Origin of the sequence: Citrobacter sp. CK180, assembly GCF_030333655.1 — a bacterium.
GTDB classification, from domain to species: Bacteria; Pseudomonadota; Gammaproteobacteria; order Enterobacterales; family Enterobacteriaceae; genus Citrobacter_B; species Citrobacter_B koseri.
On sequence record NZ_JAOWFM010000048.1, the window covers coordinates 115,344 to 229,513 of the forward strand.

115 protein-coding genes and 1 tRNA gene (2 of these 116 cut by a window edge) are annotated in these 114,170 nt (G+C 53.8%); 71 read left to right on the forward strand and 45 right to left on the reverse strand.

The window, feature by feature from the left end:
• From OGV50_RS11570 to agp, 7 genes are all read left to right on the forward strand, one after another.
• On the forward strand, positions 1-301 hold the final stretch of the coding sequence (locus OGV50_RS11570; protein WP_000119836.1) for a Fe-S-containing protein. The gene continues 1,079 nt to the left of window position 1, outside the view; the window shows 301 of its 1,380 coding nt (coding positions 1,080-1,380); its start codon lies off the left edge, out of view; the stop codon is at positions 299-301.
• Between the two features lie 2 nt (positions 302-303).
• Complete coding sequence (locus tag OGV50_RS11575) at positions 304-1,587, forward strand: ABC transporter permease (protein ID WP_286488550.1); 1,284 nt, start codon at positions 304-306, stop codon at positions 1,585-1,587.
• Positions 1,577-2,707, forward strand: coding sequence for an ABC transporter permease (locus OGV50_RS11580; RefSeq protein ID WP_000729219.1), 1,131 nt, complete (start codon positions 1,577-1,579; stop codon positions 2,705-2,707). The genes OGV50_RS11575 and OGV50_RS11580 overlap by 11 nt, the downstream gene beginning before the upstream one ends.
• 4 nt (positions 2,708-2,711) lie before the next feature.
• Positions 2,712-3,407 carry an ABC transporter ATP-binding protein gene (locus tag OGV50_RS11585; RefSeq protein ID WP_286488551.1) on the forward strand — a complete coding sequence of 232 codons (696 nt, stop codon included), beginning with the start codon at positions 2,712-2,714 and terminating at the stop codon, positions 3,405-3,407.
• Positions 3,394-3,879, forward strand: a complete 486-nt coding sequence (locus OGV50_RS11590; protein WP_012132911.1) for a TlpA family protein disulfide reductase — start codon at positions 3,394-3,396, stop codon at positions 3,877-3,879. Before OGV50_RS11585 ends, OGV50_RS11590 begins: the two co-directional genes overlap by 14 nt.
• 24 nt (positions 3,880-3,903) lie before the next feature.
• A complete protein-coding gene (locus tag OGV50_RS11595) occupies positions 3,904-4,389 on the forward strand; it encodes a hypothetical protein (protein WP_000874189.1) in 486 nt (161 codons plus the stop codon).
• Between the two features lie 121 nt (positions 4,390-4,510).
• A complete protein-coding gene (gene agp / locus OGV50_RS11600; RefSeq protein WP_286488552.1) occupies positions 4,511-5,752 on the forward strand; it encodes a bifunctional glucose-1-phosphatase/inositol phosphatase in 1,242 nt (413 codons plus the stop codon).
• A 36-nt stretch (positions 5,753-5,788) separates the two neighbouring features.
• Here agp and OGV50_RS11605 read toward each other — a convergent pair whose 3' ends face one another.
• Both OGV50_RS11605 and wrbA read right to left on the reverse strand, forming a co-directional pair.
• Positions 5,789-6,016 carry a YccJ family protein gene (locus OGV50_RS11605; RefSeq protein ID WP_047457633.1) on the reverse strand — a complete coding sequence of 76 codons (228 nt, stop codon included), beginning with the start codon at positions 6,014-6,016 and terminating at the stop codon, positions 5,789-5,791.
• Positions 6,017-6,036: 20 nt separating this feature from the next.
• Positions 6,037-6,633, reverse strand: a complete 597-nt coding sequence (gene wrbA / locus OGV50_RS11610; RefSeq protein WP_047457630.1) for an NAD(P)H:quinone oxidoreductase — start codon at positions 6,631-6,633, stop codon at positions 6,037-6,039.
• A gap of 385 nt (positions 6,634-7,018) precedes the next feature.
• On the opposite strand from wrbA, the gene OGV50_RS11615 reads away from it, so the two are divergent.
• Positions 7,019-7,192: a con-10 family general stress protein gene (locus OGV50_RS11615; protein ID WP_012132907.1), complete on the forward strand. Its 174-nt coding sequence runs from the start codon at positions 7,019-7,021 to the stop codon at positions 7,190-7,192.
• A 201-nt stretch (positions 7,193-7,393) separates the two neighbouring features.
• Positions 7,394-8,032: an HTH-type transcriptional regulator RutR gene (gene rutR, locus OGV50_RS11620; RefSeq protein ID WP_012132906.1), complete on the forward strand. Its 639-nt coding sequence runs from the start codon at positions 7,394-7,396 to the stop codon at positions 8,030-8,032.
• Here rutR and OGV50_RS11625 read toward each other — a convergent pair.
• Positions 8,029-8,424, reverse strand: coding sequence for a lysozyme inhibitor LprI family protein (locus OGV50_RS11625; RefSeq protein WP_071258246.1), 396 nt, complete (start codon positions 8,422-8,424; stop codon positions 8,029-8,031). The genes rutR and OGV50_RS11625 overlap by 4 nt on opposite strands.
• Before the next feature lie 127 nt (positions 8,425-8,551).
• Complete coding sequence (putA, locus tag OGV50_RS11630; protein ID WP_214143907.1) at positions 8,552-12,514, reverse strand: trifunctional transcriptional regulator/proline dehydrogenase/L-glutamate gamma-semialdehyde dehydrogenase; 3,963 nt, start codon at positions 12,512-12,514, stop codon at positions 8,552-8,554.
• A 422-nt stretch (positions 12,515-12,936) separates the two neighbouring features.
• Between putA and putP the strand changes: the two genes are divergently transcribed.
• Together putP and phoH are read left to right on the forward strand one after the other, a co-directional pair.
• Positions 12,937-14,445, forward strand: coding sequence for a sodium/proline symporter PutP (gene putP, locus OGV50_RS11635; RefSeq protein WP_024130454.1), 1,509 nt, complete (start codon positions 12,937-12,939; stop codon positions 14,443-14,445).
• 562 nt (positions 14,446-15,007) lie between these two features.
• The gene (gene phoH / locus OGV50_RS11640) at positions 15,008-15,796 is read left to right on the forward strand and encodes a phosphate starvation-inducible protein PhoH (RefSeq protein ID WP_047457616.1); all 789 of its coding nucleotides are present in this window, start codon (positions 15,008-15,010) and stop codon (positions 15,794-15,796) included.
• Between the two features lie 556 nt (positions 15,797-16,352).
• On the opposite strand, the gene OGV50_RS11645 is transcribed toward phoH, so the two are convergent.
• Positions 16,353-16,440: transfer RNA gene (locus tag OGV50_RS11645), tRNA-Ser, on the reverse strand.
• A 235-nt stretch (positions 16,441-16,675) separates the two neighbouring features.
• Here OGV50_RS11645 and ghrA point away from each other — a divergent pair.
• The 4 genes from ghrA (at position 16,676) to OGV50_RS11665 (ending at position 19,600) form a co-directional block, all read left to right on the forward strand.
• On the forward strand, positions 16,676-17,614 hold the full coding sequence (gene ghrA / locus OGV50_RS11650; RefSeq protein WP_047457613.1) for a glyoxylate/hydroxypyruvate reductase GhrA: 939 nt from the start codon (positions 16,676-16,678) through the stop codon (positions 17,612-17,614).
• An 86-nt stretch (positions 17,615-17,700) separates the two neighbouring features.
• Positions 17,701-18,438, forward strand: coding sequence for a phosphatase (locus tag OGV50_RS11655; RefSeq protein WP_012132897.1), 738 nt, complete (start codon positions 17,701-17,703; stop codon positions 18,436-18,438).
• Positions 18,439-18,461: 23 nt separating this feature from the next.
• Positions 18,462-19,016: a TorD/DmsD family molecular chaperone gene (locus OGV50_RS11660; protein WP_200029263.1), complete on the forward strand. Its 555-nt coding sequence runs from the start codon at positions 18,462-18,464 to the stop codon at positions 19,014-19,016.
• A gap of 101 nt (positions 19,017-19,117) precedes the next feature.
• Positions 19,118-19,600 carry a DUF1097 domain-containing protein gene (locus OGV50_RS11665; protein ID WP_286488553.1) on the forward strand — a complete coding sequence of 161 codons (483 nt, stop codon included), beginning with the start codon at positions 19,118-19,120 and terminating at the stop codon, positions 19,598-19,600.
• Between the two features lie 117 nt (positions 19,601-19,717).
• Here OGV50_RS11665 and csgG read toward each other — a convergent pair whose 3' ends face one another.
• Genes csgG through csgD form a run of 4 tightly spaced genes read right to left on the reverse strand, consistent with a single transcriptional unit; the run spans position 19,718 to position 22,070 of the window.
• Positions 19,718-20,551 carry a curli production assembly/transport protein CsgG gene (gene csgG, locus OGV50_RS11670; protein ID WP_024130452.1) on the reverse strand — a complete coding sequence of 278 codons (834 nt, stop codon included), beginning with the start codon at positions 20,549-20,551 and terminating at the stop codon, positions 19,718-19,720.
• Positions 20,552-20,577: 26 nt separating this feature from the next.
• Complete coding sequence (gene csgF / locus OGV50_RS11675) at positions 20,578-20,994, reverse strand: curli production assembly/transport protein CsgF (RefSeq protein WP_012132893.1); 417 nt, start codon at positions 20,992-20,994, stop codon at positions 20,578-20,580.
• 25 nt (positions 20,995-21,019) lie between these two features.
• Positions 21,020-21,415 carry a curli production assembly/transport protein CsgE gene (gene csgE, locus OGV50_RS11680; protein WP_200092476.1) on the reverse strand — a complete coding sequence of 132 codons (396 nt, stop codon included), beginning with the start codon at positions 21,413-21,415 and terminating at the stop codon, positions 21,020-21,022.
• Positions 21,416-21,419: 4 nt separating this feature from the next.
• The gene (gene csgD / locus OGV50_RS11685; protein ID WP_012132891.1) at positions 21,420-22,070 is read right to left on the reverse strand and encodes a biofilm master transcriptional regulator CsgD; all 651 of its coding nucleotides are present in this window, start codon (positions 22,068-22,070) and stop codon (positions 21,420-21,422) included.
• Positions 22,071-22,839: 769 nt separating this feature from the next.
• Here csgD and csgB point away from each other — a divergent pair.
• The 6 genes from csgB to OGV50_RS11715 all read left to right on the forward strand — a co-directional run bounded on the left by csgB (position 22,840) and on the right by OGV50_RS11715 (position 26,718).
• Positions 22,840-23,295, forward strand: coding sequence for a curli minor subunit CsgB (csgB, locus tag OGV50_RS11690; RefSeq protein ID WP_024130451.1), 456 nt, complete (start codon positions 22,840-22,842; stop codon positions 23,293-23,295).
• A gap of 40 nt (positions 23,296-23,335) precedes the next feature.
• Positions 23,336-23,791, forward strand: coding sequence for a curli major subunit CsgA (gene csgA, locus OGV50_RS11695; RefSeq protein ID WP_024130450.1), 456 nt, complete (start codon positions 23,336-23,338; stop codon positions 23,789-23,791).
• A 60-nt stretch (positions 23,792-23,851) separates the two neighbouring features.
• Positions 23,852-24,184, forward strand: a complete 333-nt coding sequence (gene csgC / locus OGV50_RS11700) for a curli assembly chaperone CsgC (protein ID WP_115181732.1) — start codon at positions 23,852-23,854, stop codon at positions 24,182-24,184.
• A gap of 156 nt (positions 24,185-24,340) precedes the next feature.
• Positions 24,341-24,664, forward strand: a complete 324-nt coding sequence (locus OGV50_RS11705) for a YmdA family protein (RefSeq protein ID WP_047457582.1) — start codon at positions 24,341-24,343, stop codon at positions 24,662-24,664.
• Positions 24,665-24,761: 97 nt separating this feature from the next.
• Positions 24,762-25,295, forward strand: a complete 534-nt coding sequence (gene ymdB, locus OGV50_RS11710) for an O-acetyl-ADP-ribose deacetylase (RefSeq protein WP_130028452.1) — start codon at positions 24,762-24,764, stop codon at positions 25,293-25,295.
• Positions 25,288-26,718 carry a phospholipase D family protein gene (locus tag OGV50_RS11715; RefSeq protein ID WP_080975442.1) on the forward strand — a complete coding sequence of 477 codons (1,431 nt, stop codon included), beginning with the start codon at positions 25,288-25,290 and terminating at the stop codon, positions 26,716-26,718. Before ymdB ends, OGV50_RS11715 begins: the two co-directional genes overlap by 8 nt.
• Positions 26,719-26,736: 18 nt before the next feature.
• Here the strand turns inward: OGV50_RS11715 and mdoC are convergent, their stop codons facing one another.
• On the reverse strand, positions 26,737-27,897 hold the full coding sequence (mdoC, locus tag OGV50_RS11720; protein ID WP_012132882.1) for a glucans biosynthesis protein MdoC: 1,161 nt from the start codon (positions 27,895-27,897) through the stop codon (positions 26,737-26,739).
• A 271-nt stretch (positions 27,898-28,168) separates the two neighbouring features.
• On the opposite strand from mdoC, the gene mdoG reads away from it, so the two are divergent.
• From mdoG to OGV50_RS11735, 3 genes are all read left to right on the forward strand, one after another.
• Positions 28,169-29,704, forward strand: coding sequence for a glucans biosynthesis protein MdoG (mdoG, locus tag OGV50_RS11725; protein WP_077956924.1), 1,536 nt, complete (start codon positions 28,169-28,171; stop codon positions 29,702-29,704).
• Positions 29,697-32,225, forward strand: coding sequence for a glucans biosynthesis glucosyltransferase MdoH (gene mdoH, locus OGV50_RS11730; RefSeq protein ID WP_047457577.1), 2,529 nt, complete (start codon positions 29,697-29,699; stop codon positions 32,223-32,225). Before mdoG ends, mdoH begins: the two co-directional genes overlap by 8 nt.
• Before the next feature lie 124 nt (positions 32,226-32,349).
• Positions 32,350-32,577 (forward strand): YceK/YidQ family lipoprotein, encoded by a 228-nt coding sequence (locus OGV50_RS11735; protein ID WP_024130446.1) that lies wholly within the window; start codon positions 32,350-32,352, stop codon positions 32,575-32,577.
• Here the strand turns inward: OGV50_RS11735 and OGV50_RS11740 are convergent, their stop codons facing one another.
• From OGV50_RS11740 to OGV50_RS11750, 3 genes are all read right to left on the reverse strand, one after another.
• Positions 32,578-32,952 carry a MysB family protein gene (locus OGV50_RS11740; protein ID WP_012132878.1) on the reverse strand — a complete coding sequence of 125 codons (375 nt, stop codon included), beginning with the start codon at positions 32,950-32,952 and terminating at the stop codon, positions 32,578-32,580.
• An 81-nt stretch (positions 32,953-33,033) separates the two neighbouring features.
• Positions 33,034-34,254, reverse strand: a complete 1,221-nt coding sequence (gene mdtG / locus OGV50_RS11745; RefSeq protein WP_071258243.1) for a multidrug efflux MFS transporter MdtG — start codon at positions 34,252-34,254, stop codon at positions 33,034-33,036.
• Between the two features lie 162 nt (positions 34,255-34,416).
• Positions 34,417-35,337 carry a Kdo(2)-lipid IV(A) acyltransferase gene (locus tag OGV50_RS11750; protein ID WP_047457570.1) on the reverse strand — a complete coding sequence of 307 codons (921 nt, stop codon included), beginning with the start codon at positions 35,335-35,337 and terminating at the stop codon, positions 34,417-34,419.
• Positions 35,338-35,555: 218 nt separating this feature from the next.
• Here OGV50_RS11750 and trhO point away from each other — a divergent pair, with 218 nt between their 5' ends.
• Positions 35,556-36,608: an oxygen-dependent tRNA uridine(34) hydroxylase TrhO gene (gene trhO, locus OGV50_RS11755; protein WP_047457567.1), complete on the forward strand. Its 1,053-nt coding sequence runs from the start codon at positions 35,556-35,558 to the stop codon at positions 36,606-36,608.
• A gap of 235 nt (positions 36,609-36,843) precedes the next feature.
• Here the strand turns inward: trhO and OGV50_RS11760 are convergent, their stop codons facing one another.
• The 10 genes from OGV50_RS11760 to mdtH form a co-directional block, all read right to left on the reverse strand.
• On the reverse strand, positions 36,844-37,419 hold the full coding sequence (locus tag OGV50_RS11760) for a YceI family protein (RefSeq protein WP_012132872.1): 576 nt from the start codon (positions 37,417-37,419) through the stop codon (positions 36,844-36,846).
• Positions 37,416-37,988, reverse strand: a complete 573-nt coding sequence (locus OGV50_RS11765; protein WP_012132871.1) for a cytochrome b — start codon at positions 37,986-37,988, stop codon at positions 37,416-37,418. The genes OGV50_RS11760 and OGV50_RS11765 overlap by 4 nt, the downstream gene beginning before the upstream one ends.
• Positions 37,989-38,250: 262 nt before the next feature.
• The gene (locus OGV50_RS11770) at positions 38,251-38,364 is read right to left on the reverse strand and encodes a YceO family protein (protein WP_047457560.1); all 114 of its coding nucleotides are present in this window, start codon (positions 38,362-38,364) and stop codon (positions 38,251-38,253) included.
• A 50-nt stretch (positions 38,365-38,414) separates the two neighbouring features.
• Positions 38,415-39,533 carry an N-methyl-L-tryptophan oxidase gene (gene solA, locus OGV50_RS11775; RefSeq protein ID WP_047457557.1) on the reverse strand — a complete coding sequence of 373 codons (1,119 nt, stop codon included), beginning with the start codon at positions 39,531-39,533 and terminating at the stop codon, positions 38,415-38,417.
• Between the two features lie 194 nt (positions 39,534-39,727).
• Positions 39,728-39,982 carry a biofilm formation regulator BssS gene (gene bssS / locus OGV50_RS11780; RefSeq protein ID WP_012132867.1) on the reverse strand — a complete coding sequence of 85 codons (255 nt, stop codon included), beginning with the start codon at positions 39,980-39,982 and terminating at the stop codon, positions 39,728-39,730.
• 289 nt (positions 39,983-40,271) lie between these two features.
• Positions 40,272-40,517, reverse strand: coding sequence for a DNA damage-inducible protein I (gene dinI / locus OGV50_RS11785; protein ID WP_012132864.1), 246 nt, complete (start codon positions 40,515-40,517; stop codon positions 40,272-40,274).
• 78 nt (positions 40,518-40,595) lie between these two features.
• A complete protein-coding gene (pyrC, locus tag OGV50_RS11790; protein ID WP_047457554.1) occupies positions 40,596-41,639 on the reverse strand; it encodes a dihydroorotase in 1,044 nt (347 codons plus the stop codon).
• Between the two features lie 105 nt (positions 41,640-41,744).
• Positions 41,745-42,305, reverse strand: a complete 561-nt coding sequence (locus tag OGV50_RS11795) for a lipoprotein (RefSeq protein ID WP_024130445.1) — start codon at positions 42,303-42,305, stop codon at positions 41,745-41,747.
• Positions 42,306-42,427: 122 nt separating this feature from the next.
• Entirely contained in the window at positions 42,428-43,075 is a 648-nt protein-coding gene (gene grxB, locus OGV50_RS11800; protein WP_024130444.1) for a glutaredoxin 2, read from the reverse strand.
• 63 nt (positions 43,076-43,138) lie between these two features.
• Complete coding sequence (gene mdtH, locus OGV50_RS11805) at positions 43,139-44,347, reverse strand: multidrug efflux MFS transporter MdtH (RefSeq protein WP_012132860.1); 1,209 nt, start codon at positions 44,345-44,347, stop codon at positions 43,139-43,141.
• Between the two features lie 360 nt (positions 44,348-44,707).
• On the opposite strand from mdtH, the gene rimJ reads away from it, so the two are divergent.
• The 4 genes from rimJ (at position 44,708) to murJ (ending at position 48,651) form a co-directional block, all read left to right on the forward strand.
• Entirely contained in the window at positions 44,708-45,292 is a 585-nt protein-coding gene (gene rimJ, locus OGV50_RS11810) for a ribosomal protein S5-alanine N-acetyltransferase (RefSeq protein WP_024130443.1), read from the forward strand.
• 10 nt (positions 45,293-45,302) lie between these two features.
• On the forward strand, positions 45,303-45,950 hold the full coding sequence (locus tag OGV50_RS11815; RefSeq protein ID WP_071258235.1) for a YceH family protein: 648 nt from the start codon (positions 45,303-45,305) through the stop codon (positions 45,948-45,950).
• Between the two features lies 1 nt (position 45,951).
• Positions 45,952-46,875 carry a Gfo/Idh/MocA family protein gene (locus OGV50_RS11820; protein WP_286488554.1) on the forward strand — a complete coding sequence of 308 codons (924 nt, stop codon included), beginning with the start codon at positions 45,952-45,954 and terminating at the stop codon, positions 46,873-46,875.
• A 240-nt stretch (positions 46,876-47,115) separates the two neighbouring features.
• The gene (murJ, locus tag OGV50_RS11825) at positions 47,116-48,651 is read left to right on the forward strand and encodes a murein biosynthesis integral membrane protein MurJ (protein WP_200092478.1); all 1,536 of its coding nucleotides are present in this window, start codon (positions 47,116-47,118) and stop codon (positions 48,649-48,651) included.
• A 316-nt stretch (positions 48,652-48,967) separates the two neighbouring features.
• On the opposite strand, the gene flgN is transcribed toward murJ, so the two are convergent.
• From flgN to flgA, 3 genes are all read right to left on the reverse strand, one after another.
• Positions 48,968-49,390 (reverse strand): flagella biosynthesis chaperone FlgN, encoded by a 423-nt coding sequence (flgN, locus tag OGV50_RS11830; RefSeq protein WP_012132851.1) that lies wholly within the window; start codon positions 49,388-49,390, stop codon positions 48,968-48,970.
• A 4-nt stretch (positions 49,391-49,394) separates the two neighbouring features.
• A complete protein-coding gene (gene flgM, locus OGV50_RS11835; protein ID WP_049010762.1) occupies positions 49,395-49,688 on the reverse strand; it encodes a flagellar biosynthesis anti-sigma factor FlgM in 294 nt (97 codons plus the stop codon).
• 92 nt (positions 49,689-49,780) lie between these two features.
• Positions 49,781-50,440, reverse strand: a complete 660-nt coding sequence (flgA, locus tag OGV50_RS11840) for a flagellar basal body P-ring formation chaperone FlgA (RefSeq protein WP_049010759.1) — start codon at positions 50,438-50,440, stop codon at positions 49,781-49,783.
• A gap of 157 nt (positions 50,441-50,597) precedes the next feature.
• Here flgA and flgB point away from each other — a divergent pair, with 157 nt between their 5' ends.
• The 11 genes from flgB (at position 50,598) to flgL (ending at position 60,417) form a co-directional block, all read left to right on the forward strand.
• Positions 50,598-51,014, forward strand: a complete 417-nt coding sequence (gene flgB, locus OGV50_RS11845) for a flagellar basal body rod protein FlgB (protein ID WP_012132848.1) — start codon at positions 50,598-50,600, stop codon at positions 51,012-51,014.
• Positions 51,015-51,017: 3 nt separating this feature from the next.
• The gene (gene flgC, locus OGV50_RS11850; RefSeq protein WP_012132847.1) at positions 51,018-51,422 is read left to right on the forward strand and encodes a flagellar basal body rod protein FlgC; all 405 of its coding nucleotides are present in this window, start codon (positions 51,018-51,020) and stop codon (positions 51,420-51,422) included.
• Between the two features lie 11 nt (positions 51,423-51,433).
• On the forward strand, positions 51,434-52,132 hold the full coding sequence (gene flgD / locus OGV50_RS11855) for a flagellar hook assembly protein FlgD (protein ID WP_012132846.1): 699 nt from the start codon (positions 51,434-51,436) through the stop codon (positions 52,130-52,132).
• Positions 52,133-52,158: 26 nt separating this feature from the next.
• Positions 52,159-53,364, forward strand: a complete 1,206-nt coding sequence (flgE, locus tag OGV50_RS11860; protein WP_012132845.1) for a flagellar hook protein FlgE — start codon at positions 52,159-52,161, stop codon at positions 53,362-53,364.
• Positions 53,365-53,384: 20 nt separating this feature from the next.
• Entirely contained in the window at positions 53,385-54,140 is a 756-nt protein-coding gene (flgF, locus tag OGV50_RS11865) for a flagellar basal-body rod protein FlgF (RefSeq protein WP_012132844.1), read from the forward strand.
• A 13-nt stretch (positions 54,141-54,153) separates the two neighbouring features.
• Positions 54,154-54,936 carry a flagellar basal-body rod protein FlgG gene (gene flgG, locus OGV50_RS11870; RefSeq protein WP_012132843.1) on the forward strand — a complete coding sequence of 261 codons (783 nt, stop codon included), beginning with the start codon at positions 54,154-54,156 and terminating at the stop codon, positions 54,934-54,936.
• A 54-nt stretch (positions 54,937-54,990) separates the two neighbouring features.
• The gene (gene flgH, locus OGV50_RS11875; RefSeq protein WP_024130441.1) at positions 54,991-55,689 is read left to right on the forward strand and encodes a flagellar basal body L-ring protein FlgH; all 699 of its coding nucleotides are present in this window, start codon (positions 54,991-54,993) and stop codon (positions 55,687-55,689) included.
• Positions 55,690-55,701: 12 nt separating this feature from the next.
• Complete coding sequence (locus OGV50_RS11880; protein ID WP_012132841.1) at positions 55,702-56,799, forward strand: flagellar basal body P-ring protein FlgI; 1,098 nt, start codon at positions 55,702-55,704, stop codon at positions 56,797-56,799.
• Positions 56,799-57,749, forward strand: a complete 951-nt coding sequence (gene flgJ, locus OGV50_RS11885) for a flagellar assembly peptidoglycan hydrolase FlgJ (protein WP_047457531.1) — start codon at positions 56,799-56,801, stop codon at positions 57,747-57,749. The genes OGV50_RS11880 and flgJ overlap by 1 nt, the downstream gene beginning before the upstream one ends.
• A 64-nt stretch (positions 57,750-57,813) precedes the next feature.
• On the forward strand, positions 57,814-59,448 hold the full coding sequence (gene flgK, locus OGV50_RS11890; RefSeq protein ID WP_047457529.1) for a flagellar hook-associated protein FlgK: 1,635 nt from the start codon (positions 57,814-57,816) through the stop codon (positions 59,446-59,448).
• Between the two features lie 15 nt (positions 59,449-59,463).
• Positions 59,464-60,417, forward strand: coding sequence for a flagellar hook-associated protein FlgL (gene flgL, locus OGV50_RS11895; RefSeq protein ID WP_047457528.1), 954 nt, complete (start codon positions 59,464-59,466; stop codon positions 60,415-60,417).
• 162 nt (positions 60,418-60,579) lie between these two features.
• Here flgL and rne read toward each other — a convergent pair whose 3' ends face one another.
• A complete protein-coding gene (rne, locus tag OGV50_RS11900) occupies positions 60,580-63,777 on the reverse strand; it encodes a ribonuclease E (protein WP_286488555.1) in 3,198 nt (1,065 codons plus the stop codon).
• A 687-nt stretch (positions 63,778-64,464) separates the two neighbouring features.
• Between rne and rluC the strand changes: the two genes are divergently transcribed.
• A complete protein-coding gene (rluC, locus tag OGV50_RS11905) occupies positions 64,465-65,418 on the forward strand; it encodes a 23S rRNA pseudouridine(955/2504/2580) synthase RluC (RefSeq protein ID WP_012132836.1) in 954 nt (317 codons plus the stop codon).
• Positions 65,419-65,575: 157 nt separating this feature from the next.
• Here rluC and OGV50_RS11910 read toward each other — a convergent pair whose 3' ends face one another.
• A complete protein-coding gene (locus OGV50_RS11910) occupies positions 65,576-66,160 on the reverse strand; it encodes a Maf family protein (protein ID WP_012132833.1) in 585 nt (194 codons plus the stop codon).
• A 198-nt stretch (positions 66,161-66,358) separates the two neighbouring features.
• On the opposite strand from OGV50_RS11910, the gene yceD reads away from it, so the two are divergent.
• The 14 genes from yceD (at position 66,359) to ptsG (ending at position 78,907) form a co-directional block, all read left to right on the forward strand.
• Complete coding sequence (gene yceD, locus OGV50_RS11915) at positions 66,359-66,880, forward strand: 23S rRNA accumulation protein YceD (RefSeq protein ID WP_012132832.1); 522 nt, start codon at positions 66,359-66,361, stop codon at positions 66,878-66,880.
• Positions 66,881-66,896: 16 nt separating this feature from the next.
• Positions 66,897-67,070: a 50S ribosomal protein L32 gene (rpmF, locus tag OGV50_RS11920; RefSeq protein ID WP_000290727.1), complete on the forward strand. Its 174-nt coding sequence runs from the start codon at positions 66,897-66,899 to the stop codon at positions 67,068-67,070.
• Between the two features lie 79 nt (positions 67,071-67,149).
• Complete coding sequence (plsX, locus tag OGV50_RS11925; protein ID WP_071818860.1) at positions 67,150-68,229, forward strand: phosphate acyltransferase PlsX; 1,080 nt, start codon at positions 67,150-67,152, stop codon at positions 68,227-68,229.
• Between the two features lie 76 nt (positions 68,230-68,305).
• Entirely contained in the window at positions 68,306-69,259 is a 954-nt protein-coding gene (gene fabH / locus OGV50_RS11930) for a beta-ketoacyl-ACP synthase III (protein WP_012132830.1), read from the forward strand.
• 15 nt (positions 69,260-69,274) lie between these two features.
• The gene (fabD, locus tag OGV50_RS11935; protein WP_058669003.1) at positions 69,275-70,204 is read left to right on the forward strand and encodes an ACP S-malonyltransferase; all 930 of its coding nucleotides are present in this window, start codon (positions 69,275-69,277) and stop codon (positions 70,202-70,204) included.
• A 12-nt stretch (positions 70,205-70,216) separates the two neighbouring features.
• Positions 70,217-70,951 carry a 3-oxoacyl-ACP reductase FabG gene (fabG, locus tag OGV50_RS11940; RefSeq protein WP_012132828.1) on the forward strand — a complete coding sequence of 245 codons (735 nt, stop codon included), beginning with the start codon at positions 70,217-70,219 and terminating at the stop codon, positions 70,949-70,951.
• A 151-nt stretch (positions 70,952-71,102) separates the two neighbouring features.
• Entirely contained in the window at positions 71,103-71,339 is a 237-nt protein-coding gene (gene acpP / locus OGV50_RS11945) for an acyl carrier protein (RefSeq protein ID WP_000103754.1), read from the forward strand.
• Positions 71,340-71,424: 85 nt separating this feature from the next.
• Positions 71,425-72,666 (forward strand): beta-ketoacyl-ACP synthase II, encoded by a 1,242-nt coding sequence (fabF, locus tag OGV50_RS11950; RefSeq protein ID WP_058669004.1) that lies wholly within the window; start codon positions 71,425-71,427, stop codon positions 72,664-72,666.
• Between the two features lie 116 nt (positions 72,667-72,782).
• Positions 72,783-73,592, forward strand: a complete 810-nt coding sequence (pabC, locus tag OGV50_RS11955; protein WP_012132826.1) for an aminodeoxychorismate lyase — start codon at positions 72,783-72,785, stop codon at positions 73,590-73,592.
• A gap of 2 nt (positions 73,593-73,594) precedes the next feature.
• Entirely contained in the window at positions 73,595-74,617 is a 1,023-nt protein-coding gene (gene yceG, locus OGV50_RS11960) for a cell division protein YceG (protein WP_134769477.1), read from the forward strand.
• The gene (gene tmk / locus OGV50_RS11965; RefSeq protein WP_200092484.1) at positions 74,607-75,248 is read left to right on the forward strand and encodes a dTMP kinase; all 642 of its coding nucleotides are present in this window, start codon (positions 74,607-74,609) and stop codon (positions 75,246-75,248) included. Before yceG ends, tmk begins: the two co-directional genes overlap by 11 nt.
• Complete coding sequence (gene holB, locus OGV50_RS11970; protein ID WP_114848569.1) at positions 75,245-76,249, forward strand: DNA polymerase III subunit delta'; 1,005 nt, start codon at positions 75,245-75,247, stop codon at positions 76,247-76,249. Before tmk ends, holB begins: the two co-directional genes overlap by 4 nt.
• 10 nt (positions 76,250-76,259) lie before the next feature.
• Positions 76,260-77,057 carry a metal-dependent hydrolase gene (locus tag OGV50_RS11975; RefSeq protein ID WP_012132822.1) on the forward strand — a complete coding sequence of 266 codons (798 nt, stop codon included), beginning with the start codon at positions 76,260-76,262 and terminating at the stop codon, positions 77,055-77,057.
• A 416-nt stretch (positions 77,058-77,473) separates the two neighbouring features.
• Positions 77,474-78,907 (forward strand): PTS glucose transporter subunit IIBC, encoded by a 1,434-nt coding sequence (gene ptsG / locus OGV50_RS11980; RefSeq protein WP_024130440.1) that lies wholly within the window; start codon positions 77,474-77,476, stop codon positions 78,905-78,907.
• A 192-nt stretch (positions 78,908-79,099) separates the two neighbouring features.
• Here the strand turns inward: ptsG and fhuE are convergent, their stop codons facing one another.
• Positions 79,100-81,298 carry a ferric-rhodotorulic acid/ferric-coprogen receptor FhuE gene (gene fhuE, locus OGV50_RS11985; RefSeq protein ID WP_286488556.1) on the reverse strand — a complete coding sequence of 733 codons (2,199 nt, stop codon included), beginning with the start codon at positions 81,296-81,298 and terminating at the stop codon, positions 79,100-79,102.
• Positions 81,299-81,652: 354 nt separating this feature from the next.
• On the opposite strand from fhuE, the gene hinT reads away from it, so the two are divergent.
• From hinT to OGV50_RS12025, 8 genes are all read left to right on the forward strand, one after another.
• Entirely contained in the window at positions 81,653-82,012 is a 360-nt protein-coding gene (hinT, locus tag OGV50_RS11990; protein ID WP_047463701.1) for a purine nucleoside phosphoramidase, read from the forward strand.
• 2 nt (positions 82,013-82,014) lie between these two features.
• On the forward strand, positions 82,015-82,389 hold the full coding sequence (locus tag OGV50_RS11995) for a YcfL family putative periplasmic lipoprotein (protein WP_047457506.1): 375 nt from the start codon (positions 82,015-82,017) through the stop codon (positions 82,387-82,389).
• 13 nt (positions 82,390-82,402) lie between these two features.
• Positions 82,403-83,044: a penicillin-binding protein activator LpoB gene (gene lpoB / locus OGV50_RS12000; RefSeq protein ID WP_012132815.1), complete on the forward strand. Its 642-nt coding sequence runs from the start codon at positions 82,403-82,405 to the stop codon at positions 83,042-83,044.
• The gene (thiK, locus tag OGV50_RS12005; RefSeq protein ID WP_200092491.1) at positions 83,025-83,849 is read left to right on the forward strand and encodes a thiamine kinase; all 825 of its coding nucleotides are present in this window, start codon (positions 83,025-83,027) and stop codon (positions 83,847-83,849) included. The genes lpoB and thiK overlap by 20 nt, the downstream gene beginning before the upstream one ends.
• Before the next feature lie 10 nt (positions 83,850-83,859).
• Positions 83,860-84,885, forward strand: a complete 1,026-nt coding sequence (gene nagZ / locus OGV50_RS12010; protein ID WP_024130435.1) for a beta-N-acetylhexosaminidase — start codon at positions 83,860-83,862, stop codon at positions 84,883-84,885.
• A gap of 23 nt (positions 84,886-84,908) precedes the next feature.
• Complete coding sequence (ycfP, locus tag OGV50_RS12015; RefSeq protein ID WP_012132812.1) at positions 84,909-85,451, forward strand: alpha/beta hydrolase YcfP; 543 nt, start codon at positions 84,909-84,911, stop codon at positions 85,449-85,451.
• Positions 85,452-85,699: 248 nt separating this feature from the next.
• Positions 85,700-87,004, forward strand: a complete 1,305-nt coding sequence (gene ndh / locus OGV50_RS12020) for an NADH-quinone dehydrogenase (RefSeq protein WP_024130434.1) — start codon at positions 85,700-85,702, stop codon at positions 87,002-87,004.
• Positions 87,005-87,290: 286 nt separating this feature from the next.
• Positions 87,291-87,830: a glycine zipper 2TM domain-containing protein gene (locus OGV50_RS12025; protein WP_286488557.1), complete on the forward strand. Its 540-nt coding sequence runs from the start codon at positions 87,291-87,293 to the stop codon at positions 87,828-87,830.
• 73 nt (positions 87,831-87,903) lie between these two features.
• Here the strand turns inward: OGV50_RS12025 and comR are convergent, their stop codons facing one another.
• On the reverse strand, positions 87,904-88,539 hold the full coding sequence (gene comR, locus OGV50_RS12030) for a TetR family copper-responsive transcriptional repressor ComR (RefSeq protein WP_024130432.1): 636 nt from the start codon (positions 88,537-88,539) through the stop codon (positions 87,904-87,906).
• Positions 88,540-88,779: 240 nt separating this feature from the next.
• Between comR and bhsA the strand changes: the two genes are divergently transcribed.
• On the forward strand, positions 88,780-89,037 hold the full coding sequence (gene bhsA, locus OGV50_RS12035; RefSeq protein ID WP_047457498.1) for a multiple stress resistance protein BhsA: 258 nt from the start codon (positions 88,780-88,782) through the stop codon (positions 89,035-89,037).
• A 79-nt stretch (positions 89,038-89,116) separates the two neighbouring features.
• On the opposite strand, the gene ldtC is transcribed toward bhsA, so the two are convergent.
• The 3 genes from ldtC to OGV50_RS12050 form a co-directional block, all read right to left on the reverse strand.
• Entirely contained in the window at positions 89,117-90,082 is a 966-nt protein-coding gene (ldtC, locus tag OGV50_RS12040) for a L,D-transpeptidase LdtC (RefSeq protein ID WP_200092666.1), read from the reverse strand.
• A 225-nt stretch (positions 90,083-90,307) separates the two neighbouring features.
• Complete coding sequence (gene mfd / locus OGV50_RS12045; RefSeq protein ID WP_012132801.1) at positions 90,308-93,754, reverse strand: transcription-repair coupling factor; 3,447 nt, start codon at positions 93,752-93,754, stop codon at positions 90,308-90,310.
• Between the two features lie 129 nt (positions 93,755-93,883).
• Positions 93,884-94,957, reverse strand: coding sequence for an acyltransferase family protein (locus OGV50_RS12050; RefSeq protein WP_200092496.1), 1,074 nt, complete (start codon positions 94,955-94,957; stop codon positions 93,884-93,886).
• A 261-nt stretch (positions 94,958-95,218) separates the two neighbouring features.
• On the opposite strand from OGV50_RS12050, the gene lolC reads away from it, so the two are divergent.
• The 5 genes from lolC to cobB are packed head-to-tail and all read left to right on the forward strand — an operon-like array spanning position 95,219 to position 100,137.
• Entirely contained in the window at positions 95,219-96,418 is a 1,200-nt protein-coding gene (gene lolC, locus OGV50_RS12055; protein ID WP_024130430.1) for a lipoprotein-releasing ABC transporter permease subunit LolC, read from the forward strand.
• Positions 96,411-97,112 (forward strand): lipoprotein-releasing ABC transporter ATP-binding protein LolD, encoded by a 702-nt coding sequence (gene lolD / locus OGV50_RS12060; protein ID WP_012132798.1) that lies wholly within the window; start codon positions 96,411-96,413, stop codon positions 97,110-97,112. Before lolC ends, lolD begins: the two co-directional genes overlap by 8 nt.
• Positions 97,112-98,356, forward strand: a complete 1,245-nt coding sequence (lolE, locus tag OGV50_RS12065) for a lipoprotein-releasing ABC transporter permease subunit LolE (RefSeq protein WP_024130429.1) — start codon at positions 97,112-97,114, stop codon at positions 98,354-98,356. Before lolD ends, lolE begins: the two co-directional genes overlap by 1 nt.
• 32 nt (positions 98,357-98,388) lie before the next feature.
• Positions 98,389-99,300, forward strand: a complete 912-nt coding sequence (gene nagK, locus OGV50_RS12070) for an N-acetylglucosamine kinase (RefSeq protein ID WP_286488559.1) — start codon at positions 98,389-98,391, stop codon at positions 99,298-99,300.
• 15 nt (positions 99,301-99,315) lie between these two features.
• Positions 99,316-100,137, forward strand: a complete 822-nt coding sequence (gene cobB / locus OGV50_RS12075; protein WP_047457485.1) for a Sir2 family NAD+-dependent deacetylase — start codon at positions 99,316-99,318, stop codon at positions 100,135-100,137.
• A gap of 101 nt (positions 100,138-100,238) precedes the next feature.
• Here the strand turns inward: cobB and potD are convergent, their stop codons facing one another.
• From potD to potA, 4 genes are read right to left on the reverse strand one after another with little or no spacing between them, the layout of a single operon-like run.
• Positions 100,239-101,285, reverse strand: coding sequence for a spermidine/putrescine ABC transporter substrate-binding protein PotD (gene potD, locus OGV50_RS12080; RefSeq protein ID WP_071258216.1), 1,047 nt, complete (start codon positions 101,283-101,285; stop codon positions 100,239-100,241).
• A gap of 24 nt (positions 101,286-101,309) precedes the next feature.
• The gene (gene potC, locus OGV50_RS12085; protein ID WP_012132793.1) at positions 101,310-102,089 is read right to left on the reverse strand and encodes a spermidine/putrescine ABC transporter permease PotC; all 780 of its coding nucleotides are present in this window, start codon (positions 102,087-102,089) and stop codon (positions 101,310-101,312) included.
• The gene (gene potB / locus OGV50_RS12090; protein WP_049011765.1) at positions 102,086-102,943 is read right to left on the reverse strand and encodes a spermidine/putrescine ABC transporter permease PotB; all 858 of its coding nucleotides are present in this window, start codon (positions 102,941-102,943) and stop codon (positions 102,086-102,088) included. Before potB ends, potC begins: the two co-directional genes overlap by 4 nt.
• Positions 102,927-104,063 (reverse strand): spermidine/putrescine ABC transporter ATP-binding protein PotA, encoded by a 1,137-nt coding sequence (gene potA, locus OGV50_RS12095; RefSeq protein WP_012132791.1) that lies wholly within the window; start codon positions 104,061-104,063, stop codon positions 102,927-102,929. Before potA ends, potB begins: the two co-directional genes overlap by 17 nt.
• A 250-nt stretch (positions 104,064-104,313) precedes the next feature.
• On the opposite strand from potA, the gene pepT reads away from it, so the two are divergent.
• Positions 104,314-105,540 carry a peptidase T gene (pepT, locus tag OGV50_RS12100; RefSeq protein ID WP_047457474.1) on the forward strand — a complete coding sequence of 409 codons (1,227 nt, stop codon included), beginning with the start codon at positions 104,314-104,316 and terminating at the stop codon, positions 105,538-105,540.
• A gap of 99 nt (positions 105,541-105,639) precedes the next feature.
• On the opposite strand, the gene roxA is transcribed toward pepT, so the two are convergent.
• The 8 genes from roxA to rluE all read right to left on the reverse strand — a co-directional run bounded on the left by roxA (position 105,640) and on the right by rluE (position 113,498).
• Entirely contained in the window at positions 105,640-106,761 is a 1,122-nt protein-coding gene (gene roxA / locus OGV50_RS12105) for a [50S ribosomal protein L16]-arginine 3-hydroxylase (RefSeq protein ID WP_024130427.1), read from the reverse strand.
• Positions 106,762-106,853: 92 nt separating this feature from the next.
• Entirely contained in the window at positions 106,854-108,317 is a 1,464-nt protein-coding gene (phoQ, locus tag OGV50_RS12110; protein ID WP_200031017.1) for a two-component system sensor histidine kinase PhoQ, read from the reverse strand.
• Positions 108,317-108,988 (reverse strand): two-component system response regulator PhoP, encoded by a 672-nt coding sequence (gene phoP / locus OGV50_RS12115; protein WP_024130426.1) that lies wholly within the window; start codon positions 108,986-108,988, stop codon positions 108,317-108,319. The genes phoQ and phoP overlap by 1 nt, the downstream gene beginning before the upstream one ends.
• Before the next feature lie 173 nt (positions 108,989-109,161).
• Positions 109,162-110,532, reverse strand: coding sequence for an adenylosuccinate lyase (gene purB, locus OGV50_RS12120; RefSeq protein ID WP_012132704.1), 1,371 nt, complete (start codon positions 110,530-110,532; stop codon positions 109,162-109,164).
• 3 nt (positions 110,533-110,535) lie between these two features.
• Positions 110,536-111,177, reverse strand: a complete 642-nt coding sequence (hflD, locus tag OGV50_RS12125) for a high frequency lysogenization protein HflD (protein ID WP_024130407.1) — start codon at positions 111,175-111,177, stop codon at positions 110,536-110,538.
• A 35-nt stretch (positions 111,178-111,212) separates the two neighbouring features.
• Complete coding sequence (gene mnmA / locus OGV50_RS12130) at positions 111,213-112,319, reverse strand: tRNA 2-thiouridine(34) synthase MnmA (RefSeq protein WP_024130406.1); 1,107 nt, start codon at positions 112,317-112,319, stop codon at positions 111,213-111,215.
• A gap of 54 nt (positions 112,320-112,373) precedes the next feature.
• Positions 112,374-112,835 (reverse strand): NUDIX hydrolase, encoded by a 462-nt coding sequence (locus tag OGV50_RS12135; protein ID WP_047457463.1) that lies wholly within the window; start codon positions 112,833-112,835, stop codon positions 112,374-112,376.
• A 9-nt stretch (positions 112,836-112,844) separates the two neighbouring features.
• Entirely contained in the window at positions 112,845-113,498 is a 654-nt protein-coding gene (gene rluE, locus OGV50_RS12140; RefSeq protein WP_286488560.1) for a 23S rRNA pseudouridine(2457) synthase RluE, read from the reverse strand.
• Between the two features lie 172 nt (positions 113,499-113,670).
• Between rluE and icd the strand changes: the two genes are divergently transcribed.
• Positions 113,671-114,170, forward strand: the 5' portion of a protein-coding gene (gene icd, locus OGV50_RS12145; RefSeq protein ID WP_047457457.1) for an NADP-dependent isocitrate dehydrogenase. It continues 751 nt past the right edge of the window; only the first 500 of its 1,251 coding nucleotides appear in the window; its start codon is at positions 113,671-113,673; its stop codon lies off the right edge, out of view.

Sequence of the window (114,170 nt, forward strand, 5' to 3'; positions counted from 1 at the left end):
TTTTATTCCGTCTATCGGCAAGGCCGGTGGCTGTAACCCGGTGCCGATTGAAAACTGGCACAATGATGAAAAAGAGCTGGTGATCCCCGGTAAAGAACTGGCGACAGGGGTGAACTACTTCTCGACGGTCATGACCATTAAAGTGACCGATCCGGTCGATGGTTCAACGTTGACCAATACCTCAGCCGATTACAAATACAGCTATGGCGGCAAGACCTGGTTCTTCTCGTCAGAGGCTAACTATGAACGCTTCCGTGAAACGCCGGAGCAGTTTGTTCCTGCCGACATGAGGGAGGAATAATCATGCTGTGGCGGATGTTACGACAATCCTGGGGGCGCAATTTACGCCGCAAAGTGCTGGCGATAATTACCGTTTTTCTGGCCTCCAGCCTGATTTCGGCGCTGCTGGCGGTGTCCATTGATATCGGCGACAAAATGTCCAGAGAGCTGAAGTCTTATGGCGCGAACATTTTGATTGAACCCGCCGGACAGGCTGCGCTGCCCGCGCTGTTTAGTGAGAGCAGTAATCCGCTTTCCGGTCAGGATTTTCTTGATGAATCCGAACTGCCGAACATCAAAGATATCTTCTGGCGAAACAACATTGTCGGGTTTGCGCCGATGCTCGGCGGCGAAGCCAGAGTGGAGGGAGAACCGGTGCGGATTCTGGGCACTTTCTTCAGTCAGCCAGTGGATATTCCTGATGAAGAAGGATATGAGACGGGGCAGAAAACGGTCAGCCCTTACTGGCAGGTGACCGGCGACTGGCCGCAGGAACCCGCAGGCGCAGAGCCGCAGACCTTAGTCGGGCACGCGCTGGCGCGGCAAATGGGCTGGAAACCCGGTGATAAGCTGACATTACGTACCGAAGGCGAAGCGGTGCAGGTCACCGTCAGCGGTATCCTCTCCAGCGGCGGCGATGAAGATAACCAACTGGTGATGCCGCTAAGTACGGTACAGCACCTGCTGGGGCTCCCCGGAAAAGTGCAGGCGATTCGCGTCTCGGCGCTGACGGTGCCGGAAAACGAACTGTCCCGCCGCGCGCGGGAAAACCTGGACGCGCTCAATGCCGAAGAGTACGACCTCTGGTATTGCACGGCCTATGTGTCGTCGATCGCGCATCAGCTGGAAGAGGCGATTTCCGGCGCGGAAGTGCGCCCGGTATGGCAGGTCGCGGCGTCCGAAGGGGTGGTGATCGATAAAATTCAGCTGCTGATGGCGGTCGTTACCGTCGCGGCGCTAGCGGCTTCCGCAATGGGGATCGCCTCGCTGATGACCAGCACCATTATGGAACGCGCCAAAGAGATCGGTTTGATGAAGGCGCTGGGTGCGCGACAGTGGCAAATTATGCTGCTGTTCTACCTGGAAGCGGCGTCCAGCGGGCTGGCTGGTGGTGCGCTGGGATGTATTGCCGGGTGGGGGCTGGCGAAAGCGATTGGCGTCATGCTCTTCGACGCGCCGCTTAATTTTGCCTGGATCGTGGTGCCGTGCGTACTGGTGATTGCGGTACTGATTGCGTTGATCGGCACCTGGTTCCCGGCCCGGCGGATCGCCCGACTGTATCCTGTGGAGGTGCTGTATGGCCGCTAAACGTACCATGCTCTGGCTGCTGGTGTGGCGGGCGCTGCGTCTGCGTTTTCAGCGGGTCAGCGTGGTGTTTGCCGCGCTGATGGTGGGGGCGACCATCGTGACGGCGCTTTCTGCCGTCTGGTTCGACATTAACACCAAAATGAGCGAAGAACTGCGCACCTTCGGCGCGAATTTTTACATCGGGCCGGGGCACGGTTCCAGTATGCCGCAGCAGGAGTTGCAGAGCATTCTCGATCAGGCGCCGCAGGGGCTGGTGCATGGCGCCAGTCCGTGGTTGTACGGCATGGCGCGTACCGAGCTGGAAAAAGTGGTGATGGTTGGCGTGTGGTTCGAGTCGCTGCAAAAACTGGTGCCGTACTGGCAGGTCACCGGTAGCTGGATTGGCGTCAGCTTTGACGACCGTAATGCAATGATCGGCGTCAAACTGGCGGAGCGCCTTAACGTGCAGCCGGGCGACAGCATCACGCTGGTGGATCACAATCAGCGTAAGAATTTGCAGATTAAAGGCATTGTGGAGTCTGGCGATGCGACGGACAACATGCTGATCGTCAGCCTCGACGTGGCGCAGGCCTGGCTGCATCAGCCGGGCAAAATCAGCCACGGCTTGCTGAGCGTCAGTAACGATGTCGGCCAGGTGGAGAACTACGCCAGCCGGTTGCAGGCGCAGTATCCTGACCTGGAGATTCGTCCGGTGCGTAAGGTCTCTGCTTCCGAAGGGCAGGTGCTGGATAAAATTAAAGGTCTGATGGGACTGGTCTCGATCGTGATTCTGGCGCTCTCTTCGCTGTGCGTGAATACCACGCTGATGGCGATTGTCGGCGAGCGGGCGCGCGAGTTTGCGCTGCAAAAAGCGCTTGGTTCCAGCAACGGCGATATTGTGCGGCAAATTCTGCTGGAAACCAGCATCATCGCGCTGGCGGCGGTGGCGTGCGGCTGGGTACTGGGATATTTGCTGGCGCAACTGTTGGGATTAACGGTGTTTAATGCCGCCATTTCGCTGCGTCTGCCGGTGTTGCCCATTACTCTGGTGTTGTCTTTACTGGTCGCCATTCTGGCGGCGATTGTTCCGGTGCGACGCGCGGTAAGCGTCGAGCCTGCTAAAGTGCTGAAAGGAGAGTAGCGCCATGTCCGTTACGCATATCCCTCAGGTGGCGATCGAAACCCGCCACTTATACAAACGGTTCGGTGACGTTACCGCCCTGGATGACATTAATCTGCGCATTGCGCAGGGTGAATTTGTCGCCATTATGGGCGCTTCTGGTTCTGGTAAAACCACGCTGATGAATATTCTGACGTGCCTTGATACGGCGACGGAAGGGCGGGTGTTTCTTGACGGCACCGATGCCGCCGCGCTGGATGAAGAGGGGCGGCGTCGCTTTCGTGCCGAGAAAATCGGCCTGGTATTTCAGCAGTTCCATCTGATCCCGTTCTTAACTGCGCTGGAAAACATCATGCTCGCCCAGCATTACCACAGCGTGGTGGATGAAGCGGCGGCGAGGAAGGTGCTGGAGCAGGTAGGGCTTGGGCATCGTGTGACGCACCTGCCGAGCCAGCTTTCCGGTGGTGAGCAGCAGCGTGTGTGTATCGCCCGGGCGCTGGTCAACGAACCGCCGGTTATTTTCGCGGATGAACCGACGGGCAACCTGGATGAAGAGAATGAGCAGCGGGTGCTGGATCTGCTCACCGACCTGCATCGTCAGGGGCGCACGATTGTGATGGTGACGCACAACCCTGCGCTTGGGCAGTTTGCCGACCGTATTCTGCGGCTGCAACACGGTAAATATCTGGGGGAGGAGGCCAATCAACATGCGCTGGCATAATGTGCTGTTACTCGCGGCGGCGATCCTGATAAGCGGGTGTAAAGAAGAAAAGCTGGCGGTCGGGGCACCGGCCCCGGCGCTGGCGGCGTTTGATCTGCAAGGCCAGGAGTCAGGCCTTGAACGCTGGCAAGGAAAGGCGGTGTACCTGAATTTTTGGTCTGCGGGATGCGGGGGGTGTCTGGCGGAAATGGACACGCTGGAAGCGCTGAGCAAAAAATGGGGCGATAAAGTGGTGGTTGTGGCGGTCAATACCGACCCTGAAACGGTCAGGATTAACGATCTGCTGGCAAAGCATCAGATAACCTATCCGGTGGTGCGCGATCAGCTCAACATTACCCAGGAACGTTATCAGGTGATCGGCACGCCGACCTCCGTACTGATTGACCCCGAAGGACGCGTTCTGGAGCTACACCAGGGTATGCGTAAGCCGCCTGAGTTAGAGGCCACGTTTGCGCGCCTGGCGGCGCGATGAACGACGCGTACGGAGAGATACCCAATGGCATTTATCTGGAACGACGAAAGCCTTGCGATTCTGCGGGAAAACGCGGGCATCCTCACGACAGAGCAGATAGCGCAACTGCTTCACACTAATATTACCGCCGTGCGGAATATGGCCTATCGGCTGAAACTGAGCCTTCGGGTGACGGCGTATAATCACCGACGCATAGCGCAGGTTCAGGCGCTTTATGCCTCTGAGACGTTGAGTCTCAAAGAGATCGCGGCGAAAACGGGGCTGACGGCCAGTACCGTGCAATATATCGTATACGTGAAATCAAAAAATAAGCCCTACGCCACCACGGAATATGTCTCTTTTGAAACGGAGAACGCCGTTCATTACCGCGTGCAAAAAGAATTTGTCGATACGGAGCGTTCCCTGCTGGACAACATCTCTGATAACACGCGATTTCGTGAACTGTATCTGACGGACGGCACTTTTTATTGCGCCCGCAATATTAAGTATGAGGTTTTTATCTCGGAATAACCGGAACATGCTGACCTGCCGGTTATCTTCTGGAATCTCCCGTTTTGCGAAACCGTTCCCGGAAAAATGTCATATTTCTGTCACACTCTATGAGGATTGATAACAACGAGAGGTTGTAGGGATGAAAAAATCGATACTCGTCGCCGCTGTGGCAGGGGCTGTTTTATTGTCGTCCGCCGCGCAAGCGCAGACAACGCCGGAAGGTTATCAACTGCAACAAGTGTTGATGATGAGCCGACACAACTTGCGCGCGCCGTTGGCCAATAATGGCAGCGTGCTGGAGCAGTCCACGCCGAATCAGTGGCCGGAGTGGGATGTGCCCGGCGGGCAGCTCACCACGAAAGGCGGTGTGCTGGAAATTTATATGGGCCACTACATGCGAGAATGGCTGGCGGAGCTGGGGATGGTCACGTCAGGCGAATGCCCGACGCCGGACACGGTATATACCTATGCCAACAGTCTGCAACGCACCGTTGCGACGGCACAATTCTTTATCACCGGCGCTTTCCCTGGGTGCGACATTCCGGTACATCATCAGGAAAAAATGGGCACGATGGACCCAACGTTTAATCCGGTGATCACCGATGACTCTGCGGCGTTTAGCCAGAAAGCGGTGCAGGCGATGGAAAAAGAGCGCAGCCAGATGCAGCTTGACGACAGCTATCAGCTGCTGGCGCAGATGACGGACTACAAAGATTCACCGTCCTGCAAAGAAAAACAGCAGTGTTCGCTGACCGAAGCCAAAGACGCCTTTAGCGCGAAGTATCAGGAGGAGCCTGGCGTTTCGGGGCCGCTGAAAGTCGGCAACTCGCTGGTGGATGCGTTTACGCTGCAATACTACGAAGGTTTCCCGATGGATCAGGTCGCCTGGGGCGAGATTAAATCCGATCAGCAGTGGAAAGTCCTGTCAAAGCTGAAGAACGGGTATCAGGACAGCCTGTTTACCTCGGGTGAAGTGGCGCGCAACGTCGCCAAACCGTTGGTCAAATATATTGATAAAGCGCTGGTGACTGACCGTAGCAGCGCGCCGAAAATTACCGTTCTGGTGGGGCATGACTCGAATATTGCTTCGCTGCTGACGGCGCTGGATTTCAAACCCTACCAGCTGCACGATCAGTACGAACGCACCCCGATTGGCGGCAAGATTGTGTTCCAGCGCTGGCATGACAGCAAAGGCAATCGCGACCTGATGAAAATCGAGTATGTGTATCAGAGCTCGCAGCAGTTGCGTAACGCGGACGTCCTGACGCTGAAATCACCGGCGCAGCGCGTCACGCTGGAACTGGCAGGATGCCCGATAGACGCAAACGGCTTCTGTCCTCTTGATAAGTTCGATAACGTGTTGAACAGCGCGGCAAAATAGCAGAGGTTCTCCCCCGCGCAGGCGGGGGAGAAAAGGTCAGACATTTTTACGTTCGATGGTTTGTTCGCCCCAAAATAGCGAATCTTTATCCGTCTTCTCAAAGGCTTTAAGCAACACTTCGTCGCTGCCTTCCTCCCAAATTTTTTCAGCCAGTTTCTCGTCATACTTCGCGACTTCAAAAATGGCTTCGGCTATTTCTGGTGATGTATTACGCAGACTTGCCCATTCGCCGACGTGATGAGCCTTCGCTTCTTGAGTTGGCATTCGAATCCTCCTGTTGAAGATTAGCCGTTGAGTTTTACTGCCAGACCTGCAACATATTCACCCTGATAGCGAGCGATAGAAAGTTCTTCCTGGCTTGGCTGGCGTGAACCATCGCCCCCGGCAATTGTGGTGGCGCCGTATGGCGTACCGCCGCGAACCTGCGAGACGTCAAACAGTTCCTGCGCGGCGTAACCGATAGGGACAATCACCATGCCGTGGTGAGCCAGCGTGGTCCAGGTTGAGGTAATGGTTTGTTCCTGACCGCCGCCGGTGCCTGTCGAGCTGAATACGCTGGCGAGTTTTCCATACAACGCGCCGGATGCCCACAAACCGCCCGTCTGGTCCAGGAAGGTGCGCATCTGGCCTGACATATTGCCAAAGCGCGTCGGCGTACCAAAAATGATGGCGTCGTAATCAGGCAGTTCCTGCGGGGTTGCGACTGGTGCGTTTTGTGTTTTACCTCCGGCCTTTGCGAAGATTTCAGGCTGCATCGTTTCCGGTACGCGTTTGATAATGACTTCTGCGCCGTCCACTTTGTTTGCCCCTTCCGCCACCGCATGCGCCATGGTTTCGATGTGTCCGTACATGGAATAATAAAGCACCAGAATTTTTGCCATTTTGCACTACTCCTCGAGTTAACCGTGTCCGTAGCGATTCGCTACCTCTATTTAAAGATATGACGTCCTGGAGAGAGTGCAAATATCACAACCATTTCTTTGATTTATAACAAGATTTATCAGCGTAGTTTTTGTTGCAAAATGATACATTTTTCGCCGTTCGGATTTCTTTAACCATAAGAGAGGCTTATTGATTTCCTGGGGGGATTATTCCTGTCCCCCTGACGAACCTGTTGCAGAATATTACGATTTACTGGTCAGCCGGGGTAACTTCGCTAAGCTTAGTTCCGCGTGGCAATAATTGTGGCGTCTGCCATATGCCGCGTGAGGAGATCTTCCTCAACACCGATGCAATATGATGTCTAATCTATGACGGAGGTCAGTAATGGCAAACCATCGGGGCGGTTCCGGTAATTTTGCGGAAGACCGCGAAAGAGCATCAGAAGCAGGTCGTAAAGGTGGCCAGCACAGCGGGGGCAACTTTAAGAATGACCCGCAGCGTGCATCAGAAGCAGGCAAAAAAGGGGGCAAAAGCAGTCACGGTAACCGTAACAGCTAGCCTGTAAGTTAACGCCATAATGTTTAGCGCATGCCGCTGGTAAACGTTATGATGCCACCGCCGCCGGTTCCTCCGGCGGTTTTTTTGTCCGTAAGATTGAAGTGTCGCCGCAGGCGACGCAAACTAAGCGTCCTGACGTTCAAAAAGAAAAAAGCGCCGTTGCCACGGTATCCTGGCGGCAATAAAACAAGGAGAGGGCGCATGGTTCAACGCGCAGAGAAAAAAACAGGTAAACGTTCACAGGCCGTCAGCGCCAAGCGCCAGGCGATTTTAACCGCTGCATTAAACACGTTTTCCCAGTACGGTATTCATGGTTCACGTCTGGAGCAGGTGGCTGAGCAGGCGGGAGTGTCCAAAACCAATTTGCTCTATTATTACCCGTCGAAAGAGGCGCTTTATGTCGCCGTACTGCGGCAAATCCTTGATATCTGGCTGGCGCCGTTAAAGGCCTTTCGTGAAGATTTCGCGCCGCTGGTGGCGATCAAAGAGTACATCCGTCTTAAACTGGAGGTCTCCCGTGATTATCCGCAGGCTTCCCGGCTTTTTTGCATGGAGATGCTGGCGGGCGCGCCGTTGCTGATGGAAGAACTGACCGGGGATTTGAAGGCGCTGATTGACGAAAAATCGGCATTGATTGCCGGATGGGTAAACAGTGGAAAACTGGCGCCCGTCGATCCGCATCACCTGATCTTTATGATTTGGGCTTCAACGCAGCATTACGCCGATTTTGCGCCTCAGGTCGAAGCGGTAACGGGCGCAACGCTGCGTGATGAAGCCTTTTTCAATCAAACGGTCGAAAGCGTACAGCGGATGATTATTGAAGGCATTCGCGTACGTTAACCGGCAGGCGGCAACGGACAGCTCAAATCGCCTTCCTCACATTGCAGCAGCGAAGCTAAAAACGCTTCGCGTTCGTCCGTTTTGTCCGTCATGCACTGGCTGGCGATCATCGGCTGTATACTGCCGCCTTCCGTGCCGGAACTGACCAGCGCGCAGTCGGCGTCCCGCAGGGCAATCCAGGCGATTTGCGCTTTTTTCAGCAAGTCACGCTGCGGCGGTTCGGCGCGTTTTAGCGCATTCTGGTACGTTTCATTGAGTTTTTTATCGGCAGTTTGAAATTGCGCGGCGGCGCAGGTGTTCATCTCCATTTGCGTGCTGGCGTTGGCGCAGTCATCGGCCAGTGCCGGAGCGCTGAGTAGCAGCGCAGCGCATGTGAATATAATTCGCTTCATACTTCCCTCTGGCTCTAAAACATTGCCGGATGGCGGCTTTGCCTGATCCGGCCTACAAATGTGTTTTGTAGGCCCGGTGAGCCGTAGCGCCACCGGGCATTTTCCAAAGCCTTAATTAACCACAGCCTTAACCAATTGTCATCAGGCTGGCGTTACCACCTGCCGCAGCGGTGTTAACGCTGAGCGAGCGCTCGATATACAGACGCTCCAGCAGGATATTGGTTTCACCACGGGCAAAGCCCTGTACCGACACGATCGCGCCGTCACGGGCGGCTACCGCCTCGCACAGCGCCCGTAGCTGATCGGAATCGCCGTGGAAGATCACCGCATCGAACGGCTGCGAAGTCAGCGTGTCCGCTTTCGCAAACTGAATACGTTCACAAACCGCAGCGGGCAGGCGCTTCGCCAGTTCGCGATGGAAGGCATCGTCCGGCCACAAAATCAGACTCCCGACCGCTGTCACGGCGGCGACCTGCACCAGAGCGTCCTGCTCGTCATCAGCCAGACACAATACGCGTTCACGCGGCAGTAACGTCCAGGTATTGCGCTCACCGGTAGGGCCAGGCAGCAAACGCTGGGTTCCGGCCTGCGCCAGCTCGCTAAACTGCTGACAGAGCGTATGCAAGGCCGGGCGATCCGTCGCCCACCCGGTCAGCGCGTCAAGCGGCTGAGTCAGCGCGGCTTTAAGCTGGGCATCTACCGGGTAGTCCGCATCCTGACGGGCAAGCGTAATGCCCAGCGCGTTTTCCGGGCGATTTGCCAACAGACGGTAGAGATAGAGCGGACCGCCCGCTTTCGGCCCGGTGCCGGACAAGCCTTCGCCGCCAAATGGCTGGACGCCCACGACCGCGCCGACCATATTACGGTTGACGTACAGGTTGCCTGCGTGCGCTGAACCGGTGACCTGCGCAATGGTCTCGTCAATTCGGGTATGTACGCCCAGCGTCAGACCGTAGCCGGAGGCGTTGATCTGCGCAATCAGTTCGGGAAGGTGGTTGCGCGTGTAACGCACCACATGCAGCACCGGCCCGAAGATCTCTTTTTGCAGCTCATCAAAACTTTCCAGTTCAATCAGCGTTGGCGGAACGAAGGTGCCGGTTTGCCATTCGCGCGCATCATCGCTGTTTTCACGTACGGCCTGGAATACCGGACGACCTTTCGTACGCATCGCCTGAATATGGCGCTCGATATTGGTTTTGGCTTCGTTATCGATAACCGGGCCAATGTCGGTGGTCAGACGGCCCGGATTGCCCATGCGGCATTCCGCCATTGCCCCGCGCAGCATTTTCAGGGTGTGGTCGGCGATATCATCCTGCAAGCACAGTATGCGCAGCGCCGAGCAGCGCTGCCCGGCGCTGTCAAACGCAGATGCCAGCACATCCACAACCACCTGTTCGGTAAGGGCGGAGGAGTCCACGATCATGGCGTTCATCCCGCCGGTTTCCGCAATCAGCGGAATCGGGCGACCCTGCGCATCCAGACGGGTGGCGATGTTACGCTGCAATAAGCTGGCGACTTCGGTCGAGCCGGTAAACATCACGCCGCGTACGCGCTCATCGGAGGTTAACTGCGCCCCAACGGTTTCCCCCTGGCCGGGCAGCAACTGCACTACGCCCGGCGGAACACCGGCTTCCAGTAAGATGGCGATGCCCTGGGCGGCAATCAGCGGCGTTTGTTCCGCCGGTTTCGCGAGGACGCTGTTGCCCGCCGCCAGCGCAGCGGCAATTTGTCCGGTGAAGATGGCCAGCGGGAAGTTCCACGGGCTGATACAGACGACCGGGCCTAAAGGACGATGCGTTTCGTTATCAAAGTCATCGCGTACCTGCCCGGCGTAGTAGTGGAGGAAATCCACCGCTTCGCGTACTTCTGCAATGGCATTACTGAAGGTTTTCCCGGCTTCACGAACCAGAATGCCAATCAGCTGTTGCATTTGGCCTTCCATTAATACCGCCGCGCGTTGCAGGATGGCGGCGCGTTCCTGCGGTGGCGTGGCAAACCAGATAGGGGCGTTGTTAACCGCGTTTTGTAGCGCTTGTTCAACGTCGGCAGCGCTGGCTTCGCGCACGTAGCCGACGATGTCTTTCGGCTCTGCCGGGTTGATCACCGGCGTCATCTCTCCGTCAGCGACCGGCTGTTCCAGCATCGGTTTGGCCTGCCATTTTTGCAGCGCATTGTTCAACAGGGCGGAGGAGAGGGAAGCCAGACGGTGTTCGTTAGCCAGATCCAACCCGCCGGAGTTTTCCCGGCCTTGTCCGTAGAGGTCGCGAGGCAGCGGGATTTTCGGATGCGGCAAGCCGGTTTGCCCTTCTTGCTGCGCCAGTTTTTCCACGGCCTCCACCGGGTCGGCGACCAGTTCATCCAGCGGCAGCGTGGCGTCGGCAATACGGTTAACGAAGGAGGTGTTGGCGCCGTTTTCCAGCAGGCGGCGCACCAGATACGCCAGCAGCGTTTCATGCGTGCCGACCGGGGCATAAATACGACACGGACGGTTGAGTTTGCCATCCGCCACTTTACCGGTGACCTGCTCGTATAGCGGTTCGCCCATGCCGTGCAGACACTGGAATTCATACTGGCCTGGATAGTAGTTCTGCCCCGCCAGTTGATAAATCGCCGCCAGAGTATGGGCGTTATGGGTCGCAAACTGCGGGTAAATCAGATTCGGTACGGCGAGCAGTTTTTTCGCGCAGGCCAGATAAGAAACGTCGGTATAGACCTTGCGGGTGTAAACCGGGTATCCCTCCAGCCCGTCCATTTGGGCGCGTTTGATTTCACTGTCCCAGTATGCGCCTTTCACCAGGCGGATCATCAGGCGACGACGGCTACGCGTGGCGAGATCGATCAGATAATCAATCACAAACGGGCAGCGTTTCTGATAAGCCTGAATTACGAAACCGATGCCGTTCCAGCCAGCCAGTTCCGGCTCAAAACAAAGTTTTTCCAGCAGGTCGAGGGAGATTTCCAGACGGTCGGCTTCTTCGGCGTCGATGTTGATGCCGATATCGTACTGACGCGCCAGCAGCGTCAGGGATTTCAGGCGCGGATACAGCTCCTCCATCACGCGGTCATACTGCGCGCGGCTGTAGCGCGGGTGCAGGGCGGAAAGCTTGATGGAGATCCCCGGTCCTTCATAAATTCCGCGTCCGTTAGACGCTTTGCCAATGGCGTGAATAGCCTGCTGATACGAAACCATATAAGCCTGCGCATCGGCGGCGGTCAGCGCCGCTTCGCCTAACATATCGTAGGAGTAGCGAAAGCCCTTGTCTTCCAGCTTACGCGCATTCGCCAGCGCTTCGGCGATGGTTTCGCCGGTGACGAACTGCTCGCCCATCAGGCGCATTGCCATGTCCACGCCTTTGCGGATCAGCGGCTCGCCGCTCTTACCGATAATCCGGTTCAGCGAGCGAGAGAGACTGGCTTCGTTGTGGGTAGAGACCAGCTTGCCGGTAAACAACAGACCCCAGGTGGCGGCATTAACAAACAGCGACGGGCTGCGGCCAATATGCGACTGCCAGTTGCCGTTGCTGATTTTGTCGCGGATGAGCGCGTCACGCGTCGCTTTATCCGGGATACGCAGCAGCGCTTCCGCAAGGCACATCAGCGCGACGCCTTCCTGCGAGGAGAGGGAGAACTCCTGCAACAGCCCCTGTACCATCCCGGCGCGGCCGCTGGCCGTTTTCTGGTTACGCAGTTTCTCCGCCAGTTGATAGGCCAGCTTGTGGGCCTGCTCAGCCACCGGCTGCGGCAGACGCGCCTGCTCCATTAACATCGGCACCGCATCGGTTTCGGCGCGACGGTAAGCTGCGGTAATCGCGGCGCGGGAGACCGACTGAGGCAGGATCTGCTCGGCAAACTCAAGGAAAGGCTGGTGGTTTTCTTCCTGCTGTGCGGTTGACTCATCGCCTTCATTGGCGGCGCCAGCCAGCAGGGCGGGCAACTCCGGTAACGCCTCGTCGCTTTCCAGTTTTTCCAGATAATTAAAGATTGCCTGTTTGATCAGCCAGTGTGGGGTGCGATCAATTCGTGTTGCTGCTGTTTTAATACGTTCGCGCGTCGCGTCGTCCAGCTTAACCCCCATCGTGGTGGTTCCCATGCCGTCTACTCCTGTTGTTCTGATATGTGCTGCTGATAGTTATCGAGAAATATCCACCATGTTGCAACTTTGTGCAACCTCGTTAAATGTGACCTGCCTTGCAAGCTTAAAAATGAATGAAATGTTAAAAGAAGAGACGCTTCTGGATGGGATAAAAACAATAACCAAATCTTTTTCTCTGCGGTAGTTAACACTTTTGAAAGGTGCAACCTTAAAAAATGTGAGAGAGTGCAACCTGGAGAAAAATAGTATCCCACCCGAATAAAATTTGATGTAAATGATGTGTTAAATCGATTGTGAATGACCACCGCTTCCGGCAGGATACGGTCGCCCTGGTAAACATAAACACCATTGCCACGTTCCGGCAGGGTATAAAACGGCAGCTCTTATTATTGCCGGCACATAAAATCTGGAGACTTTTGATGGCTATTAGCACACCGATGTTGGTGACGTTTTGTGTCTATATCTTTGGCATGATATTGATAGGGTTTATTGCATGGCGTTCGACCAAAAACTTTGATGACTATATTCTCGGCGGCCGCAGCCTTGGGCCGTTTGTGACGGCATTATCCGCTGGCGCATCTGATATGAGCGGCTGGCTGCTGATGGGTCTGCCGGGGGCGATTTTCCTGTCGGGGATTTCTGAAAGCTGGATCGCGATTGGTCTGACGTTAGGGGCATGGATTAACTGGAAACTGGTGGCTGGACGTTTACGCGTCCACACTGAATTCAATGATAACGCCCTGACTCTGCCGGATTATTTTACCGGGCGTTTTGAAGATAAAAGTCGCGTTCTGCGCATTATCTCTGCCCTGGTTATCCTGCTGTTTTTCACCATTTATTGCGCATCGGGGATTGTGGCAGGGGCGCGTCTGTTTGAAAGCACCTTTGGCATGAGCTATGAAACTGCGCTGTGGGCGGGGGCGGCAGCCACCATTATCTATACCTTTATTGGCGGCTTCCTGGCCGTGAGCTGGACCGACACCGTCCAGGCCAGCCTGATGATTTTCGCCCTGATTCTGACGCCTGTTATGGTGATCATCAGCGTCGGCGGTTTTGGTGACTCCCTGGAAGTGATCAAACAAAAGAGCATTGAGAATGTGGATATGCTCAAGGGGCTGAACTTTGTCGCCATTATCTCCCTGATGGGCTGGGGGCTGGGCTACTTTGGTCAACCGCATATTCTGGCGCGCTTTATGGCGGCGGATTCTCATCACAGCATCGTGCACGCGCGTCGCATCAGTATGAGCTGGATGATCCTGTGTCTGGCGGGGGCGGTGGCTGTCGGCTTCTTCGGCATTGCTTACTTTAACAATAACCCGGCACTGGCCGGAGCGGTGAATCAGAACTCGGAACGCGTGTTCATTGAACTGGCGCAAATCCTGTTCAATCCGTGGATTGCCGGTATTCTGCTGTCCGCTATTCTCGCGGCGGTGATGTCGACGTTAAGCTGCCAGCTGCTGGTGTGCTCCAGCGCGATTACCGAAGATTTGTATAAAGCCTTCTTGCGTAAAGGCGCGAGCCAGAAAGAGCTGGTATGGGTAGGGCGCATTATGGTGCTGGTGGTTGCGCTGGTGTCTATCGCGCTGGCTGCTAACCCTGAAAACCGCGTGCTCGGTCTGGTGAGCTATGCGTGGGCGGGCTTCGGCGCGGCGTTTGGCCCGGTCGTGCTGTTCTCGGTGATGTGGTCGCGTATGACCCGTAACGGCGCGCTGGCCGGAATGGTTATCGGGGCGCTGACGGTTATTGTCTGGAAACAGTTTGGCTGGCTGGATCTGTACGAAATCATCCCTGGCTTCATCTTCGGCAGCATCGGGATTGTGGTCTTTAGCCTGCTGGGCAAAGCGCCGTCGTCGGCTATGCAAGAACGTTTTGCGAAAGCGGATGCGTATTACCACTCCGCACCGCCGTCGCGTTTACAGGCAGAGTAATCTGACCGCTGCCCGTTTACTTTCATCGCCCGCCATGCGCGGGCTTTTTATTCAGAATTGTGGCGTGTTTCTCTGTATGTCGATGAATGAAAGTATTAATTTTTACTATGAGCGTTCAGGTGAAATAATTTTGTAATATCTCTGTAAGAGACTATTGCCAGTGCAAAGGGGAACTTTGGTTAATGCATGGTAAATATGTTGTTGCATTAATGATAAATTATGTTGTACTAATACGTAATAGCGGTAGTTCCCGGCAGTGATGACACTTTTCACTATGGAGATCGCGAATGGTAAGGTCCTGTACTGGACACGTTTTTCGCAGTAACAGCAATAACTTATGCGGATGCCTCTCCTCCGGTAGCCCTGTCGTCACCGCTAAATTCCTCTCACTTCCTCTTTTTATCCCTGTTACTGACGCCGTATTCGGTGCGCGTAGCCGTGTAGGGCGTCTTTTCAAAAAGCAAGCAATGGCTTACAAGGAAGCCAACCCTCAGATGTTTGTGCGCATAATCGTGCCGCCAACGGCGCGTGTGATGTATACCAACAACTCAAGGTGCTATCCATGGGAAGACAAAAAGCAGTGATCAAAGCTCGTCGTGAAGCAAAACGTGTGCTGAGACGGGATTCGCGTAGCCACAAACAACGTGAAGAAGAATCGGTCACCTCGCTTGTGCAGATGAGCGGCGTAGAAGCGATAGGCATGGCGCGTGATAGCCGTGACGCCACACCAATCGTAGCGCGAAATGAGGCTCAGGAGCACTACCTGAATGCTATCGAGAGTAAACAACTGATCTTCGCCACTGGCGAAGCCGGGTGTGGAAAAACCTGGATCAGTGCGGCAAAAGCAGCAGAGGCCCTGATACATAAAGATGTAGACAGGATTATTGTTACCCGTCCGGTTTTGCAGGCCGATGAAGATCTCGGCTTCTTACCAGGCGATATATCCGAGAAGTTCGCGCCTTATTTCCGGCCCGTCTATGACGTACTGGTGAAACGCCTGGGCGCGTCTTTTATGCAATACTGCCTGCGGCCTGAGATTGGTAAGGTGGAAATCGCGCCGTTCGCCTATATGCGCGGACGTACATTTGAAAATGCAGTCGTCATTCTTGACGAGGCTCAGAATGTGACTGCTGCGCAAATGAAGATGTTCTTAACGCGCCTCGGGGAGAACGTGACGGTTATCGTAAATGGCGACATTACCCAGTGCGATTTACCGACTCATGTTCAATCAGGGTTAAGTGATGCGTTAGCTCGCTTTGAAGAAGATGAGATGATAGGTATTGTCCGTTTCCATAAAGACGACTGCGTGCGTTCGGCATTGTGCCAACGAACCCTTCATGCCTATAACTGAAGCGTCGTCAGATCTCATAGCCCGGGAAACCGGGCTTTGTTTTTTGTAGGCCGGATAAGGCGCTTGCGCTGCCATCCGGCGATGTGCGGGAGCCCGGTGGCGCTAACGCTTACCGGTCCTGGGGTGTTCTTGTAGGCCGGATAAGGCGCTTGCGCTGCCATCCGGCGATGTGCGGGTGCCCGATGGTGCTAACGCGTATCGGTCTTGGGATGTTTTTGTAGGCCGGATAAGGCGCTTGCGCCGCCATCCGGCGATGTTCGAGCGCCCGGTGGCGCTAACGCTTACCGGGCCTACGGTGCCCTTGTCAGCCGGATAGCGCGTGCAATAGGCAAAAAAAAGCCCGTACTTTAGTACGAGCTCTTTTTCTGAATATGGCGGTGAGGGGGGGATTGACTCGCTTCGCTCGCCCTGCGGGCAGCCCGTTCTCTGCGTTCGCGGTCTGTCCAACTGGCTGCCGCCAGTTGTCGAACCCCGGTCGTGGGTTCTCATCCCCCCACAGCGCGTGCAACATGCAAAAAAAAAGCCCGTACTTTCGTACGAGCTCTTTTTCTGAATATGGCGGTGAGGGGGGGATTCGAACCCCCGATACGTTGCCGTATACACACTTTCCAGGCGTGCTCCTTCAGCCACTCGGACACCTCACCATATTGTCGTTCCAGTGTTGCTGGAACGGGCGCTAATTTAGGGAAATACGCCCCCGGCGTCAATCACCTTTTCTAAAAAATCGTGCAATTACACAAACTTCAATCAACATGCAGTTTAAATAAGCGGAAACTGCTTTTTTTGCCAGCATCTCTAAATTTGTTATGCTGATGATCCCTATGAAAATGATGATAATAAGTGCGAGTAAATTCCGCACAACAACACTCAGGAGTCAATATGGAGATAATGTTCTATCACCCGACCTTCGATACGGCCTGGTGGCTTAACGCTTTGGCAAAGGCGATTCCCGGCGCGAATATTCGTGAATGGAAACCCGGTGATAACGAACCTGCGGATTATGCGCTCGTGTGGCATCCGCCGGTGGAGATGCTTGAAGGACGGAAGCTAAAAGCCGTATTTGCGCTTGGCGCAGGTGTGGATTCCATTCTGAGTAAGCTCAAAGCGCACCCGGAAATGCTGGATGCCTCTATCCCGCTGTTCCGCCTGGAAGATACCGGCATGGGCCTGCAAATGCAGGAGTATGCCGTGAGCCAGGTGCTGCATTGGTTCCGCCGTTTCGATGATTATCAGGCGCTGAAAAACCAGTCAACATGGCAGCCGCTGCCGGAATATGATCGCGATGAATTCACCGTCGGTATTATGGGGGCGGGGGTGCTGGGCGCCAAAGTCGCTGAAGCGCTCCAGGCATGGGGATTCCCGCTTCGCTGCTGGAGCCGTAGCCGTAAATCCTGGCCTGGCGTAGAGAGTTTTGCGGGAGCTGAGGAGTTAGGCGCATTCCTGAATCAAACAAGGGTGCTGATCAACCTGCTGCCAAATACGGCGGAGACGGTGGGCATTATTAATTCCAGCTTGCTCAATCAGTTACGGGATGGCGCTTACCTGCTTAACCTGGCGCGTGGCGTGCATGTTAATGAGGACGATCTGCTTGCCGCGTTGAATAGCGAAAAACTCAAAGGGGCGATGCTGGATGTTTTCAGCCGCGAGCCGTTGCCAAAAGAGAGTCCGCTCTGGCAACACCCTCGCGTGGCGATGACGCCGCACATTGCCGCCGTCACCCGCCCGGCGGAAGCCGTGGACTATATTTCGCGCACCATTACGCATCTGGAACGCGGCGAATCCGTGACGGGTCAGGTCGATCGCGTTCGCGGCTACTGATGACAACCCGGTTAGCGCCGGGTTTCGACTAATAAATGGCGACGATACCTGCTATCCTTGTCGGAAAACGACTACAGGAGTGAGTTATGTATCCCGTTGACTTGCATATGCATACCGTCGCCAGCACCCACGCATACAGTACCTTGCACGATTATATTGCCGAAGCGAAACGCAAAGGTATTAAGCTCTTTGCCATTACCGATCACGGCCCGGATATGGCCGATGCCCCGCATCACTGGCACTTTATCAACATGCGTATCTGGCCGCGTCTGGTTGACGGGGTGGGCATTCTTCGCGGTATTGAAGCCAACATCAAGAATATCGATGGCGAGATTGACTGCACGGGCCCGATGCTGAACTCGCTGGATGTGATTATCGCCGGTTTCCATGAACCGGTTTTCGCGCCGCACGATAAAGAGACCAATACCCAGGCGATGATTGCCGCGATGGCCAGCGGAAATGTGCATATTATCAGCCATCCGGGCAACCCAAAGTATCCTGTCGATATCACCGCGATTGCGCAGGCGGCGGCTAAATACCAGGTGGCGCTGGAAATCAATAACTCGTCATTCCTGCATTCGCGCAAAGGCAGTGAAGATAATTGCCGCGCGGTGGCCGCGGCCGTGCGTGACGCTGGCGGATGGGTAGCGTTAGGGTCAGATTCCCATACTGCGTTTACACTCGGTGAATTTGCCGAATGCCGGAAGATCCTGGATGAAGTGGATTTCCCGGAAGAACGCGTTTTAAACGTTTCGCCAGGACGCTTACTGAGATTTCTGGAATCGCGCGGTATGGCGCCGATCCCGGAGTTTGCTGAACTTTAATTGCTGATAACTGGAATATATCAATGAATGAGTTTTCTATCCTGTGTCGTGTGCTGGGATCGCTGTATTACCGCCAACCGCAGGACCCTCTGCTGGTTCCTCTGTTTACGCTGATCCGCGAGGGTAAATTGTCGGCAAGCTGGCCGCTGGAGCAGGATGAGCTTCTGGCGCGGTTGCAAAAAAGTTGCGACATGACCCAACTGGCGGCGGACTACAATGCGCTGTTTGTCGGCGACGAGTGCGCCGTGTCGCCTTATCGCAGCGCCTGGGTGGAAGGGGCGAAGGAATCCGATGTTCGCGCGTTTCTTTCCGCTCGCGGTATGCCGTTGGCGGATACCCCTGCCGACCATATCGGTACGCTGCTGCTGGCCGCCTCCTGGCTGGAGGATCAGTCTGCTGAAGATGAGAGCGAAGCGCTGGAAACGCTGTTTATTGAATACCTGCTTCCCTGGTGCGGTACTTTCCTTGGCAAAGTGGAAGCCCATGCCGCGACGTCCTTCTGGCGTACGATGGCGCCGTTGACGCGCGATGCGATCGGCGCAATGTGGGATGAGTTACAGGAAGGCGCTGAAGAGTAAATGTGATAATGGTCACTTTGTTATGCAACGTGATTAATTGCCTTGCATAAAATGTGTGCGTGATCTCATTCGTATGCCGCTTTTCTGCTATGATGCGCGGCATGAATATACTTATCTCCATTGCAATCACAACGGGCATTCTCTCCGGTATCTGGGGATGGGTGGCCGTTTCCCTTGGCCTGCTCAGCTGGGCGGGTTTTCTGGGCTGTACGGCCTATTTCGCCTGCCCGCAGGGCGGCCTGAAAGGGTTATTGATTTCTGCATGTACGCTCCTGAGCGGCGTGGTGTGGGCGCTGGTGATTATTCACGGCAGCGCGCTGGCTCCGCATCTGGAGATCGTCAGTTACGTCATGACGGGAATCGTCGCGTTTTTGATGTGCGTTCAGGCGAAGCAGCTGTTGCTTTCTTTTGTGCCTGGCACCTTTATCGGCGCATGCGCGACGTTTGCAGGGCAGGGGGACTGGCGACTGGTTCTGTCTTCGCTGGCGCTGGGACTCGTGTTTGGCTATGCGATGAAAAATAGCGGGCTGTGGCTGGCGTCTCGTCGGGTAAGAGATTCTTCGCCGACGGCGGTCAGCAAATAAAAAAGCGTGAGGTTTCCCCCACGCTCATATGATGTCAATCCTGATGGCGCAAACTTATCCTGCCTGCTGTAGGCCCGATAAGCCTGCGCCATCGGGCATTCTACGGTTGGCGAAATATCAGGATTCCGGCGGTACGGACATGTGGCGGTATTTCACCAGAATGTCGTTCTGACGCTCCGCTTTGTTCTGCAAATCCCACAGGCCGCGATCGATCCCGTCGTTAATCAGGAAGATAACGCCCGTTTCAATCGCTGACATCAGACACAGCATCACCGGTTCATTAGAAGTGTAGCCGATTTCACCTTCCAGCAGTCGCTGGTAATCAATAAAGCGGAACACCCCGGCCTGCACTTCATAGGAAAGGATGGTCTTGCTGGTATTGACCGAAGAGAGGATCTCGCCGGTGCTGACGTTAACCACGCGCAGGTTTACCGCAATCTGGTCAAGCTGATACTGCGTATCCGCACCGATACCGAAGTACCGCGCGCCGACCCCGCCTGACTTCACGTTGCTTTCGTAACCGATAATCGACCCTTCCACCATGATATTCGCGGCGGTGAGGGACTGAAGCGGGATTCGGTTATTGATAGCTACCGTGCCGTTTTCCTGCGCTGCACGAATAATTTTGCGTTCGTTCAGCAGGTTTTGCAGTCCCTGACGCTCCAGTGGGATAAACCAGCGGGAGTCTTTCAGCGCAGTCACCAGCATCGCGGTGGCGCTCTGCGGAACGGCAGTCGAGAAGTTACTCGCCGGATAAGGTTTAAACTGGCCCGTTTCATCCTGAATATTATAAACCGAGACAAAAATCTTACCCGTTGGCATCGGCAGGTGCGTCAAATCTTTATAGCTTTGCGCACGAGGCATTAATGTCGGTTTCGCGGCTTCTTTAGGCGGGGCGGTTAAGCATCCGCTCAGTAAACATACTGCAACCAAAATAAGTAAGCGCTGCATGATTATTGTCCTTTGGTAGCTGGGGCTTAGAAATCGGTTGACTGTGTTTGCAAACCTGACACTTCAATCGTCGAGGTTTTCCCGGTTTTCCTGTCCGTGACATTAAGTCGCAGTTGCCCATCCCGGTTGGCGATATCAATGATAAAATCATTGGTCACCATTCTGCCTGGTTTGCCGGTGTTAATATTCGTCAGCAATCCGCCAAGGATTTGCGATTGAATAGCCTGCGTAAAGTTATCCAGGGCAGACGGGGTTTCAATCCCGAAGTCGTCGTAATAACTTGGGTCCTTATAAGAGTTTTGTGCCTGAGCGCTATTTAATAAAAATGCGCCGTTATTTGGGTTTCCACCAAAATTAGGATTTCGGAACTGGAATGTCATATTTCCGGCCCAACTTAATGGTGAAATAAGCATGAGCATAACTACTGCATGTTTGACACGCATGGCAGCCTCCAGACTAAATCATATTTTAGAATTCATCGCGCGCTAAATCACTCGTGCTTAATAGCGTTTGATCTATTTTCCGACGATTTAATGCTTCTTCAGTTTGCGCCAGCGCGAAGTCAACGGTTCGCTCGAAGTCTCTTTTCGTTGGGAATAAAAAAGTCTGGAATATAACGTCCTGATTTACCGTTATCGTAATCCAACTTCCCCAACGCGCACTGGGTCTTTCATTGATGGTCAAATTGCCTGTGTACTCACTTTCCCATTTGTCGCTGAAGGCGCGATAAAAATTGTGGCCGACTGATGAGACGGTATGGTCAGTTAAGAGTCCGGGAACTTCCACTTCAACTTCCGCAGCGTGAAGATTCCCTGCGGCAAGCAGTAATTCTGCTGCCACAATCCAGGTCAGATAGCGTTTCATGGCTTTATCGCCTGAGGTTATCGTTTGCCCACGAGACCGCCTGAGTACGGTTTTTAACAGCTATCTTTTTGAAAAGATTATAAAGATGTGTTTTTACCGTATTCTCGCTGATAAAAAGCGAGCGGGCGATTTCAATGTTTGAGGCGCCGATTCGCAGTTTATTGAGGATCTCTTTTTCACGATGAGTGAGAAGCGCTGATTCCGTGCTGTTGTAACGGTAGTTCCCTGAATGAGTGATCAGGTAACTGGCCAGCTTTTGCGAAAAATAGCATTCGCCTCGCAAGATCCCCTGCAAGCCGTTAACGACACGTTCTTCATCCTCCGTTGCGTAAAACACGCCATTGATATGTGGCCAGTTTTCAATATCACGGAAGGGATAGTCGTCGGGAGTATTCAACAATAACGTCTTGATATTGTTGTTTTTCCGACTCAAATTGTCTTGCCAGTAATGGATAATTTTTTTATCCGCTTCCATCATATCCAGTAAAACAATGCAGCTGGCGGATATATCATCCAGAGAACGTTGAATATTATGTAGTTTTCCGGTAACAGCCAGTGATTGCTTTAAATGCTGCAATAATGCAGTGGCCTGCAAAGATGGTTTTGTGATCAACAATAATGTATGACCATGAATACTATGGACTTCATTAAACATGATGAAACCCCACTTTTTTTAGTCGCACATCTGACAGCTGCCTCAGCTAAAATACGAGGCACCAGAAGTACTGACAGATGTTGCACTGCTGTGTGTAGAAATAAAACATCGACCCAAAAAGGGTAAAAATATTAAAACAGATGGACTACAACTGATTTCAATCTAGTCATTACAAACCTTAAAGCAAGTGTTAAACTTGTAACAAAATGTAAAATTATATATTCATATGTTAATGTGTGGATTTTTTAGAGATTAGATTTGATAGAAAAGTTGTACATGTTGCTGTTATTGCATAGATTTAAAAAATCATACAAATTATAATAACTGATTGATTTTAAATCATAATTTAAAATTATTTTTGAGTTTGTCTGACAAGTTAATTTTAAAACGTTCGACTCAGGGCCGCCTGGACATTTTTAGTGAGAAAAAAATGATGTTTGTCACGAGTTGTGACGGCGATGCAGTGTGATGCCCGGAGAAACGCATAATGATATGCAGAAAACGGTTTTTCCCTCTCACTGGCAGAAATGTTTAGCCCGCTACAGATAAGAAAATAAATTTTTCGTAAATAACAGTGGAGTCAACAGTGAATTAGCACTTTGGTGTGACGCTGAATATCAAAATACCACTCGCGGGTGAGTTATTTAAAATGTTTCCACGGACATACTCTTCATCGTAACGCGGCGTTAACAAAAAACGAATCGCGTTAACAGTCAAATTGAAATGCTTTTAAATTAACGTAATGTACGACCAGGTCCAGGGTGACAACATGAAAAACAAATTGTTATTTATGATGTTAACAATACTGGGTGCGCCTGGGATTGCAGCCGCGACAAGTTATGATCTGGCAAATGCGGAATATAATTTTGCGGTAAATGAATTAAGCAAGTCTTCATTTAATCAGGCAGCCATTATTGGTCAAAAGGGCACTCATAATAGTGCAAAAACACGCCAGGACGGCTCAAAACTTTTATCTGTTATTTCACAAGAAGGCGGAAATAACCGGGCGAAGATTGACCAGTCAGGAGCTTATAACCTTGCATATATTGATCAGGCGGGTTACGCCAATGATGCAAGTATATCGCAAGGCTCTTATGGTAATACTGCAATGATTATTCAGAAAGGTTCTGGTAATAAAGCAGATATTACGCAGTACGGTACGCAAAAAACAGCAGTTGTAGTGCAGAGACAGTCGCGCATGGCTATTCGCGTTACGCAACGTTAATACCATGACGACTTTTAAATCAATCCGATGGGGGTTTACCATGAAACTTTTAAAAGTGGCAGCATTCGCAGCAATCGTAGTTTCTGGCAGTGCTCTGGCAGGTGTTGTTCCGCAGTGGGGCGGTGGCGGCGGTCATAATAATGGCGGTAATAATTCCGGCCCTGAATCTACCCTGAGTATTTTCCAGTACGGTAGCGCAAACTCTGCTCTTGCTCTGCAAAGCGATGCTCGTAAATCAGATCTGTCCATCAAACAATATGGTCATGGTAACGGCGCAGACGTAGGCCAGGGCGCTGACAACAGCGGCATTGACCTGACCCAGAATGGGTACAGAAACAGCGCGACTATCGATCAGTGGAATGCCAAAAACTCTGATATCGTTGTGAGCCAGTTTGGTGGCCGCAACGGCGCGCTGGTTAACCAGACTGCGTCCGACTCCCAGGTATCGGTTACTCAGGTCGGCTTCGGCAACAACGCCACGGCTAACCAGTACTGATTCAGGTCGGGTACTCATAATAAACAGGGCGAAAGCCCTGTTTTTTTTCGTGAGGATATGATGAATACGCTATTACTCTTTGCCGCGCTCTCCAGCCAGATTACATTTAATACCACGCAACAAGGTGAAATTTACACCATTGTCCCCCAGGTTACGCTCAGTAAACCCTGCGTGTGCGAAGTCCAAATTTTTGCCGTTCGTGATGGGAAAGGAGGGCAAAGCCGTACACAGCAGAAAACAACCCTTTCTTTGCCCGCTAATCAACCCATTGATTTAACGAAACTCAGTTTAAATATTTCCCCGGAGGACTCGGTAAAAATTATCGTTACCGTTTCCGACGGGCAGTCGTTGCATTTGTCGCAGCAATGGCCATCTCCTGAGAAATCATCTTAATCATTTGATTTATTTGGTGATTGTTTGTGGCAGGGGATGGATTACTGTTCTATGAATTATAGAGAGGCAACAACGTCGTTTCCGTTCACCGCGAGCGTCGCAGTGGAAGGAAAACTCCGATCCTTCAAGTATGATTGATCATTGAGGAGCTATTGTATGTTTGCGTTGTGTTCGAAAAATATCCTCGGAGCAGGCCTTGGCGTCTGCATTCTCTTTTCTTCCTCTGTTACAGCTCAACAAATCACTACCGGCGGCGTTATTCATTTTCGTGGTCAGATTGTCGAACCTCCTTGTGAGGTCAGTGCCCGGCAACAAAATATTGACATGACATGCGTGAATAATGGCCAGATGAAAACTAACCGTTTTACCCTGCAACAGGTTACAACTGCCCCGCAAAGCCTTCGACAAATTGCATCCGTGAGAGTCAACTATCTCGATCCGCAACAACGTCTGGCAATTATGAGTATTGAATACCAATAAACGCATCTGTCAGAGATAAAATCGTTCGATTAAAAAACGCGATTTCATTGAAAGCCCTGCTGTACACTTAGGCTATAGGTTAAGGTAAGGGGGATCTATGAAATCGCGTATTCATGTACAACATGGCGACATAACCCAACTCACGGTAGATGTGATTGTTAATGCTGCCAACGCTTCATTACTGGGGGGCGGTGGCGTTGACGGCGCGATTCATCGTGCAGCGGGTCCGGCGCTACTGGAAGCCTGCAAAAAAGTCAGGCAGCAGCAGGGCGAGTGCCCGGCAGGACACGCAGTCATCACTCTGGCAGGCAATCTGCCGGCGAAAGCGGTGATCCATACGGTGGGGCCCGTCTGGCGTGGCGGCGATCACAACGAATCCCAGCTCCTGGAAGATGCCTATTTCAACAGTTTGCAACTGGTGCTGGCCAATGGCTACCGGTCTGTCGCGTTTCCGGCGATCAGCACCGGCGCTTACGGCTACCCACGCCCCGCCGCCGCAGAGATCGCTGTCAATACGGTTGCGGGTTTTCTTGCCCGCCACGCGCTACCTGAGCAGGTATACTTTGTCTGTTATGATGAAGAAACTGCCCGACTTTACGAGCGATTACTGACCCAACAAGGTGATGAGTGAGTTGACCCGACTTGAGCGCGCTGTTACCCCGCTGTGTGAACGTCATCCCGGCGAATGCGGCATTCTCGCCCTGGATGACAGCCTGGATGCCTTTGCCGCACGCTATCGATTAACAGAAATGGCTGAGCGCACCCTGGATGTGCAGTATTACATCTGGGAGGACGACATGTCCGGGCGTCTGCTGTTTTCGATATTATTGGCGGCGGCAAAACGCGGCGTTCATGTTCGCCTGCTGCTGGATGATAACAATACGCCGGGGCTTGATGATACGCTGCAACTGCTGGATAGCCACCCCAATATCGAAGTGCGCCTGTTTAATCCTTTCTCTTTTCGTATGCTGCGTGCGCTGGGGTATTTAACCGACTTTGCCCGGCTTAATCGGCGTATGCATAATAAAAGCTATACGGCAGATGGCGCAGTCACCATTGTCGGCGGGCGGAATATTGGCGATGCCTATTTTGGCGCAGGTGAAGAGCCGCTGTTTTCCGATCTCGACGTGATGGCGATTGGCCCTGTCGTAAAAGACGTGGCGGATGATTTTGAACGTTACTGGCACTGCAAATCGGTTTCAACGCTGCAAAAAGTGTTGTCGCTGTCTGAGCAGGAAATCACCCGACGCATTGACTTACCGGATTCCTGGTACAACGACGACATTACGCGCCGCTATTTGCATAAGCTGAAAACCAGCCACTTTATGTCCCATCTTGATCGCGGCGCTTTACCGCTGATATGGGCGAAAACCCGTTTGCTCAGCGACGATCCTTTAAAAGGCGAGGGGAAAGCGCAGCGTCATTCGCTTCTGCCGCAACGCCTGTTCGATGTGATGGGGTCGCCAACGGAACGTATCGACATTATTTCCGCCTATTTTGTTCCCACCCGGGCGGGCGTCGCGCAACTGCTGCAACTGGTGAGAAAAGGGGTCAGGATCGCGATTCTTACCAATTCACTGGCGGCGAACGATGTGGCGGTCGTCCATGCGGGCTATGCGCGGTGGCGTAAAAAACTTCTGCGCTACGGCATTGAGCTCTATGAGCTTAAACCCACTAACGGGCATGCGGCTGAACTTCACGATCGTGGTTTAACCGGTAACTCAGGCTCCAGCCTGCATGCGAAGACCTTCAGCATTGACGGGAATAAGGTTTTTATCGGTTCGCTCAATTTCGATCCCCGATCGACGTTACTCAATACCGAAATGGGGTTTGTGATTGAAAGCGAAACGCTGGCAACGCTGATTCATAACCGTTTTATGCAGAGCCAGCGTGATGACGCCTGGCAACTGCGGCTGGATCGTTGGGGAAGAATTAACTGGGTTGATCGCCACCTGCGTGACGAGGTGGTACTGAAAAAAGAACCCGCCACAGGATTCTGGAAGCGGGTTCTGGTGCGACTGGCGTCTGTCTTGCCCGTCGAATGGCTGCTTTAACGCCCTTCAGCGGGCAGCTTAACTGGCGACAGCCTTGCTGTTATCACGTTTAACCGCGGGTTTGCCCGAAAATAAAAATTTCAGTACGGGAACCCGTAAATGCAGTTCATACAGAACCAGCGCAATACCGATAACAAAGACCAGCCCGCATAAAAAGCCCAGCAGATTCGACGTAATATGCGGCGTAATATACGCGCCGAAAAACAGCGTTAGTGGATGATGCACCAGATAGATGAAAAGCGATGCATTCACAAAATAGGTGACGCGAGCGGACTGGAAATTAAGTAAACGGTGGCCCAGCGAAAAGACCACGTTAACCATCCACAATCCCATCAGCATGGTAATGACGTATTCTGTTTCATACATCCAGGCATCGCCGCTGCCATAACGCTGGTTCAGCAGGTAGGCAACGAAGGCGAGCGCCGCAGCCAGCGTGCATCCGCGTGACGGTACGGTAAACAGCGCTTTCAGCGCCGGGTTGATGAATGCCAGCGCGCCCAGGATAAAGAAAGGGAGATAAAACAGCGTTTGCATGACGACGAAATTGAACATGCCATCGCTAAGAATAGAGGGATAAATGATAAAAATGGCGCGTCTCAGCGCGGCGTAACCGACGCCAAGGATAAAGAAGATAAGCGTCAATTTGGTCATCGAAACGGCGGCGAATAACGGCTTCGTTGTGCGTTCCGCGCTTTTTTTGATTTGGCTGAATGCCCACATGCTCAGGGTTGTTAATACAACAAGCACTAATAAAAACCACAGATGAGAAATTAATTCCCAGGCCAGCGTATTGTATTTCTCATACAAAGAAAGCGTGTGCCAGTTCTCGGTTTTTCCTTTGACAAATTGCAGCATGATAAATTGCGGCAAGGTGAGTAAAGGAATGGCCGTCAGCATAGGAATACCTACGCGTTCAACACGCACTTTCCACCAGCGTTTTAATGGATAACGCAGGAATAACATGTACGAAAAATAACCGGAAATAACAAAAAAGACCTGCATGCGAAATGCGTGGACAAAATCGTTAAACAGGGTCAGCCACCATGAGGGCTCTGCGCTGTTGATATGCCAGGTATGGCTTGAATATATCAATGAGATATGAAAGGGGATCCCCAACAACATCAGCCAGGCGCGGATGGAGTCAAGAAAATATTCACGCTGTGGAGGTACTGGATTCATAGATAGATACATATTCTCAGACTTTTCGTCTTATCCCTGGGACGAATAATGTTTACATTCGGGGGCAACCCTACACGAAGTCCAACAACCTGTCTCCAGGATAAGCACGCAAAGTGAAAACAGGAGCAAAACCTGCTTAATCCATGAGCCAGCGCGCTGAACAAAGCCGGGATTCAGTTGTCGGATTGCCTGATTATCCATTAAAATGGATCGGATCGATATAAGCACACAAAGGGGGAAGTGCTTACTTATTATGAAACATAAACGACAAATGATGAAAATGCGTTGGTTGGGCGCGGCGGTAATGTTAACGCTGTACACATCGTCGAGTTGGGCGTTCACCATCGATGATGTTGCAAAACAAGCTCAATCCTTAGCCGGTAAAGGCTATGAGGCGCCGAAAAGTAACTTGCCCTCCGTTTTCCGCGACATGAAATATGCGGACTATCAGCAGATCCAGTTTAACCGTGATAAAGCGTACTGGAGCAATATCAAGACCCCATTCAAGCTCGAGTTCTACCACCAGGGTATGTACTTCGACACACCGGTCAGGATCAACGAAGTTACCGCGACGACGGTAAAAAGAATCAAATACAACCCGGACTATTTCAATTTTGGCGATGTTCAGCATGATAAAGACACCGTCAAAGACCTCGGCTTCGCCGGGTTCAAAGTGCTGTACCCGATCAACAGCAAAGACAAAAACGATGAAATCGTCAGCATGCTCGGTGCCAGCTATTTCCGCGTCATTGGCGCAGGCCAGGTCTATGGTCTTTCCGCGCGTGGTCTGGCGATTGATACCGCGCTGCCTTCCGGTGAGGAATTTCCCCGCTTTCGCGAGTTCTGGATTGAGCGTCCAAAACCGACTGACAAACGTTTGACCATCTATGCGTTGCTCGATTCCCCGCGTGCGACCGGGGCATACCGCTTCGTCATCATCCCTGGGCGTGACACCGTGGTGGACGTTCAGTCGAAAGTCTACCTGCGTGATAAAGTCGGTAAACTGGGCGTTGCGCCGTTAACCAGCATGTTCCTGTTTGGGCCGAACCAGCCGTCTCCGGCAACCAACTATCGCCCGGAATTGCACGACTCTAACGGGTTGTCTATCCATGCGGGCAACGGTGAATGGATCTGGCGCCCGCTGAATAACCCGAAACATCTTGCGGTGAGCAGCTATGCGATGGAAAACCCGCAAGGGTTCGGCTTGCTGCAACGCGGCCGCCAGTTCTCGCGCTTTGAAGATTTAGACGATCGCTATGACCTGCGCCCAAGCGCCTGGATCACGCCGAAAGGCGAGTGGGGCAAAGGGAAAATCGAACTGGTGGAAATTCCGACCAACGATGAAACTAACGATAACATCGTGGCCTACTGGACGCCGGATCAACTGCCTGAAGCAGGCAAAGAGATGAACTTCAAGTACACCATGACGTTTACCCGCGATGAAGAGAAACTTCATGCGCCGGAGAATGCCTGGGTTCAGCAGACGCGTCGCTCTACGGGCGATGTCAAACAGTCTAACCTGATTCGCCAGCCTGACGGCACCATCGCCTTCGTCGTGGATTTTGTCGGCACAGATATGAAAAAACTGCCGCAGGATACCCCTGTCACGGCGCAAACCAGTATTGGCGATAACGGTGAAATCGTTGAGAACTCAGTGCGTTATAACCCGGTGACGAAAGGCTGGCGTTTGACGCTGCGCGTAAAAGTGAAAGACGCGAAGAAAACCACTGAAATGCGTGCTGCGTTGGTGAATGCCGATCAGCCGTTGAGTGAAACCTGGAGCTACCAGTTACCTGCCAATGAATAAGACAACTGAGTATATTGACGCAATGCCGCTTTCAGACATTGAGAAAGCGGCGCTGCCGAAAACGGACATCCGCGCCGTCCATGAGGCGCTGGATGTTGAGCATCGAGCTTACTCGCGAGAAGACGATTCACCGCAGGGATCTGTTAAAGCGCGCCTTGAGCAGGCCTGGCCGGATTCGCTGGCCGAAGGGCAACTGATTAAGGATGATGAGGGACGCGATCAGTTGCAGGCAATGCCGAAAGCGACGCGTTCTTCTATGTTCCCCGATCCCTGGCGCACCAACCCGCTGGGGCGTTTCTGGGACCGCTTGCGCGGCCGGGACGTGACGCCGCGTTATCTCTCCCGCCTGACGAAAGAAGAGCAGGAGAACGAGCAAAAATGGCGTACCGTCGGGACAATCCGCCGCTACATCCTGTTGCTGCTGACGCTGGCGCAGACGGTGGTTGCAACCTGGTATATGAAGACCATTCTTCCTTACCAGGGCTGGGCGCTCATCAATCCCGCCGACATGATCGGGCAGGATCTGTGGGTCTCCTTTATGCAACTGCTGCCGTATGTGCTGCAAACCGGCATCCTGATCCTGTTCGCCGTGCTGTTCTGCTGGGTGTCTGCGGGGTTCTGGACCGCGCTTATGGGCTTCCTGCAACTGCTGATTGGCCGCGATAAATACAGTATTTCGGCGTCAACGGTGGGAAATGAGCCGCTGAATCCAGAGCACCGTACCGCGTTGATTATGCCTATCTGCAACGAGGACGTTGACCGCGTGTTCGCAGGGCTACGCGCTACGTGGGAATCGGTTAAAGCCACCGGCAACGCAGCGCATTTCGACGTCTATATCCTGAGCGATAGCTACAACCCCGATATCTGCGTGGCGGAACAAAAAGCGTGGATGGAGCTGATTGCTGAAGTGCAGGGCGAAGGACAGATTTTCTATCGCCGTCGCCGCCGTCGTGTGAAGCGCAAAAGCGGCAATATCGATGACTTCTGCCGTCGCTGGGGCAACCAGTACAGCTACATGGTGGTGCTGGACGCTGACTCGGTGATGACCGGCGAGTGTCTGAGCGGCCTGGTGCGTCTGATGGAAGCGAACCCGAATGCCGGGATCATCCAGTCGTCGCCGAAAGCGTCCGGTATGGATACGCTGTATGCACGTTGCCAGCAGTTTGCTACCCGCGTGTACGGCCCGCTGTTTACCGCCGGGCTGCACTTCTGGCAGTTAGGCGAATCGCATTACTGGGGCCACAACGCGATTATTCGCGTGAAGCCATTCATCGAACACTGTGCGCTTGCGCCGCTGCCGGGCGAAGGATCGTTCGCGGGTTCCATCCTCTCGCACGACTTCGTGGAAGCGGCGTTAATGCGTCGTGCAGGGTGGGGCGTCTGGATTGCCTACGACCTGCCGGGTTCGTATGAAGAACTGCCGCCGAACCTGCTGGATGAACTTAAGCGTGACCGCCGCTGGTGTCATGGCAACCTGATGAACTTCCGCCTGTTCCTGGTGAAAGGAATGCACCCGGTTCACCGTGCGGTGTTCCTGACGGGGGTTATGTCTTACCTGTCGGCGCCGCTGTGGTTTATGTTCCTGGCGCTTTCCACCGCTTTGCAGGTAGTTCATGCGTTGACCGAACCGCAATACTTCCTGCAACCGCGCCAGCTGTTCCCGGTCTGGCCGCAGTGGCGCCCCGAACTGGCGATTGCGCTGTTTGCATCCACGATGGTGCTGCTGTTCCTGCCGAAGCTGCTGAGTATTATGCTCATCTGGTGTAAGGGCACAAAAGAGTATGGCGGATTTGTGCGCGTAACGCTGTCGCTGCTGCTGGAAGTGCTGTTTTCTGTGCTGCTGGCGCCGGTACGCATGTTGTTCCACACGGTGTTTGTGGTGAGCGCATTCCTCGGCTGGGAAGTGGTCTGGAATTCACCGCAGCGTGACGATGACTCTACTCCGTGGGGTGAAGCCTTCATGCGTCACGGTTCCCAGCTGCTGCTCGGCCTGGTATGGGCGGTTGGCATGGCCTGGCTGGATTTACGTTTCCTGTTCTGGCTGGCGCCGATTGTCTTCTCGCTGATCCTGTCGCCGTTTGTGTCCGTGGTTTCCAGCCGTTCAACGGTAGGCTTGCGCACCAAACGCTGGAAACTGTTCCTCATCCCGGAAGAGTATTCCCCGCCGCAGGTGCTGGTGGATACTGACAAATACCTGGCGATGAACCGCAATCGCACGCTGGATGACGGCTTTATGCACGCGGTGTTTAATCCGTCGTTTAACGCGCTGGCTACGGCGATGGCTACGGCCCGTCACCGCGCCAGTAAGGTGCTGGAGATTGCGCGCGACCGCCATGTGGAGCAGGCGCTGAATGAAACGCCGGAAAAACTGAATCGCGACCGCCGTCTGGTGTTGTTGAGCGATCCGGTGACGATGGCGCGTTTACACTATCGCGTCTGGAATTCACCGGAAAGATACTCATCGTGGGTTAACTACTATCAGGGTATCAATCTGAACCCACTGGCGTTGCAGAAGAAGTAAGCCGTAGCGGCCTGATAAACGTGGCGTTTATCAGGCCGACAAATATGCGCTGACAATTATCTGAAAATACCGGCCTGCTGCCGGTATTTTTTTATACTGAACAAAACGACGAATGAGGTATCCGGTGCGAATAATCGTGGTTGGCGTAATGGCGCTACTTCTGAGTGGGTGCGGCAGCATCATTAGCAGGACGATCCCCGGACAAGGGCACGGCAATCAATACTATCCCGGCGTGCAGTGGGATGTCCGGGATTCCGCGTGGCGCTATGTCACGGTTCTCGATCTGCCGTTTTCACTGGTTTTTGATACGCTGCTGCTGCCGCTGGATATACACCACGGCCCTTATGAGTAGTTAACGCTCATCCCACTCATCCGCCGCAGTCTGGCCTTCTTCGGTATCCAGAGGCGGCTCAAGCTGAAATTCACCGTCATCCCACTCATGCAGAGTGTTCTCTTCCAGCCACTCCTGACGAATCTCTATCTCATCATAATCGCCGTCAAAGACGCTTTGCGCCGCTTCGCCACTCAGCATTGGCAGACATTCGCCTTCTTCGCCTTCATCGGCAAAAAACTCGGCTTGCCACATGATGTCGCCATCCTGTAGCACGTATTTCTGGATATTGAGTTGTTGAACATTGGCTTCATCTTGTTCGAGTTCCGGGTTGTCAGCCAGAAACTCTTCACGGGCTGCATCAATGGCTTCTTCCAGCGTGGCGTACATAGTCATCACTGTCTCCCTTTGATTTGATGAGGTATTCAGGGAAAGAATAGCTGATTCTCCGGTTTTGCAAGTATGAAAGCGCAAAAATCATTTTGCCGCGAGGGTCTCTCTGCGCCGCCGCAGGCTGTTCCACGAATAAATTGCGTTGAACAACACGACGCCTGCGGTGACGCAAAACACGGCGCGAAAACCGTAGCTGGCAGAAATAGCCGCCCCCATTAACGGGCCTGTGACGTTGCCAATATCGCGAAATGACTGGTTGTAACTGAAGATGCGCCCGGCGATCTGATTGCTGGCGTTATAGACCAGCAGAGTCTGTACGGCAGGGAGCAGGGCGCCGTCCGCCGCGCCAAGTAAAAAGCGCAGCACGCCAAGCTGCCAGGGCGTTTGTACGAATGACATCGGGATCAGCAGCAGGACAGAGATAATCAGGGCGGTAATCAGGATCTTTTCGGGGCCAATGCGATCGCCCAGTTTGCCGAGCCGGGGCGCGCTGAGCAACGCCGCCACGCCGGGCACCGAGGCGATCATTCCGCTGATAAATGCGATATTGCTGACGTTACCGGCTAACTCTCGCACATATAACGTCAGAATAGGCGCGATCGATCCGGTTGCAACCTGAATGATCAGCGTGGTGACGAACAGACTCAAAACCAGCTTTGGGTTTTTTAGTGAGCCAACGACCTCCCGGACGTGCAACATCTCCTTTTTGCTGACAGGCTGAAAACGCTCGCGAATAAAAAAGAGCGTCAGTAAGAAACAGACCAACAGCACGCTGGCGGTGATGAAAAAGACAGGGCGTAATCCGTACTGGTCGGCAAGTAATCCGCCCGCCAGAGGGCCGAGCAACGCGCCGCTGACGCCGCCAGTAGAAAGCGTTCCTAACGCCCAGCCGCTCTTATTACGCGGCACCTGAGTGGCGATAAGCGCATTTGCGTTTGGCACAAATCCGCCGAGCAGACCTAACAATGCGCGCAGGATCAGAAACTGCCAGATGTTCTGCGCCAGCCCCATCAGCAGCATAACCATCGCCATGCCGAGGGCTGAGCGCAGCAGCATGATCTTTCGCCCTTTGCGATCGGCCAGCCCGCCCCAAAAAGGCGAGGCAATAGCGGAAAACAGGAAGGTGATACTGAAAACCAGCCCCGACCACATATTCAGCGCGCTGTGGCCCGTTACGCCGAGCTGCTCAACGTAGAGGGGTAAAAATGGCATCACCAGGCTAAACGCCGCGCCGGTCAAAAAACAGCCCAGCCAGGCTACGGTGAGATTGCGTTTCCAGTTTATGGGGACATCAGAGGGTGACATAGCGATCCGCAGTGTGATGCGCTGTTTGCGCTATCATCAGAATAAAAATAAGGCAATACTCTCTTATTATGCGCCTGCCTGCTGAGGGCGGCAATGTGAGTAGCTTTTAAAGCTAAAAGAGGCGATGAAAAGGTGCAACCGTCGCCCGCTGCACCTGATAAATCAGTAACGGGAAGGCATACCTTCAGGACGCGTTTTGAAACGGCGGTGCAACCACATGTATTGCTCGGGCGCCATCATGATGCATTTCTCTACGATCGTGTTCATCCAGGCCGCGGTGGTTTCGGCGTCATCCAGCGGTGGTGAGCATTCCGGCGGCAGGAGAATCAGCTCATAGCCTTTGCCATCGGGTTTACGACGCGGAACAAACGGCACCAGACAGGCGTTGGACATCCGGGAGAGCATCCAGGTTCCTGACGTGGTGGCGGCCTGTTCCACGGCAAACAGCGGGACAAACACGCTGGCGCGCGGGCCATAGTCATGATCCGGCGCATACCAGACCACTTCACCTTTTTTTAGCGCTTTGATCATGCCTTTCAGGTCTTTGCGATCGAGCATCGACTTGTTGGAGCGCATACGTCCCCAGGTTTGTAGCCAGTCGAGCAACGGATTGTCATTCGGACGATAAACGCCAATGCCAGGCTGTTGCAAACCAAACTGGCGCGCGCCCAGCTCCAGCGTCAGAAAGTGCAGGCCAACCAGCAGAATCCCTCGCTCCCGGGCCTGAACGTCGCGGATATGCTCAACGCCGCTGACATCTGTCCAGCGTGAAATACGGCGGTCGGACCAGAACCAGGCCATGCCGGTTTCCATCACGCCCATCCCGACAGACTCGAAGTTCTTCACCACCATCTGGTGGCGTTCTTGCTCGCTCATCTGCGGAAAGCACAATTCAAGATTACGATAGGCGATGCGGGCGCGGCGCTTCATAAAACGCAACGCCAGACGTCCCATTGCACAACCCAGTTTGTAAATCACCGGGTAGGGCAATTGCACGACCAACCAAAGAGCACCAATACCCAGCCAGGTTAACCAATAACGTGGATGCAGTAGCGCAACGGAGAACTTAGGTAAATTCGTCATCTCTATCCTGTCTGTAAACGAGCAATTCCCTGTATTGTCGCATTTTTTCGTGTACAGCAAAAATTTGTGGTTGGAGAACGACGATAAAAGCGGCAATTGTTGTTAATTTCTTAGTATGAAGAATGAAATGTAGCGCAAAATGTGTGGATGTAAATTGGCGATGTTTGCTTTATGATGCCGCCCGATTTCATTTTTACTGATTGCAGGATACGTACACCATGCCAGTGTTACACAACCGCATTTCGAACGATGCGCTTAAAGCCCGGATGTTAGCTGAAACGGAGCCGCGCACGACCATCTCTTTTTATAAATATTTCACGATCGTCGATCCGCAGAGCACGCGCGACGCGTTGTACCAGATGTTTACCTCGCTGAATGTTTTTGGTCGCGTTTATCTGGCGCGTGAAGGCATTAACGCACAGATCAGCGTGCCGCAAAGTCAGGTCGCGGCGTTTCGTGAGCAGCTGTATGCGTTTGATCCCGCATTAAACGGCTTGCGTCTGAATATTGCGCTGGACGATGACGGTAAGTCCTTCTGGGTGCTGCGTATGAAAGTACGTGAGCGGATTGTGGCTGATGGTATCGACGATCCGAATTTTGATGCCAGCGACGTTGGCGAGTACCTGAAAGCGGCGGAAGTGAACGCCATGCTGGACGATCCTGATGCCGTGTTTATCGACATGCGTAACCACTACGAATATGAAGTGGGGCATTTCGAAAATGCGCTGGAAATTCCGGCTGATACGTTCCGCGAACAGTTGCCAAAAGCTGTTGAAATGATGCAGGAGCATAGAGACAAGAAAATCGTCATGTATTGTACGGGCGGTATTCGTTGTGAAAAAGCCAGCGCCTGGATGAAGCATAACGGTTTTAACAAAGTGTGGCACATTGAGGGCGGCATCATTGAGTACGCGCGTAGGGCGCGCGAGCAGGGACTGCCGGTGCGTTTCATTGGTAAGAACTTTGTGTTTGATGAGCGCATGGGAGAGCGGATCTCTGATGAGGTTATCGCGCATTGTCACCAGTGCGGCACACCGTGCGACAGCCATACCAACTGTAAAAATGATGGTTGCCATCTGCTGTTTATTCAGTGCCCGGCTTGCGCCGAGAAGTTTAAAGGCTGCTGTAGCGAGCTGTGCTGTGAAGAGAGCAGTTTGCCGGAAGAGGAACAGCGCCGTCGCCGCGCTGGCCGTGAGAATGGCAATAAAATCTTCAATAAATCGCGTGGCCGCCTGAATACCCAACTGGGCATTCCCGACCCGGCGGAATAACGTAGCGCCATCCGGCATTACGCCCGGTGGCGCTTCGCTTACCGGGCCTACAATGTGTGCTGAAGGCGACGCTGTCATCCGGCATTATGCCCGGTGGCGCTCCGCTTACCGGGCCTACAATATGTGCTGAAGGCAATGCCGTCATCCGGCATTATGCCCGGTGGCGCTTTGCTTACCGGGCCTACAATGTGCGTTGCTGTAGGCCGGATAAGGCGAAGCCGCCATCCGGCATTCGTTACTTCTGCTGTACGCCTTCCACCGAGATAATCAGATCGACTTCCTGCGATGCAGGGCCGAGGTCGGTGGTGATGTTGAAGTCTTTCAGCTTAATTTTACCTTCCGCTTCAAAGCCCGCGCGCTTCCCGCCCCACGGATCGTCACCCTGGCCGATCAGCTTCGCTTCCAGCGTGACCGGTTTGGTGACGCCATTGAGCGTCAGGTCGCCGGTGATATCCAGCTCGTCGCCATCTTTTTTCACGCTGGTCGAGGTAAACGTCGCCTGCGGGAATTTCGCCACGTTCAGGAAATCAGCGCTACGCAGGTGCTTATCACGCTCCGCATGGTTGGTATCAACGCTGTTGGTGTTAATGGTGACGTTCACTTTATCCGCTGCCGGATTTTTTTCATCGAAGGTAAATGTCCCGTCGAAATCTTTGAACGTCCCGTACAGCCAGCTGTAACCCAGGTGCTGGATACGGAAGTTAACGAAGGCGTGTTGTCCCTCTTTATCAATTTTATAGTCTGCCGCGATTGCAGAACCAGTGGTGAATAACAGGGAAGCAAAAGTCAGTCCCAGCAGGCTTTTTTTCATTTTTCAACTCCATAGTCAGGCGACGATCTCCCCAGCATACGCTTCAGGGTGTCGTCTTTATCGATGAAATGGTGCTTCAGGGCCATTAGCCCATGCAGAACAGACAAAATCACAACGCTCCAGGCCAGCCACAGGTGCAGGCTACCGGCAAGATCGGCCTGAGCGCCCGCGTCGGCCAGCGTGGCGGGCACGTCAAACCACCCAAACACGCTGATCGGTTTGCCGTCGGCGGTTGAGATCAGATAGCCGCTGATCACAATGGCGAAGAGCAGAAGATACAGCGCAAGGTGGCCCACCGCCGCACCCAGACGGGTCAGGCGTGAATAGCTTTTCAGCGCCTTTGGCGGTGGTGAGACGAAACGCCAGAAAACACGTATAACCAGCCCCATCATTAGCAGGATGCCGATACTTTTATGCAATTCCGGCGCCTGGTGATACCAGCCATCGTAATAGCTGAGCGTCACCATCCATAAACCCAGGGCAAACATGCCGTATACAACAATGGCGACCAGCCAGTGAAGCAATACAGAAATGGCGCCATAGCGCTGAGGAGTATTTTTGAATTGCATAAACACACCAATGGATATTTCAGGAGAGAATGAAAATGACCTGTTAGAGACATTAATGCAACTAATAAATAACAATCATGGCGATATTTGTTTTTATTTCAATAAAATTGATTGAATTTGTCATTCTGCGTCAGAAGATTCGAGGTGATTAGCGGTTTTATCTATATAGGGCAGGAGGGCGGGAGGTTTCTTATTGGTCAAATTATTACAATGAAAGTTAGAGTAATCTCAGGTTTTGTCAATTTTTGTCAGCTGAAATAAATTAAAAGAACATGATATAAATAATGTCCATGATGGCCAGCAGCGACCATAAAATAACGTAGAGCATAAAATGCTCACGAATATTATTGATCAGATAGTGAAAAATACGACGCACAGCCTGACTCCTCAAAAAGAAACGGCCCCGTTTGCGAGGCCATTGGGTCATTATTGCGTAAAGCGGTTCAGTTTGAATGGCGTCAGGTCAAAAGCCGGCGATTTACCCTGCGCGAAATCGGCGGCAATCTCACCCAATACCGAGGCGAACTTAAAGCCGTGGCCGCTCAGACCGGTGACGATCAGCGTATTATCATGTCCCGGTAATGTATCGATAATAAAATCTTCATCCGGGGAATTATCATAGGTACAGGCGGCGCCGTTCAGGCAGCAGCCAATGCCGGGCAGGATAGTGCGCAGGAAGGGGAACGCTTCGGAACCATCGCTGGCGACGGCGGCAAACGGCTTGCGCTCTTCCGGTGAGTGAATCAACTGACCACCGTTGTGTTTTCCTATTTTTAATGCGTCGTTTTCGGCGGGAAAACCGTAATACTGATCGCCGTTCGGGAGTTCTCCAGTGAACGCCGGGAAGTTATTTTTCATGCTGTAGCGCCCGTCAGCCTGATACCAGGCAAAAACTTTACGAACGGGTTGGATGGGGAGTTCCGGCACCAGCGCCTGTACCCATGTACCGGCACTGATCAACACTTTCTTCGCGCGGTATTCGCCGTCAGCGGTTTCAACGGTAACGCCGTCGCTATCGTGATGAAGGGCGGTGACGGGGCAGTTAAAGAGCTGCGCACAGCCAGCCTCTTCGGCAAGGCGAACCCAGGTTTTGATCGCCAGTTCACTGCGCAGAAAACCGGAGTCCGTTTCGAACAGGCCAATGTAGTTGTCAGGGACGCGAATTTCAGGCCAGCGTGCCATGATGGCGGCGGCATCCAGTTGTTCAACGTTCAACTGCCATTGCTGTGCGCTATGCGCCACGTTCGCCAGAAATGGCGAGTCCGCCGGGCCGAGGTTTATGACGCCGGAGCGGACGAAGATGGGATCTTCATTATGCGTTGAAAGCTCTTCCCATAACGTTTGCGCACGCAGCACCAGAGGAACGTATTTCTCACCCTCGCCATAAGCGTGACGGATTAACCGGGTATCGCCGTGATGGCTGCCCTGTTGATGTGGCGGCATATGGGCATCTGTCATCAGAACCTTCAGTCCGGCGCGAGTGGCATAATATCCGGCTGCGGCGCCGACGGAACCGCTGCCAATAATGATTAAGTCGTATTTCATCAGCTTCTCTCTGCTATCGCGATTATTGCAGGGTAAATAAGTGAATTGAGATATACAAGTTATACTCGTCATGCTTTCGGATTGCCGTCGCGGCGGCGCGTTTGTCGGCCGATTTTCTGTCAGTGGAATTATTAAGGGTATGAAACGATAAAGGCACCTTTTAAGGTGCCTTTGGGTGGAGGGGTCGCGTCACGTTAATGACGGCGATACTCATTTTCCTGGTAATCGCCAGATTCAATTTTGGCGATGCCTGCTTCTAATATCGAAATAAATTGTCTGGCAACATCGGTGGTTAACCAGAGCGTCTGACCAACTTCAGTCCCATCAGGGTCAGGGCGATTCGGGGTCTGGTAGTGCAAACGCAACATCAGCGCATCATAGCTGTCAACGGTGCTGATGTCCCATCCTACAAGCGGATGAGTCTGAATGACTTCATTATTCTTTTCCATTATGCCCCCTAATACGTGTTACAAGACAACGGTTTTCGAGGTTCAATGCGTGTTTTTTTCTGAAGCAACTTCAGTATATCAATAAATAAGGCTATTCACTGGAAATTTAAAGGGTGACAGAATAAATTTCTTCTTTTTAAGAATTATGTGCACAATAAAACAGCATGTTATTCATATTTTTTTGGCATGTTGTGCAGTTATTTTGAGTAATGGATTAAAAAGCGACCAGTTGCGCAAATAAAAAAGCCGGGGCGACCCGGCAAAAACGAACATTACTGCATATCATTTTTTATTCATTGACGAACCAGTCATCCGCGCTTTCCCAGGTTTCCTGTAGGATTTCGCTGATGCGTTCTTTATCCTCTTTTGTCGCGCCAATGACCGACAAATTGTTGGCTGCGGCATAACGGACGACAACATTGCCCGCGTTATCTGGAAAAGAGTGATGGATACGGCGGGAGAGTTCACCGGCCAGCGCGTCAATCGCGCCAGCAGGCAAAGGTGACGTTTTCGCTATAGTGACTTCAATACGCATAATGGCCCCCTGTTGAATATACTGTGTATTTATACAGTTAACCTTTCCGGCTTACAACAGTTGGCCACATTTTTTTTATTATTTTACTGACCAGCGTACGCGCTCGCCGCCGAGGAAGGGCACCAGTGAGTCATCGGCAAGCGTGATGCTTTCCGGGACGAGCTGCTCTTCGCGTACCAGTTCAACGTAGGTTTCATTGACCGGCAGGCCGTAGAACCGTGGCCCATTGAGTGAGCAGAACGCTTCAAAATGCGCGAGGGCGTTCATCTCTTCAAAGACCGTAGCGTAGCTGCCAAGCGCCGTCGGGGCATTAAAGCAGCCTGCGCAGCCACAGCTGGTTTCTTTCCGATGACGGGCGTGCGGCGCGGAGTCGGTACCGAGGAAGGCGCGGCTAAATCCGCTGGCGACCAGTTCACGCAAGGCCTGCTGGTGGACGTTACGTTTGAGGATCGGCAGGCAATACAGATGCGGGCGAATGCCGCCGACCAGCATATGGTTGCGATTAAACAGCAGATGCTGTGGCGTGATGGTGGCGGCTAACAGCTCGTTGCCGTCGCGAACGTACTCTGCGGCATCTTTGGTGGTAATGTGCTCAAATACAACCTTCAACGCCGTCAGACGGTGGCGCAGCGGCTCCATCACCGTTTCAATAAACCGTGCTTCGCGGTCAAAAATATCGATATCAGCATGGGTAACTTCGCCGTGTACCAGCAACGGCATGCCGAGTTTTTCCATGCGCTCCAGTACCGGCATGATCGTATCGACAGAGGTGACGCCGTGGCTGGAGTTGGTGGTCGCGTTGGCCGGATAGAGTTTTGCTGCGGTAAAGACGCCTTCGCGGAATCCGCGCTCAAGCTCATCAGGATCAAGCGTATCCGTTAAGTAGCAGGTCATCAGTGGGGTAAAGTCATGCCCGGCAGGAACGGCATCAAGAATGCGCTGGCGGTATGCGATGGCCGCATCGACCGTCGTAACAGGCGGCGCCAGGTTCGGCATCACTATCGCGCGGCCATAAATTTCACTGGTGTAAGGCACGACAGTTTTTAACATGTCGCCATCGCGAAGGTGAACGTGCCAGTCGTCTGGGCGGCGGATCTTTAAAACCTGGGATGGTGCAGTCATTAATATGCTCCGGCTGGGGGGATAGTCATTTTTGCCGGAAACCAAGGATAAGCGGAAACGTTTTCGTTTGCACGAAAAAAAAGGGCGCAAATGCGCCCTGGTGCGTTAGTCGGTGAACGGGATGATGATTTCGCCCGGTTTAACCTCTATGCCTTTGGCATATTTTTTCGCCAGCGCTTCGCCTTTGCTGCTGTCTTCACGCAAAACGTAGGCCGGTTGTTGATTAAAATAATTACGCAACGACTGATTCAGGTAAGGCATCAGCGTTTGCAGCACCGATTGCATTTTTTCCGGCGTTACGGTTGCATCCACCACTTCCATTTCTTGCAGATAAATCGCGCCTTTTTCTTTGTTAAAGACCGGTAGCGCTTTCAGCTTCAGTTTCATGGTGGCTTTCTGGCTGCCAAACAGGGAGCTCATATCCAGGTTCGCATCACCGGTTAGCGTGACTTTGTTGGGCTCTTCCCGGCCAATCTGGCTGCTGAGATTCGTCAGTACAATATGCGCATCCGCGATGCCCGGTAAGCCAATGTCTTTGGAAAAATTATTCCGTTTTTCAAGCGCCTGATTAATTTCTTGCTCGCTTACCGTGTACTGCGTGAGTTGGTTGCAGCCAACCAACAGGCCGCTAACCAACAATGCAGCGGCAAAGACAATCTTTTTCATGGGGTTCCTCAACATGATGCCCGTGTCGTAATCCTGACACAAAGCAGCATGTGGCACCAGCACGCCGCGCACCAGCAGAAAAAACTGAAAGGGTGGCGGCATGGCGCCTCCACCCACAAACATTAGAGGGCCATAGACGATAACAGGTTGATTTGCGTCTGTTTTGCCATGTTATCACGGTAATCAGCGACCCGGGTTGGCCAGTTTATGCCTGCGACCAGCGTCAGGTTACGTAATAACGGGAACAGATGAATATCGTCTTCAGACAGTTCACCGTTCACGGCATTAGGCTGCACAATCAATTTATCCAGCGCGCGCAGATCGTCGCTGATGTTTTTGATGAGCCCGCTGGAATGCGCCAGATTTTCGCCAAAGTCGCCAATCATGGCCTCTTTTTTCTCGGTGAAGTACTTCCGCGCCGATGGCGTGGAAAACTCATCAAATGCCGATTTTGCGAAACGCGGAAGGAGCAGGCGATTGGCGTAACCGTTAACTTTGCGTAGCCACTCATCAATCGCGGGGTTCTGTTTTCCGATCAGCAAGGGTTTGCCGTCAAGGTTGTCCACATAATGGACGATATCCATACTTTCGGGCAGATAACGGCTGTCGTCCTTTTGCAAAATGGGCGCCATTTTTTTGCCGATCATGCGGGTGGGCGTTGCGTCGTCGTCGTTTGCCAGGACGTTTAGCTCAACGGGAATATTTTTCAGGCCGAAAATCATGCGGGCTTTGATGCAGAAAGGGCAGTGATCGTAAATATAAAGCTTCACGTTTCTCCTCCATTTAACTGTCGGTTCTCTTTCAGTATGGAGGAGATGAAAGCAGGTATCAAATCAGGCGCCTGGCTCCAGCATGCCGCGTGGCGTCCGTTTGTGGCTGAATTGCCAACCGAGCGCAAGAAAGGTCATGATTCCGATTACCCCAAGCATCATCCAGGGCAGTTCAGGCTGTTGCAGCGCTTTCCCCATATCGAACAACCATCCTCCGCCGATATACCCTATCGCGCCGCCAATGGCTAAACCCAGTCGACTGAAGCCCATATAGCTGCCACGCGCCCGCGCATCGGCCAGCGAGGCGCTGAGCGTTTCACGCGCCGGTTCCGCAATGACCGAACCGATATAGAACGTGCAAATGAGCGTGAAGAGCTGCTGTAAATTACCGACCAGCCCGACAGGCAACATACTGAGCGACATCAGCAGCAGTCCGGCCATCAGGCGGTGCTCCAGGCGAAAACGTTTCTCGCTCCAGCGGGCGATTGGATAGAGCAGCGTCAGCGAGAGGCAGGCTTCGATCGCATACATCCACTTGACGGCGGACGGTGATCCCGCGATGTCATTGACCATGATGGGCAGCATCAGCATCACCTGTACGGCCAGCATGTAGTATCCCGCCAGGGTCAGCACGTAAGTCACGAACCGTTTGTCCGCCATGACGCGCCCCATGCCCTCGCGTACCGGGATTTTCACCGTTGACAGCTTCCACGCCGGAAGCAGCCAGGCGTTAAACGCGGCGCACAAAACGAACAGTACCGCCCCCGTCGCGCATACCAGACGAAAGTCATACTGCAACAACCAGCTACCCAATAGCGCGCCAGTCACGGCGCCCGCGCTGTCCTGCATCATCAACAGCGAAAAGAAACGACCGCGTTGTTCAGGGCGAATCAGCTTGACGACCAGCGCAGAGCGCGGCGGATCGAAAAGGGTGCCGCCAAGCCCGGAAAGAAAGCAGGAAAACCAAAGCAGCCAGGGCTCATGGGCGATCCCCATCGTCGCGAATCCGGCTGCGCGCATAAGCATCCCGGTAACAATCATTGGCTTCGCGCCAAAACGGTCGGCAATCGCGCCGCCAAAAATGCCCAGCCCTTGCTGGATGAACTGGCGCAGTCCGAGCGCAATGCCGACCATCAATGCCGCCCAGCCCATCTGGTCGACAAAGCGAATGGAGATCAGTGGAAACACCACGAAAAAGCCTAATACGACCAGCATATTATCGATGAGCAGGAAATATTTACCCAGGTTCCTGGCCTGCGAGACACGCGACATTTCCCCTCCCGGGAAAGACACTCGTCATCCTTCACGTCGCAGGCGCGTCGGCGGCGTTCGCGCTCCCCGGCCACGTATTTCTGTGCGCTTTCAGGGAGTGACTCGCTTGCCGCCGTCCTGCAACTCGAATTCTGTTGAGTTTAAAAGGTGAGCACCTTCTATTCTGCGGTGTCGGCGCGTTTTTTCCCACCTTTGCCGGGACAATATTTTTTTATCAAAAGTCCATCTTGATAGAGAGTTTTCATCAAAATGTGTGAATAAGCCAAAAAATGACGATTTGCACTTTTCACAGAGCGTACAGGCGCAGGTATAGTAACGTTATCAGGGTGTGAAGACGTTACGGGAAGGAGTAGGTATAGAATGTTTGGCTATCGCAGTAACGTGCCAAAAGTACGCTTAACAACCGACCGTCTGGTTGTGCGTTTAGTACATGAGCGTGATGCCTGGCGTCTGGCCGATTATTACGCGGAAAATCGTCATTTTTTAAAACCCTGGGAACCCGTTCGTGATGAAAGCCACTGCTATCCTTCGGGCTGGCAGGCGCGTCTGAGCATGATCGCCGAGTTTCATAAACAGGGTTCAGCGTTCTATTTCGCGCTGCTCGACCCGGAAGAGAAAGAGATCATCGGCGTGGCCAATTTTTCTAACGTAGTGCGTGGCTCATTCCACGCCTGTTATCTGGGATACTCCATCGCACAAAAGTGGCAGGGGCAGGGGCTGATGTATGAGGCCTTAACCTCGGCGATTCGCTATATGCAGCGCACGCAACATATTCACCGTATTATGGCGAACTATATGCCGCATAATAAGCGCAGCGGCGACTTGCTGGCGCGACTCGGCTTTGAAAAAGAAGGGTATGCGAAAGATTACCTGTTGATTGACGGACAGTGGCGCGATCATGTGCTGACGGCGTTGACGACGACTGAATGGACCCCCGGTCGCTAAGGAGAGGACGATGAAATACGAACTAACCGCCACTGAAGCGCGAGTGATTGGCTGCCTGCTGGAAAAACAGGTGACAACGCCGGAGCAGTACCCGCTCTCGGTTAACGGCGTGGTTACCGCCTGCAATCAAAAAACCAACCGTGAACCGGTAATGAACTTATCGGAACATGAGGTGCAGGAACAGCTTGATAATCTGGTGAAACGCCATTTTCTGCGAACGGTGAGCGGCTTCGGCAATCGCGTCACCAAATATGAACAGCGCTTCTGCAACTCCGAGTTTGGCAATCTTAAACTGAGTCCGGCGGAGGTGGCGCTGATTGCCACGCTGCTGTTGCGTGGCGCCCAGACGCCAGGTGAACTGCGCAGCCGTGCATCCCGCATGTATGAATTTAGTGATATGGCAGAAGTGGAATCGACGCTGGAACAGCTTGCCGCCCGTGACGACGGCCCTTACGTAGTGCGCCTGGCGCGCGAAGCGGGTAAGCGTGAAAGCCGGTATATGCACCTGTTTTGCGGCGAAGTCGATGAGCCGGTGAGTTCAGATGACGCGCCGCAGGCGGCGTCGGGCGATCTGCATGCGCGCGTTGAGGCGCTGGAAGGCGAAGTCGCGGAGCTGAAACAGCGCCTTGATTCGCTCCTGGCGCACCTGGGAGACTAACGTGAAAAAATTACGTATCGGTGTTGTTGGGTTAGGGGGGATCGCCCAAAAAGCCTGGTTGCCCGTACTGGGCGCATCCGGCGACTGGACGCTACAGGGGGCCTGGTCTCCTTCGCGGGATAAGGCGCTGCGCATTTGTGAAAGCTGGCGGATGCCGTACGTTGAGTCGTTGCCAGCGCTGGCGTCAACCTGCGACGCCATTTTCGTCCACTCCAGCACGGCGACGCATTATGAGGTGGTGAGCGAACTGCTCAATGCCGGGGTTCATGTCTGCGTCGATAAACCGCTGGCGGAAAACCTGCGCGATGCGGAACGGCTGGTGGCGTTGGCCGCGCGCAAAAATTTGACGCTAATGGTCGGGTTTAACCGACGCTTCGCTCCGCTCTACCGTGATCTGAAAGCGCAACTGGGCGCCGCCGCTTCTGTCCGTATGGATAAACACCGGACGGACAGCGTCGGGCCGCATGATTTGCGTTTCACGCTGCTGGATGACTACCTGCACGTTGTGGACATCGCGCTGTGGCTGACGGACGGCAAGGCGCAACTGAACGGCGGCACGTTGCAGACCAACGATCTTGGCGAGATGCTGTATGCCGAACACCATTTTTCGACGGATCAGTTGCAAATCACCACCAGTATGCACCGTCGCGCCGGGAGTCAGCGTGAATGTGTGCAGGCGGTGACGGACGGCGGCCTGTTTGATGTGACGGACATGCGCGAATGGCGCGAGGAACGCGGTCAGGGCGTGGTGCATAAACCTATTCCGGGCTGGCAGACAACCCAGGAACAACGGGGATTTGCCGGATGCGCCCGTCATTTTATTGAATGCGTGCAAAATCAGACGGTTCCTGAAACGGCGGGCGAACAGGCGATTCTGGCGCAGCGCGTCGTAGAGAAACTCTGGCGCGAGGCAATGAGCGAATAACGCCCTGTAACATCTGGCTGTAGTAATTCATCATAATCCAGGTACTATATGCCAACTCAAAATAACACCTCTTTCTGACAGAGAATGATGGCAAACCGTGGATCGTTCTGTCGGCCTGATAAGACGTTTGTACGTGGTTATCAGGCACAGAGATATTGCCGGATGGCGGCGTAAACGCCTTTATCCGGCCTGCGGTCGGCCATGCAAGGGTTTTGCTCCAGGGTCTGGAATACAACACTGATGAATTTATTAAAATCGCTGGCTGCCGTCAGCTCGATGACCATGTTTTCGCGCGTGCTTGGTTTTGCGCGTGACGCGATTGTCGCCAGAATTTTTGGCGCAGGGATGGCGACCGACGCCTTTTTCGTGGCATTCAAGTTACCGAATCTGTTGCGGCGCATTTTTGCCGAAGGGGCATTTTCCCAGGCGTTTGTGCCGATCCTTGCAGAATACAAGAGCAAGCAGGGCGAAGAGGCGACCCGGGTTTTTGTCTCCTATGTCTCCGGCCTGCTGACCCTGGCGTTAGCCGTGGTGACGGTGGCCGGTATGCTCGCCGCGCCGTGGGTGATCATGGTAACCGCGCCGGGTTTTGCTGATACCGCTGATAAATTCGCCCTGACCACCAAACTGCTGCAAATCACCTTTCCGTATATTTTGCTGATTTCGCTGGCCTCGCTGGCGGGCGCGATCCTCAACACCTGGAACCGTTTCTCGATTCCTGCGTTTGCGCCCACATTTCTGAACATCAGTATGATCGGCTTTGCGCTGTTTGCCGCGCCGTATTTTAATCCTCCCGTACTGGCGCTGGCCTGGGCGGTGACGGTGGGCGGCGTGCTGCAACTGGTTTACCAGCTTCCTCATCTGAAGAAAATTGGGATGCTGGTATTGCCGCGCATCAATTTTCGTGACGCAGGCGCGATGCGCGTTGTGAAGCAAATGGGCCCGGCGATCCTCGGCGTTTCGGTAAGCCAGATATCTCTGATCATCAACACCATTTTCGCCTCGTTTCTGGCTTCCGGTTCGGTCTCCTGGATGTATTATGCTGACCGACTGATGGAGTTCCCGTCAGGAGTTCTGGGCGTGGCGCTGGGCACCATTTTGCTGCCTTCACTGTCTAAAAGTTTTGCCAGCGGCAATCATGATGAGTATTGCCGTCTGATGGACTGGGGGCTGCGTCTGTGTTTTCTGCTGGCATTGCCGAGCGCCGTCGCGCTGGGCATTCTGGCCAAACCGCTGACGGTATCGCTGTTCCAGTACGGCAAGTTCACCGCCTTTGATGCGTCGATGACCCAGCGCGCGCTGGTGGCCTATTCCGTTGGTCTGATTGGTTTAATCGTGGTGAAAGTTTTGGCTCCGGGATTTTACTCGCGCCAGGATATCAAAACGCCGGTCAGAATCGCCATTGTGACGCTGATCATGACTCAGTTGATGAACCTGGCGTTTATCGGGCCGTTGAAGCATGCCGGTCTGTCGCTGTCTATTGGTCTGGCGGCGTGTCTGAATGCGTCGCTGCTGTACTGGCAACTGCGCAAACAGAAAATCTTTACTCCGCAGCCGGGCTGGACGTGGTTCCTGACCCGCCTGGTGATTTCCGTGCTGGTGATGTCCGCCGCGCTGGTTGGCATGTTGCATATTATGCCTGAGTGGTCAGAAGGGACAATGCTGTGGCGTCTGGCCCGACTGATGGCGGTTGTGGTTGTGGGGATTGCCGCCTATTTCGCCGCGCTGGCGGTGTTGGGCTTTAAAGTGAAGGAATTTACTCGCCGGACGGCATAGCCTCTATCCGGCAAATCGCCCGGTGGCGCTGTCGCTTACCGGGCCTACAGGGTTGTTCTGTGATTGTGTCGGCCGGATTACGGCCAATTGCCCGGTGGCGCTGTCGCTTACCGGGCCTACAGGATTATTCTGTGATTGTGTCGGCTGGATTACGGTCAATCGCCCGGTGGCGCTGTCGCTTACCGGCCTACAGGGTTGTTCTGTGATTGTGTCGGCTGGATTACGGTCAATCGCCCGGTGGCGCTGCCGCTTACCGGGCCTACAGGATTGTTCTGCGATTGTGTAGGCCGGATAAGGCGTAGCCGCCATCCGGCAATCAGATAGAGATTTTTTTCCCGCCACGGTGGGGAGAGGCGGTTTGACCGTTCGCGCCATACAGCGTCGGTTCCTGATGCGGTTTCAGCATGTCGAGCGCCTGATGATTCCGTTCAATCTGCCCTTCCAGCAGCCAACCATTATGTTGGTTGAGATCGCGTAAATGCTGCGTTTTTTCCGTAATCGCCTGCCAGCGCCTGGCGACATCATCATTAACGTTACGCTGCGCATCTTGTTCAAGACGGCGCTGCTGCTCCAGATAATCCAGCGTCGCCAGTAAAGAGCTTTTTTCTTCTGTAATACGCTGTAACTGGCTACCGTTAATGTGACCTACGGAGAGCTGCTGCTGCTCGGCATCCATCACCTTTTTCAGGTCATTGAGGACAGCCGTCATATGATCCAGAATTTCTGACAGACGAGTCATACGCTTATTTACTCTGTAAGTAGCTCTGCGCCTCGCGGATCAGCGAGTCTGCAATTTTACCGGTGTCCATCTTCAACTCACCGTTACGAATCGCCGTTTTCAGGGTTTCCACGCGCTCCATATTGATGTCGCTGGTGCCGGGTTGCATCAGTTTCGCCTGAGCATCGCTTAACTTCACACTGGTACTGGTCGTGGTTGACGCTTTTTCCTGACGCGCTTTTTGTACCGGCGCATCGCTGGTTTCGCGCGGTTGGACAGTGCTAACGGGCTTCAAAGGTGAGGTACGGTCAATGCTCATTTATTTATCCTCATCGAGGGGTTACGCTGTAGCAGCCAGCTATCATCATTGGTTGATTATTTATCGGCAGCCACTACAAAATCTTTAACTCATTATAGATTAATAAGAATATTCCCATCAGGATCGACGGTTCCACTCACGACCTGGCCTGACAACATGCGTACGCGCGCGTTTTGCGCGACGGCGGCATTGTTCAATGCCTGGCCTTCCGCATTGACGCTAAATCCGTCGCCGCTCGCCACCACCAGAACGCGCTGACCAGCTTTTATCCGCCATGCCTGGCGCAACATACTGAGCTGTATTGGCTGCCCGGGAACGAGGTCGCGCAAGCTGACGGCGTCCTGAATCTGGTTGATGTCCAGGACGGTTCGCGGGGGAAGCTGATCCAGCCGTCCGCGTTTTAGCGTGATGTTAGCCGGGCCAAGCGCACCGCCACGGGCGACGGGGGCCGCGGCAACAACGTAATTCCCCGTTGCCTGTACATTTACCTGTAGGTAGCGCTTTTCGTTCGCGCAGCGCGCCAGTACGTTCACATGCCCCCATAACTTCGCACTTCCGGTTACGCTCAGCGCGGGCTGTTCGCAATTCGGCAACAGATTGGGCGACGTGCGGATCGTGACGACGACGTCATCGCTGAACCCTGCCAGACGCTGAGAAAACCAGTCCGTTAACTGGGCATTCAGATCCTGGGCCATCGTCAGGGGGCTGAACAGCAGCGCCAGCAGCGCTATTCCACGTTTTAACGTTTGCATCGTCACTTCCCGCCAGTTTAAGCAATGACAGGATTCTACCTGCGTACCACAAGCATCAACGCAACAAATAGCGACGCATTTTGCGTTTATTCCGGCGATAACGCGCGCGTGATGGGATTTAAGCTGTCGGCTGAATTTTGTCATTTGCGGAGGAGATATGCTCGATAAGCTCGATGCCGCCTTACGTTTTCAACAGGAAGCGCTGAATCTGCGCGCTCAACGCCAGGAGGTGTTGGCCGCCAATATCGCTAACGCCGACACCCCTGGGTATCAGGCGCGTGATATGGATTTCGCCAGCGAACTCAAAAAAGTCATGGTGCGTGGCCGGGAAGAAACCGGCGGGATCGCGTTGAAGCTCACCTCTGCACAACACATTCCGGCCCAGACCGTCGCGTCTCCTTCGGTGGATCTGCTCTACCGTATTCCTGACCAGCCGTCCCTTGATGGCAATACCGTCGATATGGACCGCGAGCGTACGCAGTTTGCGGATAACAGTCTGAAATACCAGACGGGCCTCACCGTGTTGGGTGGACAAATCAAAGGCATGATGAATGTGCTACAGGGAGGAAACTAATTCGTGGCGCTGTTAAACATTTTTGATATTGCCGGGTCGGCGCTCACCGCGCAGTCCAAACGTCTTAACGTGGCGGCCAGTAACCTGGCGAACGCCGATAGCGTCACCGGGCCGGACGGTCAGCCGTATCGCGCTAAACAGGTGGTCTTTCAGGTAGACGCGGCGCCAGGGGCGGCAACCGGTGGGGTAAAAGTGGCGGACGTCATTGAAAGTCAGGCGCCGGACAAACTGGTGTATGAGCCTGGCAACCCGCTGGCGGACGCCAATGGGTACGTAAAAATGCCTAATGTGGACGTGGTTGGTGAAATGGTCAACACCATGTCAGCCTCGCGCAGCTATCAGGCAAACGTCGAAGTTCTTAATACCGTGAAAAGCATGATGCTTAAAACGCTGACATTAGGCCAGTAAAGGAGGCGCGTATGTCTATTGCCGTAAATATGAATGACTCGACCAACTCGGGAGTCGCATCCACCAGCAGTGGCAGTTCGCTGACGGGAAGCAGCGCGAGTGATTTGCAAAGCAGCTTCCTGACATTGCTGGTCGCGCAGTTGAAGAATCAGGACCCGACCAACCCACTGCAAAACAACGAGCTGACCACGCAACTGGCGCAGATCAGCACCGTTAGCGGAATTGAAAAACTGAACACCACGCTGGGCGCGATTTCCGGGCAGATTGACAACAGCCAGTCGCTACAGGCCAGCACCCTGATTGGTCATGGCGTCATGATCCCCGGCACCACCATTCTGGCTGGTACGGGCACCGAAGAGGGCGCGACCATCACCACGACGCCGTTTGGCGTGGAGTTGCAGCAGGCAGCGGATAAAGTTACCGCCACCATTACCGACAAAGACGGCAAGGTGGTGCGCACGATCAATATCGGCGAGCTGAAGGCTGGCGTTCATACCTTTACCTGGGACGGTACGTTGGAGGATGGCACAAGCGCGCCAAACGGTTCCTATAACGTCGCGATCGCCGCCAGCAACGGCAGTACGCAGCTTGTGGCGCAACCGCTTCAGTTTGCGCTGGTTCAGGGGGTTATCCGCAACAGTAGCGGTAATACCCTGGATTTAGGGACCTACGGAACCACCACACTCGACGAAGTACGGCAGATCATTTAAGCCTTTACACTTATCAGGAGTAAGTCATGGCCTTTTCTCAAGCGGTCAGCGGTCTGAACGCAGCAGCGACCAACCTCGATGTTATTGGTAATAACATCGCCAACTCCGCCACCTACGGGTTTAAATCCGGTACGGCGTCTTTTGCTGATATGTTCGCGGGCTCCAAAGTGGGCCTGGGCGTTAAAGTCGCCGGGATTACCCAGGACTTTACCGACGGCACTACCACCAACACCGGGCGTGGTCTGGATGTTGCGATTAGCCAGAACGGTTTCTTCCGTCTGGTAGACAGCAACGGCTCCGTTTTCTACAGCCGTAACGGCCAGTTCAAACTGGATGAGAACCGCAATCTGGTTAACATGCAGGGGCTGCAACTGACCGGCTATCCGGCAACCGGAACGCCGCCGACGATCCAGCAGGGTGCCAACCCAGGCCCGATCACCATCCCGAACACCCTGATGGCCGCGAAGGCGACTACCACGGCGTCTATGCAGATCAACCTTAACTCCAGCGATGAACTGCCGTCGAAAACGCCGTTTGATCCGAGCGATGCGGATTCCTATAACAAAAAGGGTACCGTTACTGTTTTTGACAGTCAGGGTAACGCCCATGATGTGAATGTGTTCTTTGTTAAGACGCAGGACAACACCTGGGAAGTTCACACCATGGACAGCAGCGATCCAACCGCGACGCCGACGTTGTCTACCACGATGGAATTCAATGAAAACGGGATGCTGGTTTCTGGCGGTTCCGCCAATATCGTCACTGGCGCAATTAATGGTGCGGACCCAGCCTCTTTCTCCCTGAGCTTCCTGAACTCCATGCAGCAGAACACTGGTGCGAACAACATCGTCGCGACCAACCAGAACGGCTATAAGCCGGGTGATCTGGTGAGCTATCAGATCAACGATGACGGCACCGTAGTGGGTAACTATTCCAACGAACAAACGCAGGTTCTGGGGCAGATCGTGCTGGCTAACTTCGCCAACAATGAAGGTCTGGCTTCTCAGGGCGATAACGTCTGGGCGGCGACGCAGGCTTCAGGCGTTGCGCTGCTTGGTACGGCGGGTACGGGTAACTTCGGTAAGTTGACCAACGGCGCGCTGGAATCCTCAAACGTGGATTTGAGTAAAGAGCTGGTGAATATGATCGTCGCGCAGCGTAACTATCAGTCAAACGCGCAGACCATCAAAACCCAGGATCAGATCCTCAACACCCTGGTTAACCTGCGCTAAGCGCCTGACGGGATGGCTTAATGGATCACGCAATATATACCGCCATGGGCGCGGCCAGTCAGACGCTTAATCAACAAGCGGTGACGGCCAGCAACCTGGCGAACGCCTCCACGCCGGGTTTTCGTGCGCAACTTAATGCGTTGCGCGCGGTGCCGGTGGAAGGTCTCTCTTTACCGACGCGTACGCTGGTGGCTGCGTCCACGCCGGGAGCCGATATGACGCCCGGGCAGATGGATTACACCTCGCGCCCGCTGGATGTGGCACTGCAACAGGATGGCTGGCTGGTTGTTCAGACCGCTGATGGTAACGAGGGATACACCCGTAACGGCAGTATTCAGGTGGACCCGACCGGGCAACTGACAATTCAGGGGCATCCGGTTATCGGTGAAGCCGGGCCGATTGCCGTTCCTGAAGGTTCAGAAATCACTATCGCGGCAGACGGGACTATCTCTGCGCTTAACCCTGGCGATCCGGCCAATACCGTCGCACCGGTAGGACGTCTGAAGCTGGTGAAAGCGCTTGGCAGCGAAGTGCAACGCGGCGATGACGGTATGTTCCGTTTAAGCGCGGCGACACAGGCTGCGCGTGGCCCGGTGTTGCAGGCTGACCCGTCCATTCGCGTGATGTCTGGCGTACTGGAGGGCAGTAACGTGAATGCGGTGTCCGCCATGAGCGATATGATCGCTAACGCCCGCCGTTTTGAAATGCAGATGAAGGTTATCAGCAGCGTGGATGACAATGCCGGGCGCGCTAACCAACTGCTGTCGATGAGTTAATACAGGACATTTTATGATCAGTTCATTATGGATCGCCAAAACCGGCCTGGACGCGCAGCAAACCAACATGGATGTGATTGCCAACAACCTGGCAAACGTCAGCACCAATGGTTTTAAGCGTCAACGCGCGGTGTTTGAAGACCTGCTGTACCAGACGATTCGTCAGCCTGGCGCGCAGTCGTCAGAACAGACGACCTTACCTTCTGGTCTGCAAATCGGTACGGGCGTTCGCCCGGTCGCCACCGAGCGTCTGCATAGTCAGGGCAACCTGTCTCAGACCAACAACAGTAAAGATGTCGCCATCAAAGGGCAGGGCTTCTTCCAGGTGATGCTGCCGGATGGCACTTCTGCTTATACCCGTGACGGTTCTTTCCAGGTGGATCAGAACGGTCAACTGGTCACGGCGGGCGGCTTCCAGGTACAGCCAGCGATCACCATTCCGGCGAACTCGCTGAGCATCACCGTGGGTCGCGATGGCGTGGTAAGCGTAACTCAGCAGGGGCAGGCCGCGCCGGTACAGGTGGGGCAGCTTAACCTGACCACGTTCATGAACGATACGGGTCTGGAAAGCATTGGTGAAAACCTGTACACCGAAACGCAATCCTCGGGTGCGCCGAATGAGAGTACGCCAGGGCTTAACGGTGCGGGTCTGCTGTATCAGGGCTATGTCGAAACCTCTAACGTAAACGTGGCGGAAGAACTGGTGAATATGATCCAGGTTCAGCGCGCTTACGAAATTAACAGCAAAGCGGTATCGACTACCGATCAGATGCTGCAAAAACTGACGCAACTCTAAGTGTCGTCCGGTGAGGGAAACCTCACCGGCACACTGATTTTGAAGATGAAGGCAATGCAAAAATACGCTGCGCACCATTACCCGATTATGGCCCTGCTGGTGGTTTCACTGACAGGATGTGCCTGGATACCTTCCACACCGCTCGTGCAGGGCGCGACCACTGCACAGCCCATACCGGGCCCGACTCCGGTGGCGAATGGTTCCATTTTTCAGTCTGCGCAGCCGATCAACTATGGCTATCAGCCGCTGTTTGAAGACCGACGTCCACGCAATATCGGCGATACGCTGACGATTGTATTGCAGGAAAACGTCAGCGCCAGTAAGAGCTCCTCCGCCAATGCCAGCCGTGACGGTAAAACCAACTTCGGCTTTGATACGGTTCCTCGTTATTTGCAGGGATTGTTCGGCAACGCGCGTGCAGATATGGAAGCCTCTGGCGGGAACTCCTTCAACGGTAAAGGCGGTGCGAACGCCAGCAATACCTTTAGCGGCACGCTGACCGTAACCGTCGATCAGGTACTGGCAAATGGCAATTTACACGTCGTGGGTGAAAAACAGATCGCCATTAATCAGGGCACTGAGTTCATCCGCTTCTCCGGGGTCGTGAACCCACGCACCATCAGCGGCAGCAACTCCGTTCCGTCAACACAGGTTGCGGATGCGCGCATTGAATATGTCGGCAACGGCTATATCAACGAGGCGCAAAATATGGGTTGGCTGCAACGTTTCTTCCTTAACTTGTCGCCGATGTAAGCGAGGTCTCCAGTGTTTAAATCTCTTGTTGGAATTGTACTGATACTGGCAACCACCCTGGCGCATGCCGATCGTATTCGGGATCTGACCAGCGTGCAGGGGGTGCGGGAAAACTCGCTGATTGGTTACGGGCTGGTGGTCGGCCTGGACGGGACGGGCGACCAGACGACCCAGACGCCCTTTACCACCCAGACGCTGAATAACATGCTGTCTCAGTTGGGGATCACCGTCCCGACGGGCACCAATATGCAGTTGAAAAACGTTGCGGCGGTAATGGTCACTGCGCAATTTCCGGCATTCGGTCGCCAGGGGCAAACGATCGACGTGGTGGTGTCCTCAATGGGGAACGCGAAAAGTCTGCGCGGCGGTACCTTGCTGATGACGCCGCTGAAAGGAGTCGATAGCCAGGTGTATGCCCTGGCGCAGGGAAATATTTTAGTCGGCGGCGCAGGGGCGTCTGCGGGCGGCAGCAGCGTGCAGGTTAACCAGCTCAATGGCGGGCGTATCACCAATGGCGCAATCATTGAACGCGAGCTGCCCAGCCAGTTTGGCGGCGGAAATACCCTCAATCTGCAACTGAACAATGAAGACTTCGCAATGGCGCAGCAGATCACTGACACCATCAACCGCGCTCGTGGCTATGGCAGTGCAACCGCGCTGGATGCGCGCACGATTCAGGTTCGCGTACCCAGCGGCAACAGCTCGCAGGTACGCTTCCTGGCGGATATCCAGAATCTGGAGGTGAACGTCACACCACAGGACGCGAAGGTGGTGATTAACTCCCGTACCGGTTCCGTGGTGATGAACCGTGAAGTGACGCTGGACAGTTGCGCCGTCGCGCAGGGCAATTTGTCCGTAACGGTGAATCGCCAGGCGAACGTCAGCCAGCCGGACACGCCGTTTGGCGGGGGGCAGACGGTCGTTACGCCACAAACGCAGATTGATTTACGTCAGAGCGGCGGTTCGCTGCAAAGCGTCCGTTCCAGCGCCAACCTGAACAATGTCGTCCGCGCGCTGAATGCGCTGGGCGCCACGCCGATGGATCTGATGTCCATCCTGCAATCCATGCAGAGCGCGGGTTGTCTGCGCGCCAAACTGGAAATTATCTGATGATTGGTGACAGCAAACTGTTGGCCAGCGCGGCCTGGGATGCGCAATCGCTCAATGAGCTGAAAGCCAAAGCGGGGCAAGATCCGGCGGCGAATATCCGCCCGGTCGCGCGTCAGGTTGAAGGGATGTTTGTGCAGATGATGCTGAAAAGCATGCGTGAAGCGCTGCCGAAAGACGGCATATTCAGCAGCGATCAAACGCGACTGTACACCAGCATGTATGACCAGCAGATTGCGCAGCAGATGACCGCCGGTAAAGGGTTGGGACTGGCGGAGATGATGGTCAGGCAGATGACCGAGGGGCAGACGCAGCCTGCGGAAGAAGCGCCGCAGGTGCCAATGAAGTTCCCTCTGGAAACGGTGACCAGCTATCAAAATCAGGCGCTGACGCAGCTGGTGCGTAAGGCGATGCCAAAAGCGCCGGAAAATAATGATGAGCCGCTGTCCGGCGACAGCAAAGACTTCCTGGCCCAGCTTTCGCTTCCGGCACGCCTGGCAAGTGAACAAAGCGGCGTGCCGCATCATCTGATTCTGGCGCAGGCGGCGCTGGAGTCGGGATGGGGTCAGCGACAGATCCGCCGTGAAAATGGTGAGCCGAGCTTTAACCTGTTTGGCATTAAGGCCTCGTCCAACTGGAAGGGGCCGGTAACAGAGATCACCACCACCGAATATGAGAACGGCGAAGCGAAGAAGGTAAAAGCGAAATTCCGCGTTTACAGCTCCTATCTGGAGGCGCTATCGGATTATGTGGGGCTGCTGACCCGTAACCCGCGCTATGCCGCGGTGACCGCCGCGTCTACCGCTGAACAGGGCGCACAGGCGTTACAAAATGCCGGTTATGCAACCGATCCTGACTATGCGCGTAAATTAACCAGCATGATTCAACAGCTGAAATCCATGAGCGACAAGGTGAGCAAAACGTACAGCGCGAATCTCGACAATCTCTTTTAAATAGCTCAAGTCCAGGAACCCGCTGCCGATAATAACCAGTATTGAAGGATTACAAGGAACCTCCATGTCCAGCTTAATTAACAACGCCATGAGCGGACTTAGCGCAGCCCAGTCTGCGTTAAATACTGCCAGTAATAACATCTCCAGCTATAACGTTGCCGGATACACCCGACAGACGACGATTATGGCGCAGGCCAACAGTACGCTGGGAGCGGGCGGTTGGGTCGGTAATGGCGTCTACGTTTCTGGCGTACAGCGTGAGTATGATTCTTTTATTACCAATCAGTTACGCGCGGCGCAGAATCAGAGCAGTGGTTTGACCGTGCGGTATGAGCAAATGTCGAAAATTGATAACCTGCTCTCCAGTACCACCAGCTCGATTTCGACCTCTCTGCAAGGTTTCTTCACCAGCCTGCAAACGCTGGTCAGCAACGCGGAAGACCCGGCGGCGCGTCAGGCGCTTATCGGTAAAGCCGACGGCCTGGTAAACCAGTTTAAAACGACCGATCAGTACCTGCGCGATCAGGATAAGCAGGTCAATATCGCCATTGGCTCCAGCGTTGAGCAGATCAACAATTACGCGAAGCAAATCGCCAGCCTGAACGATCAGATTTCCCGTCTGACCGGGGTGGGCGCGGGCGCTTCACCGAACGATCTTCTCGACCAACGCGACCAACTGGTGAGTGAGCTGAACCAGATTGTCGGTGTGGAAGTTAGCGTCCAGGACGGCGGCACCTATAACCTGACGATGGCGAATGGCTATACCCTCGTGCAGGGCAGCAGCGCCCGTCAACTGGCCGCGGTGCCGTCCAGCGCCGATCCGTCACGCACCACGGTCGCCTATGTTGATGCGACTGCCGGAAACATTGAAATCCCGGAAAAATTGCTCAATAGCGGCTCGCTTGGCGGGTTGCTGACGTTCCGCTCTCAGGATCTGGATCAGACTCGCAATACCCTCAACCAGCTGGCGCTGGCCTTTGCCGAAGCGTTTAATGCCCAGCATAAACAGGGATATGATGCCAATGGCGATCAGGGCGAGGACTTCTTTTCCATCGGTAAACCGTCCGTATTGAGTAATGCGAAAAATACGGGTAGCGGAACCTTGTCTGCGGAAGTCACCGACAGTTCCGCGGTACAGGCTACCAATTATAAGCTGGTATTTGATGGTCAGGACTGGCAGGTCACGCGCTTGTCAGACAACACCAGCTTTAAGGCGGTTGAAACCAACGGGAAACTGACGTTTGACGGGCTGGAAGTGACGGTCGGGGCAGGGGCAAATGCGAATGACAGCTTTACCCTGAAACCGGTCAGCGATGCCATTGTGAACATGAACGTGCTGGTGACCGATGAATCCAAAATTGCGATGGCTTCCGATCCCGATGCGGGTGGGAGCGATAACCGTAACGGTCAGGCGCTGCTGGATTTACAAACCCAGAAAACGGTAGGCAATAAGTCCTTTAATGATGCTTATGCGACGATGGTCAGCGATGTGGGGAACAAAACCGCCACGTTGAAAACCAGCAGCACGGCGCAGGGCAATGTTGTGACGCAGTTGTACAACCAGCAGCAATCGATTTCCGGCGTTAACCTTGATGAAGAATACGGCAACCTGCAACGCTATCAGCAGTACTACCTGGCAAACGCTCAGGTGCTGCAAACCGCGAATACGCTGTTTGATGCGCTGTTGGGCATTCGCTAAGGGAGAGGAGGATAAATGCGTATCAGTACCCAGATGATGTACCAGCAGAATATGCGTGGTATCACCAATTCCCAGGCTGAATGGATGAAGTACGGTGAGCAGATGTCCACCGGTAAGCGCGTGATTAATCCGTCTGACGATCCTATTGCCGCTTCTCAGGCTATCGTACTCGCTCAGGCCCAGGCTCAGAACAGTCAGTATGCGCTGGCACGTACCTTTGCCACTCAGAAAGTGTCGCTGGAAGAAAACGTGCTAAGTCAGGTGACAGCTGCAATTCAAACTGCGCAGGAAAAAATCGTTTACGCCGCTAACGGCACCTTAAGCGATGATGACCGCGCCTCGCTGGCGAGCGATCTACAGGGGGTTCGCGATCAGTTAATGAACCTGGCCAACAGCACCGACGGCAACGGTCGTTACATTTTCGCAGGCTATAAAACTGAAAAAGCGCCGTTTGATCAGGCAAATGGCGACTATAGCGGTGGCACTGAAAACATCACCCAGCAGGTTGATGCTTCGCGTACGATGGTGATTGGTCATACGGGCGATCAGATTTTTAATCGTATTACCAGTAATGCCGTACCGGAACCCGACAACAGCGCTTCAGAAACCAGCCTGTTTGCGATGCTGGATACGGCCATTGCAGCGCTGAAAACGCCGGTTGCTGACGATGATGTGAAGAAGGCGGAAGCTGCTGCGGCGATTGATAAAACAAACCGTGGCCTGAAAAACTCCCTTAATAACGTCCTGACCGTTCGTGCGGAACTGGGAACGCAATTGAGTGAGCTGGATTCTCTGGATTCATTGGGAAGCGAGCGCGCGCTGGGTCAGGCACAGCAGATGAGTAATCTGGTCGATGTGGACTGGAACGCGGCCATCTCGTCGTATGTAATGCAACAGGCTGCGTTACAGGCGTCCTATAAAGCATTTAGCGATATGCAAGGAATGTCTCTGTTTCAGTTGAACAAATAGCACATGTTTTGAAACATATCATGAAACTGGGTATGTTTTGTCTGCCCGCTCCCTTCACCCCGGAGCGGGCATTTTTTTGCCCGGAAAACAGATAACGGGCACCGATTGCAGGTACAAAAAAGCCGACCCGCAGGTCGGCTTATCTTTAACATCGCGTTCAGCTTATTCTACAGGCTGCGGGCGCGTGGCTGGCGCGGCGGCCTGATGCGTTGCGCTATGACCACCTGCCGCACCTTTACCTTCAAAGATGAAGGCAGGGCGCTGCCAGTCGCTGTGATGTGGCGCTTCCGGGACATATTCCGGCGCAGGCGCGCGGGTCATCGGCGCACTGGCGTGGCTGACAGGTTTCTCCCCGGTAGTTACCGCGCTTTCTGACACGGTTTCAGCAACTGCAACGGCGACTGGCGCAGCGATAATCTCTTCCGGTTCAGCGGCAACAACGACAGGTTCAACCGTTTCTTTAACGATCTCTTCCGGTTCGGCGATGACAACGTCAGCGGATTCTTCAGCCGTCGTGGTTTCCTGAACGCCAGCGACAGGTTCCGCTTGTGCAGCGACTTCCTGCGCAACAGGGACGTCAGCCTCTGCAATCACCTGAGGTTGTTCTTCAACCGGGGTGGCAATCACTTCAGGATGCGTTGTTTCCACAGTAGCGGGCTGAGGTTCAGCGACAACGGTTTCAGTTTGAACCGGTGCCTCTACAACCTGTTCGGCTGCGGCAGCGACGACCTGTGGCTCTACTGCAACCGGCTGAGCTTGTACGGTCTCTTCTTCGTGCTGTGCTTCAACCTGCGTATCCTGAGGACGGGCGACAGGGTAGCGAATCCACACTTTGCCAGACGCCATTTCCGGTGAGGCGCAAGCGACGGTTAACGGCATTGGCGATTGAAGCGGGTAACGCTCATCGCGGTAGCGACGACGACGCTGGCCGCTGACGCGCAGGTGGCGAGGAGAACGACGGGAGCGACGCGGCATTCCTGCGTTATCACGCGCTTCGCCGTTTTCTTCCTGCTCTGCTGGCGCAACGTCTGCGATCGCTGGCAGGTCAACTTTCGCCAGTTCAGTACGCTGAGCAGGCGCGCTTTGCGTAGCAGGCTGGGCGGCGACAGCGTCTTCGACGACTGGCGTTGCGACAGCTTCTGCTTCAGAGGTTGCAGAGTCTGTGTAACGAACTTTCTGGCTCAGCTGACGCTGTTTGCGGCGAGGCTGCGCCTGGCGAACGCGTTCTTCCTGTTCTGTTTCCTGAGTCGGTTGCTCATCCAGGTTCAGCGCCTTGACTTCTTGCTGTGCCTGACGTTTTTCATCGTTGCGACGACGGTTGCGTTCACGACGCGGCGTCTGCTGCTCGTCACCGGACTTCGCCTTATCGGCAACGTCGTTAGACTGCTGGCGGTTGTCACGCGCTTCTGCGTTCTGCTGCTGCGCCTGACGACGGTTACGACGGTTGTCATCACGGTTTTCACCGCCTTCAGCGCGGTTGTCGCGATTATCACGGTTGTCACGGCGATCGTTACGGTCGCGGCGATTATTCTGGCGAGACTTACGACGATCCTGCTGACGCTCCGGTTTTTCCTCTGCTTTCGGTGCAGGTTGTTCAACCGGCTTAGCGACTTCGCTGCCGCTGAACATGTTTTTCAGCGCGCCGAAGAAGCGGGTAAGCAGACCTGGTTGTGCAGGCGCAGTGGCAACGGCTTTCGGTGCTGCCGTCGCTGCTTTCACCGCAGGTTCTGCTGGCGTCGGCGCAGGCGGCACTTCCGGCATCGCGAAGGTCGCCAGTGCTGGTTGTTCAGGGCGTTTACGCTCGGCGTACTCTTCTTCAGAAGGTAACGCCATCGCTTCTTCATGCAGTTTCGGCAGCATGTAGCTCAGGGTTGGCGTTTCTTCCCCTTTACGTACGCGCAAAACGGAGTAGTGCGGCGTTTCCATCTGATCGTTTGGTACGATCACGCAGCGCACGCCATCCTGGCGAGTCTCAATAGCATTAACCGCGGTGCGCTTTTCGTTAAGCAGGTAAGAGGCGATCGGGACCGGAACAATGGCGTGAACTTCCTGGGTATTCTCTTTCAGCGCTTCTTCTTCAATCAGACGCAGAATAGACAAGGAGAGCGATTCGTTGTCGCGGACGGTGCCGGTGCCGCTACAGCGTGGGCAGACGTGATGGCTGGACTCGCCCAGAGACGGACTGAGACGCTGGCGGGACATCTCCAGCAGGCCAAAACGAGAAATATGGCTAATCTGGATACGCGCACGATCCTGACGTACCGCTTCGCGCAGACGGTTTTCCACCGCGCGCTGGTGGCGTACTGGCGTCATGTCGATGAAGTCGATAACGATCAGGCCGCCGAGGTCGCGCAAGCGCAACTGGCGAGCAATTTCATCGGCCGCTTCCAGGTTTGTGTTAAACGCGGTTTCTTCGATATCGCCGCCGCGTGTGGCTCGCGCGGAGTTAATATCAATTGCGGTTAACGCTTCGGTTGTGTCGATAACGATAGAGCCGCCGGAAGGCAGACGCACTTCACGCTGGAAGGCGGATTCAATTTGCGACTCGATCTGGTAGTGGCTGAACAGCGGAATTTCGCCGGTGTAAAGCTTAATCTTGCTGCTGAAATCCGGGCGACCCAACGCCGCGATGTGCTGGCGCGCCAGCTCAAGCACTTTCGGATTATCGATAAGAATTTCGCCGATATCCTGACGTAAGTAGTCACGGAATGCGCGGACGATAACGTTGCTTTCCTGATGGATCAGGAATGGAGCAGGGCGGCTTTCAGCGGCTTTCTGAATCGCTTCCCAGTGTTTCAGGCGGAAGCTCAGGTCCCACTGCAACGCTTCGGCGGATTTGCCGACGCCTGCGGTACGCACGATAAGCCCCATGCCGTCAGGCAGTTCGAGGCTTGCCAGCGCTTCTTTTAATTCGGTGCGATCGTCGCCTTCAATGCGACGGGAGATGCCGCCCGCGCGCGGGTTGTTCGGCATTAAAACCAGATAGCTCCCTGCCAGACTGATAAACGTCGTCAGCGCAGCGCCTTTGTTGCCGCGTTCTTCTTTATCAATCTGAACAATCACTTCCTGACCTTCGCGCAACACATCTTTAATGTTTGGACGGCCGTGGGCGTTGTAGTTGGCGGGGAAATATTCGCGGGCAATTTCTTTTAACGGGAGGAAACCGTGACGTTCAGCGCCGTAATCAACAAAAGCCGCTTCCAGACTCGGTTCGATACGGGTAATTTTGCCTTTATAGATGTTCGCTTTTTTCTGCTCGTGCCCTGGACTCTCAATGTCCAGGTCGTACAGGCGCTGCCCATCTACAAGGGCAACACGCAACTCTTCCTGCTGAGTTGCGTTGATTAACATTCTTTTCATCGTAACTTACTCATTATTCTTACATTGACGACTAAGCTGCGGGCATAGTAATGCCTTTCCGGGTGTGAACCGATGGCCTCGTGTCTATTCGCGTCGCCAACCTCACGGTTATCGTCTGCTCAAAGAGGCGCAGAGTGTCGGTTGCCTGTATTTCATACGGAAATACAGCGCAATTATCAGGGGAACAGCCTGGGAGTTACTCTCCAGAGAAGATTCCATTATGTTCATCGTCTTTCACGCCGCAGATGCGTTGGCTTTATCTGCTCACCCGGGCATAAGCTCCTGGGGATTCCCAGATTTGCCGCCTTTCTGCAACGCGTAGTACATAGAACATATACCGGTAAGGACTGCAACCCGCAGCCCGCTAACTGCCTGAAAAATCAATACGTCTTACGCCATTGCTGCGTTGATGATCTGTCTGGCAAAATGGGTCATTCCGTAAAATTTCTTGTTTTAACAAGGTTCGACACGGAAACGGTTACATTATTCCACTGCTAACCTTGTTATAGCAAGATGACTTTTACCATTTATCACCCGGTTACTCACAGTTTTTTCACTTCCTCATGGCGATTGGTTTAATAACCAGCAAATTGGTCATGTTGAACGTGAGTAACAGGATATAGAAGTAAATATAAGCATAGAAAAATGAGTGGCGCTAATCCTTATGGCTATTTAGAATCGGCCCCCATGAAAACTGAGACTCCATCCGTAAAAATAGTTGCCATTACTGCCGACGAAGCGGGGCAACGCATCGATAACTTTTTGCGCACGCAACTCAAAGGCGTACCGAAAAGCATGATTTACCGCATTTTGCGTAAAGGTGAAGTGCGGGTGAACAAAAAACGCATCAAACCGGAATATAAGCTCGAAGCCGGGGATGAAGTGCGTATTCCGCCGGTGCGCGTCGCCGAACGCGAAGAAGAGGCCGTTTCGCCGCATCTGCAAAAAGTGGCGGCGCTGGCCGATGTCATTTTGTATGAAGATGACCATATCCTGGTGCTGAACAAACCTTCCGGCACGGCGGTGCATGGCGGAAGCGGGTTGAGCTTCGGCGTTATTGAGGGGCTGCGCGCGTTGCGGCCAGAAGCGCGTTTCCTGGAACTGGTGCATCGTCTTGACCGCGATACCTCTGGCGTACTGCTGGTTGCGAAAAAACGCTCAGCGCTGCGTTCTTTGCATGAGCAACTGCGTGAGAAGGGGATGCAGAAAGATTATCTGGCGCTGGTTCGCGGCCAGTGGCAGTCGCATGTTAAATCGGTACAGGCGCCTTTATTAAAGAATATTCTGCAAAGCGGCGAACGTATTGTTCGTGTGAGTCAGGAAGGAAAACCCTCCGAAACGCGCTTTAAGGTTGAAGAGCGCTATGCGTTTGCGACGCTGGTGCGCTGTAGCCCGGTGACGGGACGTACGCATCAGATTCGTGTGCATACGCTGCATGCGGGCCATCCGATCGCGTTTGACGATCGTTACGGCGATCGCGAATTTGATAAGCAGCTTGCGGGAACGGGGCTGTCACGGCTTTTTCTGCACGCGGCAGCGCTGAAGTTTACCCATCCGGGGACTGGCGAGGTGATGCGTATCGAAGCGCCGATGGATAACCAACTCAAGCATTGCCTTCAGGTGTTACGTAACAAAGCCTGATGCGCGTTGCGATATTATCGCGCTAAACCTGTAGGCCGGATAAGACGTACGTCGCCATCCGGCATCTTTACTGATGGCGCTGTGCTTATCAGGCCTACGGGCATTGCTTCGCTGTGGGCCTGATAAGATGTTTTAGCGTCCCCATCAGACGCATCCACTATGCCATCAGCGGGTTCATCTCTTCCCGGCGCAGCATCTGGCACAGCGCAATCAGCGGTAGCCCAATAAGGGTATTGGGATCTCGCCCCTCCAGGCGCTCGAAAAGGGCAATGCCAAGACCTTCGCTTTTAAAACTTCCGGCACAATGCAATGGACGCTCTTTGCGGACATAGTCCTCTATTTCCGTTTCGCTTAAATGGCGGAAATGCACATCAAACGGTTCGACTTCCGTTTGTAAATGTCCGGTTGCAGAATTATAAAGCGCCAGTCCGGTATAAAACGTCACAATATTACCGCTGGCTTTGGTTAATTGCTGGCGCGCTTTTTCTTCGGTTAACGGTTTGCCGGTAATTTCGCCATCCAGAACGCAAATTTGATCGGAGCCAATAATCAGATGATCGGGGAAACGGTGGGCGAGCGATTGCGCTTTCGCCTGTGCGAGGCGAGAGACCAAATGGCGCGGCGCTTCGCCAGACATGGGCGTTTCGTCAACCTCGGGAGCCGCGCACTCGAAAGGGATCGCCAGTTTTTCGAGCAGCGCGCGACGCCAGGGAGAGGTAGAAGCAAGGATGAGACGGGGCATATTTTTTTCCCTCAGATATAGCGTATTAATGAGAGCCATCTTAAACTATGCTCTTCGTCCTTCAAGCATGACATACAGTCACGGTTTGAGCGAAAATAAGTCTGTAACCCGCAATGTGTGCGAATTATTGGCAAAAGGCAACCGCAGGCTGCCTTTTTCTTTGACTCTATGACGTTACAAAGTTAATATGCGCGCCCTATGCAAAAGGTAAAATTACCCCTGACTCTTGATCCGGTTCGTACGGCTCAAAAACGCCTCGATTATGAAGGTATCTATACTTCTGATCTGGTAGAGCGCGTCGCCGATTCTGTAGTCAGTGTGGACAGTGATGTGGAATGCTCCATGTCGTTCGCTATCGATAACCAACGTCTTGCCGTTATTACGGGTGATGCGAAGGTGACGGTATCGCTCGAATGCCAGCGTTGCGGGAAGCCGTTTACCCATCAGGTTCACACAACGTATTGTTTTAGTCCGGTTCGTTCTGACGAACAGGCTGAAGCACTCCCGGAAGCGTATGAACCGATTGAGGTTAACGAATTCGGTGAAATCGATCTGCTTGCAATGGTTGAAGATGAAATCATCCTCTCCTTGCCGGTAGTTCCGGTGCATGATTCTGAACACTGTGAAGTGTCCGAGGCGGACATGGTCTTTGGTGAATTGCCTGATGAAGCGCAAAAACCAAACCCATTTGCCGTATTAGCCAGCTTAAAGCGTAAGTAATTGAGGAGTAAGGTCCATGGCCGTACAACAGAATAAACCAACCCGTTCCAAACGTGGCATGCGTCGTTCTCATGACGCTCTGACCGCAGTCACCAGCCTGTCTGTAGACAAAACTTCTGGTGAAAAACACCTGCGTCACCACATCACTGCCGACGGTTACTACCGCGGCCGTAAGGTCATCGCTAAGTAATCACGCGCAAGCGTGATGAAGCTTAGTGAGGATTTCCCCGCGTAAGCGGGGAAACACCAAACCAGGCAGCGACGATACCTTGACACGTCTAACCCTGGCGTTAGATGTCATGGGGGGAGATTTTGGCCCTTCCGTGACAGTGCCTGCAGCACTGCAGGCACTGAATTCTAATTCGCAACTCACACTTCTTTTAGTCGGGGATCCCGATACCATCACGCCATTACTTGCCAAAGCTGACTTTGAACAACGTTCGCGTCTGCAGATTATCCCTGCACAGTCAGTTATTGCCAGTGATGCCCGGCCTTCGCAGGCTATCCGCGCCAGTCGCGGTAGCTCAATGCGTGTGGCCCTGGAGCTCGTGAAAGAAGGCCGAGCCGAAGCCTGTGTGAGCGCCGGTAATACGGGCGCGCTCATGGGACTTGCGAAGTTATTGCTCAAACCCCTTGAGGGCATTGAGCGTCCTGCGTTGATGACGGTTTTACCGCATCAGCAGAAAGGAAAAACGGTGGTGCTGGATTTAGGCGCCAACGTCGATTGTGACAGTACCATGTTGGTGCAGTTTGCCGTGATGGGGTCCGTGATGGCGGAAGAGGTGATTGGGATAACCAATCCCCGCGTGGCGTTGCTCAATATTGGTGAAGAAGAAACCAAAGGTCTCGACAGTATTCGTGATGCCTCTGCGTTGCTCAAAACAGTCCCTTCCATCAATTACATTGGTTATCTTGAAGCCAATGAATTATTGACGGGAAAAACTGATGTGCTGGTATGTGACGGATTTACAGGTAATGTCACATTAAAGACAATGGAAGGGGTTGTCAGGATGTTCCTTTCACTGCTGAAATCTCAGGGTGAGAGTAAAAAACGGTCGTGGTGGCTGCTGTTATTAAAACGTTGGTTACAAAAAAGCCTGACGAGGCGATTCAGTCACCTCAACCCCGACCAGTATAATGGCGCCTGTCTGTTAGGATTGCGTGGCACGGTGATTAAAAGTCATGGTGCGGCCAATCAGCGAGCATTTGCCGTCGCGATTGAACAGGCAGTGCAGGCGGTGCAGCGACAAGTTCCTCAGCGAATTGCCGCTCGCCTGGAATCTGTATACCCAGCCGGATTCGAACTGTTGGAAGGTGGCAAAAACGGACACTCACGGGTGCACAATTAACGGTGTAACCTGAGCGCAACCAACATACCAGCAGTTTGCACGCGGTGGTATATAACCGAAAAGTGACTGAGCGTACATGTATACAAAGATTATTGGTACTGGCAGCTATCTGCCTGAACAAGTGCGTACTAACGCCGATTTGGAAAAGATGGTAGAGACGTCTGACGAGTGGATTGTCACGCGTACAGGCATCCGTGAACGCCATATTGCAGCGCCAAACGAAACAGTCGCGACGATGGGCTATACAGCCGCAAACCGCGCGCTTGAAATGGCGGGCATCGATAAAGACCAGATTGGCTTGATTGTGGTTGCAACCACGTCAGCAACACATGCTTTCCCAAGCGCAGCATGCCAGATTCAGAGCATGTTGGGCATTAAAGGCTGCCCGGCGTTTGACGTTGCAGCGGCCTGCGCCGGTTTTACCTACGCGTTAAGCGTTGCCGATCAGTATGTAAAATCAGGCGCCGTTAAATATGCGCTGGTCATCGGTTCCGATGTCCTGGCGCGCACCTGCGATCCCACCGATCGCGGGACGATCATTATCTTTGGTGACGGCGCGGGCGCAGCGGTTCTGAGCGCATCCGAAGAACCAGGCATTATTTCGACGCATCTTCATGCAGACGGCAGCTACGGTGAGTTGCTGACGCTGCCAAACGCCGATCGCGTCAATCCAGAAAATCCGATTTATCTGACGATGGCGGGCAACGAGGTGTTTAAAGTGGCGGTAACTGAACTGGCACACATCGTTGACGAGACGCTGGCGGCGAATAATCTGGATCGTTCCGCTCTGGACTGGCTGGTTCCGCACCAGGCTAACCTGCGCATCATCAGCGCGACAGCGAAAAAGCTGGGTATGTCGATGGATAATGTGGTGGTTACGCTGGACAGACACGGCAACACCTCTGCGGCCTCTGTGCCGTGCGCGCTGGATGAAGCCGTGCGCGACGGGCGGATTAAAGCCGGGCAGTTGGTATTGCTTGAGGCCTTCGGGGGTGGATTCACCTGGGGCTCCGCGCTGGTTCGTTTCTAGTATAAGGATTTAAACATGACGCAATTTGCTTTTGTGTTCCCGGGGCAGGGTTCCCAGACGGTTGGGATGTTGTCTGAAATGGCAGCCAGCTACCCGATCGTAGAAGAAACCTTTGCTGAAGCTTCTGCGGCGCTGGGTTATGATCTGTGGGCGCTGACGCAGCAAGGGCCTGCGGAAGAACTGAATAAGACCTGGCAGACTCAGCCAGCATTGCTGGCCGCTTCCGTTGCGCTGTATCGCGTATGGCAGCAGCAGGGCGGTAAAGCGCCTGCGCTGATGGCAGGACACAGCCTGGGGGAATACTCCGCGCTGGTATGTGCTGGCGTCATCGATTTCGCTGACGCGGTTCGTCTGGTTGAACTGCGCGGCAAATTCATGCAGGAAGCTGTGCCGGAAGGCACCGGCGCAATGGCGGCGATCATCGGTCTGGATGATGCGTCCATCGCCAAAGCGTGTGAAGAGGCGGCTGAAGGCCAGGTGGTTTCTCCGGTGAACTTTAACTCTCCGGGCCAGGTGGTTATCGCCGGGCATAAAGATGCGGTTGAACGTGCGGGCGCAGCCTGTAAAGCCGCTGGCGCAAAACGTGCGCTGCCGCTGCCGGTAAGCGTGCCGTCACACTGTGCGCTGATGAAACCTGCGGCAGATAAGCTGGCGGTTGAATTAGCGAAAATCACCTTCAATGCCCCGACCGTACCGGTTGTGAATAACGTTGACGTGAAGTGTGAAACCGACGCTAACGCTATCCGTGATGCGCTGGTACGCCAGCTGTACAACCCGGTGCAGTGGACGAAGAGTGTAGAATTTATCGCAGCACAAGGTGTTGAACACCTTTATGAAGTGGGTCCAGGTAAAGTCCTCACTGGTCTGACTAAACGTATTGTTGACACCCTGACGGCCTCGGCGCTAAACGAACCGGCGGCACTGTCAGCGGCGCTTGAGCAATAAAAGAGGAAAACCATGAGTTTTGAAGGAAAAGTCGCGCTGGTTACCGGTGCAAGCCGTGGCATTGGCCGCGCAATTGCTGAGACGCTCGTTGCCCGTGGCGCGAAAGTCATCGGTACTGCTACCAGCGAAAATGGCGCTCAGGCCATTAGCGAATACTTAGGTGCGAACGGTAAAGGTCTGATGTTGAATGTGACCGATCCGGCATCTATTGAATCTGTTCTGGAAAATATTCGCGCAGAATTTGGTGAAGTTGATATCCTGGTCAATAATGCCGGTATCACTCGCGATAATCTGCTGATGCGAATGAAAGATGATGAGTGGAACGATATTCTCGAAACCAATCTGTCATCTGTTTTCCGTCTGTCAAAAGCGGTAATGCGCGCTATGATGAAAAAACGTCATGGACGTATTATCACTATCGGTTCTGTGGTTGGTACCATGGGAAATGCGGGTCAGGCTAACTACGCTGCGGCGAAAGCGGGTCTGATTGGCTTCAGTAAATCACTGGCGCGTGAAGTTGCGTCGCGTGGGATTACTGTCAATGTTGTGGCTCCGGGCTTTATTGAAACGGACATGACGCGTGCGCTGTCTGATGATCAGCGTGCGGGTATTCTGGCGCAGGTTCCTGCGGGTCGCCTCGGCGGCGCTCAGGAAATCGCCAGTGCGGTTGCATTTTTAGCCTCTGACGAAGCAAGTTACATCACTGGTGAGACTCTGCACGTCAACGGCGGAATGTATATGGTTTAACCACGAAAAATATTTGCGTTATTGTAGGTCTTGGCCTCAAAATAACGTAAAATCGTGGTAAGAACTGCCGGGATTTAGTTGCAAATTTTTCAACATTTTATACACTACGAAAACCATCGCGAAAGCGAGTTTTGATAGGAAATTTAAGAGTATGAGCACTATCGAAGAACGCGTTAAGAAAATTATCGGCGAGCAGCTGGGCGTTAAGCAGGAAGAAGTTACCAACAATGCTTCTTTCGTTGAAGACCTGGGCGCAGATTCTCTTGACACCGTTGAGCTGGTAATGGCTCTGGAAGAAGAGTTTGATACTGAGATTCCGGACGAAGAAGCTGAGAAAATCACCACCGTTCAGGCTGCCATTGATTATATCAACGGTCACCAGGCGTAAGTGAACATCTCCAGGCGGTCATTCGACCGCCTGAGTTTTATCTTTTTGTCCCACTAGAATCATTTTCCCTCCCTGGAGGACAAACGTGTCTAAGCGTCGTGTAGTTGTGACCGGACTGGGCATGTTGTCTCCTGTCGGCAATACCGTAGAGTCTACCTGGAAAGCTCTCCTTGCCGGTCAGAGTGGCATCAGCCTGATCGACCATTTCGATACTAGCGCCTATGCAACGAAATTTGCTGGCTTAGTAAAGGATTTTAACTGTGACGACATCATCTCGCGCAAAGAACAGCGCAAGATGGATGCCTTCATTCAATATGGAATTGTCGCTGGCGTTCAGGCCATGCAGGATTCTGGCCTTGAAGTAACGGAAGAGAACGCAGCCCGTATTGGCGCCGCTATCGGCTCTGGTATCGGCGGTCTCGGACTGATCGAAGAAAACCACAGTTCCCTGGTGAACGGTGGGCCGCGTAAGATCAGCCCGTTCTTTGTTCCGTCGACGATTGTTAACATGGTGGCAGGTCACCTGACCATCATGTACGGCCTGCGTGGGCCAAGCATCTCTATCGCTACCGCCTGCACCTCAGGCGTACATAACATCGGTCATGCCGCGCGTATCATTGCATACGGCGATGCGGACGCGATGGTAGCGGGTGGTGCGGAAAAAGCCAGTACGCCGCTGGGTGTCGGTGGCTTTGGCGCAGCGCGTGCGCTGTCTACACGTAATGATAACCCGCAAGCGGCCAGCCGCCCGTGGGATAAAGAGCGTGACGGTTTTGTTCTCGGCGATGGCGCGGGCATGGTGGTACTGGAAGAGTACGAACATGCAAAAGCGCGCGGCGCGAAAATTTATGCCGAAATCGTTGGCTTCGGGATGAGCAGCGATGCTTATCACATGACGTCACCGCCGGAAAACGGCGCGGGCGCCGCGCTGGCGATGGTCAATGCGCTGCGTGATGCGGCCATTGAGCCGGGTCAGATTGGTTACGTCAACGCCCACGGTACGTCTACGCCGGCAGGCGATAAAGCGGAAACTCAGGCGGTGAAATCTGTCTTTGGCGATGCGGCAAGCCGTGTGCTGGTCAGCTCGACGAAATCCATGACGGGTCACTTGCTGGGTGCTGCGGGCGCGGTAGAGTCCATTTTCTCTATCCTGGCGCTGCGCGACCAGGCTGTTCCGCCAACCATCAACTTGGATAACCCGGATGAAGGTTGCGACCTGGACTTTGTGCCTCACGAAGCTCGTCAGGTTAACGGAATGGAGTATACGCTGTGTAACTCCTTCGGCTTTGGCGGTACTAACGGCTCGTTGATCTTCAAAAAGGTCTAAGTCGTTCCACCAGAGAGTAAAAAGGTCCGCTTGTCGGGCCTTTTTTATTCAGCTTTCTTCCCTTGTCCTGTGTTAACCATCCTGCCACACTAATCGACCACGAATAAGGAGCCACTATGTTCTTAATTAATGGCCGTGAACAGGATTCTCTTGCCGCAAGCGATCGCGCGACGCAGTTTGGTGATGGCTGTTTCACTACTGCGCGAATCCGTGACGGTAAAATTTGCCTCCTGCCCGCACACCTTCGCCGTTTGCAGGATGCCTGCGAAAAACTGCTGCTTCCCTTCAGTCAATGGACGGAGCTGCAACACGAAATGACGGCGATGGCAGCAGGCCAGAACAGTGGCGTACTGAAAGTTATCCTGAGTCGTGGCAGCGGCGGCAGGGGCTACAGCCCGTCAAACTGCCGTGAGGCCACGCGAATTTTATCCGTTTCTCCTTATCCCACCCATTATGAACGCTGGCGTACGGAAGGTATTACGCTGGCGCTAAGCCCCGTAAGGCTGGGGCGTAACCCTATGCTTGCGGGTATAAAACACCTTAACCGGCTGGAACAGGTACTGATCCGGTCTCATCTTGAGCAGACAAACGCCGATGAAGCGCTGGTTCTTGACAGCGAGGGATGGGTTACGGAATGCTGTGCGGCTAATTTGTTCTGGCGTAAAGAGAATGTGGTGTACACGCCGCGCCTGGATCAGGCGGGGGTAAACGGCATTATGCGACAATTTTGTTTACAGTCGCTGGCACAATCGCCTTTCCAGGTTGTCGAAGTGTATGCCAGGGAGGACGCGCTTATGCAGGCCGATGAGATGGTTATCTGCAATGCGTTGATGCCCGTGATTCCCGTGCGCGCCTGTGGCGATAAACTGATGTTTGCACGTTCATTGTTCGATTTTTTAGCCCCACTTTGTGAGCACCCGAATTAGTCATGAAAAGAATGTTACGCTTTTTCCTTCTGCTGGTCGTTGTGTTGGGCATTGCCGCTGGCGCAGGAATGTGGAAAGTGCGCCAACTGGCCGACAGTCCCTTGTTAATAAAAGAAGAGACGATCTTTACCCTGAAGGCCGGAACCGGGCGTCTGGCATTAGGCGATCAACTCTACGCCGACAAGATTATCAATCGGCCGCGCGTGTTTCAGTGGTTGTTGCGCGTTGAACCTGAATTATCAAACTTTAAAGCGGGCACCTATCGTTTAACGCCTGATATGACCGTACGGGAGATGCTGAAACTGCTGGAAAGCGGTAAAGAAGCACAGTTCCCGCTACGTCTGGTCGAAGGGATGCGCCTGAGCGATTATTTGAATCAGTTGCGAAATGCGCCTTATATTCAGCATACGCTTAGCGATGACCGTTACGAAACCGTCGCGCAGGCGCTGAAGCTGGAGACCCCGGATTGGCTTGAAGGCTGGTTCTGGCCGGACACCTGGATGTATACCGCCAACACCACCGATGTCGCACTTTTGAAGCGTGCGCATCAAAAGATGGTTAAAGCGGTAGATGACGTCTGGGAAGGGCGCGCGGAAGGGCTGCCTTATAAAGATAAGAATCAACTGGTGACGATGGCGTCTATTATCGAGAAAGAGACGGCCGTCGCCAGCGAACGCGACCAGGTGGCATCGGTCTTTATTAACCGTCTGCGTATTGGTATGCGTTTGCAGACCGATCCGACCGTGATTTACGGCATGGGGGCGAGTTATAATGGTAAGCTGTCGCGCGCGGCGCTGGAAACGCCGACGGCGTATAACACCTATACCATCACCGGGTTGCCGCCAGGTCCTATCGCCATGCCTGGCGAAGCCTCTTTGAAAGCCGCCGCGCATCCGGCGAAAACGCCGTACCTCTATTTTGTGGCTGACGGAAAGGGCGGTCACACGTTTAACACCAATCTTGCCAGCCATAACCGGTCAGTGCAGGACTACCTGAAAGTGCTTAAGGAAAAAAATGGGCAGTAACTATATCGTCATCGAAGGCCTGGAAGGCGCCGGAAAAACCACCGCGCGTAACGTGGTGGTGGAGACACTTGAGCAACTGGGTATTCACGACATGATTTTTACGCGTGAGCCGGGCGGCACCCAGCTTGCAGAGAAATTAAGAAGTCTGGTGCTGGACATCAAATCGGTGGGTGATGAAACGATCACGGATAAAGCTGAAGTGCTGATGTTTTATGCCGCGCGAGTGCAACTGGTGGAAACCGTTATCAAGCCTGCGCTGGCGAAAGGAACGTGGGTCATTGGCGATCGCCATGACCTGTCCACTCAGGCCTACCAGGGTGGCGGCCGTGGGATCGATCAGACAATGCTGGCGACGCTGCGTGATGCTGTATTGGGCGACTTCCGTCCTGACCTGACCCTGTATCTGGATGTGACGCCGGAGGTTGGCTTAAAACGCGCGCGCGCGCGCGGCGAACTTGACCGCATTGAGCAGGAGTCTCTGGATTTCTTCAATCGCACGCGTGCCCGCTACCTTGAGCTGGCCGCCAGCGATGCCAGCATTCGCACCATTGATGCGACTCAGCCGCTGGAGGCTGTGATGAACGATATTCGCACAATCGTAACGGCCTGGATCAAGGAGCAGGGTGCATGAAATGGTATCCGTGGTTACGGCCAGACTTTGAAAAACTGGTAGCAAGCTATCAGGCGGGTCGGGGCCACCATGCGTTACTGATTCAGGCGTTGCCCGGAATGGGGGATGATGCGCTGATTTATGCCCTCAGTCGTTATTTGCTGTGCCAGCAACCGGAAGGGCATAAAAGCTGCGGGCGCTGTCGTGGCTGCCAGTTAATGCAGGCGGGTACGCATCCTGACTATTATTCGCTGTTGCCGGAAAAGGGAAAAAGCACCCTTGGCGTGGACGCGGTACGCGACGTGGGCGAGAAGCTGTACGAACATTCTCGACTTGGCGGCGCGAAAGTCGTGTTGATCCCGGATGCGGCCCTGCTGACTGATGCCGCGGCGAATGCCTTATTAAAGACGCTGGAAGAGCCGCCGGAGCAAACCTGGTTCTTCCTTGCCAGCCGTGAACCGGCACGCCTGCTGGCGACTTTACGCAGCCGCTGCCGTCTGCATCATCTTGCGCCGCCATCTGAACAATACGCTGTTTCATGGCTTTCTCGTGAAGTGACAATGTCACAAGAGACGTTGCTGGCGGCGCTGCGCCTGAGCGCAGGGGCTCCCGGCGCCGCTCTGGCGTTGTTGCAGGCCGACAGCTGGGCGCATCGTAACGCGCTTTGCGAAGCGCTGGCGAATACGCTGCAATCCGGCGACTGGTATATCCTTCTGTTGGTGTTGAATCACGAACAGGCCGCCGTACGTTTACACTGGCTGGCGACGCTGCTTATGGATGCCCTTAAATACCGGTATGGCGCTTCCAGCCTGACAAATCAGGATGCCGGAACGCTGGTGGCGTCGATAGCTGAACGGTTATCCGTCGCACGCATCCAGGCCATACTCAGCGATGTCTGCCATTGTCGCGAACAGCTGATTAACGTGACCGGATTAAACCGCGAACTGGTATTAACCGATCTTATTCTCCGCATAGAGCATTACCTGCAACCAGGCGCCGTGTTGCCTGTTTCCCATCTTTGAGAGAGACATTATGTTTTTAGTCGACTCACACTGCCATCTTGATGGCCTGGATTATCAATCTCTGCATAAGGACGTGGATGACGTGCTGGCAAAAGCCGCCGCGCGCGAGGTGAAGTTCTGCCTGGCGGTGGCGACAACCCTGCCCGGATACCGGAGTATGCGCGAACTGGTTGGCGAGCGGGATAACGTTGTGTTTTCCTGCGGCGTACACCCGTTAAACCAGGATGAAACATACGATGTGGAAGACCTGCGTCGCTTTGCCGCTGAAGAAGGCGTGGTGGCCATGGGGGAGACCGGGCTGGATTATTTTTATACGCCGGAAACAAAAGTTCGCCAGCAAGAATCCTTCATTAACCATATTCAGATTGGCCGTGAATTAAATAAACCCGTGATTGTGCATACCCGTGACGCACGCGCCGATACGCTGGCGATTTTGCGCGAAGAAAAAGTGACGGATTGCGGTGGCGTACTACACTGTTTTACAGAGGACAGGGAGACGGCGGGTAAATTATTGGATCTTGGGTTTTATATCTCTTTTTCCGGGATCGTGACCTTCCGCAACGCCGAGCAGTTACGTGATGCCGCCCGCTATGTTCCTCTGGATCGTCTGCTGGTTGAGACGGACTCTCCTTATCTTGCTCCGGTGCCGCATCGTGGTAAAGAGAACCAGCCTGCAATGGTTCGCGATGTCGCAGAGTATATGGCCGTATTGAAGGGTGTTGCCGTTGAAGAACTGGCGCAGGCAACCACTGAAAACTTTGCCCGCCTGTTCCACATCGACGCTTCTCGCCTGCAATCAACCCGTTAACTGAGTTTTTTTAAAGCTCGTAATTAATATTCAAAGCGAGTAAAGTTCACCGCCACAAAATGGGCGGTGAATGAGCGAATTGTAACATTCAGACACTCATTTTGTCAGAATGTGATGGTTTTATGGCTGTCAGGAGCTGAAACGTGATAGCCGTCAAACAAAACCGAGCTTATTTATTTTACTCTGTGTAATAAATAAAGGGCGCTTAGATGCCCTGTCCACGGCGAGGTTCTCCCCCCTCGCCAATGCGTGAAAACGTAGAATACACAAAATCATTCAGGCTGCATCAGGGCGGCAAGTGAGTGAATTGCAGGAGCTTACTTGAGTAAGTGACTGGGATGAACGAGCGCAGCCAACGCTGAGGCGGTCTGAAGGATGAAGTGTATAAGCACAAATACTCAGGAGCACTCCTAATTATGTTTAAGAATGCATTTGCTAACCTGCAAAAGGTCGGTAAATCGCTGATGCTACCGGTATCCGTACTGCCTATCGCAGGTATCCTGCTGGGCGTCGGTTCCGCTAACTTCAGCTGGCTGCCAGCCGTTGTGTCGCACGTTATGGCAGAAGCAGGCGGTTCTGTTTTTGCAAATATGCCGCTGATTTTCGCCATTGGTGTCGCACTGGGCTTCACCAACAACGACGGCGTTTCGGCTCTGGCCTCGGTTGTCGCTTACGGCATCATGGTCAAAACCATGGCCGTGGTTGCGCCGCTGGTTCTGCATTTACCTGCTGAAGAAATCGCAGCAAAACACCTGGCGGATACCGGTGTTCTCGGGGGGATTATCTCCGGTGCGATTGCAGCGTACATGTTCAACCGCTTCTACCGTATCAAATTGCCTGAGTATCTGGGCTTCTTTGCGGGTAAACGCTTTGTGCCGATCATTTCTGGTCTGGCTGCCATCTTCACCGGCGTGATCCTGTCCTTCATTTGGCCGCCGATCGGGACGGCTATCCAGACGTTCTCTCAGTGGGCTGCTTACCAGAACCCGGTTGTGGCGTTCGGTATCTATGGCTTCATTGAACGCTGCCTGGTGCCGTTTGGTCTGCACCATATCTGGAACGTTCCTTTCCAGATGCAGATTGGTGAATACACCAACGCAGCAGGTCAGGTGTTCCACGGTGACATTCCTCGCTACATGGCGGGCGACCCGACTGCGGGCAAACTGTCCGGCGGCTTCCTGTTCAAAATGTACGGTCTGCCTGCTGCGGCTATCGCGATCTGGCATTCTGCTAAACCGGAAAACCGCGCGAAAGTGGGCGGTATCATGATCTCCGCAGCGTTGACCTCGTTCCTGACCGGTATCACCGAGCCGATCGAGTTCTCCTTCATGTTCGTTGCGCCGATCCTGTACGTTATCCACGCGATTCTGGCAGGTCTGGCATTCCCGATCTGTATCCTGCTGGGTATGCGTGACGGTACATCGTTCTCGCACGGTCTGATCGACTTCATCGTTCTGTCTGGCAACAGCAGCAAACTGTGGCTGTTCCCGATTGTTGGTGCAGGTTATGCGATTATTTACTACACCGTCTTCCGTGTGCTGATTAAAGCGCTGGATCTGAAAACGCCGGGTCGTGAAGACGCGAGCGAAGACAGCAAAGTGGGCGCAACCAGTGAAATGGCTCCGGCCCTGATCGCCGCGTTTGGTGGTAAAGAGAACATCACTAACCTCGACGCATGTATCACCCGTCTGCGCGTTAGCGTCGCTGACGTTGCTAAAGTGGATCAGGCTGGCCTGAAGACGCTTGGCGCAGCTGGTGTCGTCGTCGCAGGTTCCGGCGTTCAGGCTATTTTCGGTACGAAATCCGATAACCTGAAAACGGAAATGGATGAATACATCCGCAATAGCTAAGCAGTAAGACGTTGGGGAGAACTAAGGCAGCCAAATGGCTGCCTTTTTTACGCTGTGTTGCCGGATGGCGCGTGGCTTATCCGGCCTACGGTTATAGCACAGTTGTAGGCCTGATAAGGCATTAGCCGCCATCAGGCTTGCGAGAACGTAAAAAAGGGAGCCGGATGGCTCCCTTCTCGTCAGTGACGTTTATCAGAACTGATAGCTTGCAGTAATGCTGACGTTACGTGGTTCGCCGTAGACAATAGAACCATCGATATTGGTGTCGTAGGTTTTGTCTAACAGGTTGTTGATGTTGCCCTGTACGGCGAAGTTTTTGGTTACCTGGTAGCGAGTGAACAGATCCACTAACGCATAGCTGCCTTGTTCCGCGCGCCATGTGCCGTATGGTGTGACCGTGTCGCTGCCGTGAACACGGTTCTGCCAGTTAACGCCACCGCCGACGGTCAACTCAGGCATGACTGGCAGACGGTAGCTGGTAAACAACTTCACGGTTGTACGTGGCAAGTTCGGATTCACCGCATTTCCCTCGTTATCTTCCGCGATAAAGCGCGTTGCCCCGAAGGTCATCTGCCAGTTGTCGGTGATAGCGCCGTTAATTTCGAACTCAACGCCTTTGCTGACAGTTCCATCTACCGCTTTATACGCTGTGTCGCCGTTACTACCTGAAATCGGTCTACCGGTCGACTGGCCGACGTTATCCTGCTCAATACGGAAGACCGACAATGTGGTGGTCAGGCGGCTGTTCATCCAGTCGGATTTCAAGCCCACTTCATAGTTGTTACCCGTAATAGGGGCGAGGTATTTACCCGAGCTATCACGATAGTTTTGTGGCTGGAAGATGGAAGTATAGCTGGCGTAGGCAGACCAGTTATCATCAATGTCATATACCAGTCCGGCATATGGCGTGGTATGGTTTTTCTCCATCCGGTAGGTCAGCGTGTCGATACTCCAGTTGGTGTAGCGAGCGCCGATGATCAGATGCAGCGGATCGGCCAGCGAAATGCGGGTCGCTGCATAGAGCGATTTCATGTGCGTGGTATCATCCTGGGCAACGGTTTGTTGACCCCAGTTTGTTTCCGGGAAGTTACCGTCGTAGTTGTAGAAATTGCCCAGTTCATCCGGGAATACGTTCGCCCAGGTATTCATATAGCGGTTATTTTGTTTGCTGTAACTTCCGCCGATCATCAGGTTATGCTGACGGCCAAACAGGTCGTAGCCCCCATCGGTGAAAAGATCGACAGCATCGACTTTACGTTTGCCGCTGTTCCAGCCCGTACCGCCAATGTAACCGTACTCTGGCCCGTAGTTGGCGTAAGGGCCAACCAGCATACCGGTGTCTTTATTGACATAGGCATCCAGGTACATCATTTTGCTGTCGAATTTGATTTCAGAATGCGTGGCGTTGAGCGTTGCCTGCCAGGTATCCGCAAAACGCTGCTTCAGCGTGACAAAGACTTTATTAAATTCTTTATCGTTGTAAGCCCAGTCTGGAGCGGTACTGCGCGAGCGGTCATATTTGTTGGTGCTGCCATCCGTATTCCAGCGAGGTAAACCGCCCCAGGTCGGGCTGTTAACGTCGATGCGTTGATATTCATACCCGGCGGAAAGGCTGGTTGTGCTCCCCAGATCGGCATCGATAATGCCGGAGAAGAATGTTTTCTCGCTGTTATAACGATCCAGCCATGAGTCATTGTTCTGATAACCCGCAACAATCCGCGCACGTACGTTACCGTCTTCTGTCAGCGGGCTTTGTAAATCGGTTACGTAACGCTGTTTGTTCCAGCTTCCATATTCCGCAGACACATTATCTTTGAATTCACGGCTGGTGGCATGTTTGCGGATCATATTGATAGACGCGGAAGGGTTGCCGGTTCCGGTCATTAATCCATTTGCGCCGCGTACGACTTCCACACGTTCAAACAGGGCCGTGTCAGAAAGGGCATCGCCAAGATTCCAGCGTGATTCAAAATAGGTGGGGATGCCATCGACCATGTAGTTGTCGATGAGGAAACCGCGTGAGTAGTAGAGGTTGCGGTCGGAGTCTGACTGGCTTCTGCTGATACCCAGCGTGCTGTCCATTACATCGCCAAGGGTTTGTAATTGCTGATCAGCCATGCGTTGCTGGCTGATGATACTGACAGACTGAGGAATATCGCGCTGCGCCATCTGCATTTTAGTGCCAGCGGTTGTCGTTTTAACGTTGTAGTCCTGTTCTTCATCGCTGGACGTGTCGGCTTGTGATGCGCTATCAACAATGATTGTTTCTTCTGTTGTGGTAGCGGCGAAGCTGGTGGAAGGCATCAATGCCATAGCGATGCAGGCTGCCAGCAGAGTGGGAACTGCGGCAGGCTGACGCTGCTCATCCTGGGTGTGTGTTGTGAAAGACATCGAAAAACCCCTAATAATGATGAACGTTAAGTTCAAACCATGAAATGGCATGGCGAACCCTTTTAATTTTCTAACTATCAAATGCGCATGAAAATGCAAATGCGAAATATACGCACTTGCATTAATGCTGTAAACAGATGTTACGGGTGAAAATGAAATCTTGTTTCAGTGCTATGAGGTGCAAAGAGAAGAGGGAAATGAGTATAAGCGCAGCAACTGACAGATTTTTTGCTTAATAAATCGTGGGTTAAAGTTGAAAGAGCGTGAGTAACTCGCTCATACTCTATACTCGCAGTGTGGCTCGGCGTAGCATGGCGCAACGTTATGGCTAATTTTGAAAAAAGGAAAAATGTCGTGGCAGAAGAAACTATATTCAGCAAAATTATCCGTCGTGAAATCCCCTCGGATATCGTTTACCAGGATGAGCTGGTTACCGCATTTCGCGATATTTCGCCGCAGGCGCCCACGCACATTCTGATCATCCCGAATACCCTGATCCCAACGGTTAATGATGTCACGGCGGAGCACGAACAGGCGCTGGGCCGTATGATCACCGTCGCGGCAAAAATTGCCGGGCAGGAAGGCATTGCCGAAGACGGCTACCGCCTGATCATGAATACTAACCGTCATGGCGGGCAGGAGGTTTATCACATTCATATGCACCTGCTGGGTGGGCGTGCGCTGGGGCCGATGCTGGCGCATAAAGGCCTCTGACAATGACCAGAGGATGCCTTGCGATATCACTGGTCTTACTGTTGCTTGCGGGTTGTCGCTCACACCCTGAAATTCCGGTCAGTGATGAACAGACTCTGGTAATGGAGTCAACGCTGCTGGCGGCCGGTATCACGGCGGAAGCGCCTGCGTTGACGACGTCCGATATTCAGCCTTCTGCATCCTCACGCCTCTATAACGAAAGGCAAGAACCCGTTACCGTGCATTATCGGTTTTACTGGTATGACGCCAGAGGGCTGGAAATGCATCCTCTGGAAGCGCCACGCAGTGTGACTATCCCGGCGCGTTCGTCGGTCACGCTGTATGGCAGCGCCAATTATCTGGGGGCGCATAAGGTTAGACTTTATCTTTATTTGTAAGGGGTGAATTTTGATGATGAAAATGAATCGCTACGCACTGGTGGCCGCGCTGGCGATATTCCTCTCCGGTTGTGTGGGGCAACGTGAACCCGCACCGGTTGATGAAGTCAAACCGGCGCCGGAACAGCCAGCCGAACCGCAGCAGCCTGTGCCGGTCGTGCCATCGGTGCCGACGATCCCGCAACAGCCGGGCCCGATTGAACACGAAGACCAGACCGCACAGCCTGCGCCGCGCGTGCGCCATTATGACTGGAACAGCGCGATGCAGCCGATGGTCGGAAAAATGCTCCAGGCTGATGGCGTAACGGCGGGTAACGTACTGCTGGTCGATAGCGTAAATAACCGCACCAACGGTTCGCTCAACGCGGGCGAGGCCACAGAGACTTTACGTAATGCGCTGGCGAATAACGGTAAATTTACGCTGGTTTCCGCGCAGCAACTGGCGATGGCGAAGCAGCAACTGGGTTTATCACCGCAGGACAGCCTCGGTACGCGCAGTAAAGCGATTGGCATCGCCCGTAACGTAGGGGCGCAATATGTGCTCTATTCCAGCGCGGCGGGTAACGTCAATGCGCCATCGCTGCAAATGCAGTTAATGCTGGTACAAACTGGCGAGATAATCTGGTCAGGTAAAGGTGCAGTCCAGCAACAATAATCTACTGACGCGCGACGACGTTTTGTCGCGCTACTTCCCGCAATATCATCCCGTCGCCGCCTGCCACAACGGATTAAGCGGCGGGAGTTGCATCATTGAACATGACGCCCGCCGTCTGGTGCTCCGTTGCCATCATGATCCCTTCGCGCCTGAATCTGATTTTTTGCGTCAGTATCACGCGTTGTCACGTTTACCGGAAACCCTTGCCCCCAGACCGCGTTTTTATATTCCCGGCTGGATGGCGGTGGACTATTTGCAGGGAGAGGTAAAATCTGGATTACCGGATACCGACGAACTGGCGGGCTTACTGTATCATCTGCACCAACAACCGCGTTTTGGCTGGCGTATTTCGCTGTTACCGCTGCTTATGCGCTACTGGCAGGGGAGCGATCCGGCACGCAGGACGCCGTACTGGCTACGGATGCTAAAACGGCTGCGAGCGGCGCGGGAACCTCGTCCGCTGCGTCTGGCGCCTTTGCATATGGATGTCCACGGCGATAACCTGGTACAGACGGCATTGGGGCTACGGTTGATTGACTGGGAATACGCCGGGGACGGCGATATCGCTCTGGAGCTGGCCGCTGTATGGGTAGAGGATGAGCGGCAACATCAACGGCTGGTGAGATCCTATGCCGCCGTTGCGCATATCTGTCCGCAAACGCTATGGCGACAGGTCAGGTTATGGCGCCCCTGGGTAATGATGCTGAAAGTCGGATGGTTTGAATACCGCTGGCAGCAAACCGGCGAACAACAATTTATCAGGCTGGCCGACGACGCCTGGCGGCAGCTGAAAAAGAAAGGATAAGGAGAGCAGTGTGGGTCCAGTAATGTTGGATGTCGAAGGGTTTGAGCTGGACGCAGAAGAGCGCGAGATTCTGGCCCATCCGCTGGTGGGGGGGCTGATCCTCTTTACGCGTAATTATCATGACCCGGAGCAACTGCGCGAGTTAGTCCGCCAGATTCGGGCGGCTTCGCGCAATCATCTGGTGGTGGCGGTTGACCAGGAAGGCGGACGCGTACAGCGTTTTCGTGAAGGTTTTACCCGCCTGCCAGCCGCACAATCTTTTGCTGCGCTGCACGGGCTGGAAGAAGGGGGCAAACTGGCGCAGGATGCCGGGTGGCTAATGGCCAGCGAGATGATCGCGATGGACATTGATATCAGTTTCGCGCCGGTGCTGGATGTCGGGCATATCAGCGCAGCAATTGGCGAGCGTTCTTACCATGCCGATCCGCTTAAAGCTCTGGCAATGGCGACGCGTTTTATCGACGGGATGCATGCTGCCGGAATGAAAACCACCGGTAAGCACTTCCCCGGACACGGGGCAGTCACTGCCGATTCGCATAAAGAAACGCCAACCGATCCGCGTCCTGAGGCGGAAATTCGCGCCAGGGATATGTCGGTGTTCCGTTCGCTAATCACCGGGAACAAACTTGATGCGATTATGCCGGCGCACGTCATATACAGCGATGTCGATCCGCGTCCGGCGAGTGGTTCACCGCACTGGCTGAAAACGGTGCTGCGTGAGGAACTTGGTTTTGATGGCGTGATTTTCTCCGATGACCTGTCGATGGAGGGGGCGGCGATTATGGGGAGCTACGCAGAGCGCGGGCAGGCGTCGCTGGATGCGGGTTGCGATATGATCCTGGTCTGTAATAATCGTAAAGGAGCGGTCAGCGTGTTAGATAATCTGTCGCCGATCAATGCAGAACGTGTTACGCGTTTGTATCATAAAGGTTCATTTTCGCGTCAGGAGTTGATGGACTCCGCACGCTGGAAAACGGTCAGCGCCCAGCTTAACCAGTTGCATGAACGCTGGCAGGAAGAAAAAGCAGGTCATTAACCCGAGTTTTGTGTGAGGATGCGATGATTATCTATTTACACGGTTTTGACTCCAACAGTCCGGGTAACCACGAGAAAGTGTTGCAGCTACAGTTTATTGATTCGGATGTCAGACTGATCAGCTATAGCACACGGCATCCCAAACATGACATGCAGCATCTGCTGAAAGAAGTAGACAAAATGTTGCAACTGAATGTGGACGATCGGCCATTAATTTGTGGCGTAGGACTGGGTGGGTATTGGGCGGAGCGGATTGGCTTCCTGTGCGACATACGCCAGGTGGTATTCAACCCTAATCTGTTCCCCTATGAGAACATGGAAGGCAAAATCGACCGCCCGGAAGAGTATGCCGATATCGCAACGAAATGCGTCACCAATTTCCGCGAAAAAAACCGCGATCGCTGCCTGGTGATCCTGTCCCGGCATGATGAAGCGCTGGACAGCCATCGTTCGGCAAAAGAGCTGCATCATTTCTATGAAATTGTCTGGGACGAAGAGCAGACCCATAAATTTAAGAATATCTCTCCTCATTTACAGCGGATAAAAGCGTTTAAAACGTTAGGTTAAGCCGTTGTAACCCGATCACCCCCCTCAGAAACCAGCCTTCGGGCTGGTTTTTTTATGAGCATTCAGGCAGGGTTGTCTATCTTTTCAGCGAGAAAACTTGATGTATATCAATTTTGGTATGACCAATGCACCGTTCGTGTTATTCTCACTAGCGAAGTCACTTTGCATTACCGTAACTTGTTGTTAATTAAAGGCTATATTTATAACTTTTACTTAACAATTGGTTAATAAATTTAAGGGGGGTCACGTTGACTACACCATTGAAAAAGATCGTGATTGTCGGCGGCGGTGCTGGCGGGCTTGAAATGGCGACTCAGTTGGGTAAAAAACTGGGTCGTAAGAAAAAGGCAAAAATCACGCTGGTGGATAGAAACCACAGCCATCTGTGGAAGCCGTTGCTGCATGAAGTGGCGACCGGTTCACTGGACGAAGGCGTGGACGCTCTGAGCTACCTGGCGCATGCGCGTAATCATGGTTTCCAGTTCCAGTTGGGTTCGGTTATGGATATCGATCGTGAAGCGAAAACGATCACCATTGCGGAACTGCGTGATGAGAAAGGGGAATTGCTGGTTCCTGAGCGTAAAATCGCGTACGACACCCTGGTGATGGCGCTGGGCAGTACCTCTAACGACTTCAACACCCCTGGCGTTAAAGAACACTGTATTTTCCTGGACAACCCGCATCAGGCGCGTCGCTTCCATCAGGAAATGCTGAACCTGTTCCTGAAATACTCTTCCAGCATGGGTGTTAGCGGTAAGGTCAACATTGCGATTGTCGGTGGCGGCGCAACGGGCGTGGAGCTTTCTGCGGAACTGCATAACGCTGTGAAACAGCTGCACAGCTACGGCTACAAAGGCCTGACTAACGAAGCGCTGAACGTGACGCTGGTTGAAGCCGGTGAGCGTATTCTGCCTGCGCTGCCGCCGCGTATTTCCGCTGCGGCGCATAGCGAACTGACCAAACTGGGCGTACGCGTACTGACTCAGACGATGGTGACCAGCGCAGACGAAGGCGGCCTGCACACGAAAGATGGCGAACACATCAAAGCTGACCTGATGGTGTGGGCGGCAGGGATTAAAGCGCCTGATTTCCTGAAAGATATTGGCGGGCTGGAAACTAACCGCATCAACCAGTTAGTGGTTGAACCGACGCTGCAAACCACCCGTGACCCGGATGTTTATGCCATCGGCGACTGTGCTTCCTGCGCACGTCCTGAAGGGGGCTTTGTGCCGCCGCGCGCTCAGGCCGCGCATCAGATGGCAAGCTGCGCACTGAATAATATTCTGGCGCAGATGAAAGGCAAACCGATGAAAGATTACGTTTATAAAGATCACGGTTCGCTGGTATCGCTCTCTAATTTCTCGACTGTCGGCAGCCTGATGGGGAACCTGATGCGCGGTTCAATGATGGTGGAAGGGCGTATTGCGCGTTTTGTTTACATTTCGCTTTACCGTATGCACCAGATTGCGCTGCACGGTTACTTTAAAACCGGGTTAATGATGTTAGTAGGCAGCATTAACCGCGTGATTCGCCCGCGTCTGAAACTGCATTAATCCTTACCGTATCGCCTGATGGCGCTTCGCTTATCAGGCCTACAGTTCGCACTGCATGTAGGCCGGATAAGGCCACCGGCCGCCATCCGGCATCAGCCCTCACCGTCTGTAGGCCGGATAAGGCCATCGGCCGCCATCCGGCAATTTAATCGCGCCATCTGCTTCAGAGTTCTCTGAATCGTGTCTGTTTGCCGCATAACCCCGCACTTTTCATCCTCTTTCTGATTTGCTTAACCCCTCTGCTGGTTGCAAAATTGTTACTAATAGCAAAAAAGGAGGAATTCCCGTGAATAAATCAATGTTGGCGGGTATAGGGATTGGCGTAGCTGCTGCGCTGGGTGTGGCGGCGGTGGCCAGTCTGAACGTTTTTGACCGTAGCCCGAAATATGCGCAAGTCGTATCAGCCACACCCATAAAAGAAACCGTCAAAACACCGCGTCAGGAATGCCGCAACGTGACGGTCACGCACCGCAAACCTGTTCAGGACGAAAATCGCATTGCCGGTTCGGTGCTTGGCGCGGTTGCTGGCGGCGTGATTGGTCATCAGTTCGGCGGTGGCCGTGGTAAAGATGTGGCGACCGTCGTCGGGGCGCTGGGCGGAGGGTACGCCGGTAACCAAATCCAGGGATCAATGCAGGAAAATGACACCTACACCTCTACGCAGCAGCGTTGTAAAACGGTGTATGACAAGTCAGAGAAAATACTGGGCTATGACGTCACTTACAAGATTGGCGATCAGCAGGGGAAAATCCGCATGGATAAAGATCCCGGAACGCAAATCCCGCTGGATAATAACGGTCAATTGATTCTGAATAACGACGCGTAAAAAAAGCTGTACTCTGCACGTTAGCCCCTCATTCGCTCAGGCTGAGGGGCTTTTTTTATCAGACGGTCAGGCGCTAAGCCTTCAGCATCTCCGGCCACAGCCGTAGGGTGGTGCGGGTTATCTGCATCAGCTTGTCAAACGTCGCGCCTTCACGCGCGCTGATCGACATTCCTTGTAAAATACAGTTCAGATATTCCGCCAGCGTTTGTGGATTGCAGTGCGCCGGAATTTCCCCGCGTTCCTGCCGCTGGCGCAAAAACTGGGTCAGCGTCTGCTCCTGCATCGCGTGGCGGGATTTCACCGTATGGGCGATTTCACGGGAGGAGGCGGCCAGTGTGGCGGACGTGTTGATCATAAAGCACCCGGCAGGGGTGTCTTTACTGGTGAAGCATGTCGCGACGGCGGTGAAATAGTCTTCCAGCGCGGACTCAACGCTTTTTTCTTCACAAAAGAGCTGGGCCTCATGCTTTGCCGCAAAGCGGCTGATATAGCGATCCAGCACTGCGCGGAACAACCCTTCCTTGTTCGTAAATTCTGCGTACAGCGTGGGCGCTTTTGCGCCGGTCGCTTCCACGAGGTCGGCGAGCGATGTTGCTTCATAGCCGTGCTGCCAGAAGAGTGTCATGGCCTTATCAAGCGCGGCTTCCCTGTCGAACACTTTTGGTCGGCCACGGCTTTTTTTTACGCAACCTGTCGAGTCAGTTGTCATGATGCCGTTGTACCTTGTTGGGTTTGTTGAACAACCATTATAAAAATAATCCCGCTCAGTCTCCAGCGCATTCAGAAGAAAAATAATTCACCTGTATTGATATGAAAAATAAGTTCTTTTTAATTTATATAATGATCGTTATAAAAAAATGTTGACGTGTGACCTGGATCACATCTATGATTTACCTATCGATCGTTAAGTAAATATTTCGACACCGTTCATCTGCTAAAGGTCACTATCATGAAAAACGTAAAAACCCTCATTGCTGCCGCTGTACTGAGTTCACTCTCTTTCGCAAGTTTCGCTGCTGTTGAAGTTCAGGCGACGCCTGTAGATCAACAGAAAGTGGGCACCATTTCCGCAACCGCCGGGACTAACCTGGGATCTCTGGAAGATCAACTGGCGCAAAAAGCGGATGAAATGGGCGCGAAATCTTTCCGCATTACTTCGGTAACCGGTCCTAACACCCTCCACGGGACTGCGGTTATCTACAAATAAGCATTAACCCTCATTAATGCCACTGCTACTGCCACAAAAAAGCCCCGCTGTCTGAGCGGGGCTTTTTTATTATCCGACGTTACATCGACTGCTGCGTTATCCCGGGATGGCGGGTGACATCGACCGGCATTCCTGAACGCACTTCCATAACATGCTCCATAACGGCGGCATCGGTCTGTGCGGCATCTTTGAAAGCCTGCATTTGACCGTTCAATACGATCGGCAATATTTGCGGATCGTCATCAATATTCTTCGATAACGGCTGGTGGACTTCTACCAGGCGCATGCCGCCAGGTTCAACGGACGCTTTGATCGGCGTATTAATAATGTTGACCTTCGTACCCGGCGTGACCTGACGGAACAGCGTCTCAATATCACCGTCACGCAGGCGAATACAGCCGGAACTGACGCGCATCCCGATACCGAAATCAGCATTCGTGCCGTGCAGCAAGTAGACGCCGCCATAAGCCGCTAAGCGGATCGCATGATGGCCCATTGGGTTATCCGGCCCGGCGGGAACCACGGCAGGGAGGTCTATTCCCTGAGCCTTGTAACGGGCGCGGATATTCGCCGTAGGCGTCCAGGTTGGGTTCGCGCGCTTATCCGAGACGGTAGTGACCATCGTTGGCGTCAACGTATCGCCACCCAGTTGACCGATACCGATTGGATACACGGTCACCGAATTTTTTCCGGGAGGATAGTAATACAGACGCAATTCGGCGAGGTTAATCACAATACCTTCGTGCGGCGCATCCGGCAGTAAGGTTTGCAGAGGGATGGTCAGAACGCTGCCCGCGCGGGGAACGTAAGGATCAACGCCCGGGTTTGCCTGTAGCAACGCTAAAAAACCGACATTGTATTTTTTAGCAATCGCCTCCAGCGAGCCGCCGTTGTTTTCGACAACGTGAAATGTATTCTCGCCCACCAGTTTGCTGCCGGGAGGAGGAAGCGGCCATGTGTTCGCCTGCGCCGGTATCGCCAGCGCTACGGACGCGGCGAGCGTAAAAAACGCCAGCCAGCGGGAAAGTCGCATGTTATTCATTATCATCACAAATCAAAAGGTTATTGTAATAAATTGAGTCAATGATCATTATGGCGGGTTGTCATGTCTTGAAGTGCAAGAGAAGTGCAAAGTGTTGTAAATGTGGGCGAAAACGCGGGGGATGGCAGAGGGCATTACGCCCGGTGGCGCTGCGCTTACCGGGCCTACAGGATATGCTTCCCGTAGGCCGGATAAGGCGCTTGCGCCGCCATCCGGCGTCGTAGAGCGTTACGCTGCCGCGTTTTCTTCCAGTTGCGCCATAAACTGGCGCACCCAGTCCATACGCGTTTTACGCTCCGCTAGATCCTGAATAAACTTCAGGCGTGTCGGGCCGTCGAGGCGGAAGTGCTGTGGTTGTTTTTGCAACAGACCAATCAGCCAGGTTGGGTTTACGTGATTTTTCTCGGCAAACTCGATCGTACCGCCTTTCTCGTTGCCTTCCAGTTTTCGAATGCCCAGCTTCTGTGCCTGTTGGCGCAGACGCGCGATATCCAGCAGATTGCGCGCCGGGTCAGGCAGCAGGCCGAAACGGTCGATCAGCTCTACCTTGAGCTCCTCCAGCTCGTTTTCGTTTTTCGCACTGGCAATGCGTTTATAGAACGACAGACGCGTATTCACATCCGGGATAAAATCATCCGGCAGCAGCGACGGCATACGCAGTTCGACTTCCGTCTGCTGGCTGGTGAGGTCTTCCAGCGACGGCTCACGTCCGGCTTTCAGCGCATCCACGGCGTTTTCCAGCAGCTCCATATACAGCGAGAAGCCGATGGTCTCCATCTGCCCGCTCTGATCTTCGCCAAGCAGCTCGCCAGCGCCGCGAATTTCGAGGTCGTGAGTCGCCAGCGCAAAACCGGCGCCCAAATCTTCCAGCGAGGCAATGGCTTCCAGACGTTTTTGCGCGTCGGTCGTCATCGCTTTTGGATGCGGCGTCAGCAGCCAGGCATACGCCTGATGGTGCGAACGTCCAACGCGACCACGTAGCTGGTGGAGCTGCGCCAGGCCGAAATGGTCGGCGCGCTCAATGATGATCGTGTTCGCGGTTGGAATATCAATACCGGTTTCGATAATGGTGGTACACACCAGAACGTTAAAGCGCTGGTGGTGGAAGTCGTTCATAACACGCTCAAGTTCGCGCTCGCGCATCTGCCCGTGACCAATCGCGATGCGGGCTTCCGGCACCAGTTCCGCCAGTCGGTCTGCGGCTTTCTGGATATTCTCCACGTCGTTATACAGATAATATACCTGGCCGCCGCGCAGAACTTCACGCAGGATAGCCTCGCGCACCACCAGGTTGTCATATTCACGGACGAAGGTTTTTACCGCCAGACGACGGGCGGGCGGTGTGGCAATGATCGACAGATCGCGCATACCGCTCATCGCCATGTTGAGCGTACGAGGGATTGGCGTTGCCGTCAGCGTCAGAATATCAACGTCGGCGCGCATAGCCTTGATGCGCTCTTTATGCCGTACGCCGAAACGGTGCTCTTCATCGACAATCAGCAAGCCCAAATCTTTTAATTTCACATCGCTTTGCAGCAGCTTATGAGTGCCGATCAGAATGTCGATTTTCCCCTCAGCGACCTGCTCAAGGATCTGCGCTTGCTCTTTGGCGCTACGGAAACGGGAGAGCATTTCGATGCGCACCGGCCAGTTGGCGAAGCGGTCGCGGAAGTTATCGAAATGCTGTTGCGCCAGCAGGGTGGTAGGCACCAGCACCGCGACCTGTTTGTGGTTTTCCACCGCCAGGAACGCGGCGCGCATCGCCACTTCGGTTTTCCCGAAGCCGACGTCGCCGCACACCAGACGATCCATTGCCAACGGTTGGCACATGTCGCTCAGGACGGCGTTAATGGCCTGCGCCTGGTCTGGCGTGGTCTCGAACGGGAAGCTGTCGCAGAACAGTTGATACTGCTCGCGATCGTGCTTAAAGGCGAAACCTTCTTTCGCCGCGCGCTGGGCGTAAATATCCAGTAGCTCTGCCGCTACGTCGCGCACTTTCTCCGCGGCTTTCTGTCGGGCGCGAGACCAGGCGTCGCCGCCCAGTTTATGCAGCGGCGCGTTCTCTTCGGCGCCTCCGGCATAGCGGCTGATGAGATGCAAAGATGACACCGGTACGTACAGTCTGGCGTCGTTGGCGTAGGTGAGCATCAGGTACTCGCCCTTGATGCCGCCGGCTTCCAGCGTCGTCATACCCGCATAACGGCCCACACCATGCTCAAGGTGTACCACCGGCTGGCCAGGATGCAGCTCCGCCAGGTTGCGGATCAGCGTGTCGGGGTTAATCGTGCGGCGTGAGTCCTGACGGCGACGCGCAACGCGTTCACCCAGCAAATCGCTCTCGCAAATAAGCGCCAGATTACGCTGCGTATCGATGAAGCCATGCTCCGCAGCGCCAATCATCAGGTAACGTCCGGCGTCGAGCGCCTCATCCAGGCGCAAAATTCGTTTGGGTGAAATTTTAATACGGGCGAGCAGTTCCCCGAGCGCTTCGCGGCGGCCTTCGCTTTCTACGGAGAAAATGACCGGCCCGTTGAAGGATTCAAGAAATCTACGCAGCGCGTCCAGAGGCGCTTTTTGCTGCGCCTGTACCGCCAGATCCGGCAGTTTCTGGAAACCCAGATTGGTATTCGCCGCCTTACCTGGAAGATGTTCGGTTTTTAACTGTATGCGGGGCCAGCGTTTGAGTTCGGAGAACAGCTCATCGACCCGCAGCCACAGGGATTCCGGCGGCAAAAGCGGGCGCATAGGATCGACGCCACGGTTTTCAAAACGCGCCAGGGTATCGGCCTGGAAGCGTTCAGCGCTGTTTTCCAGCGCGCCGGTATTCACCAGCAGCGTGTTCGCCGGGAAGTAGCTGAACAGAGGCGGCAGCGGCTCGTTGAAGAACAGCGGCTGCCAGTATTCGATCCCGGCAGGCAGCGTGCCTTTACTGACCTGCTGGTAAATATGCTCGGCGTCGCGTTTAACTTCAAATGTGTCACGCCACTGGCTGCGGAACAGCTCGATGGCCGTTTTATCGGTCGGAAATTCATGCGCGGGCAGCAAATTGATGGCGTCGACTTCTTCCAGCGTACGCTGGGTATCGGCATCAAACAGGCGCAGGCTGTCGATTTCATCATCAAAAAAATCAAGACGATAGGGCTGTTCGCTGCCCATCGGAAACAGATCCAGCAGCGCGCCGCGAGTGGCGTATTCACCGTGTTCCATGACCTGATCAACATGGCGATAGCCCGCGCTATCCAGCTGTGCGCGCAGGGCGTCGCGCGACAAACGCTGACCCTTTTTCATCACCAGGGCGTGGCCGTGCAAATAACTGTGCGGGCAAACGCGCTGCATCAGCGTATTTACCGGAACAATCAATACGCCGCGCTGCATTGACGGCAACTGGTAAAGCGTGGACAGGCGTGAAGAGATGATTTCCTGGTGTGGGGAAAAGCTGTCGTAAGGGAGCGTTTCCCAGTCCGCCAGATTCATCACCAGTTGGTCGGTGAACTGGCGAACTTCGTCATGCAGGCGCAGGGCGTTTTGCATGTCAGGTGCAATAAGCACGATTGGGCCAGCATGGCGCTCGGCAATCTCCGCCACCAGCGTGGCGCAGGCGGCGCCGGTAAGCTCACCCAACTGGCGCTGATCGCCGGGTTTGGTTGGCAGAGTATAACGTTGTTGTTCAGGCATAGTGGTTGCAGGATCTCTATTGGGTATACACCACACTATGGGGGCATATCACTGATAAGCAATGCTCTTTATTATCCGTGATCGTTTCTCTTTAGCAAATTGATTCGCCCCCGGGAGGGGGCGAAAAGATTAACGCGAATAGCTGGTAACGGCGGGGAGAGAAGGCGGAGAGAAGAAGAGATCGGCAAACAGGCGTTGCGAAATTTTTCGGACGGTAAGGCCCGTCAGCGTGCAAATCAGCAGACTGGCAAAGGGGTAAACCAACAGCAGAGCAAACTCAAGCTGCGGCGACCATGCCGCGCCGTTGATTTTCGGAATCAACGTTAAGCTGAACGCTTCGACCAGGATACGGTGGGTTGTATAGATAGCAATAGTGTTTGAGCCGATGACATTCAGCAGGCTGGAAGAACGCATGCCGAAGCGCTGCTCATACTGATAGAAAAGCTTCATGATCAGCACAATCGACACCAGTGAGAGCAGCAGGGATACATTAGCCAGCCAGGCGATGACGGCGAGCAGCGCAATGCCCGCAAACGCGATAGCATAACGACGCAGTGGGACATGCTTAATCCACTCCATCAGCGTGGCGCCAAACCAGGCGCCGAGGCTGTAGTAAGGCAGGTTGCGGATCACGCTGTTCATTCCCCACCACGGCGTCGGCACGAAGTTTATCGTCACGCTCAGCAGTACAAACAGTACGAACAGTGGTTTTGCCCATTGGCTGAAGACTTTACACAGCACAAAATAGACAACCAGCGCATACAGATACCAGAGGCTGGTGCTGGCCGTCAGCATTCCGTGAATAAACTCGCCGACGGACCCGGCATAAGCGGCGTTGGAGGCATTGTTGATGTCGCGTTCGGGCGCCAGCCAGTGGTTGAGCCAGCTAAGCGCCAGCCATTGCGCCACTCCCCAGAGCGCCAGTACCCAGACAATGCTCCAGATCCGTTTATCAATACAGGTTCCCCAGAGCACGCTGTCAATATAGCGGCGGATCAGATACCCGGAAATAAAGAAAAACACCGGCATACGAAACGGCGCCAGATAGAGGTTAAAGTAGATCCAGCATTTCGTCAGGATCTCCGATAACGGATACTGGAAAGCGGTCAGGTGGGGATAGAACGTAATCACAGAGTGATAAATGACCACCAGGCAGATGCATAACCCTTTGATTTGGTTGATCCACAATTCTTTTTGTTTCATCAGGACGGCGTACTCGTGTTATTCAACATAGCCTGTGATCCTGCGGGCGGGGATCGGTGTTGTAATGCGTAACATTCTGTATTTTATTTTTTTAAGATAAAGATCAGGGTTAAGGGCGAGTATCAAGGCAGGTATCTTCAGGAAGTTGATTTCTTGATACTTTTCAGAATTACGCTGACGAACACTTACGGTTCAGTCATTTACCCATTCCGCTTTCGCTTATATACTCGGGGCTTTGCTAACAGCAACCAGACGGATTTCATGTACCAACCTGTCGCTCTATTTATTGGCCTGCGTTATATGCGTGGGCGTGCAGCAGATCGTTTCGGTCGTTTCGTCTCCTGGCTTTCCACCATTGGCATTACTCTCGGGGTGATGGCGCTGGTCACGGTATTGTCGGTGATGAATGGTTTTGAACGTGAACTGCAAAACAACATCCTTGGCCTGATGCCGCAGGCAATTCTCTCGTCTGAGCAGGGCTCCCTTAATCCACAGCAGATACCCGAAAAAGCGGTTACGTTGAATGGCGTCAATCGTATCGCACCGCTTACCACGGGAGATGTCGTGCTGCAAAGCGCGCGTAGCGTCGCCGTGGGCGTGATGCTGGGTATCGACCCGGCGCAAAAAGATCCCTTAACGCCGTATCTGGTCAATGTGAAGCAAACCTCTCTTGAACCGGGCAAGTATAATGTCATCCTCGGCGAGCAGCTTGCCGGGCAGTTGGGCGTCAATCGCGGCGATCAAATTCGCGTGATGGTGCCTTCCGCCAGCCAGTTCACGCCAATGGGACGCCTGCCGAGCCAGCGCCTGTTTACGGTGATTGGCACCTTCGCGGCGAACAGCGAAGTGGATGGCTACCAGATGCTGACCAATATTCAGGACGCGTCGCGTCTGATGCGCTACCCGGCGGGCAATATCACCGGCTGGCGCTTGTGGCTCAATGAGCCGCTGAAGGTGGATACCCTCAGCCAGCAGACGCTGCCGGAGGGGACGAAATGGCAGGACTGGCGTGAGCGAAAAGGCGAACTGTTCCAGGCCGTGCGCATGGAAAAAAACATGATGGGTTTGCTGTTAAGCCTGATCGTCGCCGTGGCGGCGTTTAATATTATTACTTCGTTAGGTTTAATGGTGATGGAGAAGCAGGGCGAAGTGGCTATTTTACAAACCCAGGGGCTGACGCCGCGCCAGATCATGATGGTGTTTATGGTTCAGGGCGCCAGCGCCGGGATTATCGGCGCGCTGTTGGGGGCGGTGCTGGGCGCATTGCTGGCCAGCCAACTGAATAACCTGATGCCGATCATTGGCGCATTCCTGGATGGCGCTGCGCTGCCGGTGGCGATTGAACCGCTACAGGTTGTTGTTATTGCGCTGGTGGCGATGGCCATCGCGTTATTGTCCACGCTGTATCCTTCCTGGCGCGCTGCCGCCACCCAACCCGCTGAGGCTTTACGTTATGAATAAGATCCTGTTGCAATGCGACAACCTGTGCAAACGCTATCAGGAAGGCTCCGTGCAAACCGACGTGCTGCACGATGTCAGCTTCAGCATTGGCGAAGGCGAAATGATGGCGATTGTTGGCAGCTCCGGCTCCGGGAAAAGTACGCTCCTGCACCTGCTGGGCGGCCTGGATACGCCGACGTCGGGCGATGTCATTTTTAGCGGCCAGCCGATGAGCAAACTCTCGTCGGCGGCGAAAGCGGAACTGCGCAACCAGAAGCTTGGCTTTATTTATCAGTTCCATCACCTGCTGCCGGATTTCACCGCGCTGGAAAACGTCGCTATGCCGCTGCTGATCGGCAAGAAAAAACCGGCTGAAATTACCGAGCGGGCGCGTGAAATGTTGCAGGCGGTGGGGCTGGATCACCGTGCTAACCATCGTCCATCCGAACTTTCCGGCGGCGAGCGTCAGCGTGTCGCCATCGCCCGAGCGCTGGTCAACAATCCGCGCCTGGTGCTGGCGGATGAACCGACCGGCAACCTGGATGCGCGCAATGCCGACAGTATTTTCCAGCTTCTGGGTGAACTCAATCGCGCTCAGGGAACGGCGTTTCTGGTGGTGACTCACGATTTGCAGCTGGCGAAGCGAATGAGCCGTCAGCTTGAAATGCGCGATGGTCTGCTGACGGCAGAACTGAGCCTGATGGGAGCTGAGTAATGGCTTCGCCTTTATCGTTATTGATCGGCTTGCGCTTTAGTCGTGGTCGTCGACGCGGCGGTATGGTGTCGCTGATTTCCGTTATCTCGACTATCGGCATCGCGCTGGGCGTGGCGGTACTGATTGTCGGTTTAAGCGCGATGAACGGTTTCGAGCGCGAGCTGAACAACCGTATTCTGGCCGTGGTGCCGCATGGTGAAATTGAAGCGGTGAATCAGCCGTGGACTCACTGGCGCGAAGCGCTGGAAAAAGTGCAGCACGTACAGGGGATTGCAGCGGCAGCGCCCTATATCAACTTTACCGGGCTGGTGGAGAGCGGGGCGAATCTGCGCGCAATCCAGGTGAAGGGCGTGGACCCGAAACAGGAACAGCGCTTGAGCGCGCTGCCGTCGTTTGTGCAAAACCATGCCTGGGATAACTTCAGGGCGGGCGAGCAGCAGATCATCATTGGCAAGGGCGTTGCCGATGCGCTGAAAGTGAAGCAGGGCGACTGGGTGTCGATCATGATCCCCAATGCCAGCGCCGATCATAAATTGCAGCAGCCTAAGCGAGTGCGTCTGCATGTGACGGGGATTCTGCAACTGAGCGGTCAGCTCGATCACAGCTTTGCCATGATCCCTATGGAAGACGCGCAGCAGTACCTGGATATGGGGGCCAGCGTGTCCGGCATCGCGATTAAGGTCAACGATGTCTTTAACGCCAATAAATTGGTTCGGGACGCTGGCGAAGTGACCGACAGTTACGTTTACATTAAGAGCTGGATCGGTACTTACGGCTATATGTACCATGATATTCAGATGATCCGCGCCATCATGTATCTGGCGATGGTGCTGGTGATCGGCGTGGCCTGCTTCAACATCGTTTCGACGCTGGTGATGGCGGTAAAAGATAAGAGCGGCGATATCGCGGTATTAAGAACCTTAGGGGCGAAAGATGGCCTAATCCGCGCCATTTTCGTCTGGTATGGGCTGCTGGCGGGTCTGCTCGGCAGTCTGTGCGGCGTGGCGATTGGCGTGGTCGTCTCATTGCAACTGACCCCTATTATCGAAGGCATCGAAAAGCTGATAGGGCATCAGTTCCTTTCTGGAGACATCTATTTTATCGACTTCCTGCCATCCGAATTACACTGGCTGGACGTTATTTACGTACTGGTTACGGCATTGTTGCTGAGCTTGTTGGCGAGCTGGTATCCGGCGCGACGCGCCAGCAATATTGACCCCGCGAGAGTGTTAAGCGGCCAGTAGTCGCAGTACATAAGAACAAGGAGCGGTGCGTGATGTATTACGGGTTTGACATTGGCGGGACAAAAATTGCCTTAGGCGTGTTTGATAACGAGCGACGTTTGCGCTGGGAAAAACGCGTACCGACGCCACGCGAAGGCTATGAGGCTTTTTTAACGGCGGTCTGCGATCTGGTGGCGGAAGCCGACCAGCGGTTTGACGTAAAAGGCTTCGTGGGCATTGGTATTCCCGGGATGCCGGAAACGGAAGACGGAACGCTGTATGCCGCCAATGTTCCGGCCGCCAGTGGTAAACCGCTCCGCGCCGATCTCAGCGCCCGGCTGGATCGTGATGTTCGCCTGGATAACGACGCGAACTGCTTTGCACTGTCGGAAGCCTGGGATGATGAGTTCACGCAGTATCCGCTGGTCATGGGGCTTATCCTCGGGACAGGCGTAGGCGGCGGACTGGTGCTCAACGGTAAGCCGATCACCGGTCGCAGCTATATTACCGGCGAGTTTGGTCATATGCGTTTGCCTGTCGATGCGCTCACCCTGATGGGGTTCGATTTTCCTCTGCGTCGCTGCGGCTGCGGTCAACTGGGCTGCATCGAAAATTATCTTTCCGGCCGCGGGTTTGCGTGGCTGTATCAGCATTACTATCATCAACCTCTACAGGCGCCGGAGATTATTGCTTTGTGGGAGCAAGGTGATGAACGCGCGCGTGCGCATGTTGAACGTTACCTGGATTTACTGGCGGTCTGCCTGGGGAATATCCTCACGATCGTCGATCCCGATCTGGTGGTGATTGGGGGAGGATTATCAAACTTCACTGCTATAACAACGCAACTGGCAGACAGGTTGCCACGTCATCTCCTTCCTGTTGCTCGTGTACCGCGTATTGAACGGGCGCGACACGGTGATGCGGGCGGGATGCGCGGCGCTGCCTTCTTACATCTTACCGATTAATCAAAAGAGGTTGTTATGCAGTCGCGTCGGGCTCATCGATTAAGCCGTTTTCGTAAAAACAAACGCCATTTGCGTGAACGCCTGCGTCAGCGAATCTTTTTCAGAGACAGAGTGGTGCCGGAAATGATGGAAAAACCAAGAGTATTAGTTCTTACTGGAGCGGGAATCTCTGCCGAATCCGGCATTCGTACATTTCGCGCCGCTGATGGTCTCTGGGAAGAACATCGGGTTGAGGATGTGGCGACCCCGGAAGGGTTTGCCCGCGATCCAGAACTGGTTCAGTCATTTTACAACGCCCGCCGTCAGCAGTTGCAGCGGCCTGAGATTCAGCCCAACCCGGCGCATGTCGCGCTGGCAAAACTGGAAGAGGCGCTGGGCGATCGTTTCCTGCTGGTGACGCAAAATATCGATAATCTGCATGAACGCGCGGGCAACAAGAATATCATCCACATGCACGGCGAGCTGTTGAAAGTGCGCTGCTCCCAGAGCGGGCAAATTCTGGACTGGACGGGCGATGTGACTTCAGACGATAAGTGCCACTGCTGCCAGTTCCCGGCTTCGCTTCGCCCGCACGTCGTGTGGTTTGGTGAAATGCCGCTTGGCATGGATGAGATCTATATGGCGCTGGCGATGGCGGATGTGTTTATCGCTATCGGAACATCCGGGCATGTTTATCCGGCGGCCGGGTTTGTGCATGAGGCCCGCCTGCACGGCGCGCATACGGTCGAACTAAATCTTGAACCAAGCCAGGTCGGCAGCGAGTTTGAAGAGAAATATTATGGCCCGGCAAGCCAGGTCGTACCGGCATTTATTGAGAAATTATTGAAAGGACTGTGATTTTTTTGCCGGATGGCGGCGAATGCCTTATCCGGCCTACGGTTCGCATTTGTCCAGGCCCGATAAGCGCAGCGCCATCGGGCATTCTTTACAACGCTGAATTAGCGTCCCGCTTTCAGCTTCTGATAATACTCTTCATAGATAGCACTGGCGGAACCCACATCGTTCTGCCATTCCCCTTTATTGATGGTGTCGGCATCAGGGTAGAGTGATTTATCATTTGCCACTTCAGGACTTAACAGCTTACGTGCGGCCAGGTTCGGCGTCGGATAACCGATCGTTTCCGCCACTTCTTTCGCCACATCCGGGCGCAGCAGGAAGTTGATCAGCTTCAGCGCGCCTTCTTTGTTTTTGGCGTTCGCCGGAATAGAAAGGCTGTCCATCCAGAAAATACCGCCTTCTTTCGGCCAGATAACCTCAAGCGGCGTCCCTGCCTGACGTGCAACGTATGCAGAACCGTTCCACACCATCCCCAGGTTGACTTCGCCTTCCATATACGGGTTAGCCGGGTTGTCGGAGTTGAACGCCGCCACGTTTGGCATCAGTTTTTTCAGTTCGTTATACGCCGCTTCAATCTCTTTAGGATCGGTGGTGTTGCCGGAGTAACCCAGCTTACGCAGCGCCATCTGGAACACTTCACGCGCATCGTCAGTCAGCAGCAGGCCGCCTTTATACTCAGGCTTCCACAGGTCAGCCCAACTGGTGACGGTTTTCGGGTCAATTTCGTCACTGTTAACGCCAATTGCCGTTGCGCCCCAGATATACGGGATGGAGTAGTCGTTATTCGGGTCAAACGGTTTGTTGAGCATTTCAGGATCGAGGTTGTGGAAGTTGGTTAACTTCGTTTTGTCGATCTTCTGGATCATGCCCTCTTTACGCATTTTATCGACGTAATAGGTGGAAGGCACCACCAGGTCGTAGGCGCCGTCTTTATACGTTTTCAGCTTGGCATACATGGTTTCATTCGACTCGTAGGTCGAATAGATAACCTTAATGCCCGTCTCTTTAGTGAACTGTTCCAGCAGTCCTGGTGGAACATACTCGGTCCAGTTGTAGAAATAGAGCGTGTTGTTGTCATCAGCGTGAGCGGCGCTCATGCCCAGTGCCAGAGCACCCGCCGCGAGCAGGTGGCGTGACCATTTTTTCATTTAACGTCCCCTGAATAGTGGGCCTCAACGGCCCTTGGTTTTATCACGAGCAATAAGCTGGCTGGCGATGACCATAACCAGCGACAGAACCAACAAAATCGTTGCCAGCGCGTTAACTTCCGGCGAAACGCCGACTTTTACCATTGAGTAAATTTTCAATGGCAGAATCTCATAGCCAGGCCCGGTGACGAATGACGAAACCACCACGTCATCCATCGACAGGGTGAAACTGAGCAACCAGCCAGCCGCGACCGCAGGCATTGCCAGCGGCAGAATGATCTTACGCAAAATCGTGACTTCACTGGCTCCCAGGTCTTTTGCCGCTTCCAGCATCCGCACGTCAAACCCTTTCAGGCGCGAGTAAACGGTAACGACCACGAAGGGCAGGCAAAAGGTGATATGCGAAAACAGCAACGACCAGAAGCCTAACTGGATGCCGAGCAGCATAAACAGCACCAGCAGTGAAATCGCCATTACAATATCCGGCGACATCATGACGACGAACAGCATGCCGCTGACAAACGGTTTACCGCGAAAACGATAGCGATACAGCGCCACTGCCGTTAGCGAGCCGATGATCGTGGCAAAGGTGGCCGAGAACACCGCCATCGTCAGCGAGTGCTGTGCCGCCTGCAACAGGCTGTCGTTATTCATCAGCAGGCTGTACCAGTTGGTGGTAAAACCCTGCCAGTTGATGCCAAAGCGCGAACTGTTAAAGGAGTTCACAATCAAGATGATGATTGGAATATACAGGTACGCGTAGATAGCGGTCATAAAACCGCCACGAAGCAGTCGACCGATCATTCGAGTTCCACCTTCTTATTCAGCAGCCGCGATGCGCGCCAGTAAACCAGCAGCATCAGGCCCATCACAATCGTCAGCGTAATGCTGGTGGCTGCGCCAAACGGCCAGTCGCGAATGTTCAGGAACTGAACCTTAATAACGTTACCAATCAGCAGGTTCTTTGCTCCACCCATCAGGTCAGAGACATAGAACAGCCCCATCGCCGGCAGCATCACCAGCAGACACCCGGCGATGATCCCCGGCATGGTCAGTGGAATAATAATGCGAATAAAGGTCTGCAATTTACTGGCGCCCAGATCGCGGGCGGCCTCCAGCAGCGGCTTATCCAGTTTTTCAATGCTGGAGTAGAGCGGCATCACCATAAACGGCAGCAGGATATAGACCAGACCGATAATGACCGCGCCCGGCGTGAACATGATGCGGATCGGGGCGTCAATCACACCCAGCCACAGCAGGAACTCGTTGAGATAGCCCTTGGTGCTGAGAAAAATTTTCAGGCCGTAAATACGGATCAGCGAGTTAGTCCAGAACGGCACGATCAGCAAAAACAGCAGCAGCGGACGCACTTTTTCCGGCAGTTTCGCCAGAAACCAGGCAAAGGGATAGCCGAGCACCAGGCAGGCGAAGGTGGCGATGAGCGCCATATTGAGGGAATGCAGCAAGACCTCAAAATAGAGCGGATCGAGCAGACGAGCGTAGTTATCCAGCGTAAAGACCATTTTGACGAAGTTCGCGTCATCACGGGTCAAAAAGCTGGTACCAATAATCATCAGGTTGGGCAGAAAGACAAACAACACAAGCCAACCAACGACAGTGACAATCACCACATTCTGGAATTTACTTGTGTTCTTCATCAGCCAGTACGACCTCCCAGCTTTCTACCCAATTAATGGCCATTTTTTGGTCGAGAGAGTGGTCGAAGTCAGGATCGTCTTCATTGAAGAATTCGCTGACCATCACCATTTTGCCATTTTCCAGTTCGACGACGGATTCCAGCGTCATACCTTTGTAGTTGCGCTCGCGCACGTAGCCAATGAGACCTTCAATGTGGTTATCATCGTTAATTTCATCAACGCGCAGATCTTCCGGGCGTAACAGTACGTTCAGTTTCTGACCAGGAACGACGGCAAAGTTAACATAAATATTGCACTCGCGTCCTTCTACATTGGCGCGTACGCGTTGTTCGTCGAGACGTTCAATTACCGTGGCGTTAAACATGTTGATTTCGCCAATGAATCCGGCGACGAACAGGTTTTTCGGCTCCTCATAGATTTCTCGCGGCGTGCCGTCCTGCTCAATAATGCCGTCGCGCATCACCACGATACGGTCAGACATGGTCAGCGCTTCTTCCTGATCGTGCGTAACGAACACAAAAGTGATGCCCAGCTTACGCTGCAACGCTTTCAGTTCGTTCTGCATCTGCTTTCGCAGCTTGTAATCCAGCGCGGAGAGGGATTCATCCAGCAGCAATAAACGCGGTTTATTGACGACGGCGCGGGCGATGGCCACACGCTGCTGCTGCCCGCCGGAAAGCTGATGCGGCTTTCGCTGCGCAAACTCTTCCAGTTGCACCATGCGCAGAGCGTCGGTGACGCGAGGGGTAATCTCGGCGGCGGGGGTTTTCTGCATGCGTAAACCGAAAGCCACATTTTCAAATACGGTCATGTGGGGGAATAACGCATAGCTTTGAAAGACGGTGTTCACATAGCGGTGTTCCGCTGGAACGTCGGTGATGTCCTGGTTATCCAACATGATATGACCGGCATCAACATTTTCCAGACCGGCAATCAGGCGCAGAACGGTTGTTTTACCGCAGCCAGAGGGGCCAAGCAGCGTGAGGAATTCGCCGTTATTGATGGTCAGATTCAGATTAGAAATGACCTCTTTTCCGTCGAAGCTTTTGCGAATTCCCGCCAGTTGTACCAGCGGTGAAAGCGAACGCGGTTGTTTATTCAATTTTTTACTCTGTCCCATGTAGACGCAACGGATGGCTGACCGATGCGGGGTTTGTGGTTAACCACCTTGGTGACTCTTAATGAGGGCGGTCATTCTACGGCAAACCGCTAAAATCGCCAATCCTTGTTGCGAATTACTGGCTTAGCTTTATAGTCAGAAAAAGTGTCTACGCGAAATATTCTCGTTTGCAGGGATAAAAGTGACCTGACGCAATATTTGTCTTTTCTTGCTTATTAATAATGTTGTCACGAAAAGTGAGGGTGACTGCATGGATAAACTACTTGAGCGTTTTTTACACTACGTGTCGCTGGATACCCAATCAAAGGCGGGCGTACGGCAAGTGCCCAGCACTGAGGGCCAGTGGAAATTATTACATTTGCTCAAACAACAGCTCGAAGAAATGGGGCTGGTGAACGTCACGTTAAGTGACAAAGGGACCGTCATGGCGACGCTGCCAGCCAACGTTGCTGGCGATATTCCCGCGATTGGTTTTATCTCTCATGTGGATACCTCACCTGATTTCAGCGGTAAAAATGTGAATCCGCAGATTGTGGAAAACTACCGTGGTGGCGATATTGCGCTAGGGATCGGCGATGAGGTGCTGTCGCCGGTGATGTTCCCGGTTCTGCATCAACTGCTGGGGCAGACGCTGATCACCACTGACGGGAAAACGCTGCTGGGCGCTGATGACAAAGCGGGCGTGGCGGAAATCATGACCGCGCTGGCGGTACTGAAACAGAAAGACATTCCGCACGGTGATATTCGCGTGGCCTTTACGCCGGATGAAGAGGTCGGGAAAGGGGCGAAACATTTTGACGTTGAGGCTTTCGGCGCGCAGTGGGCTTATACCGTTGATGGCGGCGGCGTAGGGGAGCTGGAGTTTGAAAACTTCAATGCGGCCTCCGTGAATATCAAAATCGTGGGCAATAACGTACACCCCGGTACGGCGAAGGGCGTGATGGTGAATGCGCTGTCGCTGGCGGCGCGTATTCATGCCGAGGTTCCGGCGGATGAGAGCCCGGAGACGACCGAAGGCTATGAAGGCTTCTACCATCTGGCGAGTATGAAAGGCACCGTTGATCGTGCGGATATGCACTACATCATTCGCGATTTCGACCGCAAACAGTTTGAAGCCCGCAAGCGCAAAATGATGGAGATCGCTAAAAAGGTCGGGAAGGGGCTGCACCCGGACTGCTACATTGAGCTGGTGATCGAAGACAGCTATTACAATATGCGTGAGAAAGTGGTCGAACACCCACATATTCTCGATATTGCACAGCAGGCAATGCGTGACTGCGATATTGTGCCGGATATGAAGCCGATTCGTGGCGGCACTGACGGCGCCCAGCTTTCGTTTATGGGTTTACCGTGCCCGAACCTCTTTACCGGCGGCTATAACTATCATGGCAAGCATGAGTTTGTGACGCTGGAAGGGATGGAGAAAGCGGTGCAGGTGATTGTGCGTATTGCGGAGCTAACTGCGAAGCAGCAGTAATGGTGTCGTGGTGTGATGGCGCTTCGATTATCAGGCCTACCGTGTGTAGGCCTGATAAAACGCGCTAGCGTTGCCATCAGGCTCAATCGCAATAACTTATTACCCTTCGAAGAACCAGTACCCGCTGTTGACCAGTGCGGCCAGCATTGCGAGGAACGACGGGTCTTCCAGCGCATCGCCAAAATTCTCGGCGGTCAGCACGATGTGACTGGAGAGCGCCTCCAGCGCCGGGCGGTGCGGAGAATCAATCTTCTCACCGTTGGCGTAGACCTCATCGCCAATGCGCAGGACGCGTAATCCGCCCAGACGCACCAGCACATCGCCTTGTTTCAGCGCATCATAGATCTCATCCGGCTGATACGGAGGTTCCGGCGGCGCGATGTCCAGTTCGTGACGAGACTGGGAGATAAATTCGCCAAACCACTGTTTAAAGTGTTCAGGCTGATTGATCAGGTCGAGCATCATTTCACGCAGCTTGTCCATCTCCTGCGGCAGAACGTCGGCAGGATGCTCGCGCGACGGGATATCCGGGTCGCTGTAATAGGTGCTGCCCAGCTCGCGTTGCAGAACGTAGTCGGCAAAACCGCTGATCAGTTCACGCGTATTCGGCGCGCGGAAACCAACCGAGTAGTTCATCGCGTTTTCCAGCGCGTAGCCTTCGTGTGGGAATCCGGGTGGGATATACAGAATATCGCCGGGCTCCAGCTCTTCATCAATGATGGCTTCAAAAGGATCGACCTGGAGCAGATCCGGGTGAGGGCAATGCTGCTTCAGTTGCAGCTTCTCGCCTACGCGCCAGCGGCGGCGACCGGTTCCCTGAATGATAAAGACATCGTACTGATCCAGATGCGGACCCACGCCGCCGCCAGGGACGGAAAAGGAGATCATCAGATCGTCAATACGCCAGTCTGGCAACGCGCGGAAAGGGCGCATCAGCGCAGCGGTAGGTTCATGCCAGTGGTTTACGGCCTGAACCAGCAGCGACCAGTTGTTCTCGCCGAGGTGGTCGTAACTCTCGAACGGGCCGTGGCTGACCTGCCATTTACCATCCTGATGACTGACCAGACGGCTATCGACTTCGCTTTCCATCGCCAGTCCCGCCAGTTCGTCAGGGGAGAGCGGATCAATGAAGTTGTTGAACCCACGTTTTAACACCACCGGGCGTTTTTGCCAGTGGCGTTCAAGAAATTCGGGCCAGTTAAGTGTTAATTGATATTCCATGTTGATTATCCGCAGGCTGGTATCTGACACCGATTATAACGGATGCTTAACGACATGCGGTGAAGAACATACATAAATATTACACGCCAGCGTCATTCATCGCGCTGAATCGGGTGCTGGCGACCAAAAATCACCTCCATCCGCGCGCCGCCGAGCAAACTGTCACCGGCGACGATCTTCCCGTCATATTGCTCAGTGATCTCACGGGCGACCGCCAGCCCCACGCCTTGCCCTGGTCGCAGGGTGTCAATGCGCTGACCGCGATCGAAAACCACATCACGCTTGCTTTGCGGAATGCCCGGGCCGTCGTCTTCCACCAGAATATGCAGATGCTCATCGGTCTGCCGGGCTGAAATTTCGACAAACTCCAGACAGTATTTACAGGCGTTATCCAGCACGTTGCCCATCACTTCAACAAAATCATTCTGCTCGCCGACGAAGCTGATTTCCGGCGAAATATCGAGGCTAATGTTGACCCCTTTACGCTGATACACCTTATTGAGCGCGCAGGTGAGATTGTCCAGTAACGGCGCTACGGGGTGCAGCTCACGGCTGAGTAACACGCCGCTTCCGCGCATGCTGGCGCGATGCAGGTAATAACCAATTTGCTGGGAGATACGGCTGATCTGTTCCAGCATGACCGGTTCGGCGTCGCTGACGCTCATTTTTTCGCTGCGCATTGAACGCAGGGTGCTCTGCAATACTGCCAGCGGCGTTTTCAGACTATGGGTGAGGTCGGTTAACGTGGTGCGGTATTTATCATAACGTTCACGTTCGCTCTTTAGCAGCCGGTTGAGGTTGCGCACCAGGCTGGTCAGTTCCCGCGTGGTTTCCGGGTTGAGCATTTCACGGTGGTGTTCTTCCAGCTCGCGCACTTCACGCGCCAGCGCTTCGATAGGGCGTAAACTCCACCATGCGGCGACCCAGAGCAACGGGATGACTAACAGCAGGTTTGCCGCCAGAACATAAATAAACCAGCTCCAGACCATATACGAGCGTTTCAGCTCGATGGGGATAGTATCGACAACCACTATCGTCAGTTGCGGCATCCGCGCGGTAGCCGGATAGACATTCACCGCCACGGAGTGGGTCATTTCCGCATCGTCGTCATCTTCCCGCACCTCTTTGAGCTGCTGTTGGGCGGAATGATCTTCACTCAGCAACGTGCTGGTGGCATCGACATCGGCTTCAATTTCATGAAAACCGTTGGCTTTCAGCCATTCCGGCTGGATACGTTTCTCCAGCCAGGGAACGTTGCGCTGCGCCCATAACAACTTGCCGTTCTCATCATAGATCAGTGTCATCGTGGGGCTTTGCATATCGAGATTTTCCGGGATCTCGATATTGATTTTATTGTTTTGCCATGACGCGAGGGTGTAGAAAAGGTTGCTCTCACCGCGTAACAGGCGAAAGGTTGTCTTATCAAAACTGACGCTATAGCCAACCAGTGCGACCATGCCGTAGGCCAGAGAGAGCACCAGCACAACGCCTGCCGTCGCCAGCAGAAAGCGCAGGCGCAGCGATAAAGGAAAAAGATGACGCAGTAATTTATTCATTAGCGCAGTTCGAACAGGTATCCCTGACCACGGACGGTGGTAATCACATCATCAGGATATCGCGCCTGAATTTTTTTGCGTAAGCGCCCCATTAATACATCAATGGTATGGCTTTCACGCAGTTCCGCATCCGGGTAGAGCTGTAGCATCAACGAATCTTTGCTGACGACTTTGCCATTATTGCGGATCAGCGTTTCCATAATGGTGTATTCAAACGCCGTCAATTTTATCACTTCATCATTTACGGACAATTCACGGCGGGAGAGATCCACCTGAAAAGGCGGAATAGAGATAACCTGCGAGGCCAGGCCGCTGTTGCGGCGCATTAACGCCTGCATACGCGCGACCACTTCTTCAATATGAAACGGTTTTGTCACGTAGTCGTCGGCGCCGGCGCTCAGCACTTCCACTTTATCCTGCCAGCCCTCACGGGCGGTTAATACCAGAACAGGAAGGGAAACGTCATTGCTGCGCCAGCGGCGGATCAGCGAAAGCCCGTCTTCATCCGGGAGGCCTAAATCGACGATGGCGATGTCCGGCAGATGCTCGTTAAGATAATAATCGGCTTCCTTTGCATCTTCTGCGTCATCAACCTGGTGCCCCAAATCCTGTAATTGAACCTTCAGGTGGTGGCGTAATAAGGCATTATCTTCGACAACCAGTACGCGCATCATCTTTTCTCCCTAAATTAACGGTATTAGTAGTTTAACGCTGATTATGTTGCGGCGGGGATAAACATTTCGTAAACCGGGGGGAGAGTTATGCCGGGGATGAGGCTCCGGCATTGGGGGCGCTGAATATCGGCCGGATAAGATGCGTTAGCATCGCTATCCGGCAGGGGGGATTACTTCAGTTCGTCAACCATAGTGATGGCGCGGCCAATATAGTTGGCCGGGGTCATCGCCTTCAGGCGCGTTTTCTCTTCTTCCGGCAGGGCCAGACTGTCGATAAACTGCTTCATGCCTTCGGCGTCAACACGTTTGCCGCGCGTTAACTCTTTCAGCTTCTCGTACGGTTTCTCAATGCCGTAGCGGCGCATTACGGTCTGGATCGGCTCTGCCAGCACTTCCCAGTTGTGATCCAGTTCATCCAGCAGACGATCGCGGTTCACTTCCAGTTTGCTTACGCCTTTCAGGGTGGACTGATACGCGATCAACGCATAGCCAATACCGACGCCCAGGTTACGCAGCACGGTGGAGTCCGTCAGGTCGCGCTGCCAGCGGGAAACCGGCAGTTTGCTTGCCAGGTGTTGCAGTACGGCGTTAGCCAGGCCCAGGTTGCCTTCGGAGTTTTCGAAGTCAATCGGGTTAACCTTGTGCGGCATGGTGGAAGAACCAATTTCACCCGCGATGGTTCTCTGTTTGAAGTGGTTGAGCGCGATATAACCCCAGACGTCGCGATCGAAGTCAATCAGGATGGTGTTAAAGCGCGCGACGCAGTCAAACAGCTCTGCGATGTAGTCATGCGGTTCAATCTGTGTGGTGTACGGGTTCCACTGGATACCCAGCGACGTCACAAACTCTTCGCTGAAATGGTGCCAGTCCACTTCCGGGTAAGCGGCAATGTGGGCGTTATAGTTACCGACCGCGCCGTTGATTTTACCAAGGATTTCCACCTGGTTTAACTGGCGGAACTGGCGTTCCATGCGGTAAGCCACGTTAGCCATCTCTTTCCCCATCGTGGACGGCGTAGCCGGTTGACCGTGGGTACGGGAGAGCAGGGGAATGTCGCGATACTGAACGGACAGATCTTTGACCGCGTCGATCAGCTGACGCCAGTACGGCAGGATCACTTCGTCGCGCGCGGTTTTCAGCATCAGCGCATGAGACAGGTTGTTGATGTCTTCAGAAGTACAGGCGAAGTGGATGAACTCAGAAACCGCATGCAGTTCCGGGATATCCGCCACTTTTTCTTTCAGGAAATACTCAACTGCCTTCACGTCGTGGTTCGTCGTGCGCTCAATGGTTTTGATACGTGCGGCATCTTCTTCATTGAAGTTCGCGACAATCGTATCCAGGAAACCGTTTGCGTCGGCAGCAAAAGCAGGAACTTCCTTGATCGCTGCGTGCGCGGCCAGTTTTTGCAGCCAGCGTACTTCAACCTGTACACGGAATTTCAGCAAACCGTATTCGCTGAAAATCCCGCGCAGCGCGCTGACTTTATCGCCGTAGCGTCCATCGACAGGGGAAACGGCGGTCAGTGAGGATAATTCCATAGATCACAACTCCGGGGTTAAATGAGCAAGAATTTGTTTTGCCTGAGTGGTCAGGCGATTACGAGAAAACATTAATTGCAGGCGGCCACCGCCGACCTGGTGCCAGAGCACTGCGGCACGGATACCGGCCAGAAGCGAGGCGCGAACTTTTGCCTGCACCTGCGGGCTTTGCAGCACGGCGGGTGAGCCCGTCACCTGAATGCGTGGCCCCAGCGGGCTGATGACATCGACATAAATACCGGCCATCGCGCTCATCAGCGTTTCTGATTGCAGGTCAAAATGGTCAAGCTGACGCTGTAAGCCGTTAATGCGCTCGCCCAGCATGTCCAGCGCGCCTTTGGCGGCTGACAGTTTGCGCTCCAGCACCATCAGGCTTAGCGTATAGCGCGTCAGCTCTGCGTTCAGCCCCTGGCGGCTACTGGCATTCAGGACACCGAGCAAGGTTTCCAGACCGAGGCGAAGGTTCGCTTCGCTGCCGCCGAATACGCCCAGCGTAGAGCTGGGGTTCATATCGATAACGCTGTTCAGTGAAACGTGTAGCGCATCGGCATCACAGTGCCCCTGGTGCGCCAGCTGTTGCACCAGGCGTGCTGACTGGCAAATACCTGCCAGTGCGAGGGTGATGTCATAATAATTCTTTGCCACGATCACTGCTTCCTTGTATCAGTTATAGAGAATAATTATACCGGCAGGGGCAGGCGCTGCTCGATAATACCGCCGCCGAGGCACACTTCTCCGTTATAAAAGACAGCCGACTGACCCGGCGTTACTGCGGCTACCGGCTCATCAAAAATCACTTCAATGCGTTCGTCATCCAGCGCTTTCACGGTGCACGGAATGTCGGTCTGGCGGTAGCGGGTTTTCACCGTGCAGCGCAGGGTGCCGCTAAACGGTTCGCGATCGACCCAGTGAAGCTGTTGGGCAATCAGGCCGACGGACATCAGACGTGGATGCTCATGACCCTGAGCGACAACCAGAATGTTGTTCTCGACATCTTTATCGACCACGTACCACGGATCTTCGGTGCCTTCTTTGGTGCCGCCGATACCCAGACCTTTACGTTGGCCCAGCGTGTGGTACATCAGCCCCTGGTGCTGACCGATTTCGTCGCCGTCTACGGTGATGATTTTTCCTGGCTGCGCCGGGAGATAGCGACCGAGGAACTCGCGGAATTTACGTTCGCCGATAAAGCAGATGCCGGTAGAGTCTTTTTTCTTCGCGGTGATCAGACCGAGGTCTTCGGCAATTTTGCGTACCTGCGGTTTTTCCAGCTCACCGACCGGGAACAGGCTTTGGGCGATCTGCTCATGGCCGAGTGTGTAAAGGAAGTAGCTCTGATCTTTGTTACCGTCGAGCCCGCGCAGCAGGCGGCTTTTGCCGTCCACATCCGCGCGACGGACGTAGTGACCGGTGGCGATATAATCAGCGCCCAGATCTTCAGCGGCAAATTCGAGGAAGGCTTTAAATTTGATCTCTTTATTACACAGAATATCCGGGTTCGGCGTGCGGCCCGCTTTGTACTCTTCCAGGAAGAGTTCAAAAACGTTGTCCCAGTATTCTGCGGCAAAGTTTACGGTATGCAGTTCAATGCCAAGTTTGTCGCAAACGGCCTGCGCATCAGCCAGGTCGGCTGCCGCTGTGCAATATTCCTCACCGTCGTCCTCTTCCCAGTTCTTCATGAACAGGCCTTCTACCTGGTAGCCCTGTTGTTGCAACAGCCAGGCGGAAACGGAGGAGTCGACACCGCCGGACATGCCGACGATCACTTTTTTTGGGCTTTCTGACATTGGAATACTCACGACATTGAACTTCAAGGCGGCGTATTCTATCACGCAGCCCTTTTACTTGACACCCTCTGTAAACGGCCAGTTAAATTCGCCGATGATCGCCAGCGGATAACGTTGCCCGTTCTGCCAGCAACGAATGCTCTCGGCAACCAGCGGCGAACGCAGGTTGGGGGCGTTGAGGATCGCGTCGGCGCTGACCCAGCGACAGCAGTCAATGTCGTTGTCGTGAGGTTCAGTGGCGCACATCCTGGCAAGCTCAATGGAAAACAGGAAACGCAGGAACGGCGTGTTGTCCGGCGCGATCCATTGATGCAGACGAATAAAGTGCTGGGGTTGCGCGGTAATCCCTGTCTCTTCCCAGAGTTCGCGCGCGGCGGCTTCCACCAGCGTTTCGTCGGCTTCCAGGTGTCCGGCTGGCTGATTCCAGAGCGCTTTGCCGTTAATGGTCTCTTCCACCACGAGGAATTGACCTTCTGCATGGACGATGCAGGCGACGGTGACGTGCGGTTTGAACATGGTTTTTCCTTAATCGGTAGCGTCTCGCCATTCACCGTTGGCAAGATTATCCAGCGTGTAGTTGCCCATTGCGTAGCGGATCAGTCGCAGCGTAGGGTAGCCGACGTGCGCCGTCATACGCCGTACCTGACGGTTACGGCCTTCATATAAGGTCACTATGAGCCAGCGGGTGGGAATACTTTTTCGTTCGCGAATCGGCGGCGTTCTCGGCCACAGCCATTCGGGTTCGTCCACTACCTCAATGCCCGCAGGCAGAGTGGGGCCATCATTGAGCGTCACGCCATTGCGCAGGGCTTCCAGCGCTTCTGCGGTGGGTTCGCCTTCAACCTGAACGTAATAAATCTTACCGGTACGTTTGCCGGGCTGCGTCAGACGAGCCTGCAATGCGCCATCGTTGGTGAGCACCAGAAGACCTTCGCTGTCCCTGTCCAGACGACCTGCTGCATAGACGCCCTGGACAGGAATATAGTCTTTTAATGTGCTGCGCCCGGCCTCATCCGTAAATTGCGGCAAAACATCGTAAGGTTTATTGAACAAAACCACGCGTTTTGGCTGGTTTTCTTTCCGCCGCTTAGTGACTTGTCGTGAGCTGAATCGCTCAACCCGGTGATTTCTAAAAGAAGTTTTTTGCATGGTATTTTCAGGGCTTATCAATTGCCGCATTATAGCCTAATAACGAGTGTCTTTCATGGCAGCAAACAATAGGGTAGTATTGACACGCTCATTACAAATCATTAACAAAAAAGTTGCTCTAATGCATCCGTGTCGCAGGACGCAAACGCACATGCAGCGTGATGACAGACGAGCAAACCAGAAGCGCTCGAAGGAGAGGTGAATGGAAAGCAAAGTAGTTGTTCCGGCGGAAGGTAAGAAGATCACCCTGCAAAACGGCAAACTCAACGTTCCTGAAAATCCGATTATCCCGTTCATTGAAGGCGACGGTATCGGTGTTGATGTAACCCCAGCCATGCTCAAAGTGGTCGATGCCGCTGTCGAGAAAGCCTATAAAGGCGAGCGTAAAATCTCCTGGATGGAAATTTACACCGGTGAAAAATCCACTCAGGTTTATGGCCAGGATGTCTGGCTGCCTGCTGAAACTCTGGATCTGATTCGTGATTACCGCGTGGCCATCAAAGGCCCTCTGACTACCCCGGTCGGCGGCGGTATTCGTTCCCTGAACGTGGCGCTGCGTCAGGAACTCGACCTGTACGTGTGTCTGCGTCCGGTTCGTTACTATCAGGGCACCCCAAGCCCGGTTAAACACCCTGAACTGACCGACATGGTCATCTTCCGCGAAAACGCTGAAGATATTTATGCAGGTATCGAATGGAAAGC

Excerpts from the sequence above, each read along its gene's own strand:
- OGV50_RS11575 (WP_286488550.1), top strand. The coding sequence starts at position 304 with ATGCTGTGGCGGATGTTACGACAATCCTGGGGGCGCAATTTACGCCGC.
- OGV50_RS11580 (WP_000729219.1), top strand. The coding sequence starts at position 1,577 with ATGGCCGCTAAACGTACCATGCTCTGGCTGCTGGTGTGGCGGGCGCTG.
- OGV50_RS11585 (WP_286488551.1), top strand. The coding sequence starts at position 2,712 with ATGTCCGTTACGCATATCCCTCAGGTGGCGATCGAAACCCGCCACTTA.
- OGV50_RS11590 (WP_012132911.1), top strand. The coding sequence starts at position 3,394 with ATGCGCTGGCATAATGTGCTGTTACTCGCGGCGGCGATCCTGATAAGC.
- OGV50_RS11595 (WP_000874189.1), top strand. The coding sequence starts at position 3,904 with ATGGCATTTATCTGGAACGACGAAAGCCTTGCGATTCTGCGGGAAAAC.
- agp (WP_286488552.1), top strand. The coding sequence starts at position 4,511 with ATGAAAAAATCGATACTCGTCGCCGCTGTGGCAGGGGCTGTTTTATTG.
- OGV50_RS11605 (WP_047457633.1), bottom strand. The coding sequence starts at position 6,016 with ATGCCAACTCAAGAAGCGAAGGCTCATCACGTCGGCGAATGGGCAAGT.
- wrbA (WP_047457630.1), bottom strand. The coding sequence starts at position 6,633 with ATGGCAAAAATTCTGGTGCTTTATTATTCCATGTACGGACACATCGAA.
- OGV50_RS11615 (WP_012132907.1), top strand. The coding sequence starts at position 7,019 with ATGGCAAACCATCGGGGCGGTTCCGGTAATTTTGCGGAAGACCGCGAA.
- rutR (WP_012132906.1), top strand. The coding sequence starts at position 7,394 with ATGGTTCAACGCGCAGAGAAAAAAACAGGTAAACGTTCACAGGCCGTC.
- OGV50_RS11625 (WP_071258246.1), bottom strand. The coding sequence starts at position 8,424 with ATGAAGCGAATTATATTCACATGCGCTGCGCTGCTACTCAGCGCTCCG.
- putA (WP_214143907.1), bottom strand. The coding sequence starts at position 12,514 with ATGGGAACCACCACGATGGGGGTTAAGCTGGACGACGCGACGCGCGAA.
- putP (WP_024130454.1), top strand. The coding sequence starts at position 12,937 with ATGGCTATTAGCACACCGATGTTGGTGACGTTTTGTGTCTATATCTTT.
- phoH (WP_047457616.1), top strand. The coding sequence starts at position 15,008 with ATGGGAAGACAAAAAGCAGTGATCAAAGCTCGTCGTGAAGCAAAACGT.
- ghrA (WP_047457613.1), top strand. The coding sequence starts at position 16,676 with ATGGAGATAATGTTCTATCACCCGACCTTCGATACGGCCTGGTGGCTT.
- OGV50_RS11655 (WP_012132897.1), top strand. The coding sequence starts at position 17,701 with ATGTATCCCGTTGACTTGCATATGCATACCGTCGCCAGCACCCACGCA.
- OGV50_RS11660 (WP_200029263.1), top strand. The coding sequence starts at position 18,462 with ATGAATGAGTTTTCTATCCTGTGTCGTGTGCTGGGATCGCTGTATTAC.
- OGV50_RS11665 (WP_286488553.1), top strand. The coding sequence starts at position 19,118 with ATGAATATACTTATCTCCATTGCAATCACAACGGGCATTCTCTCCGGT.
- csgG (WP_024130452.1), bottom strand. The coding sequence starts at position 20,551 with ATGCAGCGCTTACTTATTTTGGTTGCAGTATGTTTACTGAGCGGATGC.
- csgF (WP_012132893.1), bottom strand. The coding sequence starts at position 20,994 with ATGCGTGTCAAACATGCAGTAGTTATGCTCATGCTTATTTCACCATTA.
- csgE (WP_200092476.1), bottom strand. The coding sequence starts at position 21,415 with ATGAAACGCTATCTGACCTGGATTGTGGCAGCAGAATTACTGCTTGCC.
- csgD (WP_012132891.1), bottom strand. The coding sequence starts at position 22,070 with ATGTTTAATGAAGTCCATAGTATTCATGGTCATACATTATTGTTGATC.
- csgB (WP_024130451.1), top strand. The coding sequence starts at position 22,840 with ATGAAAAACAAATTGTTATTTATGATGTTAACAATACTGGGTGCGCCT.
- csgA (WP_024130450.1), top strand. The coding sequence starts at position 23,336 with ATGAAACTTTTAAAAGTGGCAGCATTCGCAGCAATCGTAGTTTCTGGC.
- csgC (WP_115181732.1), top strand. The coding sequence starts at position 23,852 with ATGAATACGCTATTACTCTTTGCCGCGCTCTCCAGCCAGATTACATTT.
- OGV50_RS11705 (WP_047457582.1), top strand. The coding sequence starts at position 24,341 with ATGTTTGCGTTGTGTTCGAAAAATATCCTCGGAGCAGGCCTTGGCGTC.
- ymdB (WP_130028452.1), top strand. The coding sequence starts at position 24,762 with ATGAAATCGCGTATTCATGTACAACATGGCGACATAACCCAACTCACG.
- OGV50_RS11715 (WP_080975442.1), top strand. The coding sequence starts at position 25,288 with ATGAGTGAGTTGACCCGACTTGAGCGCGCTGTTACCCCGCTGTGTGAA.
- mdoC (WP_012132882.1), bottom strand. The coding sequence starts at position 27,897 with ATGAATCCAGTACCTCCACAGCGTGAATATTTTCTTGACTCCATCCGC.
- mdoG (WP_077956924.1), top strand. The coding sequence starts at position 28,169 with ATGATGAAAATGCGTTGGTTGGGCGCGGCGGTAATGTTAACGCTGTAC.
- mdoH (WP_047457577.1), top strand. The coding sequence starts at position 29,697 with ATGAATAAGACAACTGAGTATATTGACGCAATGCCGCTTTCAGACATT.
- OGV50_RS11740 (WP_012132878.1), bottom strand. The coding sequence starts at position 32,952 with ATGACTATGTACGCCACGCTGGAAGAAGCCATTGATGCAGCCCGTGAA.
- mdtG (WP_071258243.1), bottom strand. The coding sequence starts at position 34,254 with ATGTCACCCTCTGATGTCCCCATAAACTGGAAACGCAATCTCACCGTA.
- OGV50_RS11750 (WP_047457570.1), bottom strand. The coding sequence starts at position 35,337 with ATGACGAATTTACCTAAGTTCTCCGTTGCGCTACTGCATCCACGTTAT.
- trhO (WP_047457567.1), top strand. The coding sequence starts at position 35,556 with ATGCCAGTGTTACACAACCGCATTTCGAACGATGCGCTTAAAGCCCGG.
- OGV50_RS11760 (WP_012132872.1), bottom strand. The coding sequence starts at position 37,419 with ATGAAAAAAAGCCTGCTGGGACTGACTTTTGCTTCCCTGTTATTCACC.
- OGV50_RS11765 (WP_012132871.1), bottom strand. The coding sequence starts at position 37,988 with ATGCAATTCAAAAATACTCCTCAGCGCTATGGCGCCATTTCTGTATTG.
- solA (WP_047457557.1), bottom strand. The coding sequence starts at position 39,533 with ATGAAATACGACTTAATCATTATTGGCAGCGGTTCCGTCGGCGCCGCA.
- bssS (WP_012132867.1), bottom strand. The coding sequence starts at position 39,982 with ATGGAAAAGAATAATGAAGTCATTCAGACTCATCCGCTTGTAGGATGG.
- dinI (WP_012132864.1), bottom strand. The coding sequence starts at position 40,517 with ATGCGTATTGAAGTCACTATAGCGAAAACGTCACCTTTGCCTGCTGGC.
- pyrC (WP_047457554.1), bottom strand. The coding sequence starts at position 41,639 with ATGACTGCACCATCCCAGGTTTTAAAGATCCGCCGCCCAGACGACTGG.
- OGV50_RS11795 (WP_024130445.1), bottom strand. The coding sequence starts at position 42,305 with ATGAAAAAGATTGTCTTTGCCGCTGCATTGTTGGTTAGCGGCCTGTTG.
- mdtH (WP_012132860.1), bottom strand. The coding sequence starts at position 44,347 with ATGTCGCGTGTCTCGCAGGCCAGGAACCTGGGTAAATATTTCCTGCTC.
- rimJ (WP_024130443.1), top strand. The coding sequence starts at position 44,708 with ATGTTTGGCTATCGCAGTAACGTGCCAAAAGTACGCTTAACAACCGAC.
- OGV50_RS11815 (WP_071258235.1), top strand. The coding sequence starts at position 45,303 with ATGAAATACGAACTAACCGCCACTGAAGCGCGAGTGATTGGCTGCCTG.
- murJ (WP_200092478.1), top strand. The coding sequence starts at position 47,116 with ATGAATTTATTAAAATCGCTGGCTGCCGTCAGCTCGATGACCATGTTT.
- flgN (WP_012132851.1), bottom strand. The coding sequence starts at position 49,390 with ATGACTCGTCTGTCAGAAATTCTGGATCATATGACGGCTGTCCTCAAT.
- flgM (WP_049010762.1), bottom strand. The coding sequence starts at position 49,688 with ATGAGCATTGACCGTACCTCACCTTTGAAGCCCGTTAGCACTGTCCAA.
- flgA (WP_049010759.1), bottom strand. The coding sequence starts at position 50,440 with ATGCAAACGTTAAAACGTGGAATAGCGCTGCTGGCGCTGCTGTTCAGC.
- flgB (WP_012132848.1), top strand. The coding sequence starts at position 50,598 with ATGCTCGATAAGCTCGATGCCGCCTTACGTTTTCAACAGGAAGCGCTG.
- flgD (WP_012132846.1), top strand. The coding sequence starts at position 51,434 with ATGTCTATTGCCGTAAATATGAATGACTCGACCAACTCGGGAGTCGCA.
- flgE (WP_012132845.1), top strand. The coding sequence starts at position 52,159 with ATGGCCTTTTCTCAAGCGGTCAGCGGTCTGAACGCAGCAGCGACCAAC.
- flgF (WP_012132844.1), top strand. The coding sequence starts at position 53,385 with ATGGATCACGCAATATATACCGCCATGGGCGCGGCCAGTCAGACGCTT.
- flgG (WP_012132843.1), top strand. The coding sequence starts at position 54,154 with ATGATCAGTTCATTATGGATCGCCAAAACCGGCCTGGACGCGCAGCAA.
- flgH (WP_024130441.1), top strand. The coding sequence starts at position 54,991 with ATGCAAAAATACGCTGCGCACCATTACCCGATTATGGCCCTGCTGGTG.
- flgJ (WP_047457531.1), top strand. The coding sequence starts at position 56,799 with ATGATTGGTGACAGCAAACTGTTGGCCAGCGCGGCCTGGGATGCGCAA.
- flgK (WP_047457529.1), top strand. The coding sequence starts at position 57,814 with ATGTCCAGCTTAATTAACAACGCCATGAGCGGACTTAGCGCAGCCCAG.
- flgL (WP_047457528.1), top strand. The coding sequence starts at position 59,464 with ATGCGTATCAGTACCCAGATGATGTACCAGCAGAATATGCGTGGTATC.
- rne (WP_286488555.1), bottom strand. The coding sequence starts at position 63,777 with ATGAAAAGAATGTTAATCAACGCAACTCAGCAGGAAGAGTTGCGTGTT.
- rluC (WP_012132836.1), top strand. The coding sequence starts at position 64,465 with ATGAAAACTGAGACTCCATCCGTAAAAATAGTTGCCATTACTGCCGAC.
- OGV50_RS11910 (WP_012132833.1), bottom strand. The coding sequence starts at position 66,160 with ATGCCCCGTCTCATCCTTGCTTCTACCTCTCCCTGGCGTCGCGCGCTG.
- yceD (WP_012132832.1), top strand. The coding sequence starts at position 66,359 with ATGCAAAAGGTAAAATTACCCCTGACTCTTGATCCGGTTCGTACGGCT.
- rpmF (WP_000290727.1), top strand. The coding sequence starts at position 66,897 with ATGGCCGTACAACAGAATAAACCAACCCGTTCCAAACGTGGCATGCGT.
- fabH (WP_012132830.1), top strand. The coding sequence starts at position 68,306 with ATGTATACAAAGATTATTGGTACTGGCAGCTATCTGCCTGAACAAGTG.
- fabD (WP_058669003.1), top strand. The coding sequence starts at position 69,275 with ATGACGCAATTTGCTTTTGTGTTCCCGGGGCAGGGTTCCCAGACGGTT.
- fabG (WP_012132828.1), top strand. The coding sequence starts at position 70,217 with ATGAGTTTTGAAGGAAAAGTCGCGCTGGTTACCGGTGCAAGCCGTGGC.
- acpP (WP_000103754.1), top strand. The coding sequence starts at position 71,103 with ATGAGCACTATCGAAGAACGCGTTAAGAAAATTATCGGCGAGCAGCTG.
- pabC (WP_012132826.1), top strand. The coding sequence starts at position 72,783 with ATGTTCTTAATTAATGGCCGTGAACAGGATTCTCTTGCCGCAAGCGAT.
- yceG (WP_134769477.1), top strand. The coding sequence starts at position 73,595 with ATGAAAAGAATGTTACGCTTTTTCCTTCTGCTGGTCGTTGTGTTGGGC.
- tmk (WP_200092484.1), top strand. The coding sequence starts at position 74,607 with ATGGGCAGTAACTATATCGTCATCGAAGGCCTGGAAGGCGCCGGAAAA.
- holB (WP_114848569.1), top strand. The coding sequence starts at position 75,245 with ATGAAATGGTATCCGTGGTTACGGCCAGACTTTGAAAAACTGGTAGCA.
- OGV50_RS11975 (WP_012132822.1), top strand. The coding sequence starts at position 76,260 with ATGTTTTTAGTCGACTCACACTGCCATCTTGATGGCCTGGATTATCAA.
- ptsG (WP_024130440.1), top strand. The coding sequence starts at position 77,474 with ATGTTTAAGAATGCATTTGCTAACCTGCAAAAGGTCGGTAAATCGCTG.
- fhuE (WP_286488556.1), bottom strand. The coding sequence starts at position 81,298 with ATGTCTTTCACAACACACACCCAGGATGAGCAGCGTCAGCCTGCCGCA.
- OGV50_RS11995 (WP_047457506.1), top strand. The coding sequence starts at position 82,015 with ATGACCAGAGGATGCCTTGCGATATCACTGGTCTTACTGTTGCTTGCG.
- lpoB (WP_012132815.1), top strand. The coding sequence starts at position 82,403 with ATGATGAAAATGAATCGCTACGCACTGGTGGCCGCGCTGGCGATATTC.
- ycfP (WP_012132812.1), top strand. The coding sequence starts at position 84,909 with ATGATTATCTATTTACACGGTTTTGACTCCAACAGTCCGGGTAACCAC.
- comR (WP_024130432.1), bottom strand. The coding sequence starts at position 88,539 with ATGACAACTGACTCGACAGGTTGCGTAAAAAAAAGCCGTGGCCGACCA.
- bhsA (WP_047457498.1), top strand. The coding sequence starts at position 88,780 with ATGAAAAACGTAAAAACCCTCATTGCTGCCGCTGTACTGAGTTCACTC.
- mfd (WP_012132801.1), bottom strand. The coding sequence starts at position 93,754 with ATGCCTGAACAACAACGTTATACTCTGCCAACCAAACCCGGCGATCAG.
- OGV50_RS12050 (WP_200092496.1), bottom strand. The coding sequence starts at position 94,957 with ATGAAACAAAAAGAATTGTGGATCAACCAAATCAAAGGGTTATGCATC.
- lolC (WP_024130430.1), top strand. The coding sequence starts at position 95,219 with ATGTACCAACCTGTCGCTCTATTTATTGGCCTGCGTTATATGCGTGGG.
- lolD (WP_012132798.1), top strand. The coding sequence starts at position 96,411 with ATGAATAAGATCCTGTTGCAATGCGACAACCTGTGCAAACGCTATCAG.
- lolE (WP_024130429.1), top strand. The coding sequence starts at position 97,112 with ATGGCTTCGCCTTTATCGTTATTGATCGGCTTGCGCTTTAGTCGTGGT.
- nagK (WP_286488559.1), top strand. The coding sequence starts at position 98,389 with ATGTATTACGGGTTTGACATTGGCGGGACAAAAATTGCCTTAGGCGTG.
- cobB (WP_047457485.1), top strand. The coding sequence starts at position 99,316 with ATGCAGTCGCGTCGGGCTCATCGATTAAGCCGTTTTCGTAAAAACAAA.
- potD (WP_071258216.1), bottom strand. The coding sequence starts at position 101,285 with ATGAAAAAATGGTCACGCCACCTGCTCGCGGCGGGTGCTCTGGCACTG.
- potC (WP_012132793.1), bottom strand. The coding sequence starts at position 102,089 with ATGATCGGTCGACTGCTTCGTGGCGGTTTTATGACCGCTATCTACGCG.
- potB (WP_049011765.1), bottom strand. The coding sequence starts at position 102,943 with ATGAAGAACACAAGTAAATTCCAGAATGTGGTGATTGTCACTGTCGTT.
- potA (WP_012132791.1), bottom strand. The coding sequence starts at position 104,063 with ATGGGACAGAGTAAAAAATTGAATAAACAACCGCGTTCGCTTTCACCG.
- pepT (WP_047457474.1), top strand. The coding sequence starts at position 104,314 with ATGGATAAACTACTTGAGCGTTTTTTACACTACGTGTCGCTGGATACC.
- roxA (WP_024130427.1), bottom strand. The coding sequence starts at position 106,761 with ATGGAATATCAATTAACACTTAACTGGCCCGAATTTCTTGAACGCCAC.
- phoQ (WP_200031017.1), bottom strand. The coding sequence starts at position 108,317 with ATGAATAAATTACTGCGTCATCTTTTTCCTTTATCGCTGCGCCTGCGC.
- phoP (WP_024130426.1), bottom strand. The coding sequence starts at position 108,988 with ATGCGCGTACTGGTTGTCGAAGATAATGCCTTATTACGCCACCACCTG.
- purB (WP_012132704.1), bottom strand. The coding sequence starts at position 110,532 with ATGGAATTATCCTCACTGACCGCCGTTTCCCCTGTCGATGGACGCTAC.
- mnmA (WP_024130406.1), bottom strand. The coding sequence starts at position 112,319 with ATGTCAGAAAGCCCAAAAAAAGTGATCGTCGGCATGTCCGGCGGTGTC.
- OGV50_RS12135 (WP_047457463.1), bottom strand. The coding sequence starts at position 112,835 with ATGTTCAAACCGCACGTCACCGTCGCCTGCATCGTCCATGCAGAAGGT.
- rluE (WP_286488560.1), bottom strand. The coding sequence starts at position 113,498 with ATGCGGCAATTGATAAGCCCTGAAAATACCATGCAAAAAACTTCTTTT.